The following is a 98,154-nucleotide window of genomic DNA, read 5'->3' as shown; positions in this document are numbered from 1 at the left end:
CGACGCCGACGCCGACTGTGACGCCGACGCCGACCGCGACGCCGACTCCGGTTCCTGCTGTGACGCCGGGCCTCAACTCCGGCTCGTCGGGCAACCCGGCGTCTGGCTCGTCAGAGCGCGTTGCCGCAGCGACGAAGGCCGACAAGGAGCTCGCGTCGACCGGAACAGCCAACACCCTTCCGCTGCTGGCTTCGGGCATGCTCGCCCTCGCGGCCGGGGCCGGCGTGATTATCGCGCGTCGCTTCCGCCGCGCTGACAAGTAGACAGCACACCGTACGTCCGAAGGCCACGGGACAAGTTGTCCCGTGGCCTTCGGGCGGTCGTCGGCGTCTATGCGTCTGTTGAGTCGATGCATTGGCGCTCGCGCGCGAGATCGCGTTTCCCCGTCGTTTGCTTTGCGTCCAGCATGCCGAAACCTCGAATGGACTAACTTAATCGTGCTCACAACCACTGCCGCGCCCCGCCTGACGGCCGTGACCCTCATCGCAATGTCCTTGATTTGCGGGCTTGCCGGGCTCACCGCGACTCCCGCGAGCGCCGAGGCTGCCACGAATGGGCCCAGCGGTATGAGCGGGGACCCGACGAACATCCACGATTTCTTCTATGTCAGCGGGCTCACCGTGCTACCCGCTCCGCAGATCGGGCCGGAGGGTGGGGACCTGACCCTGGAGTTCACGATGAAGAACGTCAGCACCGCCCCGATCACCTCGAGCCTTCGGTTCTGGCTCGACAATGCGATCAACCTGCCCGTCCAGACGCTCGACACGGTCGAGGTTGCCAACCTCGCACCGGGGGAGACACGCACCATGAGGGCAACCTTCGAAGATGTCGGCCAGTGGACCTTCTTCCGAGGCCACGTGACGATGACTCCGCCCGTGGACATCGCCGGCACGGCCCTCTGGTCGCTGACCCGCGACTCGTTCACGCTCATCCTGCCGTGGTTCCTCACGGCGATGCTCGTGCTCCTGGCAGCGCTCGTCCTGGCGGTGCGCCAGTTGCTTCGGCTCCGCCGGTTACAACGCCCACTGCCCGACCTCGCACCCGGCTACGGGCCGGTCACATCGTGACGATCGCCACAACGCTCCGGCGACCGAAGCTGCCAACGCCGCCGCGGCGCATGCCCGTGCCCCCGCGCGCACCCGTGGTGCTGAGCGCGCGCGATCAGGCCATCCGCACCACGCTCACGATCGTTGCCGTGCTCATCTTCGGCTTTCTCGCCAACCTCACGATTTTCGGCCAAGTGCAGCACTTCGTCTCGCAGCAGCAGCTGACGAACTCGCTGCGAGCAGAGCTCGCTCAGGGCACGGCCCCGGTCAGCGAGGGCACCGTGGACCAGGTTCTGCTCGAGGCCGGAGCCCCAGTGGCGCTGATCGACATTCCCTCGATCGGGGTGCACGAGGTGGTCGTCGAAGGAACCGACTCCGGTACCCTGCGTGCCGGACCGGGCCACCGCCGCGATACCGTGTTGCCGGGCCAGGCCGGCTACAGCGTCATCATGGGCCGCGCCGCTGCCTACGGCGGCCCTTTCGCCCGACTGCAGGAGTTACGACCGGGGCAGCAGTTCACCGTCATCACCGGGCAGGGCCGTCAGGAATTCTCCGTTCTCGGCGTGCGGTACGCGGGCGACCCCATGCCGGCTCCCCTCGGCGCGGGGAAGAGCCGCCTCGTCCTCGAGACGGCTCGCGGCCCCGCGTTTGTGCCGAGCGGGATCGCCCGGGTAGATGCTGAGCTCGTTTCGGAAACGAAACCGGCGGGCGTCCGAGCGACCACATTCGTGACCCTGCCTGCCGTCGACCGGGAGCTCGCCACTGACACCAGAACGGTGTGGGCGCTTGTGTTCGCCTTGCAGTTCCTGCTGCTGGTCGAAGTTGCCGCCGTATGGGCCTATCGACGCGTCGGCCTCCGCAAAACCTGGACGGTTTTCCTCCCCGTCGTCACCGTGGGCGGCCTGTTCGTGGCCGACCAGGTGGTGCGCCTGCTTCCGAACCTTCTGTAGAAACGATGGAGTCCATGAACGACGAAATGATCAACGCTGACGCGACGCAGGTGCTGCCGCTACCGAAGGCGCCACGTCAGCGAGACAGCAGGCTGCGCCCGCCGGCTCGATCCGCCGCGCCGACCCTGACGAGTCGCCTGTCCGTGCCGTGGCGCAAACGCCCGGCCGGCCAGGACCTGTCCCCGGAAGCCCCGGGCCACGCGGCTGTGGGGGACCTCGCCCCACTGGCCACCCTCGAAGGCCGCAACGTTTCCGCCTGGTTCGGCGAGCGTCAGGTTCTCGACCGGGTCAACCTCGTGATGCCCGCGGGCGTCATCACCTCGCTGATCGGGCCGTCGGGCTGCGGCAAGTCGACGTTCCTGCGCATCCTGAACCGGATGCACGAGCTCGTTCCCTCCGCGAGCCTGGCCGGAGAGGTGCTCCTCGACGGCGTAGACATCTATGACCCGGAACGCAAGCTCGTCGACGCCCGCAAACACATCGGGATGGTCTTCCAGAAGCCCAACCCCTTCCCGGCGATGTCGATCTACGACAACGTCATCGCAGGCCTCACCCTCACCGGCCAGGATGCCTCGAACGACGAGAAGGACTACCTCGTGGAGAGCTGCCTGACCAAGGCCGGCCTGTGGAAGGAAGTGCGGGACCGTCTTCGGGCGCCGGGCGGCGGGCTGTCCGGCGGCCAGCAGCAACGCCTGTGTATCGCCCGATCCCTGGCGGTGACTCCGCGCATCCTGCTCATGGACGAACCGTGCTCGGCCCTCGACCCCACGTCGACGCGGGTGATCGAGGAGACCATGCTCGAACTCGCCCGGGAGGTGACCATCGTGATCGTGACCCACAACATGCAGCAGGCGCAGCGCGTCTCGCAGAACTGCGCCTTCTTCCTCTCCGCTCAGGGCACGCCCGGCGGGATCGTGGAACACGGACCCACCGACGCCATGTTCGGCAACCCGATCGACCCGCGCACCGCGGACTACGTCAACGGCCGGTTCGGGTAACGATCGGCGGCCTGGGATCTGAGAACCGGCCGGAAACTGGGGGTCCGCTTTTCCCCTCCGGGCCGCCTGGCCGAATTACACTGAAGCATGACTTCCGCTGGCTATGCCGAGATCGAACGCACTTTCGACGTCAACCCGGCGACAACGCTGCCGCCCCTGCACGACCTGCCGGGCGTCACCCACGTGGAGCCGCCCGTCGAGCACCACCTCGATGCCCTCTACTACGACAGCATCGACATGGTCCTCGCCAGCCGGCGGCTGACCCTGCGCCGCCGCACCGGGGGAGACGACGCCGGCTGGCACCTCAAGCTCCCGGTCGCCGTTGACGAGCGTCGCGAGATTCGGGAGCCGCTGGGCGAGCACCCGGAGCACATCCCGGAGGCCATCCTCAACCTCGTGCGCGCGGTGCTCCGCGGCCGCACACTGGTGCCCGTGGTGCGGCTGCGCACCCGACGCACGGTGCACGAACTCGTCGGCGAGGACGACCAGGTGCTCGCCGAGGTGTGCGACGACGAGGTGCAGGCCGACCGGCTCGCGCCGGAGCCGCTCAGCCAGACCTGGCGGGAATGGGAGGTCGAGCTCGTGCACGGCTCCCGCGACCTGCTCGACGCCGCCCAGGCGCGGCTCGCGTCGGTCGGCGTGGAGCCATCCGGGACCCCGTCCAAACTTGCCCGCGCCCTCGGCGACGCTCTGCCGCCCTTCGTCACGGTCCCAGTACCTCGGCCGACCCGCAAGAGCTCCGCCGGCACCGTGCTGCTGAAGTACGTGCACGAACAGGTGCGGGCGATCGGCACCCAGGATGCCCGGGTCCGAGAGAACGACGCGGACGGCGTGCACCGGATGCGCGTGGCCACCCGCCGCCTGCGCTCGGCCCTGTCCACTTACCGGGACTGTCTGGACACCGCGGTCACCGGGCCCCTCCGCAACGAGCTGCGCTGGCTGGCCGCCTCGCTCGGCGCCCCCCGGGACGCGGAGGTGATCCGGCAGCGCCTCGCCCACCGGCTCGGGCAGGGACCGGCCGGACTCGTCGTGGGTCCGCTGACGGAGCGCATCGACGAACACTTCGCCGCGGTCATCCGGGGCGCCTGCAGCCAGACCCTCGCCGCCCTCGACTCCGAGCGGTACTTCCGGCTGCTCGACACACTCGACGCCGTGCTGGCCACCCCGCCGCTGCTCCCTCCGGCGGACAAGCCCGCGAGCATCGTCATCCCCGAACTGATCCGCGCGGACTGGAAGCGGCTGCGCGCATCCGTTTTCCTGGCGCAAGGCACCCCGTCGGGCGCTGTGCGCGACGAGGCGCTGCACGAGGCGCGCAAACGGGCCAAGCAGCTGCGCTACGCGGCCGAGACGGCCACGCCGCTGCGGCGCAGCCGAGCGGTGCGGCTCGTGGCCGCGGCCCGGCAGGTGCAGGACACCCTCGGCGACCATCAGGACAGCGTCGTCGCCCGGGAGGAGCTGCTCCGGCTCGGCATGGCCGCGTACCTGCAGGGTGAGAACGCCTTCAGCTACGGTCGGCTGCACGCCGTGGAACAGAACGGGGCCGCCGCCGTGGAGGCGCGTTTCTTCCGCACCTGGCGGGACTTTCCGAAGGCCTCGATCGCGAAATAACTCAGTCGAAGCCGAGGCTGAGCTTGCGCAGCAGGGTCGCGAGACCGGCCTGCTCGCTCGGCGACAGCATGGCGAGCAATTCGGCCTCGGCGTCGACCAGCCGGGTGATGGCGGCATCCACCCGGGTGAGCCCGGCCGGGTTCATCCCCACGAAAATGCCGCGTCCGTCATTGGGGTCCGTGCGCCGGGTGACCAGCCCGCGCTCGACGAGCCGGTCGATCCGGTTGGTCATTGTGCCGCTGGAGACCAGCGTCTGCTGCAGCAGGGCCTTCGGGCTCAGCTCGTAGGGTGCCCCCGCGCGGCGCAGCGCCGAGAGCACGTCGAACTCCCAGGAGTCCAACTCTGAGCGGGAGAACGCGGTGCGGCGGGCGCGGTCCAGGTGCTTGGACAGACGGGCCACGCGCGACAGCACCTGAAGCGGTGCGAAGTCGAGGTCGGGCCGTTCGCGCAGCCAGGCGTCAACGATCCGGTCGACTTCGTCATGTGCGGGCATCCGTCTATTATCCCGCTCGGGCACGCCAACCGGCGCAGGAGCGCGTCCCAGGAGCGCCGGGGCGCGCTATCGGCGCGATATCTGGCAGACTTGTCACCGTTGGTCGGCCCTCGGTCGACGAATTCCGCCGTGGTGTAATGGCAGCACGACAGCCTTTGGAGCTGTTAGGTCTAGGTTCGAGTCCTGGCGGCGGAGCACTGCATGGCGTCACCATCCGGTCTTCCCCGGGCGGCTCCACCGAAGCTAGAGGAAACCCCGTGACTGATTCCCGACTCGCAATCGTCGTGCTGGCCGCCGGCCAGGGCACCCGCATGAAATCAAGCACTCCGAAACTGCTGCACGAGCTGGCCGGTCTGCCCATTCTCAGCCATGTGCTGGCGACATCCCGCGCCCTCGAAGCGGCACACGTCGTCACCGTGGTGCGCCACGAGCGCGACCAGCTGGCCGCCCTCGTCGGCAAGGACCTGCCCGAGAGCCTGATCGTCGACCAGGACGAGCTGCCCGGCACCGGACGGGCCGTGGAGCAGGCCATCACCGCTCTCCCCGATGACTTCGAGGGCGACGTGCTCGTGGTCAGCGGCGACGTGCCGCTGCTCAACGCGGCCACGCTGGCCAGTTTCGTCGCTGCGCACCGCGACCGGGACGTCTCGGCCACCGTGCTCTCCTCCTTTCCGGAAGACGCCACCGGCTATGGCCGCATCGTGCGCTCCGAAGAGGGCGCCTTCGACCGCATTGTCGAGCAGAAGGATGCGACGGCCGAGGAACGTGCCATCTCCGAGACGAACGCCGGGGTCTACGTCTTCCGCGTAGCCGAGTTGCGCGAGCAGCTGGCCAACGTCACCACCGAGAACGCGCAGGGAGAGAAGTACCTCACCGACGTGGTCGGGCTGCTGCGACAGGCCGGGGCCGAAGTGCGGGCCGTGCCGGTCGCCGACGCCTGGCTGGTGGCCGGCATCAACGACCGGTCCCAGCTCAGCGAGACCGCGCGCCAGCTGAACGGCCTCATCGTCTACGGCTGGCAGCTGGCCGGCGTGACCGTGCAGGATCCTGCCACCACCTGGATCGACCTCAAGGCGAAGCTGGCTCCGGATGTCATCATCCGGCCGGGCACGCAGATCCTCGGTTCGACCGTGATCGAGACCGGTGCCGTGATCGGCCCGGACACCACCCTTCTCGATTGTGAAATCGGCGAGAACGCGGTGGTGAAGCGCACGGATGCGACGCTCGCGGTCATCGGCGCCGGCGCATCCGTCGGTCCGTTCGCCTATCTGCGCCCGGGCACGAATCTGGGCGCTGACGGCAAGATCGGTACCTTTGTCGAGACCAAGAACGCGACCATCGGCGTGGGTAGCAAAGTGCCGCACCTCAGCTACGTCGGCGACGCGACCGTGGGAGTGGGATCGAACATCGGGGCCGGCACGATCTTCGCTAACTACGACGGTGTGACCAAGAACCACAGTGAGATCGGGTCCCACGTGCGCACCGGGTCGCACAACGTGTTCGTCGCGCCGATTAGGATTGGGGACGGGGCGTACACGGGTGCCGGAACAATCGTCCGTAAGGACGTGCCGGCCGGGGCCTTGGGCCTCACCGTGGCCCCACAACGCAATATGGACGGCTGGGTACAGACCAACCGCCCAGGAACCGACGCGGCGGCGGCTGCGGCAAAGAGTGGAGACTAGGTGTCTGGAATCAAGACCAGCGGCGAAAAGCGACTTGTATTGGTTTCGGGGCGAGCACACCCGCAACTGGCACTGGACATCGCCACGGAACTTGGTACCGAACTCGTTCACACCGACGCACGCACCTTCGCGAACGGCGAGATCTACGCGCGATTCGATGAGAGCGTGCGCGGCTCGGACACCTTCGTGATCCAGTCGCACACCGACCCGATCAACGAGTGGCTGATGGAACAGCTGATCATGGTCGACGCGCTCAAGCGGGCCTCCGCAAAGCGCATCACGGTCGTGGCGCCGTTCTACCCTTACGCCCGCCAGGACAAGAAGGGCCGCGGCCGCGAGCCGATCTCGGCCCGGCTGATCGCCGACCTGTTCAAGGTCGCCGGAGCCGACCGGATCATGGCCGTCGACCTGCACGCCGCCCAGATCCAGGGCTTCTTCGACGGCCCCGTCGACCACCTCTTCGCCATGCCCGTGCTGCTCGAGCACTTCAAGGAGAAGCTCGACCCGGCCACCCTGACGGTCGTCTCGCCCGACATGGGCCGCGTGCGCGTCGCCGACATCTGGAGCGACAAGCTCGGCGCCCCGCTGGCCATCATCCATAAGCGTCGCGACCCGAAGGTCTCCAACCGGGTCTCCGTGCACGAGATCGTCGGCCAGGTCGAGGGTCGCGTCTGCCTGATCGTCGACGACATGATCGACACCGGCCGCACAATCGTTCTCGCCGCCGAGGCCCTGCGCGCCGCCGGCGCGATCGGCGTCGTCGTCGCCGCCACCCACGCCGTGTTCAGCCACCCGGCGCTGGAGCTGCTGCAGAATCCCGCGATCTCCGAGGTCGTCGTCACCGACACCCTGCCGATCCCCGAGGAGAAGCGCTTCCCCACACTCACCGTACTGCCGATCGCGCCGCTTCTGGCGCGGGCCATCCACGAGGTCTTCGACGAGGGTTCCGTCACCTCGATGTTCGACGGCGCCGCATAGCCGCGGGCCCTTCGCACAGCGAACCCCGGCCGGTCGTCGACGGATGTCGGTGACCGGCCATCAGCCTGTCGGGGCTCAGTCCTGATCGGGACCGGGTCTACACCGGCATCTCGGTGCTGGGCGCCCGGGGCGCCGAGGGAATGATGCCGAGCGGCACGACATACGTCTCGCGCTCGTTCAGATCGATCGCGTAGCACTGCCAGCCGAAGCCGCCCGGACCGTTCAGCTCGAAGCGGGCGTCGAAGTCGACGGCGCCCGGATAGTACCGAGCCGTGGCCACGCTGCACGCATTGGCGGCCGTGGTCGTCGCCACCTGCACGCTCGTCAGGATGCCGGGCACGATCAGCGCCACGAGTCCGAGCACGACGACGATGCGCATGATCAGGAGGGTGCGCGGACTGCGCAGTGGCCGGCCGGCATCCAGCGGCTCGTAACCGGAGAGTTCGGGGTGGTCGTCGCTCGTCATCAGGCTCCCAGTATCGCAAACAAGGCTGCTTCGTGCTGAACCTCCCCAACTGTTGCCCCAGCGGACGACTGTTGCCGGTGTGCGGGCAACAGTCGTCCGCTGCGGCAACGTTTGTTCCGCCGGGAGCGACGCGGCCACCCCTCCCCAGGCTCCCCGGGCCGCGCGGGCCCCACGGAACACGGGGGGAGCGGCACCGTACCCGCTTCACACCGCGAACCTCGGCAGATGGCTGACGCGCGAATCGACGAGCACACCGGGCTGTACCTCTCGGGCGGGGCCGCCGCCACGGAGTCAGGCGACCGGCAGTTTCGGCGCGAGGCGCAGTTCGGGAGGAGTGCGCTACGGCTACGCCGCGGTGTCTTCACCACGACGGAACACTGGGGGCCGCTCCCACCGCGACAGAGGCACCTCGCCGAGATCCGCGCGGTCGTCGCCACGCGAACGCGCGACCCTCTGATCAGCCATCAATCGGCGGCGGCCGTGTGGGGGATTCCCCTGGCCGAGGCCTGGCCGAGCACGGTGCACGTGCTCGCACCTCCGCAGTCCCGGGCGCGGAGCAAGAATGGCGTGACGGTCCACCGCATCGACGTTCCCGACGGTGACATCGTCGACATCGACGGGATGCTCGTGACCAGTCCCGCGCGCACCCTGCTCGACCTGGCGCGCACCAGGAGTTTCGCCACAGCCGTCGTCGCGATCGATCATGCCCTCAATCAGCGAAGTGCATCCCCGGAGGTCTTCCTGACGGACGAGGTGCTGCGCGAGAAACTCCAGGAGTCGGTGTCGCCCCGGGGGTGGGTGAAGGCGGAACGGGCCATCCGCTTCGGACGGCCCAATGCGGACAACCCGGGTGAATCGCTCAGTCGCGTGGCGATCTTCGAGCTGGGCTTCCCCGATCCCCTGCTGCAGACGTGCCATCGCAACCCTCGCGGCGGCTTCTACTTCACCGACTTCGAGTGGCCGGCCTATCGTCTGATCGGGGAGTTCGACGGGCAGGGCAAATACCTGAAGGCGGAGTATCTCCGGGGACTCACGCCCGGGGAAGCGGTCACCCGGGAGAAGGTGCGCGAGGATGACCTCCGCTCGGAGGGCAATCGCATGGCCCGCTGGGGTCCCTCCGATGTGCGCCAGCGCGGGTCGCTCTTGCGCATCCTCACAACCGCAGGGCTCCCGGTCCTCCGATAATCTGCCGGCTGACACACAGGTGTTGCCAGCGCATAAAACTGTTGCCGGAGCGGACAACTGTTGCCGGTGTGCGGGCAACACTCGTCCGCTCCGGCAACAGTTGCGCCACCGGAGGAACGGCTCTAGAGCGAGGAGCCCTCGGTATTGATTTCGCTGCGGTCCCCCGACCACAGGGTGTGGAAGGTTCCGGGCATGTCGACGCGCTTATAGGTGTGCGCGCCGAAGAAGTCGCGCTGGCCCTGCACGAGTGCGGCGGGGAGCCGTTCACTCGCGAGCGAGTCGAAGTAGCTGAGCGCCGACGCGAAGCCGGGAACCGGGATGCCCGACAGTGCCGCCGTCGAGACCACGCGGCGCCACGCCGACTCGCCGTCGGCGACGGCCTGAGCGAAGTACGGGTCGGCGAGCAGGGAGGCGATCGACGGGTCGTTGGCGTAGGCGTCGACGATGCGGTTCAAGAACTGGGCCCGGATGATGCAGCCGCCGCGCCAGATCGTGGCGATGGCGCCCTTGTCCACGGTCCAGCCGTACTTCTTCGCACCGGCGATGATCGCGTCAAAGCCCTGGGCATAGGCAACGACTTTCGACGCGTAGAGCGCCTGGCGCACGTCGTCTTGGAAGGTGTGGCCGACGACGGCGATTTCCGGGCGCGCGGTGATGGCGGCGCGCACGGGGACGCGCTGCTCCGGGTGGCTGGACACGGCGCGGGCGAAGACGGCCTCGGCGATGCCGCCGACGGGCACGCCCAGGTCGAGCGCGTTCTGCACGGTCCACACGCCGGTGCCCTTCGAGCCGGCCTCGTCGAGCACGACATCGATGAACGGCAGGCCGGTCTTGGCGTCGACCTGGCGCAGCACCTCGGCGGTGATCTCGATCAGGTAGCTCTCGAGGTCACCCTCGTTCCACTCGGTGAACACGTCGGCGATGGCGGCGGGGGAGTGCCCAGTCACCTTGCGGAGCAGGTCGTAGGCCTCCGCGATGAGCTGCATGTCGGCGTATTCGATGCCGTTGTGGATCATCTTGACGAAGTGACCGGCGCCATCCGTGCCGATGTGAGTGACGCAGGGGACGCCGTCGACGACGGCCGCGATCGATTCGAGGATCGGGCCGAGGGTCTTATAGGCCTCCACCGAGCCGCCGGGCATGATGCTGGGGCCCTTGAGGGCACCCTCTTCGCCGCCGGAGATGCCGGCGCCGACGAAGTTCACTCCCTTGGCGCGCACCTCCTTCTCGCGGCGGATGGTGTCCTGGAAGTCGGCGTTGCCACCGTCCACGATGATGTCGCCGGGCTCGAACAGGGCGGTCAGTCGGCTGATCACGGCATCCGTGCCCGCACCGGCCTGCACCATGATGATCGCGGTACGCGGCTTCTGCAGCGACGCCACGAACTCCTCGATGGTCTCTGAGGCGACGAAGCCGGCCTCGGGGTGCTCGGTCGTGAGCAGACGGGTGCGCTCCGGGGAGCGGTTGTACACCGCCACGGTGTTGCCCGCACGGCTGGCTAGGTTGCGGGCGAGGTTCGAGCCCATCACCGCCAGTCCCACTACGCCAATGTTTGCCTGTGCTGCGCCGGTTTCGGCCACGTTTGCTCCTTCAGCTATCTGTTCTCAGAACTCCTTCAAGGCTAGTCGTTCGGCCCATGGCCGTGACGTGGAGTGACGCGGGCGGCGCCGGTGACGGATGCCGCTGCGCGCGTTCGCCGCGCGCCGTCGCCTCCGCTAGACTCAGGAGTTGAACTTCGGCGAGGGCTGCCGCCCGCCGGGAAACCGAGGGTGCGGCATCCGTTATCGACGCGGCGGAATGCTTCACGGCCTTTCCTCACGCTGACACGCGTTCGAGTTGAAAATGAACCAGTACCCACCTTTGCGGGCATCGTCCGCAAATCAGATCTGGGCCGTAGCGGTCCGCAAGGAGAAACACCATGGCTGACGCCACCAACAAGATTGTCGCCGACCTGCGCGTGAAGTTCGGCAAGGGTGCGGCCCGCAAGCTGCGCGTGCTGGGCAAGATCCCCGCCGTCATGTACGGCCACGGCACCACCCCGGTTCACGTCGCGCTCCCCGCGCACCAGATCGGCCTGCTGCTGCGCCGCGCGAACGCCGTCCTCGAGCTGGACATCGATGGCAAGAGCCACCTGACCCTGGTCAAGGACGTCCAGAAGGACCCGTTCCTCCAGATCATCGAGCACCTCGACCTGATCGTCATCCGCAAGGGTGAGAAGGTTCAGGTCGAGGTTTCCGTGCACCTGAACGGCGAGTCGGCCCCCGGCACCATCGCCGACCTGGACACCAAGACCCTCCTGCTCGAGGTCGAGGCCACCAGCATCCCGCAGAACCTCCCGGTCTCCGTCGAGGGCCTCGAAGACGGCGACCAGATCCGCGCGAAGGACGTCGTGCTCCCCACGGGCGCCACGCTCATCTCCGACGAAGACGCCGTCGTCGTGTTCGTGCACCTGCCGGCCGAGGAAGAAGAGGAAGAGGAAGAACAGGCCGAGGCCGCCGAGGGCGACGCCGAGGCCGCTCCCGCCGAGTAGTCATCCCCTTCTGGTTTCGTCGTAAGCGGAGGATTCCCCTGGACGACAATCTTTGGCTCGTAGTCGGGCTCGGTAACCCCGGGCCCGACTACGCCGGTAACCGACACAATGTCGGCCACATGGTGGCTGCCGTGCTCGCCGACCGCCTGTCGGCGGCTTTCAGGAACCACAAAACGAATTCGTCGGTCGCCGAGGGGCGCAGTTTCCCCGGGGGGCCGAAGCTGGTGCTGGCCAAGCCGAACACGTTCATGAACGTGTCCGGCGGGCCGGTGGCCGCGCTGCTTCGCTTCTACTCGCTGGAGCCCGCGCACCTGATCGTCATCCACGACGACCTTGACCTCCCGTTCGACACGATGAAGATCAAGGTCGGCGGCGGCCACGGCGGCCACAACGGCCTGCGCGACATCATCGCCGCAGCGGGTACGAACGAGTTCATCCGCATCCGCGTCGGCATTGGGCGCCCGCCTGGCCGGCAGCCGGCCGCGGACTTCGTGCTGCACGACTTCACGTCCCCGGAACGTTCGGCTCTGCCCAACCTGTTGACGGATGCCGCCGACGCGATCGAACTCATCGCAGCCGAGGGCGTCGCCGCCGCGCAGCAGAAGTTCAACGCCCCCTGATTCCCCCTGATCGCCCGGGTTGGCTGTCAGCTGGGTTGCGTAGAATGCTCCGGTGACTCTCCAGGGCTTAATTGCCACACTTTCGCGCGCCTCCACATTCGACAATGCCCTCGCCTTTGCGAACCGGAACGTCGATTTCTCTCTCACCGAGGGGCTTCGCGCCCCGCTGCTCGCCGCCCTGCTCGAGCAGCGCACCCGGCTGGGCAAGGCCCCGGCCCTGCTGCTGATCACCGCCACCGGGCGGGAGTCGGAATCGCTGCACGAGAACCTTGCCTGCTTCGCCACCGACGCCGAGATCATCGACTTCCCGGCCTGGGAGACGCTGCCGCATGAGCGGCTCAGCCCCAGCGCCGAAATCGTCGGCAAGCGCCTCTTCGCCCTGCGACGGATGCGCGAGTGGGAGGAGAGCGCCCCGCCCGCCCGACGCCCCCTGATCGTCATCGCCTCCGTGCGCGCCGCGCTGCAGCCTGTGGCCGACAACCTCACCGACTACGAGCCGATCGACCTGGTCGCCGGCCAACGTGGTCACGACCTCTCCGCCATCGCGCGTCAGCTCGTCAACGTTGCCTATGCCCGGGTGGACATGGTCACGCGGCGCGGCGAGTTCGCGGTGCGCGGCGGCATCCTCGACGTCTTCCCGTCGATCGCCCCGCATCCTTACCGGGTGGAGTTCTTCGGGGACGAGGTCGAGCAGATCCGCGCGTTCTCGGTCGCGGACCAGCGCTCCTTTCCTGCCCCGGTCGACTCGGTGAGCCTGCCGCCGAGCCGCGAGCTGCTGCTCAGTCCCGCCGTTCGGCAGCGGGCCCGCGAGATGCAGCACGAGTTCCCGAGCCTGTCCGGCCTGCTCGCGAAGATCGCCGAGGGCATCCCGGTCGAGGGCATGGAGAGCCTCGCACCTGCTCTCGTCGACCGGCTCGTGCCGATCACCCACTATCTGCCCGCGGAGGCGGCCGTCGCCGTCATCTCGCCCGAGCGCGTCGCATCCCGGGCGATCAGCCTGGCCGAGACCAACCGGGAGTTCCTGGGCGCGGCGTGGAGCGCCGCGACCGCGGGCGCCGAGGCGCCGATCGACCTGGAGTCGGGCGACTTCCTCACCCTCGGGCGGCTGCGGGAGGCCGTGCAGTTCAGTGCGCCCGGCGCCCCGGCGTCCGCGCACGTGTGGTGGACCCTGAGCTCCTTCCAGGCGGCGCCGACGGATGCCCCGGTGCTGCCCGAGCACCGGGAACTCGACGACCTGCTCACGGTGCGGGTCGAGGGCGACGCCGTGCCGAGCTTCCAGGGCAGCGTCGAGGGCGCCGTCGGTCACCTGGCCGAGCGGCTGAAGGCCGGCTGGACCGTCGGCATCGTCGCCCAGGGTGCCGGGCTGGTCGAACGCGCCGCCGACGTTCTGGCCGAGCGGGAGCTGCCCGCCCGGATCGTCACGGAATGGCCGAGCCGACCCGAGGCCGGTATCGCCTACCTGCTGAAAGCATCCGTCGACCACGGTTTCGAACTTCCGGAGACGAAATTCTCACTGGTCAGCGAGTCCGAATTCTACGGCCGTACCGTGGGCTACGACGCGCGCCAGGTGAAGAAGCTGGCCAGCCGGCGCAAGAACGTCGTCGACCCGCTGCAGCTGAAGGCCGGCGACCACGTCGTGCACCAGACCCACGGCATCGGCCGGTTCATCGAGCTCACCCAGCGTGAGGTCTCCAGCGGCGGGCGCAACCCGGTCAAGACCAAGCGTGAATACCTCGTGCTCGAATACGCGCCGTCGAAGCGCGGGCACCCGGGCGACAAGCTCTACGTGCCCACCGACCAGCTCGACCTGGTCAGCCGCTACGTCGGCGGGGAGGCGCCGACGCTCAGCAAAATGGGCGGCAGCGACTGGTCGGCCGCGAAGACCAAGGCGCGTCGTGCCGTGCGGGACATCGCCGTCGAACTCGTCAAGCTCTACTCCGCACGGATGGCCAGCAAGGGCCACGCGTTCGGGCCGGACACCCCCTGGCAGCGCGAGTTGGAGGAGGCGTTCCCGTTCGCGGAGACGCCCGACCAGCTCACCACCATCGACGAGGTCAAGGCCGACATGGAACGGCCCATCCCGATGGACCGGCTGCTCTCCGGCGACGTCGGGTTCGGCAAGACCGAGGTGGCCGTGCGCGCCGCCTTCAAGGCGATCCAGGACGGCAAGCAGGTCGTCATGCTCGTGCCGACGACCCTGCTCGTGCGCCAGCACATGGAGACGTTCCAGGAGCGCTTCGCCGGATTCCCGGTGCACCTGCGCGCGCTCAGTCGATTCCAGACCGAGAAGGAATCCCGCGAAACCATGGCGGGCATGCTCGACGGCACCGTCGACCTCGTGATCGGCACCCACCGGCTGCTGTCGGACTCCATCGTGTTCAAGGACCTGGGCCTCGTGATCATCGACGAAGAGCAGCGCTTCGGCGTGGAGCACAAGGATGCGCTGAAGAAGCTCAAGACCAACGTGGATATCCTCGCGATGAGCGCCACGCCCATCCCGCGCACGCTGGAGATGGCGGTCACCGGCATCCGGGAGATGTCCACCCTGGCCACCCCGCCGGAGGACCGGCACCCGATCCTCACCTTCGTCGGACCGTACTCCGACCGCCAGGTGGCCGCGGCCATCCGGCGGGAGCTGCTGCGGGAGGGCCAGATCTTCGTCGTGCACAACCGGGTGTCCAGCATCAACCGGGTGGCCGCGAAGCTGGCCGAGCTCGTGCCGGAGGCGCGGATCGCCGTGGCGCACGGCCAGTTGCCGGAGGCACAGCTGGAACAGGTCGTCGTGGACTTCTGGGAGCGCAAATTCGATGTGCTGGTCTCGACGACGATCATCGAGACCGGCCTGGACATCGCCAACGCGAACACAATCATTATCGACCGCGCCGACAAGTTCGGGCTCAGCCAGTTGCATCAGCTGCGGGGGAGGGTCGGCCGCGGCCGGGAGCGCGCCTACGCCTATTTCCTCTACGACGAGAACAAACCGTTGACTGAGATCGCCCACGACCGGCTGTCGACCATCGCCGCGAACAACGAACTGGGCGCCGGCATGCAGGTGGCGTTGAAGGACCTCGAAATCCGCGGCGCGGGCAACCTGCTCGGCGGCGAGCAGGCCGGGCACATCGCCGGGGTCGGCTTCGACCTTTACCTGCGCATGATCGGCGAGGCCGTGAGCACCTTCCGCGGCGACGTCGCGGAGGGCCAGACGGAGCTGCGGCTCGAACTGCCCGTCGACGCCCACATCCCCGAAGACTACGTCGACAGCGAGCGGTTGCGCCTCGAGGCCTACCAGAAGCTGTCCGCCGCAAGCTCGCCGACGGCCGCGAAGGACCAGATCGACCTGGTCCTCGACGAACTCACCGATCGCTACGGCGAGCCGCCCCAGCCGGTGCAGAACCTCATCCTGGTCTCCCGGCTGCGCTGGCTGGCCCAGCAGGCCAGTCTCGGCGAGGTCGTCGCGATGGGTTCGAACCTGCGCGTGTCGCCGGCGAACCTCGCCGACTCGATGCAGGTGCGCCTGCAGCGCATGTACCCCGGGTCGCGCTACTTCACCCAGAACGGTGCGCTGACCGTGCCCATGCCGCGCATCAACGGGGAACCGCTCGGGGATGCGGCGCTGATCGCCTGGGCCGGCAACCTGCTCGACGCTCTCTTCCCGCGTCCCGTCGTCGCGGTCGCGTAGCCCGCCGCGGCCGGGTTGTCCGCGGTCGCGTGGCCCGTCGCGATCGCTTGACGAGTGGCCGTGGGTCCGAACCGTCTTTCAGCGGTTCCGTCCCGAACGAATTCGACGGAGATTCTGTCCAAATCGAACGTAAACACACCTAGAGAGCGCTCTTTCGAGAAAATCTCCGTCGAATTGGTACGACGCCGGATACTCCACTCAGGTCTCCGGTGCGGTGCGCCGCTGCCGCCGCAGCACCACCGGCTCGACGAATCACGCGGCCACCGGGCCAACCGCCGCGAGCAGCAGGACCGGATGCCCGTGTAACTCCCCGGCCCAGGGCGTCGATCGCCAGCTCCACCAGCCACAGCGTCGTGCCGTACCCCGGGGGCTCAGCTCGGGTGCAGGATCGCGGCGGCGGCCCGCAAACGGCTCCGGGTACCCACGATGAACACTGGGTCGCCTACCCGGCGCTCGCCGGCCACCGTGAGCTCCCGCCGCATCCCGATGCCTGGCAGCGGCACCTCCGTGAAAATCATGGCGCATGCATAGACCGGGGCCGCGGCTCTTCACGGGACGGATCAGGCCCCGCAGACTCCGTCAATTCCGGGCGATTAGAGTTGTCGCGTGTCCCCTACAGAGAATCCCACCGTCCCGGCATCCGCCCCGGCATCCGCCTCCAATCTCGACGAACTCGTGCGCGTGGTGGCTCTCCTGCGTGCACCGGGCGGATGCCCGTGGGACGCAGAGCAGACCCACGAGTCTCTGGTGCAGTACCTGACCGAAGAGACGCACGAGCTGATCGAGGCGATCGAGTCCGGCAGCCGCGACGAGATGCTCGAGGAGCTCGGCGACGTGCTCTACCAGGTGGTCTTCCACGCCGACCTCGCGGCGCACACCGCGGGCGAAGACTTCGACATCCACGATGTCGCCGCGCATATGACCGCGAAAATGGTGGGGCGGCATCCGCATGTCTTTGGCGACCTGAACCTGGAAACGGCCGACGACGTGGCCCTCGCTTGGGACGATTTCAAGGCCGCAGAGAAGCCCTCCCGCACGAGCGTGCTCGACGGGATCCCGCAGGGCATGCCGGCGCTCGCGCTCGCCGACAAGGTGCTCGGCCGAGCCCAGAAGATCGGGCTGCTCGGCACCGAGGCCGCGTTCCCGCTTCCAATCGAGACCGAGGACCAGCTCGGCCCGCTGCTGCTGGCCATCGTGTCTGCGGCCAAGAGTCAGGGGCTCGACTCCGAACGTGCCCTGCGCACGGCCCTCCGCGGTCTGCAGGACGAGATCCGCGAGGCCGAGACGACGGATGCCGGCGACGTTGCCGACGCCGGCATCATCGGCCTGCCCGGCTGAGGCCTGCGCGGCTGAGGCTTGCGCGAAGGCCTGCGCTGAGGCCACGCGGCGGTGCCGACAGGGCGGTGGCGGAACAGTCCAACCATGAGCCAGACATCCGTCAATGGTCTTCTGTCCGCTCAGATCGGTGACGAATTCGATGCCTCGCAGCAGTTCATTGCCATCGCCGTCTGCTTCGCATCGCCCTAGCGCTGGCCCAGGAGAAGCAGGTCACAGCGCAGATCGGGGTTTGTTTCGCGCCGCCCGGGCCGACGGCGATACCCTCGGAAAGCAGGTGATGCGCTGGTTCCTCACGGAGCAGGTCGAGGAAGTGGCCTCGATGTCCACCCTCCTGACCATCGCCAGGGCGCCGGTGACAACCACTTCGACATCTTGCACTACATCGCATGAGAGACCGTGTCGGGCGTCCCGGCGGAAATCGACGGGCCGACCCGAACTGACACAATTGGGGCTATGGCAACACCAGTGACCCCTCCCCGCGGCATGCGCGACTTCCTCCCCGCCGACAAGGCGTCCCGGGAGCACGCGCTGGCCGTGATCCGGCGAAGCTTCGCGGCGCACGGCTTCGACGAGATCGAGACCCCGGTGATGGAAGACGCGGCCCGGCTGCACTCCGGGCTCGGCGGCGACAACGAGAAACTCGCCTTCGCCGTGCTGAAGCGTGGGTTGAAGCCGACGGATGCCGCGGCCGCCGCCGAATCCGGCGACCTGCTCGGGCTGGCCGACCTGGGCCTGCGGTTCGACCTCACCGTGCCGCTCGCCCGGTTCTACGCGACTCACCGGGCGGAACTGCCGACGGTGTTCCGGTCCATCCAGATCGCGCCGGTCTGGCGGGCGGAGCGTCCGCAGAAGGGCCGCTACCGGCAGTTCGTGCAGTGCGACATCGACATCATCGGCGAGTCCGGCCTGCTTGCCGAGATTGAGCTGATCACCGCGACCGCCGCCGCGCTCGACGCCCTCGGCCTGACCGGGTGCTCCATCCGCGTCAACGACCGCCGCATCCTGACCGCCCTGCTCGCCCATTGGAGCGTGGCGCCCGAGCTGAACGAACGCGCGCTGATCGTGATCGACAAACTCGACAAGATCGGCGTCGACGGGGTTGTCACGGAGCTCGCCGGCCTGGGCATCGCCACCGACGGCGTGGCCGATACCCTGACCCAGATCGCCGATGCCGGCTGGACGGCCGCCGAGCCGACGCCGCCGGCCTGGCTCAACACGGACGCCTTCGCCGACCTGCTCGCGCTGCGCGCCGCGATGCCCGAGGTGCGGCTCGTGTTCGACCCGACCCTCGTGCGCGGGATGGGCTACTACACCGGCACCATCTTCGAGATCTCACACCCCGATCTCGGCTACTCCCTCGGCGGTGGCGGCCGGTACGACGGCATGATCGGCCGCTTCCTCGGCACCGAGGTTCCGGCCTGCGGGTTCTCGATCGGGTTCGAGCGCATCGTCGACCTGTTGGGCGTGGATGCGGCATCCGCTGAGAACGCCGTCGTGCTGGTGTACGACAAGGGAACAGACCCGGCCCGGCTCGTGGCGCTTAAGCGAACACTGGTCGAACAGGGCCTCCGGGTGCGCCTCGAACAGCGCACCAAGAACGTCAAGGCGCTGCTGGAACGCGCGGCCGGAGCCGGTTACGGGCGCTACGCGTTCGTCGGGGCGGATGCCTCCGGCGCGGGCGAACTCGATTTCCGTCCCCTCGGCGGCTGAGGCCAGTCGCTAGACTGTTATGGGATTGGAACACGGCGCTGTTTTCCTCGATTCCTTCAGACCAACACCCCAACAATTAAAAAAATATAGGAAACAGGAGATAGCTGTGGCTCTCATTGAGGCAGTAGTAGCGCGCGAGATTCTTGACTCCAGAGGCAACCCGACCGTTGAGGTCGAGGTATTGCTTGATGACGGTTCGGTCAGCCGTGCCGCCGTTCCATCCGGCGCATCCACCGGTGCGTTCGAGGCTTACGAGCTGCACGACGGCGACAAGTCACGTTATTTGGGCAAGGGCGTCCGCAAGGCCGTTGACGCCGTCATCGACGAGCTCGGCCCGGCAGTCGAGGACCTCGACGCCGCTGACCAGCGCATCATCGACGCCGTCCTGAACGAGACCGACGGAACCGACAACAAGCACCGCGTCGGCGCCAACGCTATCCTCGGCGTCAGCCTGGCCGTCGCCAAGGCCGCCGCGACCTCGGCCGGCCTGCCGCTGTTCCGCTACCTCGGTGGCCCGAACGCACACACCCTTCCGGTCCCGATGATGAACATCATCAACGGAGGCTCCCACGCCGACAACGACGTGGACATTCAGGAATTCATGGTCGTCCCACTCGGAGCCGAGTCCTTCGCCGAGGGCCTCCGCTGGGGCACCGAGACCTACCACGCCCTCAAGGCGCTTCTCAAGTCCAAGGGCCTCTCTACCGGCCTCGGCGACGAGGGTGGCTTCGCCCCCAACCTGCCGAGCAACCGTGCCGCTCTCGACCTCATCGTCGAAGCCATCCAGAACGCCGGCTACACGCCCGGCAAGGACATCGGTCTGGCGCTCGACTGCGCCGCCTCCGAGTTCTACAAGGACGGCGTCTACCACTTCGAGGGCAAGGAACTCACCGCCCTGGAGCTGTCCGCGTACTACGTCGAGCTCGTTGCGGCCTACCCGCTCGTCTCGATCGAAGACCCGCTCGAGGAAGACGACTGGGACGGCTACGTTCACCTCACCGCCGAGCTCGGAGACAAGGTCCAGATCGTCGGCGACGACCTCTTCGTGACCAACCCGGTGCGCCTTGCCAAGGGCCTGGCCCTCGGCACTGCGAACTCCATCCTGGTCAAGGTCAACCAGATCGGCACCCTGACCGAGACGCTTGACGCGGTGTCCCTCGCGCAGCGCGCCGGATACACCGCCGTCATCTCGCACCGCTCCGGTGAGACCGAGGACACCTTCATCGCCGACCTCGCGGTTGCGACGGATGCTGGCCAGATCAAGACCGGAGCACCCGCCCGCAGCGAGCGCGTCGCGAAGTACAACCAGCTGCTCCGCATCGAGGAAGAGCTGGGCGAGGCCGCCGTGTACGCGGGCCGCTCTGCCTTCCCGCGCTTCAAGGCGTAGTTCGACTGGAGCTCTCGGAGCGCGGGTTCATCCCCGCGGCTTCGGGAGCTCCATTTTTTTGTCCGATTGCAGTTAGGGTTCCAGTGCGGGACAACCGCGACCAGCGATTCACGAAGGGAGTTGCCGTGGCCAGGAAACGCGCCGACGAACAGCCCGTCGCGCTGCCCCCGACCGAGACCGCGGCCGCTCGCTGGCTGCGCGGCCTGCGCCTGTCCGGGTTTTCGCTGGTGATGATGGGCCTCCTGATCATGGCCGTGATCGTCCTGGCGCCCGGCATCCGCACCTACGCCGACCAGCGCCAGCAGATCGAATCGCTCACGGCGGCGGTCGAGGCCCAGCAGGGCGCCGTGGAAGAGTTGAAGAGTGAGCGGGAACGCTGGAACGACCGCACCTACGTCACCACGCAGGCCAGGGACCGACTGTCCTATGTGCTTCCCGGCGACGTGAGCTTCCTCGTGATCAACGATCTGGCCCTGCCCGTCGCGGGCGACGCGGCCGCACCGGTCGCCACCCCCACCATCCAAACCACCAACGTCGATTGGCTTTCCTCCATGTTCGCCTCCGTAATGACGGCCGGTCTGGCTCCCGAGGCCGCGAAATGACCCGGCCTCCCTTCGCTTCGGTCACCGAGGACGACATCACCATCGTCTCGGCTCAGCTGGGACGCCCGGCCCGCGACGTCGTGGGCATCGCCGCGCGCTGCGTTTGCGGCGCCCCGACCGTGGTGGCGACGGCGCCGCGCCTTGCCGACGGCACCCCCTTCCCCACGCTGTACTACCTGACGCACCCCGCGGCGACCGCCGCGCTGTCGTTCCTCGAGGCCACCCAGGTGATGAACGAGTACAACCAGTTGCTGGCCGATGACGAGCAGGTGCGTGCCCGCTACCGGCGTGCGCATGAGGGCTTCCTCGCCGACCGCGAGATCCTGGGCACGGTTCCGGAAATCGTCGGCATCTCCTCCGGTGGCATGCCCGAACGCGTGAAATGCCTGCACGCGCTGGCCGCCCACTCTCTGGCCGCCGGCCCCGGAGTGAACCCGATCGGAGATCTGGCCCTCGCCCGGGCAGCCTGGACGCCCGCCGTCTGCGAGTGCCTCGACTACACCACGGCCGACGAGTGACCCGCTCCGCCTGGCGTCGGATCGGCGCGGGCGTCGCCCTGGGCCTGACCATGGCGCTGGGCGGGGCTTTCGTTGCACCGACCGCGCCGGCCTTCGCGGAGAACACGCAGGTGCGTGACCTTGAGTACTGGCTCAACGACTACGGATTCACCCAGGCCTGGAATACGACCCGTGGCGCGGGCGTGACGGTGGCCGTCATCGATACGGGTGTCGCCGACGTCGCCGACCTCACCGGTGCGGTCGTCGGCGGAACGGATGTCTCCGGGCTCGGCTCCGCCAATGGGCAGACGCCCGTCGGAGAAGGCAGCGAGCACGGAACTCTGGTGGCATCCCTGCTGGCCGGACGCGGCACGGGTGAGGGGTCCGGCGTGCTGGGAGTGGCTCCCGAGGCGTCGCTCCTGGCCGTCTCGGTGGCCTTCGGCACCAGCGACGCCACCCTCAGCAACGACGACCAGATCGCCGAGGGCATCCGCTGGGCCGTCGACAACGGCGCCGACGTCATCAACATGTCCCTCACCCGCAACACCTTGGACTGGCCGCCGAGCTGGGACGACGCCTTCCTCTACGCGTTCGAGAACGACGTCGTGGTCGTCGCCGCCGCCGGGAACCGAGGCAGCGGCACCACCGAGGTCGGAGCCCCGGCCACCATCCCTGGGGTGCTCACGGTCGCCGGTGTCGACCGCAACAAGGGCGCCAGCTTCGACGCGTCCTCGCAGGGCATCACGATCTCGGTGGCCGCGCCCAGCGAGCAACTCGTGGGCGTCGTTCCGGGCGGCGGCTACGTGCAGTGGAACGGCACCAGCGCGGCCGCGCCCATCGTGTCGGGCCTGGTCGCCCTGGTGCGCGCCGCCTATCCCCGCCTCGATGCTGCGGAGGTGATGAACCGGGTCATCGAAACTGCCGACCCGAACGGGCGGGTCGTGCCCAGCCCGATCTACGGCAACGGTCTGATCGATGCCGCGGCGGCGGTCACTGCGGCCGTGCCGGCATCCACGAGCCCGGAACCGGCCGCCCTGCTGGAGGAGTGGATCCGGGTACACCGGCGGGCGGACACCGAGGTCGAGCCCACGCCGCAGACCGCCACGCAGGTGCCGGTCGCGCCGCAGGAAGACCCGGCGTTGCCTGCCCCCAGCGTCGTCGCGGCATGGTTGCCCAGCCCGCTCACGCTGACGTATGTCACAGTGCCGCTCCTCGTCCTGGTCGGGTTTGGTACTCTGGTAACGCTGCTCGGCACCGGGGCCACTCGGCACATCAAGCGAATCCGGTCAAAACGGTAAGTTTTCGTGCAGCCAAATTATGTAGGAGGACTTTCATAGTGCCCAAAATTCTTATTGTCGGTGGCGGCTACGCCGGGTTCTACACCGCGTGGAAGCTGGAGAAATGGCTCCGCGCCGGCGAGGCCGAGGTCACCATGGTCGACCCTCTGCCGTATATGACCTACCAGCCGTTCCTGCCGGAGGTCGCAGCCGGATCCATCGAGGGTCGCCACGCCGCAGTCGCGCACCGTCGTCACCTCAAGAAGACCAACGTCGTGACGGCCAAGGTCACCCACATCGACCACGCCTCGAAAACCGCGACCATCACCCCGCCCAGTGGCGAGCCCTACGAATTCGTCTATGACGTCGTCGCGGTGACGGCCGGCGCCGTGTCGCGCACGTTCCCGATCCCGGGCGTCGCGGACCAGGCCATCGGTCTGAAGACCATCGAGGAAGCCGTCGCCATCCGTGACCGCGTGCTCACCAACTTCGACAAGGCTGCCCAACTTCCGGCCGGCCCCGAGCGCGACCGCCTGCTCACCTTCGTCGTCATCGGCGGGGGCTTCGCCGGCATCGAGGTCTTCGCAGAGCTGCGTTCCTTCGCGTCATCGCTGCTGAAGTCCTACCCGCAGATCGGGTTCGACGACACCCACTTCCACCTGATCGAGGCGATGGGGCGCATCATGCCCGAAGTTTCGCTGCCGACCAGCCTCTGGGTCATCAAGCACCTCGACGAACGCGGCGCGCAAATTCACCTGAATACGCAGCTGACCAGCTCGGTCGACGGCAAGGTCGAACTGTCCACCGGTGAGAGCTTCGAGACCGATCTGATCGTCTGGACAGCCGGAGTCATGGCTAACCCGGCCATCGTGCGCCACACCGACCTGCCGATCGAAGATCGTGGTCGCCTGCAGGTGCGCCCCGACCTGCGCGTCGGAACCGAAGACGAGATCATCGCGGACGCCTGGGGCGCCGGCGACATCACCGCCGTTCCCGACCTGAGTGGCGGGGGAGTGGGCGGCTTCTGCGTGCCCAACGCTCAGCACGCGGTGCGCCAGGGCAAGCTCCTCGCGAAGAACATCGTCGCGGTGCTGCGCGGCGAGACTCCCGAGGAATACCTGCACAAGAACTTGGGTGCCGTCGCCGGCCTCGGTATCGGTTCCGGTGTCTTCCAGTCCGGCAAGATCGCCATCACGGGTCTGCCGGCCTGGTTCGCCCACCGCGGCTACCACGGCCTGGCCATGCCCAGCTGGGAGCGCAAGCTGCGCATCATCTGGGGCTGGATGAACAACTTCTTCCTCGGTCGCGACATCGTCTCGTTGGCCGCGGTGCAGAACCCGCGGGCCACGTTCGTGGAGTTCGCCTCGCGGCCCAAGCCGGTCGTGGATTCTGCCGCTCCGGCCAAGGCTCCGGTGACCGTCGCCGCATCGGCCAAGGCAGCGGCCACCGTAGCCGGCCCCGGCACGGGTCCCGCTGCCAAGGCAACGGCGCGTGCACCCCGAGCCCCGCGAAAGACCGCGGCCGACAAGGCTGCGGAGGTCGCTCGGGCAGGGACGACCGAGAAGGCCGCGGCGACCGCAGCCGTCAAGTAACAGCGTCTGCGGGCGTCACCGAGAGAAACCGATGACGCCCGCAGCCCCTACGCTTGAGGCGTTCGGTTTCGCCGGGCGAGCCCCCGTAGCCCAATGGCAGAGGCAGACGACTTAAAATCGTCACAGTCTGGGTTCGACCCCCAGCGGGGGCACCACACGGTACGACACAGCGTCACCGCGTCACCGCGTCACGGCCCCGACTCCCGCCGCCCGGGCGACAGCATCCATGCCTCGTCGTTCAACCTGCCGGCAGACCCTGAACGGATGCTGCGGTAAATCCCTGCCCCCGGTCTGTGCCGGGTGAGGCAGCCTGTCCGGCCCGGTTTCGTCGCGCTACGATCTGCGAGTGAAACGGCCGATGCCTCCTGCCACGTGCCATTCCCGACGTAGGAACGGTGTCAGGGACTTTCTGCAAGCAACGTGGGACATCAGCCGGTTCTTCTTCTGGAAGTGATCACCACGGCGAAGGCGCTGCTCGGGCGCGGAACCACCACGACCGGCGAGGGCGCGCCGCTCACGGCCAAGGCGCTGCGCCGACCTGAGCGCTCCCTCGGCGTCACCGGCGCTTTGCACCACCGACGCCCCGCGCGCTTTCCGCTCACGGCGTCACTCTGTTGGAGTCCAGACGGCTGAGGGCGGAACCAATTCGACGGAGATTTTGGCCTCAGAGCCCGGTTTCCGTCTGTTTCGCGCCATTCTCGGCAGAATCTCCGTCGAATTGGTTAGGGGCAGCTACTCCAGGTGGTCCAGATACCTCAGGATGATGCCCTCGCGGAGCGCCCACGGCGACACTTCCAGCTCGGTCACCCCGAACGCGGCCATCGCCGCGTGGAGCACGATGCCGCCGGCCACGATCTGGAAGGTGCGGTCGGCGGTGATGCCGGGCAGCGCCGGGCGCGCCTCAGCCGGGATCCGGGCCAGCCGGGGGACCCAGTCGCTCAGCTGCGAGCGGCTCAGCTGCATCCGCTCGCCTGAACCGAAACCCTCCGCGGTGGAGCCGGCCAGTTTGGCCAGGGAGCGGATGGTCTTGGACGAACCGACGACGTGGTGCGGCTCCGGGAGCCCCTCGAACGCCACCAGGGCTTCCGCGAGCACGGCGGCGGCGTGCTCGCGGAGGGCGGAGACCTGCGCGGGCAGCGGCGGGTCGTCGTGCAGGAAGCCGATGGTGGAACGGCCGGCGCCCAGCGGCAGCGACAGCGCGACCGCAGGCACCTCGTTCGCGCCGGCGGCGATCTCCAGGGAGCCGCCCCCGATGTCGAAGAGCAGGATGTCCCTGGCGGACCAGCCGTACCAGCGCCGCACGGCCAGGAACGTCAGTCGGGCCTCGTCCTCGCCGGACAGGACCTGCAGGGCGACCCCGGTTTCCCGTTCGACCCGGGCGAGCAGTTCGGGCCCGTTCACGGCCTCACGGAGTGCGGAGGTAGCGAACGGCAGGAGGTCGTCGACGTGGTGGCGGCGGGCCACCTCGGCCGCGTTCCGCACCGACTCGAGCACGGCGGTGCACCCCTCGTCGGTGATGGCGCCCTCAGGGGTGAGGTAGCGCATCAGGCGCAGCACGGCCTTGTCGGAGGCCATCGGCACCGGCTGGGCGCCTGCGTGCGCGTCGACGACCAGCAGGTGGACGGTGTTCGAACCGACATCAAGGACTCCGAGGCGCACGCTCTAGACGATAGCGTGCGCCGCGGACGCGCCGTTACGCGCTGACGCTGTGGCGGCTCGTCGTTCGGGTGCCGTCGACCATGGTGTGCAGGGAGTCCATCAGCGGCAGCAGCCGCTGGTCGTGGGTGACCAGCACCCTGGCGGTGTCGTGCTCGACGGTGAGCCGCGCGGGCCGTTTGCCGGCCTGGCCCAGAAGACCCACGGCATCCGGCAGCAGGTCGGCACGGATGCCTGCTGCGCGGCGAGCACGCGGCCCGTGCCGGCCTCCGCCGAGTTCGCCCATCACGACGAGCTGTTCCCGGGCCGTCGGCGCCGGCAGCAGGTTCGCCTGCTGGAAGACGATGCCGAGCCGGTCCCAGCGCAGCTGCGCCTTTTCGGCCAGGGACAGCAGGGTCGCATCGACTTCGCCCATGTGCACGGACCCGCTGTTGGGCGTGATCAGGGTGGACGCCACGGCGAGCAGGCTGGACGTGCCGCTGGATGCTCCAGACCGTGAAGAATGCGCCGACGACCAGCGCCGAGATGCCGAACAGTATCGCCACCATGAGCAGCAGGCCGCCACACATCTACCCGCAGCTCGGGGTGTCCTCACGCCCGGCAGGCCGGCCTGATCCGTCGGGCCTGACCGGCCGTGTGACCTCTCGGCGGGCCTGACCCCGCGCCCTCTCGGCGGAATCATCGGGGGTGGCCGAGGCTCAGACTCGGGCGGGCGTGACGAACCGCTGCCAGGCCCAGGCCCCGATGCTGAGGGCGGCGAACAGGGTGCCTGCCACCCACCACAGGCTGAGGCTGCCACCTTCGTGCCAGAGTTCCACCGCCGGGGACAGCACTCCGAACATGATCGTGAAGGCGAGCACGGTCAGGCACGCCCAGATCGGCGGTGACCAGGCGAGGATGCTCCGTCCGCTGGTGCGTCCGATCGGGATCAGCACCAGCGCTGCCGAACCGATCGCGGCCAGCACCACACTGTTGATGATCTCGGCCGCCAGCGCGCTGAGGAAGCCGTCCGCGGCCGGCAGCAGGCCCAGCGTCAGCCAGCCGACCACGGCCAGCCCGATCAGGCTGCCGGCCCGAACGGCGGCGAGGGGGCCGCGCCTCGGCGTCAACACCTCGGGGGCCACGGTGACGCTGCCGAGCAGTCCGAAGACCAGCGCCGGATGAACGTCGAAAGCCCGGGAGGCCAACGCGGTCAGGGCGACCAGCAGCAGGTAGCGGGGCAGGAAAGTCACGGATGCCTTCGTCCGCCACACGCGGGAGCTCCACCAGAGCGGAACGAGCGCTCCGACCGCGTTGACGATGAGGAGGGCCAGCGCCACGGCGAGGAGCAGCCGCAGGTAGGCAGGCTGGCTGGTGACCGGCCCGGACAGCATGACGAGGGTGGCCGCGGCCAGCACGGCGGCGCCGGCCACCAGCCACCGGTTCAGACGTAGTTCGGGAACGGTCTCGAATTCCTCGCGGGACCGGTTGCGGCCCGCGACCGGCATGCTCTGCCAGAGCGGGCGGCCGTCCGTGGCCCGGAACACGGTCCCGGCGAGGAGGCGCGCGGGGATGCATAGCAGCAGGAGGGCGCCGAGCGCCAGCAACGCCGCCTGGAACCAGGAGAGGTCGGGGGTCGACCACGGCGGCAGCACTGCCGTGGCGAACCGGGTGGGGTCGTTCCAGCCGCCCGGCAGCGGTGTGGCCAGGGCCACGGCCGGACGGTCCGCCTGCGGTGCCGGCGAAGCCGGGGCTGCAGAACCGGGCGGGGCTTCCGCCGGTGCCGACTCCTCGGCCGGCGGTGGGGCGGCGGGGGCGTCGGCGGACGGGGCGGTCGCCTCGGGGCCGGTCGAGCCGGAGGGGGAAGGGGTGGGGACGCCGTAGAGCACGTCCACCCCGGGGCTGCCCGGGCCGAGGTTGCCGGCCAGGTCGAGTTGCACCGCGATCACCCGGAAGGTACCGGCAGCGACTCCGCCCGCCGAGCAACTCCACGACCCGGATGCGACGACGGCGCTGCAGACCGAATATGACCCGGCGAAGACGGTCACGGTCGCACCCTCTTCTCCGGTGCCCGTGTACCCGGCGTCGGTGAGCGGCAGCTGGGCGCCGCTCGCCGGCGTGGTCAGCGTGGGCGGCGCCGGACGGTCGAGGTCGAAGACGAGGTCGACCGGTGCGCTCGAATTGGACCATGAGGGATTGCTGTAGCTCGTCTGCTGGCTGGCCGAGACCTCGGCCTGCCCGCCGGCGAGGCCGTCGGCGAACGTGCACGACCAGTTGCCGGAGGAGTCGGCGGTGGCCGTGCAGCGCGGGCCGCCGCTCACCGTGACGACGACGGAGGCCCCCGGATAGCCGGTGCCGCGCACCGTGCCGTTGGTCAGGCTCCCACCGGTGGGACCGCCCGTCACCCGGGGGGCGGACAACACGGCGATCGTGTGCTCGTCGGTCAGGTCGGCGGCTCCGGTGACGACGACGCGAAGCGGCACGGATGGCCCGCTCGGCAGGGAAACCGCGGCGCAACTCCACTGGCCGGCGCCGTCGACCACGGCGAAGCAGAGCGGGTCCTGACCGTCGACGGGGGAGAGCAACCGGATCTCCCGGCCGGCTTCGCCCGTGCCGGAGACGGTGGTGGTTCCGCTGCCCACGAAACTGCCCGGCGGTGGGCTGACGATGGCCGGCGCGTTCGTCGGCGCCGCCTTGGCGTCCCGCTCGCTTGTGGGAGCCGGTGTGGGAGCCGGCGTGGCTGCGGCAGTCGGTTCGGCGAACGCCGCGCCCGGCACGCCGAGGAGAAGCAGGCCGACCAGGGCGACGAACAGAGGCAGGGTACCGGGCGTCCACCGTCGACGACGGCGCCCGGGCGTTCCGCCCGAACCGGCCATACGTGTCCCGTACATGATTCCCCCTGTGACCATTTCACGGGCCAGCGCCGGGAAAGTCAACGTGCGACACGCAATTTGACGGCGACGGCAGCCATTCGTGATCGGCGGGGGCCATAGGGCATACTGGCGCTGGAACATTCACGCTGCTGCTTCCCCGCGAAAGAGCACGGGGCGGCTGTGGCTGGGTCACCGCGCCGGGTATCCTCGATCCCGGCTACTGAAGGCGGTGCGCCGATGCTCGACCTCTCCCACCGCCCTACGGGCCGGCCGTGGCAGACCCCGGGGCTGTTCTGGCCCGAGCTCACGGCCGCGACGGCGCACCTGGACGCCCCCGTCGCCGCCCTCCACCTGGGTGCCCTGCGCCACAACGCGCACGACCTGCTGGACCGCGCGGCCGGCACCTCCCTCCGGGTCTGCCTCGAACTCGACGCGGCCTGGGAGGCCCCCGTGTTCGGCCACCTGGGCGTCTGGCGTTCACCCGTGCACACACCCGGCGAGGCCCGCCGGCTCGCCGCGGACATCGTCGCCCGCCCCGGCTTCGTCCTCGTCGGCGTGATGTCCTATGAGGCGCAGGTGGCTGGGATCGGCGACAGGCCGGCCGGGAAACCGCTCCGGGGCCTGGTCACCCGCTGGGTGCGGCGCCGGTCCGTTGGCGAGCTCAGGGAGCGGCGCAGCGCGGCCGTCGCCGCGGTGCGCGACGTCGCGCCCCTCGAGTTCGTGAACGGGGGCGGAACCGGCTCGGTCGAGAGCACGCGCGCCGACGCATCCGTCACCGACATTGCCGTCGGCAGCGGCTTCTTCGGCGGCCACCTCTTCGACAATTTCGCGAGCTTTCGGCCCGCGCCTGCGGCCGCGGTCGCCCTCACGGTGGTGCGGAAGCCCAGCCCCGACACGGCCGTGCTGCACGACGGCGGCTGGATCGCGTCCGGCGTGCCCGGGGCCGACCGGCTGCCCCGCGTGGTCTGGCCGGAGGGCCTCAGCCTGGTGCCGCGGAAGATGGCCGGTGAGGTGCAGACGCCGCTCACCGGTGTCGGTGCGGCCCGGCTCCGCGTCGGTGACCGCGTCTGGGCGCGGCACACCAAGTCGGGGGAGCTGAGCGAGCACGTGAACGAGTTCGCGCTGGTCGAGAATGGAAAGGTGGTCGACATCCTGCCGACCTACCGGGGTGAGGGGAAGGCCTTTCTGTGAGTGCGAGCGGAGCGGTGTGGCGCAACTGGGCCCGGAACCAGGCGGTGACCCCGGTGCGCGTGGAGCGGCCGTCGAGCGTCGCCGCCGTGCAGCGCGCCGTGGTGGCGGCCGGGGCGGTGGGCCTTCGGGTCAAGGCCGTGGGCTCCGGGCACAGCTTCTCGGGCATCGCGCTCGCGCCCGGGGTGCAGCTTGACCTGTTTGACCTCGCCGGGCTGATCGGTGTGGACACCGTGGCCGGGCAGGTCACTCTGGCCGCGGGCACCCGACTGTTCGAACTGCCCCGGCTGCTGCGGCCCTACGGTCTGGCCCTGCCGAACCTGGGCGACGTGGACCGGCAGACGATCTCCGGCGCCACGTCCACCGGGACCCACGGCACGGGCGGCCGGTACGGCGGCCTGGCCACCCAGATCGTGGCGCTGACCCTGGTGGTCGGTGACGGCACCCTGCTGCGCGTGAGCGCCACGGAGAACCCGGAGCTGCTGCCCGCGACCCGGCTCGGTCTCGGTGCGCTCGGAATCGTGGTGGACGTGACCCTGCAGTGCGTGCCCGCGTTCCTGCTGCACGCGGTGGAGGCGGCCGAGCCGCTCGAGGAGGTCCTGGAGCACTACCTCGACCGGTCCGACCACAGCGATCACTACGAGTTCTTCTGGTTCCCGCACACCGAGACCGCCCTGACCAAGACCAACACCCGGCTGCCCCTGGAGTCCGGCCGGTCGCCGCTCGGCAAGGTCGCCCGCTTCGTCGACGACGAACTGCTCGCGAACGGGGTCTACCGCGGCATTTGCGCCCTGGGCGCCGTGGCGCCGGCGACAGTCCCCGGATTCAACCGACTCGCCGCCCGCCTGACCGGCAGACGCGAATTCACGGATGTCTCCCACCGCGTGTTCCTGACGAACCGCACGGTGCGTTTTCAAGAAATGGAATATGCCCTGCCGCGCGCCCTGGTACCGGCCGCGCTGCGGGAAGTGCGGGCGCTGATCGAGGCGCGAGGTTGGCGCATCTCGTTCCCGATCGAGGTGCGCTCGGCCGCCGCCGACGACGTCTGGCTGTCCACCGCAGCGGGCCGGGAGACCGGCTACATCGCCGTGCACCGGTACTACCGGGAGGACCCGGCTGCGTATTTCCAGGCGGTCGAGGCCATCATGCGCGCGCACGGCGGGCGTCCGCACTGGGGCAAGACGCACAACCGGGACGCGGCGTCCCTCCGCACCGACTATCCGCACTTCGACGACTTCCTCTCGGTGCGTGACAGGCTTGACCCGGAGCGCCGCTTCAGCAACAGCTATCTGGAAAGAGTCCTGGGTCGATGAGCAACAGCAACACCCCCGCCGCCCGTGCCTGGGAACACCGTGCGGGGGAGCTGGGAGACCGGCTGCCCGACGGCTTCACCCTGGGCGTGGCAACGTCCGCGTTCCAGATCGAGGGTGGCGCCCGGGAGGGCGGTCGCGGCGAATCGAATTGGGACACGTTCACGGCCACCGCCGGGCGCATCCGTGACGGCTCCAACGCATCCGTTTCGACCGATCACTTCAATCGGCTCGACGAGGACGTCACGCTGCTCCGCGAACTGGGCGTCGACGTCTATCGGTTCTCCCTGGCCTGGTCCCGGCTGCAGCCGGATGGCCGCGGCTCGCTCAGCCGGGCCGGCCTGGCCTTCTACGACCGGCTGCTCGACGGGCTCCTGGTCGCGGGGATCAGCCCGATGGCGACCCTGTTCCACTGGGACACCCCGTTGCGCTTGCGCGGCGGCTGGCTGAACCGAGACACCGCGATGCGGTTCGGCGACTACGCCCACCAGGTCGGCGAGGTGTTCGGGGACCGGATCGACTCCTGGCTGACCCTGAACGACCCCGCGACGGTGACCCTCAACGGCTACGCCCTCGGCACGGATGCCCCGGGGGAGGCCCGGCTCTTCGGTGCCCTGCCGGCGGCGCACCACCAGCTGCTTGCTCACGGACTCGCTGTGCAGGGGCTGCGCGCCGCCGATGTGTGCGGCCGGATCGGGATTTCCAACGTGCACTCGCCCGTGCAAGCCGCCAGCGGCCGCGAAGCCGACGAGGTCGCCGCCGCGCTCTTCGACGTGCTGCACAATCGCGTCTACGCCGACGCGGTGCTGCTCGGCCGCTACCCGGAACCGCCGGAGCCCTACCAGGTACCGATGCGGATGCTGCTGGAAACCGACCCGGACGACCTGCGCACCATCCACCAGCCGCTCGACTTCTATGGGCTGGGCTACTCCCAGCCGAGCCGGATCAGGGCCGGCGCCGCTGCCCCGAAGACCCCGAACGGGCCTCCGCCCAGCGGGCCGCCGGAGAAGGTCGTGGCCTTTCCCTTCCACGTCGTCCCGTTTCGCGAGTTCCCGGTGACCAACGCCGGCACGTCCATCGCGCCCGAATACCTCGGTGTGGCCCTCGGCGAACTGCGCGACCGCTACGCGGAGAACCTGCCGCCCGTCTGCATCACGGCCGGGGGAGCGAGCTTCCCCGATGTCGCCGACAAGTGGGGTGCCGTGCACGATCCGGCCCGGATCGACTACCTGGCCGAGCACATCACGGCGGCGCTGGCCGCGGTGGCCCCCGGCGGGATCGCCGACGGGGTCACCCTGCGGGGCTACCTGGTCTGGTCCCTGCTGGACAGCTTCGAATGGACGGCCGGCTACACCCAACGGTTCGGCCTCGTGCACGTCGACTTCCAGAGCGGCACCCGCACCCGCACCCCCAAGTCGTCCTACCGCTGGCTGCAGACGGTGCTCTCCGCCCGCTGACGGTCGCGCGGGGCCGGTCGTCGCCCCGTTACTTGGAGTGTGTCGGGAAGCGCATGTGAGCCTCAGGGCGCGCGGTTATGATAGCTCGTGCGTCGTAAAAAGCGCCGCCGCGGCCTGCTTGCCCGCCCCGCCTCACCTCAAGGAGAAGCTGCCATGGAATGGCTCATCCCGGTCCTCATCGTTGTTGCACTCGTCGTCATCATTGGGATTTACCTCTGGGCCACGTACAACTCCCTCGTCACCCTCAAAGTGCGCGTGGACGAGGCATGGAGTGATATCACCGTTCAGATGAAGCGCCGGGCCGACCTGATCCCGAACCTGATCGAGACGGTCAAGGGCTACGCGGCACACGAGCGGGCCGTTTTCGAGAACGTCACGAAGGCACGGGCCGAGTCGCTCAACGCGCAGGGTCCGGCCGAGGCCGCCGCCGCCGAGAACCACATGCAGACTGCGCTGCGCAGCATCTTCGCTGTAGCGGAGGCGTACCCGCAGCTGCAGGCCAGCCAGAACTACCTGCAGTTGCAGGGCGAGCTCGTCGACACGGAGGACAAAATCCAGGCCTCACGCCGGTTCTATAACGGCGGCGTTCGGGAACTGAACACGAAGATCCAGGTCTTCCCCAACAACCTCATCGCCCGCAACCTCGGGTTCACCCAGCGAGACTTTTTCGAGGTGTCCGACTCCGCCGCCATCGCGGAGCCGCCTCGCGTTCAGTTCTAGCGGACGGCTGCCATGTACAGCGCAATTGCGCGCAACAAGCGCAACACCGTCTTCATCATCATCCTGTTCATCGCCATCATCGCGGGTCTCGGCTGGCTCGCCAACGCGGTCTATAGCACGCCCGGTGACTACAGCATCCTGATCTTCACGGTCGTCTTCGCCACGGGGTACGCCGTGGTGCAGTACTTCGTGGCCGGTCGCCAGGCGATCGCGATGAGCGGCGGCATCCGCATCACCAGTCAATCGGAGAATCCGAGGCTCTGGAACATCGTCGAGAACCTCTCGATCACCACCGGCACGCCGATGCCCGCGATCTATGTCATCAACGACCCGGCGCCGAACGCCTTCGCCACCGGGCGCGACCCGGAACACGCGATCGTCGCGGCCACCACCGGCCTGCTGGAGATCATGACCGACTCCGAGCTCGAGGGCGTCATGGCGCACGAGCTCGGCCACGTGCGCAACTACGACATCCGCCTGTCGATGGTCGTGTTCGGCCTCGTCGTCGCCGTCGGGTTCATCTCGGACATCTTCCTTCGAATGGCGTTCTTCGGCCGGAACAGCAAAAATAATGGCAGCCCCGTCATCATGGTGGTCGGTCTCGTCGCCATGCTCGTGGCGCCCCTGATCGCCACGATCGTGCAGCTTGCGGTGTCGAGGCAGCGCGAATACCTGGCGGATGCGACGGCCGCCCTGACCACGCGGCATCCGGACGCCCTGGCGAGCGCACTCGGCAAGCTCGAGGCCTTCGGGCGCCCGATGAAGAAGCAGAATACCTCGATGGCCCACCTCTGGATCGCCGACCCGCTCAAGCCCGGCGTGATGGACAAGCTCTTCGCCACGCACCCGCCGATCGCCGAGCGCGTCGAGCGCCTGCACACGATGGGCCGCAAGTTCTGACCTGCTTCGACGGCCGCTAACGCAGCTCGGCGGCCAACGCCTCGGCGAGATTGCCGCGCCGTTCCACCTCGATCTGCGGCAGGCCCTGCCAGGCGGCGGCCTCCTTGAGAACAGATGCGAGACGCCCGGCCGTGTCCGACGGCGCGCCCGGCTCCGCCCAGGCCGCGCGCACCCGCAGCACCTGCGCCTGCCGGTCGTTCTTCAGGTCGACCCGGCCCACGATCGTGTCGCCGAGCAGCACGGGCAGGCAGTAGTACCCGAACACCCGCTTCGGTTCGGGCGTGTAGATCTCGATCCGGTAGTGGAACCCGAACAGGCGCAACGCGCGCGCCCGTTCCCAGACGACCGGGTCGAACGGCGACAGCAGGGTCGCGGCATCCACCCGGCGCGGGAGCCGCGCGTCGCGGTGCAACCAGGCTCCCCCCGGTGCGCCGCCCGCACCCCAGCCCGGCACCTCGACCGGGATGAGCTCGCCGGCATCCTCGAGGTCGTGGATGGCCGCCAGGGTCGCCGGGCCGCGCAACCGGAAGTAGTCGGCGAAGTCCTTCCCCGTGCCGATTCCGTGCGCCCGCGCCGAGCGACTCACCAGCTCGCGGTGCGCGTCGTCCCGGCCGACCGTTCGCTCCCGCAACTCCCGCGGGAACACCTGCTCCGGCAGCCCGTAGACCCGCTCGAACCGTTCCCGGCCCGAGATCGCCACGTCGCCCCAGCGGAACAGGGTCTCCAACCCGGTCTTCACGTCCGACCAGCCCCACCACGGGCCGCGGCGGCGGTTCGCGTCGTGCTCGATGGCGCTCGCGCGCAGGGGACCGTTGGCGGCAAGCTCGGCGAGCAGCCAGTCGAGCATCGGCCGGTTGCCCTGAGCCCACGCCTCGGTTGCCGACCGGGTCCGGAATTCGCGCATCCGCCAGCCGAAGAGCGGCCGGGCGTCGCGCGGCAGGAACGACGCCTCATGCGCCCAGTACTCGGTGAACCGGGATTCGCGGCCCGAGGTCAGCCGGTCCAGCTGCGCCTTGTCGTAGGCGCCGAGTCGGCTGTACGCCGGCATATAGTGGCTGCGCTCGAACACGTTCACGGAGTCGATCTGCAGCAGCCCGAGCCGGTTCACCAGGGCATCCAGTTGACGGATGCCCGGCGTCACTGTCGGCGGGCGGCCGAAGCCCTGCGCGCCGAGCGCGATCCGGCGGGCAAGGGCTGGGGAGATCGTCTGCACCACTCTCCGACCCTAGTGGCACGCTTCAGACGGCATTCACCCGATGTTCAGCGGCGCGCCCCCTCACGGTCGACGGCTGCTCCTAACCTCGCTTTTACCGGCTACCCGGCTCCACACGTCCGCGTTTTCGCGCGGCGGCCGACACCGGTTCGACGGAGGAAACTTGTTCACCACCCGCATCCTGGCCGCCCTGGCCACGGCCACCGCCCTCGCCCTGAGCCTGTCCGCCTGCTCCGGTGCCGCGGATGCCGGTTCCGGCACCACGGGGGTCGATGCCGCCTCCGCGACCAGCCTCTCCGCCTTCGGCGACCTGGCCGCCCTTGAGGACGCGGCCCGGGCCGAAGGCGCCCTGAACGTGATCGCCCTGCCGCGGGACTGGGCCAATTACGGCGCCGTGCTTGACGCATTTGCCGAGAAGTACCCGGAGATCACCATCACCGAGGCCTCGCCGGACGCGTCCAGCGCCGAGGAGATCCTGGCCGCGGACAACCTCGCCGGGCAGGACACCGCCCCCGACGTATTCGACCTGGGCCTCGCGGTGGCGCTGTCCAGCACCGATCGCTTCGCGCCCTACCAGGTGGCGGCATGGGCCGAAATCCCGGATGCGCTCAAGGAGGCCTCCGGGCTGTACACGGGCGACTACGGCGGCTACCTGGCGGTCGGCTACGACCCTGACGCCGTTCCCGCGCCGACCGAGCTGCGTGACCTGCTCGGCGCCGAGTACACGGGCAAGGTCGCGATCAACGGCGACCCGACACAGGCCGGGGCTGCGTTCGCCGCCGTCGGGCTGGCCACCGTGCAGAGCGGGAGCGATGTGAGCGACTTCCAGGCCGGCATCGACTTCTTCGACGAGCTCAACCAGGCCGGCAACTTCGTCAAGATCGACCCGACTTCGGCGACCATCGCGTCGGGTGAGACCCCGGTGGTCTTCGACTGGGACTACCTCAACGTGGGCTACGGCACGAGTCTGGCCGGCGAGCGCAACTGGGAGGTCGTCGTCTTTCCGGGAACCGGTTACGCCGGCTATTACAACCAGGCCGTGAACAAGGATGCCCCGAACCCGGCCGCAGCCAGGCTCTGGCAGGAATTCCTCTACAGCGACGAGGGCCAGAACCTCTGGCTCGCCGGCGGCGCCCGCCCCGTGCGCGCCGAGGCGATGGCGGCGGCCGGCACCATCGACGCCGCGCTCTTCGCCGCACTCCCGGCGGCCCCGGCCGAGACGGTCGTCCCCTCCGAGGCGGAGAGCGCCGCGGGAGCCGCGCTCCTCGGCGCGAAGTGGGCCGCAGCTGTCCGGTAGTCGGCGCGGCACGGCGGCAGCCTTCGGGCTGTTGCCGTTCGCGGCATATGTGGTGCTCTTCCTGCTCGTGCCTACCCTGATCGCAGTCGGAAGCGGCTTCGTCGACGAGTCCGGGGTGTTCACGCTCGACACTGTGGCCGCGCTGGGCAACCCGGTCGTGAGAGACGCCTTCGCCGCGTCATTCGGACTGTCGGCACTCACCGCCGTTGTGGGTGCGATCGTCGGTGCCCTTGCCTGCTACGGCTTGCTCGGCGCGCGCGCGAACGGCCCCCTCCGCGCCGTCGTGGACTCCCTCAGCGGCGTGCTCGCCCAGTTCGGCGGCGTCATGCTGGCCTTCGCGTTCGTGGCGACCATCGGAATCCAGGGTCTGGTCACCGTGATCCTGCGCGACACCTTCGGCGTCGACATCTTCGCCGACGGGGTATGGCTCTACGAACTCCCCGGCCTCGTGCTGCCCTACATCTACTTTCAAGTTCCCCTGATGATCATCACCTTCCTGCCCGCGCTGCAGGCGCTCAACCCGCACTGGGCCGAGGCCAACGCAACCCTCGGCGGCAACCGGGCCACCTACTGGTTCCGGATCGCGTTCCCGGTGCTGGCGCCCTCGTTTCTCGGCAGCCTGCTGCTGCTCTTCGCCAACGCGTTCTCCTCCTATGCGACCGCCGCCGCGCTCACCAGCCAGGGATCGCAGATCGTTCCGCTGCAGATCCGCTCGGCCCTGACCAGTGAAACCCTGCTTGGCCGGGAGAATCTCGCCGGGGCGTTGGCGCTCGGCATGATCCTGGTGATGTTCGTCGTCATGTCCGGCTACTCGGCGTTGCAGACACGGGCGGCCCGGTGGCAGCGATGAAGGCGGTGGCGCACACCCCCACCCGGCTGGCGCGCGGCCTCATCCTCGGCAGCATCGGCCTCCTCTTCGCCATCCCCATCGTCGCCATGGTGGAGTTCACCCTGCGCCGCGGCCTCGCCGGCGGCCACGACCTCTCCCGCTGGACGGCCCTGTTCCAGGGTGGCTTCGCCGGCCCGTACCGTTCGGTTCTCGTCGCGCTCGGGAACTCGGTCGGCCTGGCCGTGGGCACCGTCTCGATCGTTCTCCTGCTGCTGGTGCCGACCCTGCTGCTGGTGCACCTGCGGTTTCCCCGCCTGCGCCGCGTGATGGAGTTCGTCTGCATCCTGCCCATCAGCATCCCGGCCATCGTCCTCGTGGTCGGCCTGGCCCCGGTGTACTCGGTGCTCGCCCGCCTGCTTGGCAGCGGCGTGTGGACCCTCGCGTTCGCCTACGGCATCACGGTGCTCCCGTTCGCCTACCGGGCCATCCAGACGAACCTCGACGGCGTCGACGTGTGCACGCTCAGTGAGGCGGCCCGCACGCTCGGCGCGGGCTGGCTGAGCGTGCTCGTGCGGGTACTGATCCCGAACCTGCGCCGCGGCATCCTCGCCGGCGCGGTCATCTCGGTCGCAGTCGTGCTCGGCGAATTCACGATCGCCTCCCTGCTCAACCGCATCACCCTGCAGACCGCGCTCGTTGTCGTGAGCAAGGCCGACCCCTATACGGCCGTCATCCTGTCTCTGCTCGCACTCACCTTCGCATTCTTGCTCTTGCTTGTCATCGGGCGTCTCGGCACGGTTCGCGCCGGCAGCCGGCGACGGCCCACCACCGGAGGTCAGCTATGAACCAGCACCAGCTTCGGACCCAGAATCAGAACCGGGACCGTTCGGCGGCGACCGCTCCGTCGGGAGCCTCGGTGCGCTTCGCGGGCGTGGTGAAGGACTTCACCGGCCACCGTGCCCTGGCCGGCTTCGATCTCACCCTGCACGCGGGCGAGTTCGTCGCCCTGCTCGGCCCGAGCGGCAGTGGCAAGACCACCGCGCTGCGGGTATTGGCCGGGCTCGAATCCACGGATGCCGGAAGCATCCTGATCGACGGAGCCGACGTGTCGACACTGCCGACGAGCCGGCGCGACCTGGGCATGGTGTTCCAGTCCTACTCGCTGTTCCCGCACCTCAGCGCGGGCGAGAACGTCGAGTTCGGCCTGCGCATGCGGAAGGTCCGCGGCGAGGAACGGCGCGCCCGAGCGGCCGCGGCCCTCGCCCTGGTCGGGCTCGACGCCCACTACGACCGCTTCGCGCACCAGCTCTCCGGCGGTCAGCAGCAACGGGTGGCGCTGGCGCGCGCCCTCGTCACCGAGCCCCGGGTTCTCCTGCTCGACGAGCCGTTGTCGGCCCTTGACGCCCAGGTTCGGGTGGTGCTGCGCGAGGAGATCCGGCGCATCCAGACCGAACTGGGCATCACGACCCTGTTTGTCACGCACGACCAGGACGAGGCGCTCGCCGTGGCCGACCGCGTCGCCGTGATGCGGGCGGGTTCCATCGAGCAGGTCGGAGCACCGGAAGAGCTCTATACCCGGCCGGCCTCGTCGTTCATCGCGGACTTCGTGGGGCTCAGCAATCGACTGGTCGGCGTGGTGCGCCACGGGTTCGCGCGGGTTCACGGTGCCTCTCTGCCGCTACTCGACCCCTCGCAGGCGGATGGCGCTGTGTCCGTCTCCGTGCGGCCGGAAGACCTCGAATTCGGCGCTGCGGGGGCACCGGGGGTCGTGCTCTCGTCGAGTTTCCACGGCTCGCTCCGGCGCACGAGAGTGCGCCTGGACGACGGCGCGTCGCTCGTCGTGCAGCACGGCGCGCGGCTGCATCCGTCGGCCGGGGACCGGGTCCTGGTGCGGTTCACGGGCGCGCCCGTCTCGGTCGACCCGCTCCCCTCTCCGGCGTAGTGACCGGTCCGGGGCCTGAGGCAGAGAGCACCTTTGGCCCATACCGGAGACGGCACGTGTGATTGCCTAGACTGATGCCGTGATGGAAACCGACGGAAAACCCGCCCGCAGCGGCTTCTTCGGCGTGTTCGGACGCCGCCGCACCGTACCCCCGATCCTGGTCGAGCTCCCGCCCTCGCACGGCTACGGAATCGACGAGAACCTGCCGGCCGGCATCCGACTCGCCGCCGCCTGGTCCTGGCGCCTGCTCGCGCTCGCCGGCGCACTTGCTGTCTTCATCTTCATCGTCATCCAGCTCCGGTTGATCGTCATCCCGCTGCTTGTGGCCGTGCTGGTGTCGGCACTGCTCGTGCCCTTCGTCGGATTCCTGGTGCGACACCGATTTCCCAAGGCTCTCGCGGTCGTGGTCGCTCTGATCAATACCTTCGCGATCCTCGGCGGACTGATCACGCTGGCCGTGAAGCAGATCGCCATCGGCACGGTTGGCCTGAACGACAGGCTCGCCGCCTCCTACGAGAGCCTCAAGGCCGTTCTCCTGGCGTCGCCGCTGCAGCTGACCGAACCGGAGCTCAACGCGTTCCTCGGCCAGGCCTGGGACGCCATTCAGGCGGACAGCCAGGTTTTCGTCTCCGGGGCGCTCTCCGTGGGGTCCTCGCTCGGCCACCTGGTGACGGGTTTCCTTCTGGCGCTGTTCAGCCTGCTGTTCATCCTGATCGATGGCAAGGGCATCTGGTCCTGGATCGTGCGCCTGTTCCCCCAGGGCGCGCGCGCGGCCATCGACGGCGCGGGGGTGGCCGGCTGGACCACGCTGGGGAACTTTGCCAGGGTGCAGATCCTGGTGGCGTCCATCGACGCGATCGGCATCGGGGTCGGGGCCGCACTGCTGGGGGTTCCGCTCGCCATCCCGATCGGCGTGCTCGTTTTCCTCGGCTCGTTCATCCCCATCGTCGGCGCCGTGGCCACGGGCGCGGTGGCGGTCGTGATCGCCCTGATCTTCAACGACTGGGTGGTGGCTTTGCTGATGCTCGGCGTTGTGCTGCTGGTGCAGCAGATCGAGGGTCACGTGCTACAGCCCCTGATCATGGGTACGGCGGTCAAGGTGCATCCACTGGGTGTCGTTCTCGTGGTGGCGGCCGGCGCCCTGCTCGCGGGCATCGCCGGCGCCCTCTTCGCCGTGCCGATCGCTGCCGTGCTCAACGTCATGATCAGCTACATCAACAGCGGGGCGTGGCGATCCGAGCAGACCGCCTCGGCACCCGTCTTCGCCTCCTCGTTGTGGCAGACCGTCCCGCAACGCCCCGGTTTCCGCCGACCGGCATACCGCCTCGAGAAAAGTGCCTCCCATGACTAATGTCTCGCTCGTCGGACCGACCCTGGCCGATTTCGAGTCCGCCCGGGATGTCGTTGGTCGGGTCGCCGCCGTCACCCCGATGGAAACGTCCCGCTACCTCTCGGAGCTCCTCGGCGCGCCGGTCCTCCTCAAGTGCGAGAACCTGCAGCGCACCGGGTCCTACAAGATCCGCGGCGCGTACAACCGGATGTCCAAGCTCACCGACGAAGAGAAGACCCGCGGTGTCGTGGCCGCCTCGGCCGGCAACCACGCCCAGGGCGTCGCCTTCGCGGCGCGGGAGCTCGGCATCCAGGCCACGATCTTCATGCCCGTCGGCGTCGCCCTGCCCAAGCTGCAGGCAACCCGCGACTACGGCGCGCACGTCATCCTGCGCGGAAATACGGTGGCCGAGCCGCTGCTCGCGGCCGCGGAGTGGGCCGCCGAGACCGGCGCCATCCTGATCCCGCCGTTCGACCACGCGGATGTCGTCACCGGCCAGGGCACCGTGGGTCTGGAGATCCTCGACCAGGTTCCCGACCTCGCCACCGTGATCGTTCCGATCGGCGGTGGCGGCCTCATCTCCGGTGTCGCCAGCGTGCTCAAGCAGCGCGCGCGCCGGGACGGCCGCCAGATCCGGGTGATCGGGGTGCAGGCCGCCAACGCGGCCGCTTACCCTCCGTCCCTCGAGGCCGGCCGGGTGCTGGAGATCCAGATCATGCCGACCATCGCCGACGGCATCGCGGTGGCCAAACCGGGCCTGCTCAATTTTGAGATCGTGCGTGATGCCGTCGATGAGGTCGTCACCGTCACCGAGGACGACACGGCTCGTGCCCTCCTGGTGCTGCTCGAGCGCGCCAAGCTCGTGGTCGAGCCGGCCGGCGCGGTCGCCGTGGCGGCGATCCTCGCGGGCAAGGTCACCGCGACCGGCCCGACGGTCGCAATCCTCAGCGGGGGAAACATCGACCCGCTGCTGATGCAGCGCGTGATCAGCCATGGTCTCTCGGCATCCGGCCGCTATCTCACGTTGCGCATCATGCTGCCCGACCGTCCCGGGCAGCTGGCCCGCATCTCGGAGCTGCTCGCCGAGGCGCACGCCAACGTGATCGAGGTTCTCCACACGCGGCACGGTGTGGGGCTTCAGATCAGCGAGGTCGAACTCAACGTCAGCGTCGAGACTCGCGGGCCCGACCACCGCCAGCTCGTCGTGGATGTGTTGCGTGCGGCCGGATACGACCCGCAGATCGACTAGCGGGGGAGCTTCGACGAATCGTGCGTCGTGGGTTTGACGCTCGTGACGGTGCCGTGCCTCTAACGAATTCGACGGAGATTTTGCCCGGATCGGCTCCAGAAGCCCCGAGAACTCGCATTTTCCGCAAAATCTCCGTCGAATTGGTTCGACGACGGGAGCCAGGCGGGGCGCGGCGCGAGCGGGGGCCCGGTGCGGCTAGTTGCCGGTCCAGGTCTCCACGAGGAAGATCTCGACGGCGATTTCCTTGCCGGTGGGCGTCACGTACGACGTTGTCGCTCCGACGGCGAGGCCGATGATCGCGGTGCCGAGCGGGCTCTGCTCGCTGAAGACGTCGAGGTCGCTGTCCCCGGCGATCTCGCGGCTGCCGATCAGGAAGCGGGTCTCATCGCCGGCGATCGTGGCCGTGATCACGGTTCCCGGCTCGACGACGCCCCGGCTTTTCGGCGCATGGCCGACCTCGGCGTTGCGCAGCAGCAGAACGAGGGTGCGGATGCGGGCCTCCATCTTCCCCTGCTCATCCTTGGCCGCGTGGTAGCCCGAGTTCTCCTTGAGGTCGCCCTCTTCGCGAGCCGATTCGATCTTCTTCGCGATCTCGACGCGCCCGACGGTGCTGAGCGTGTCCAGCTCCGCGGCGAGGCGGTCGTGGGCCTCCTGCGTCAGCCAGGTGACCGTGGTTTCGGTAGTCATGGGTGGAATCTCCTCATGCTTGTTCGTGCTCGTTCGATGCCCGTGCGGGTGAACCCGCAGATATACAACGGACGCCCCGACGATCACGTCAGGGCGAAGTCATCAGTCTAGGTCAGCCAGCAGCGGTAAATCAATCCGGTGTTGCTCTGCTCGGTGGTGCGCACATCCGTCGTCGTCGACCGCGAATACACGATGCTCGCGGGCAGGTCGACGACTTTCCAGCCAACCACCGTGAAACTCTCGTTGAGCGCCTGAACCGCGCAGCTGGCGGTGCGGCCGACCGGGATGGACGCCTCGAACGTGACGCTCACAGTGTTTTCGTCGATGATGCTGTGACGGATGTCCCGGGTCTCGATCAGAGGCTGCGACGCCCCCAGTCCCACCCAGACCACGAAGCCCAGGAGGATTGCCGCGAGGGAGCCGGCTGAGACGAACAGAACGCGGCGGTCTCTCGTGCCCCGGTTCGGGGCGCGCCCGTACCGGGTGTCGAGGTTGCTGCTCAGGGCCACTCAGACTCCACACTCACGGATCAACGATTAGTCTTGGTACCAAGGTTATCTGGCATTTCTGAGGAGTTTCATGACGCTGCGACTCTTGGCGGTGCACGCCCATCCCGACGACGAGTCGAGCAAGGGCGCCGCGACCTATGCCCACTACCGGCGTCTCGGCGCCGAAGTGATGATCCTGAGCTGCACGGGCGGCGAGCGGGGGAGCATCCTGAATGAGGCTCTGCTCGGCCATCCGCTGGCCGAGCGCGACCTGCCGGGACTGCGCCGTCTGGAAATGGCAGAGGCCCAGCGGGCCCTCGGCGTGCAGCACCGCTGGCTCGGCTACGAGGACTCCGGCATGAACGAAGACGGTTCGGTGCCCCCGAACTCGTTCGCGGACATCCCGGTGGCGATCTCCGCCGAACCGGTCGTCCGGCTGATCCGCGAATTTCGACCGCAGGTCCTGGTGACCTACGACGAGAAGGGCGGCTACCCGCATCCCGACCACATCCGCTGCCACGACGTGTCGATGGAGGCCTACCGTGCCGCCGCCGAACCGACCCGGTACCCGGATGCCGGTGAGCCCTGGCAGGTCGAGAAGCTCTATTACGATCGGATTTTCAACCTCGAACGCGTCGACGCCATGTTCCTGGAACTGAGCGTCACGGAGCCGGACTCGCCCCTGCTGGAGCCGCTCGGAGCGGCCAGGGAATGGATGAAAGACTACCCGAAGCTGGCCACGACCCATGTGCCCGTCGGTGACTTCCTCGAGGTGCGGGACGCGGCGCTTCGAGCCCACGCGAGTCAGGTTGCCCCCACCAGCAGTTTCTTCTTCTGGCCGAACGACCTCATCCGCGAGGCGTGGCCCTATGAAGACTTCCAGCTCGTCGAATCGAAAGTGGACACCGTGATTCCTGAATCCGACCTCTTCACCGGAATCCGGGACGACTCGTGAGCGGCCTGATCCTGGCTCCCCTCGTGAGCATCGTTTTGGCCGCCACCCCACCGCCGGAGTTCGACCCGAACACGGTGACGCCGGGCCCGGAAGGCTTTGTGGCGATTGCTCTGGTCGCCGTGGGAGCGGTGCTGCTGGCGATGGACATGGCCCGCCGAGTGCGCCGCAACACCTACCGCGCCGAGATTCAGGAACGTCTGCAGGCGGAGATGGCCGCACAGAAGGCCGCAGAGGCCGGAATCGCCGACAAGGACTAGCGAACTACGGGTGGATCGGGTTCGTCGCGATGATCATGATCGCCGCCCAGTGGCAGAGGAAAGCCACCACGGTCAGGGTATGGAAGATCTCGTGGAAGCCGAATACGCCCGGCAGCGGGTTCGGCCGCTTCATGCCGTAGATGACGGCGCCGACCGAGTAGCAGAGCCCGCCGACCATGATCAGTGTCATCATCGCTGCGTTGGCCTGGAAGAAGTCCACGATGAACATCAGCGCTCCCCAGCCGAGTGCCAGGTACAGCGGAACGTAGAGCCAGCGTGGGGCGTGGATCCAGAACACCCGGAACGCGATTCCGAGGAGGGCGCCGCCCCAGACCAGCGACAGAAGCAGCGTGGACTTGGCGGGCGGTAGGGCCAGCACGGCGATGGGCGTGTAAGAGCCCGCGATCAGCAGGAAGATGTTGGCGTGGTCGATCCGTTTGAGGATGACCTTCGTGCGCGGACTCCAGTCGAACCGGTGGTACAGCGCCGAATTGCCGAACAGCAGCATCGAGCTGAGCACGAACACGAGCGAACTCCACCGGGCCGCGCTGCCCTCGGCCGACAGGAGCAGCACGATCCCGGCCGCGATCGTGACCGGGAACGTGCCGGCGTGGATCCATCCTCGCCAGGTGGGCTTGACGTCCACCTGCGGGGGCAGGTCGTCCTCGAACAACGGCAGGTTGGGGATGTCATCCGCTGAGGCCATGCTGCAAGAATAGGACAGTGTGCATGCCGCGCGCGGTACGCGACGCTCCCGAGTGGGCTAGCGTAACTGTGTGCAGAAACGGGAAGTTCCTTGGGCGCGCGGCATTCTCTACGGGGTCTATCAGCGTCGGCTTCGTCGCGGGCTGACGCCGGATGTGCTTCCAAACCACGTCGCCATGATCATCGACGGCAACCGGCGCTGGGCCAAACAGCTCGGGTTCGACTCCGCCGCCCACGGGCATCGGGCCGGTGCCGCCAAGATGCGGGAGTTCCTCAAGTGGTGTGACGACCTCGGCATTTCCGTCGTCACGCTCTACCTGTTGTCGTCCGACAACCTCACCAACCGGCCCAGCGAAGAACTCGCGGAGCTGACGAAGATCATCGCCAAGCTCGCGGAGGAGTTGTCCCGGTACCGCGACTGGCGGGTGCAGCAGGTCGGCTCGAAGACCGGACTGCCCGAGCCGCTGGTGGCCGCACTGAACGCCGCGGAAGCGCGCACGGCCCGCAAGAAGGGGCTGCACGTCAACCTTGCCGTCGGCTACGGCGGGCGCACCGAGATCACCGACGCCATGCGCAGCATCGTGGGAGCGCACCTTGCCAGCGGCGGCGTGCTCGAGGACCTTGCGGAGACGCTGACCCCGGATCTGATCGGCGCGCACCTGTACACGGGCGGCCAGCCCGATCCGGACCTGGTCATCCGCACGTCGGGGGAGCAGCGCATCAGCGATTTCATGCTCTGGCAGAGCGCACACAGCGAGTTTTACTTCGTGGAGGCGCTCGGGCCTGACCTCCGCCAGGTCGACTTTCTGCGCGCCCTGCGCGATTTTGCCCGACGCCAGCGCCGCTTCGGAGGGTAGGGGCACCTCATGACGGCTCTCGAACGGTTCCTTGACGGGTTCATCGCGGAACCCGGATACCTCGACTATGCCCGGATCGGCCCGCTGTCGGCGGGTGTGGTCGCCGAAACCCTCGGCCAGACTGAGGCGCTCTCGCGGGCCCGGTTCGGCAGCTTAAACCACTTCCAAGCACAGGACGAGCGGCTGCGCACCGCCGTGGCCCGGGCGACCGGATTCCGCGCCGACCAGGTCGTTTCCGAGCCCAACACCACCACCGGCGTGATGCAGGCCATGTTCGGCCTGACGGGGGCGGTGCTGCTGTCGTCGGGTGACTTTCCCACGGTCCCGTTCGCGGCCGTGCGCGCCGCGGAGGCGCTGCGGGTGGTCACCCCGCTCTGGCTGGAGACCGACCACGGCCGCGTCACCCCTGGGCAGATCCGGGAGCAGCTCACCCCGGCCACTGCCGCAGTGGCGGTCTGCCTCGTCGATTCCCGCACCGGCCATCGCGTGGACCTCGAGGGCATCCGTCAGGTCATCGGCGACCGTTTGCTCATCGTCGACGCCATCCAGGGTTTCGGCGCAGTGGATGTCCCCTACGAGGTGGCAGACGTCGTCGCGTCGGGCGGGCAGAAATGGTCCAGGGCCGGCTGGGGCACCGGGTTCCTGGCTCTCAGCGACCGTGCGGTGGAACGCCTGGTCCCCGTGTTCTCCGGTTTCGCCGGCACCGACGTCCCCGAGCCGTGGGACGAAGTGTTGCCGCCGAGCCGCAGCGCAAACGCGTTCCGGGTGAGCAATGGCGACGCCATCGCCCAGGCCCGGTTCGCGGCCGCCCTCGAGGAGGTGGCCGAGGTCGGTATCCGTGCCATTGAAGATGCGATCGCCGTGAACGTGTCGCTTCTGATCGATCTGGCGGACGAGTTCGCTGTGCCCGTGGTTTCCTCCCGAGACGACCGGGAGCGGGCCGGCATCCTGGTGCTCGAGCCACCGGCGAGCCAGCTCACGCTGCTGAGCATCGCGCTGCACAACCACGGGGTGACGGCGACGACCCGCAACGGCACCGTGCGGCTGAGCACCCATGCGGCGCTCAGCCCGGACACGGTCGACATGCTGCGCGGGGCGTTCACCTCGTATGCGACCGCCGTGACCTACTGACGACGGCTCGGTGAACATTGTTTCGAATGGGCGTGTCGCTCTTCCCCTGGAGCGTGCGGGTAAGTAGCGTCATGCTTATCAGGTATGGCGCCTGATCGAGACGGCCACATAAGTACGGCTCGAGAACCCTGTGGCCGCTCGCCAACACAATCTGTGCCTCACGAGGCACGGGGTGGGAGTGGTTGTGACCGCTAATCAGATCGATAACAAGGGTTCTAACCAGAGCGCGTCGGCGACGGGGCAGACCGAATGCACGTACGTTCTTGACACCTCGGTTCTGCTCTCCGATCCCAAAGCGATCTTCCGTTTCGCGGAGCACGCCGTCGTGCTCCCCGTCGTGGTGATTGCGGAGCTCGAGGCCAAGCGCAACGACCCGGAGATCGGCTACTTCGCCCGCCAGTCACTGCGGTTGCTTGACGAACTGCGGGTGAAGCACGAACGGTTGGACTTCCCGATCCCGGTCGGTGACGGCGGCAGCCTCCGCGTGGAGCTCAACCACTCGAACATGTCGGTGCTTCCGTCCGGACTGCAACTCGGTGACAACGACTCCCGCATCCTGGCCGTGGCCCTGAATCTCGCCCACGACGGCTTGAATGTAACCGTCGTCTCCAAAGACCTGCCCCTGCGGGTCAAGGCGGCCTCGCTCGGCCTCACCGCAGAGGAGTACCGTCACGAACTTGCCGTGGACTCCGGCTGGACCGGCATCGACGAGATCACCCTGGGCTCGAACCTGATCGACGAGCTCTACGACAAGGAGGTCGTGCACACCCGTCTCGTGCAGGATATGCCCGTGAACACGGGCCTGGTCATCCACTCCGACCGCGGTTCGGCGCTCGGCCGGGTGACCGGCAACGGCGCGATGAAGCTCGTGCGCGGCGACCGGGACGTCTTCGGGCTGAAGGGACGCTCGGCGGAACAGCGGCTCGCCATCGACCTGCTGCTCGACCCGGAGATCGGTATCCTGTCACTGGGAGGTCGGGCCGGCACGGGGAAGTCGGCGCTCGCCCTCTGCGCCGGGCTCGAGGCCGTGCTGGAACGCCAGCAGCACCGCAAGATCATGGTCTTCCGGCCGCTCTACGCGGTCGGCGGCCAGGAGCTGGGGTACCTGCCCGGCGACGCCGCCGAGAAGATGAGCCCGTGGGCCCAGGCGGTCTTCGACACACTCGGGGCCATCGTCTCCGAGAACGTGCTGGAGGAGGTCATCGAGCGCGGCATCCTCGAAGTCCTGCCGCTGACGCACATCCGCGGCCGGTCCCTGCACGACGCTTTCGTGATCGTCGATGAGGCTCAGTCGCTCGAACGCAACGTGCTACTCACGGTGCTCAGCCGGATCGGGCAGAACTCGCGGGTGGTCCTCACCCACGATGTGGCGCAGCGGGACAATCTGCGGGTCGGCCGCTTCGACGGGGTGGCGTCGGTGATCGAGACGCTCAAGGGACATCCGCTCTTCGCCCACATGACGCTCACCCGCTCGGAGCGGAGCGCGATCGCCGCCCTCGTGACCGAGATGCTCGAGGGCAACGAGGTGCGCTAGCGCCCTGACGAATTCGACGGAGATTTTGCCCCAGAAGCCGCTTTTGGTACGAAAACAGGCAACTGGAAGCAAAATCTCCGTCGAATTGGTGAGCGCTGAACGGACAAGGAGCTGCGCGAGTGAGAAAGCGCGGGGCTACTTCGCCTGAGGCGGGCGGGTCATGCTCAGCACGTCGAGGGCGGTGTCGAGCAGTTCGAGGGTGACCTCGCCGCGCTCAACGAAACCGAGCGCGATGACGGACTCGCGCACGGTCACCCCTTCGGCCACCGAGTACTTGGCCACCTTGGCCGCGGCCTCGTAGCCGATGACCCGGTTTAGAGGAGTGACGATGGCGGGGGAGGACTCGGCCAGCGCGCGCGCGCGCTCGACATTCGCCGTGAGGCCGTCGACGGTCTTGTCGGCGAGCACGCGGGCCGCGTTCGAGAGCAGGCGGATCGACTCGAGCAGGGCGGTGCCCATCACCGGGATCGCGACGTTGAGCTCGAACGAGCCCGACGCGCCCGACCAGGCGATGGTGGCGTCGTTGCCGATCACGCGGGAGCAGACCATCAGCACGGCCTCGGGGATCACCGGGTTCACCTTGCCCGGCATGATCGAGGAGCCCGGCTGCAGGTCGGGGATGTTCAGCTCGCCGAAGCCCGTGTTGGGGCCCGAGCCCATCCAGCGCAGGTCGTTGCAGATCTTGGTGAGGCTCACCGCGATGGTGCGAAGGGCGCCGGATGCGTCCACCAGGCCGTCCCGGTTGGCCTGCGCCTCGAAGTGGTCGCGTGCCTCGGTGACCGGCAGTTCGGTCTCCTCGACGAGCAGCTCTATCACGAGCTGCGGGAACCCGGCGGGCGTGTTGATGCCGGTTCCGACCGCAGTGCCGCCGAGGGGGACCTCCGCGACGCGGGGAAGCGCGGTGCGCACGCGCTCGATGCCGAGGCGCATCTGCCGCGCGTATCCGCCGAACTCCTGGCCGAGGGTGACCGGGGTGGCATCCATCAGGTGGGTGCGGCCGGCCTTGACCGCGCCGGCCCACAGCTCGGCCTTGGCCTCTAAGGCCACAGCCAGGTGGTCGAGTGCGGGGACGAGCTCGTCGATGAGCGCGCTCGTCACGGCGAGGTGCACGGATGTCGGGAACACGTCGTTGGAGGACTGAGACGCGTTCACGTGGTCGTTCGGGTGCACCGGGCGCCCGAGGCTGCGGGTCGCCAGGGTCGCGAGGACCTCGTTCATGTTCATGTTCGAGGAGGTGCCGCTGCCGGTCTGGTAGACGTCGATCGGGAACTCGGAGTCGTAGCGACCGGTGGAGACCTCGTCGGCGGCGGCGGCGATCGCGTTGGCGATGTCGACGTCTAGTACCCCTAGTTTCGCGTTCGCCAGGGCGGCGGACTTTTTGATACGTGCCAGGGCGGCGATCTGGGCGGGCTCCAGTACCGAGCCGGAGATCGGGAAATTCTCGACGGCCCGCTGCGTCTGCGCCCCGTAGAGGGCGGCGACCGGAACCCGGACCTCGCCCATCGTGTCGTGTTCGATCCGGTACTCGGCTTCAGCGGTCTTGTCCACCACGGTGTGTATTACCTTTCGGTTGGGAATCTCTTCGGTACGGGAACGCGCGGCGACGGCCTGGGCGGCTCGTCGCGGGCGGGCTGCTCGGCTAAACCACGCCGACAACGATGTCGGGCACGGCACGGCCTTCGAGCAGCCGGTAGTTCGCCCCGACGATAGCCAATGTACCTTCTGCCACGGCCGCCCTGATCATCTCAGAGCGCTCGAGCAGTTCGGACACCGTGTCGCGAAGGTGTTCGCGGCCGACGGCGAGGGCGTCGACCAGCTCGGGATCGATCGACGTCGCATCCTTGGACCCCGCCACCCGGCGGACGGCCGGCACGATCTTCTCGATGATCCGGCTGATGTGCGCGGGCAGAGGTTGCGCGTCGGCGGCCTGGGAATCGATGGCGGCGCGCACGGCCCCGCAGCCGTCGTGGCCGAGCACCAGGATGAGCGGCACACGCAGCACGGCGACCGCGTATTCGAGCGAGCCGAGCACCGAATCGGAGATGACCTGACCGGCATTACGCACGACGAAGAGGTCGCCGAGGCCCTTGTCGAAGATGATCTCGGCGGCCAGCCGCGAGTCGCTGCAGCCGAACAGGGCCGCGTCGGGGGTCTGTACGAAGGCGAGTTCGGCTCGGCGGTCCACATCCTGGCGCGGATGCCGCGGCTCGCCGCTCACGAAGCGGTCGTTTCCGCGCTGCAGGTCGGTCCAGACGTCTGCCGGTGTTGCTGCCTCGCCCATTACTGTCCCTCGGTGCTGTTGGAACTGATCTGTTCGGCCAGCACTGCGGCCAGGACGGCAAGTTCCTCGTCATCGGCGGTGCCGACGAGAAGGTAGGTACTGTCGCCGGCCGTGGTCACCAGAGCGGATTCGAAATTGCCGCGGTCATCTTCCGGTGCGGTGTTGCGGTAGACGTCCCAGGTGACTCCGGCGATCATGACGGTGCCGGCGACCGGAGCATCCTGCAGCTCGTCGGCGAGCCAGCTCGGGTTGGCGCCGAGCGCTTGGGTGAGGCCGATGAACTCGGTCTTGGCCGTGATCAGGCCGATGTACCAGGACGGGATCTTGTCGCTTCCGCCCAGGCGCCACTGCGCGGCGTTGGCCGTCCAACCACTTGGCAACTCCGGAACCAGCAGGGGATCGGTGAGGCCGGGTTGCACCTGCGCGGCGACGGCGGCGAAATCGACGTCGCGGTTCTGCGGGGCGTCGCTGCGCGGCACCAGCAGCACGAGCACCAGGACTGTGCCCAGTGTGGCCAGCAGGGACAGGACCAGATTGTTCACGGTCTTGTGGGAGCGGTACTTGCGGGAGTTCTCGGCCAGCCGGGTGCGGGTTTCATCCGGCGTCTCCGGGCGACCCAGCTCTGCGACGATTCGGGGCGCGCGCTTGGCGGGGCTCATCCGGCTGTCGCGGCGGAGTCGACCTGGCCTGCCCTGGCGGCATCCAGTCTGGCTTTCGCGCCGATCAGCCACTCTTCGCAGCGGCGGGCGAGAGCCTCACCTCGTTCCCACAGCGCGAGCGATTCCTCCAGCGACGAGGCTCCCTGCTCGAGGGCGTTCACCACGCGCACGAGCTCATCCCGGGCCTGTTCGTAGCTCAGTGCGTTGATTTCGTCTGGTGCCGAGGTCATGGTGTCCATTCTAATTTCTCATTCGACGGTGTCGGGTCGGAGGTTGCCGCGTCCGCGGTGGCCGCCAGAGCGCCCTCGGCGAGCGTGATCAGGAGTTTCGTCTGCGACGGTGCCTGCCCGGGCGAGCGCACCACCTGGCCGCCCTGCAACTGCACGATCGAGTAGCCGCGGTCGAGAGTGCCCTGGGGGGAGAGGGCGCGCAACTGGGAACGCAGGTCGACGATCACCGCTCCGGCCCGCTCGACCGCCCGGTCGACAAGCTCGGCGCCGCGGGCGACGTAGCGGGTGAGGTCCTCGGATCGGGAATCGATGATCCACTCGGGGGTGCTCAGCACCGGGCGTGAGCGAAGCTGGCCGATCCGGTCGACCTCGTGCGCGAGGATACCGGTCAGCCGGTTGCTGAGGCGGGCCCGGGCCTGCTGTACCCGGTTGAGTTCGTCGGAGACGTCCGGCACGACGCGTTTGGCGGCATCCGTCGGCGTCGACGCGCGCAGGTCGGCCACGTCGTCGAGCAGCGGCCGGTCGGCCTCGTGGCCGATCGCGCTGACCAGCGGGGTCGTGCAGGCCGCCGCAGCCCGGATCAGCGTCTCGTCGCTGAAGCCGAGCAGGTTCTGGAAGTCGCCGCCGCCGCGGGCGATGATGATCACGTCGACCTCCGGGTCGGCGTCCAGCCGCTGGATGGCCGCGGTCACCTCGGACACCATGCGGTCACCCTGCACGGCGGCGTAGGCCAGGTCGAAAGTGACGGCCGGCCAGCGCAGCTGGGCGTTGCGGATGACGTCTTTCTCAGCGTCGGAGTCTTTGCCGGTGACCAGGCCGATGCAATGGGGGAGGAAGGGCAGCGGCTTCTTGCGAGACGCGTCGAACAGACCCTCGCCGGCCAGCCGATTGCGCAGCCGTTCGAGCCGTTCCAGCATGTCGCCGAGGCCCACGTGGCGCATCTCGAGCATCTGCATGGTGAGAGTGCCGCCCTTGACCCAATAGTTGGGTTTGACGAGGGCGATGACCCGGTCGCCCTGCTTGAAGTCGCTGGTCAGCTTCGCGCGCACCGACGACCAGATCGTGAAGCTGACCGTGGCGTCTTCGGTGAGGTCCTTGAGCTTGCCGTAAACGTTGCCGCCGCTGGCGCCCCACTGGGTGATCTCGCCCTCGACCCAGGCCGTGCCGAGGCGCTCGATGTAGCCGCGGATCTTGTTGGCCAGCAGCCCGACCGGCCAGGGGGTCTCGAGGGTGGGTGGTGCGTCCGTCATCAATCGTTCCTCCCACGGACTGCACAGTCGGCCCCCATAAGATGATGAGGTGACTATCAGTACGGATTCGCCTCTGATCGGCCTTGGCATGCCACGGATTCCCCGCGCACGCAACAGGCTCAAGGATACCCCGGTGCTCGGACGCAAACGGGTGCTGCTGGCCGCCCCGCGAGGCTACTGCGCCGGCGTGGACCGTGCCGTCATCGCCGTCGAGAAGGCCCTCGAACTGTACGGCTCCCCCGTGTATGTGCGCAAGCAGATCGTGCACAACATCCACGTGGTCTCCGAGCTGGAGAAGAAGGGGGCGATCTTCGTCGAGGAAGTCGACGAGGTGCCCACCGGCTCCCACATCGTTTTCAGCGCCCACGGCGTGTCCCCGGCCGTCGTCACCGCGGCGGCGGACCGCGGCCTGCTGGCAATCGACGCCACCTGCCCACTGGTCACGAAGGTGCACCGTGAGGCCGTGCGCTTCGCCCGGGACGACTTCCAGATCCTGCTGATCGGCCACGAAGGCCACGAAGAGGTCGAGGGAACCGCGGGGGAGGCACCCGAGCACACCACGCTCGTCGGGAGCCCTGACGACGCCGACACCATCGAGGTGCGCGACCCCGACAAGGTGGTCTGGCTGTCCCAGACCACGCTGAGCGTGGACGAGACCATGGAAACCGTGCGTCGCCTGCGTGCCCGTTTTCCAAATCTGCAGGATCCCCCCAGCGACGACATCTGCTACGCCACCCAGAATCGCCAGGTGGCGATCAAGAAGGTGGCCCGTGATTCGGACCTCGTCATTGTGGTCGGCTCGGCGAACTCGTCCAACTCGGTGCGACTGGTCGAGGTGGCGCTGGAGTACGGCGCCCGGGCTGCCTACCGCGTGGACTTTGCCAGCGAGATCCAGCAGGAGTGGCTCGACGGGGTTGTCACCGTGGGCGTGACCAGCGGGGCATCCGTGCCCGACGAACTCGTGCACGAGGTGCTCGCCGATCTGGCCGAGGCCGGCTACGGCGACATCGAAGAGATCAAGACGGCCGAGGAGGACCTGCTGTTCTCGCTGCCGAAGGAACTGCGCAAGGACCTGGCCGGCAACGCGGATGCCCGCGGTCTCGGCGGACGGGTCAGCAGCTAGGAACCGGTCAGCCGCGTTCACCACGAAGGCCCCCGTCGATCAGATCCAGGATCTGACCGACGGGGGCCTTCGTGTACGCCGGACCCGGCAGAATGGCGTCGTCTACAGCTGGCCGTAGACGTCCATCAGGTTCGGGTCGTTGAGCAGCGTCGGGTCGGTGGCCAAAACCGCGGTGGTGAAGGCGATGAACACGAACGCGGACAGGACCGCACCGATCAGCGGCACGTAGAACGCGCGCTTGCCTCGGACCAGCAACAGGATCACGCCTGCGGCTGTGGCCAGCCAGATCAGGGACACACCGATGATCCCGGCCGTGACCAGCCCGGCCGCGGAGGGATCCGGCTCATACGCGGCGAGATCCAGCTGGGTATGGAGCAACTGAATGGACTCGGTGATCATCGTGAGCATGCTGACCGCGAAGAACGTGGACAGGAGCCCGAGGACGAGCAGGCTCAGAGTCACCGGCCGGTCCCAGGCCGGCGCGGTTCCGGCCGGGCGCACAGCCCGCTCGGGGGCCGCGGACGGCCCCGGAGCCGGCGGTGTGGCGAGCGTGGGCTCATCCGGGGTAGGAGTCCAGCTCCAACCCTCGGGCGCAAGCTCACCGTACTGGGGACGGGGCCGGGAATCCTCCGGAGGGGTTCCCGAAGGAGTCGACGAAGAATTCTCGGCCATCGTCATCCGGTGCTAGCTGTTCGAGTGGCCGGCGGAGCCGAGCTGGCGGGTGGCGTCGGCGACGCGAGCGGCCATGCCCGTCTCGGCAACCTTGCCCCAGGCGCGCGGGTCGTAGACCTTCTTGTTGCCGACTTCGCCGTCAACCTTGAGCACGCTGTCATAGTTGCTCAGCATGTAGCCGGCGACCGCGCGGGTGAACGCGTACTGGGTGTCGGTGTCGATGTTCATTTTGACGACACCGTTCGCGACGGCCTCGGCGATCTCGGCGTCGGTCGAGCCTGACCCACCGTGGAAGACCAGGTCGAGCGGCTTCGGGCCGGTACCCAGCTTGGCGGCGACGCCGTCCTGGATCTCCTTGAGGAGCTCCGGGCGCAGCTTGACGTTGCCGGGCTTGTACACGCCGTGCACGTTGCCGAAGGTGAGGGCAGCCATGTAGCGGCCGTTCTCGCCCATGCCGAGGGAATCGATCAACGAGAGCGCGTCGTCGAGTGTCGTGTACAGGTTCTCGTTGATGTCGCCCTCAACGCCGTCTTCTTCGCCGCCGACGGCGCCGATCTCGACCTCGAGGATGGCGTTGATCGCCTGGGTGCGCTTCAGGATGTCCTTGGCGATGTCCAGGTTCTCTGCCAGCGGGATGGCGGAGCCGTCCCACATGTGCGACTGGAAGATCGGGTTGCGGCCGGCCTTCACCTCGTCTTCGGAAGCGGAGATGAGCGGGAGGACGAAGTCCTCGAGCGCACCCTTGGGGCAGTGGTCCGTGTGGAGTGCAACGGTAATGGGGTAATTGTCGGCGACGGACTGCACGAAGCGCGCCATCGCGAGCGCACCGGATGCGCGGTTCTTGACCGTGTGGCCGGCGAAGTAATCTGCGCCACCGGTGGTGACCTGGATGATGCCGTCAGAGCCGGCTTCGGTCAGGCCCTGAAGGACGGCATTAATGCTTTGAGAAGACGAAACGTTGAACGCCGGGTAGGCGAACCCCTTCGTCTTGGCCTTGTTGAGCATCTCGGCATACTGGTCTGGGGTTGCGATGGGCATTGTTGAGTCTCCTCGATTGAACCGTTTCGGTCTTCTCATCCTACCGAGGTGGGTCTCCGGGCGTGCCAGCGAGCGAACACCCCCGCGACGAAGAGCGGGCGCTAGGCTGAACGAGGCAGCACCGACACCGGTGCCGGCCCAAAGATGGGTCTTGCCACTGCCGCACTCTTCGTCCGGGAAGGACCATCTGTGAACAGCCCCGAAGTCGCCCCCAATTTCATGCACCCCGACCGCAACCTTGCGATGGAATTGGTGCGGGCCACCGAGGCCGCAGCGATTCGTGCGGTCCCGTTCATCGGCCGCGGCGACAAGAATGCCGCGGACAAGGCAGCCGTCGACGCCATGCGCGTCTTCCTCGGCACCGTGAACTTCGACGGACTCATCGTCATCGGCGAGGGTGAGAAAGACGAAGCCCCGATGCTCTTCAACGGTGAGCGTGTCGGCAACGGAACCGGACCCGCCTGCGACATCGCGGTCGACCCGATCGACGGCACCAGCCTCACCGCCGCCGGACGCCAGAATGCCCTCTCCGTGATCGCGGTCTCCTCCCGCGGCACCATGCTCGACGCGTCATCCGTGTTCTACATGGACAAGATCGTCACGGGCGCCGCCGGGCGCGGAGTCGTCAGCCTCGACGCCCCGATCGGCGACAACATCCGTGAGCTGTCGAAGGCGACGGGCAAGCCGGTCGGCGAAATGGTCCTCGCCGTGCTCGACCGTCCCCGCCACGCCGAACTTATCGACGCCATCCGCAGCGCCGGAGCGGGCACGCGGCTGATGAGCGACGGCGACGTCGCCGGCGGCATCAACGCGGCTCGCTGGGAAACGCGCATCGACATGTGCGTCGGCACGGGTGGCAGCCCGGAAGGCATCACCACGGCCTGCGCGCTCAAGGCCATCGGCGGCTACATGCAGGGACGCCTGGCACCGAAGGACGACGCCGAGCGTGCGGGCGCCGTCGCGGCCGGCCTCGACGTCGACAAGCTGCTCGAGCTGGACGACATGGTCAGCGGCGACAACACCTTCTTCGTCGCCACGGGCGTGACGGATGGCGGACTCGTCGACGGCGTGCGCCGCCAGGGCCCGATCATCCGCACCGAGAGCATCGTGCTGCGCTCGAAGTCCGGCACCACGCGTCGGGTGATCGCCGAGCACCTCGCCTCGAAGTGGCTCTAGGCGCTCGGCTTTAGCTACCTGCAAGGCCGAAAATCGCCGTTCCGACGGCGATTTTCGGCGTTATCGGCGATTCTCAGAGTCAGTCAGTGCGGCGGCCTCGAGTGCGGCGGCTTCGAGTGCGGCGCTTTCGAGTACCTCGGCCTCCAGCTCCGACACGAACTCCCAGGCGGCCAGTTCGCGCGGGGTGTCCTCGATGCCCGCCAGCGGCGCCAGCACCTTGGACTCGTCGAGGGCGTTGAGCTTGCGTGCGGTGGGCAGTACCTGGCGTTCCATCGAGCCGACGAAGCCGTTGTAGTCCTTCACCGTGCGCTCGATCGACCGGCCCAGTTTCTCGATGTGCGTGGCCGTGGTGGCCAGACGGCCGTATAGCTCCCGACTGAGGTCGAACAAGACTTTTGCGTCATGCGTGAGAACGTCCTGCTGCCAGGTGAAGGCCACCGTCTTGAGCACCGACCACAGGGTCACCGGGGAGGCGAGGGCCACCCGTTTCGAGAACGCGAATTCCATGATCGAGGGGTCGGCCTCCAGCGCCGAGGAGACCAGGGACTCGCTCGGGATGAAGGCGATCACGATCTCCGGGGAGGCCTCCAAGCCCTGCCAGTAGGCCTTGCTGCCGAGGGCGGTGATGTGGTCGCGCACGGCCTTGACGTGCGCTTTCATGTAGACGGCCCGCTGAGCTCCCAGGGCACCGGTGGCGGTGACCGGGATCTGGCTGGCTTCGAGGAACGCCGTGAACGGCACCTTCGCGTCGACGGCGATGTTCTTGCCGCCGGGCAGGTGCACGACCATGTCGGGGCGGCCGGCGCCGGCGTCGGAGGTGATGCTCGACTGCACGTCGAAGTCGACTCGCTCGATCAGGCCGGCGGCCTCGACCACGCTGCGCAGCTGGGTTTCGCCCCAGACCCCGCGCGTGTTGTTGGCGCGCAGGGCCGACGCGAGCGACTCGGCGGTGCTCCGTAGGCGCTCCTCCGACTCGGTCGCCGACCGCAGCTGCTGGCTGAGCTCGCCGTGTTGCAGGCTGCGCTGGGCCTCGAGCTCGGCGACCTTCTGCTGCATGTCCTGCAGGCTCTCCTTGACCGGGGCGAGGGCCTGGAGCACCTTGCTTTCCTGATTCTGTTGCTCGGTGCGCGCGTCCTGGTCGTTGCGCTGGCGGTCGCTCAGTTCGCGGTATTGCCGCCCCGCGTCGACGACCTGTCCGCGCAGGGCGTCGGCGGTGGCCTGGACTGAGGCCAGCTCTTCGCGCAGGATGGACTGGATGCCGGCCTCTCGGGCGTACACCTCGGCCAAGGCCACCTGGTGCCGGGCCTCGATGACGAGGGGATCGGTGCCGGACGAGCCTCCGTTGCGGCGCTCGGCGGAACGCGCAGTGAGGACCACAGTGAGCAGGGTGCCGAGCAGGGCGCCGACGACAAGGCCGAGAAGAAGACTGAACCAGGAATCCATGGTTCTACTCTGCCAGTGGCCACAGACATTGCCCGAGCCGGTGCCCCAAGGATGCCTAGTTCAGCGCCATCGGGCCGTGCGTGGCGGACTTCTCCTTCGTGGCGACCGGCCCGATGGCGCCGATCTTCACGCCGGTGATCTGCGCCAGCTCCTCGAGAGTGCCGGCCCCGTGCCGGTCGGCGGCGTGGATCATGATGGCCGCGCAGGCCTCCGCGTCGGCCAGGGCGTCGTGGTGGGCGAAACCCTCGAAGCCCGCGGCCATCGCGGCCACCGGGAGCCGGTAGGAGTCGAGGTGGTAGGTGCGGCGGGCCACCTGGAGGCTGCAGACGTAGTTGAAGTCGGGCACGACCAGCCCGGCGACCGTGGAGGACGTCTTGATGACCCCCAGGTCGAACCCGGCGTTGTGCGCCACAAGGTGGTCGTCGCCGGCAAAGGCGACTAGGTCGGGAAGCTGCTGCGCCCAGGTGGCCGCACCGGCGACATCCGTCGGCCGGATGCCGTGGATCTTGATGTTCCAGGCCAGGAAGACGTCGTGCCCGACGGCCGGCTTGATGAACCAGGCGATGCGGTCGACGACCTTGCCGTCACGGACCTTCACCAGCCCCACCGAGCAGGCCGAAGCGCTGGAGGAGTTGGCGGTCTCGAAGTCGATGGCGGTGAAGTTGACTGGCACCGCTTCATCCTGTCACGGGCCGCCGACAGCGCGTCGCCGCTGTGCCGACCGGCCTCGGGTCGCAGACGGTACGATTGACTTTCGTGGCTCTTACTATTGCAATCGTCGGACTGCCCAATGTTGGCAAGTCCACCCTCTTCAACGCGTTGACCAAGAACAACGTGCTCGCGGCGAACTACCCGTTCGCCACCATCGAGCCCAACGTCGGCATCGTCAACCTGCCCGACCACCGCCTGGCCAAGCTGGCGGCGGTCTTCGGTAGCGAGCGTCTGCTGCCTGCCCCGGTGTCGTTCGTCGACATCGCCGGCATCGTGCGCGGCGCCAGCGAGGGGGAGGGGCTCGGCAACAAGTTCCTCGCCAACATTCGAGAGGCTGACGCCATCGCGCAGGTCATCCGCGGCTTCGCCGACCCCGACGTGGTGCATGTCGACGGTGCCGTCGACCCAGCCGGCGACATGGAGACGATCAACACCGAACTCATCCTCGCCGACCTGCAAACCCTCGAGAAGGCGGTCTCCCGCTTCGAGAAAGAGGTCAAAGGGCGCAAGCTTCCCCCCATCGTGCTGGAGACCGCGCTCAAGGCGCAGGCCATCCTCGACGCCGGAGCGCCGCTGTCATCGGCCACGCTCGACATCGAGCCCATCCGCGAGCTGGGCCTGCTGACGGCCAAGCCGTTCATCTACGTGTTCAACGTCGACGAGGCGGTGCTGCAGGATGCCGGGAAGCTCGCTGTTCTGGCCGCGCTGGTGGCCCCGGCCAACGCCGTGTTCCTCGACGCGAAGCTCGAATCCGAGCTCAGTGAACTCGACGCCGAGGACGCCGCCGAGATGCTGGCGTCCACCGGCCAGGCCGAGAGCGGGCTCGACCAGCTCGCCCGCATCGGCTTCGACACCCTCGGCCTGCAGACCTACCTCACGGCCGGCCCCAAGGAAACACGCGCCTGGACCATCCGAAAGGGCTGGACCGCTCCGCAGGCCGCCGGCGTCATTCACACCGACTTTCAGAAGGGCTTCATCAAGGCGGAGATCTTCTCCTTCGACGACCTGATGAAGGCCGGTTCCGTGGCGGAGGCCCGCTCCAGGGGCAAGGCCCGCATCGAGGGCAAGGAATACATCATGCAGGACGGCGACGTGGTGGAGTTCCGCTTCAATAATTAGGTCTGCGTCTCTGACCGCGGGTTGGTGTTAAACGCAACGATGGGCCATCGCAGCCGATGTGTTTTCCGGCTTCGATGAAGTCAGTTCTGTGATGGTTGACAAGCTCACAACGGTCCGGCGATGGCAGCAAGCCGCGATCCCCATAGACTATTTCTGTCCTGACCGCTCTCCGGTCACCACCATCATCATCAAGGGAGTCCCCCGTGCCTGTCATCGCAATCATCGGAGCTGGACCGGGACTCGGAGCTGCAGTCGCCCGAAGGTTCGGGCACGAAGGATTCTCGATAGCGCTGATCTCGCGCAATCAATCGAAGCTCGATGACATGGCTGCGCAGCTCAGAGACGTCGGCGTGACCGCGAGGGGTTACGCGGCAGATGTACGAGTACCGGCGGAGCTTGACGACGCACTTGCGCGTGCCGCGGCAGAGCTGGGACCCATCTCCACGTTGCAGTACAGTCCGCTCCCGTCGCGCGACTACCTGAAGCCGGTGCTTGATATGACTCCGGAGCTCGCTCTGGAGGCATTGCAGTTCTCGGCTCTCGGGCTCATCCACGCGGTGCGTACGGTGCTCCCAGCAATGCGGCAGGCAGGAAGCGGCAGCATCATCATGATCAACGGCGGAACCTCGGTTAAGGCCCGCGCTGACTTCGCAGGTACATCGGTCGCCTTCCCGGCTGAGAGCGCCTACGGTGAGATGCTCCACGACGCGCTCGAGGGTGAGGGAGTCCGTGTCAGCCAACTCGTGATCCCGGGAGGCATTCCTCAGCTTCGGCTTGTCAATGGCATCGACGGCGTCGCCGATCGGATTTGGGGCCTCCACGCTAATGCTGGTCCGTTCCGCACACTGCTCATCCCGCTCGAGGACGGTCGGGAGTAGGGGGCACTACGCTGCTGGCAGCGACGATGCGGAGACAGCCAGGAGGGCACGAAACGTGGCTCTAAAGGTTGCTCTGCGATGCCACTCCGGGGAGTTCGCTTCAACGTGTAGCCCGCTCCGGGTTGGGCATGACAACGGTCGAGAGTCTGTATCCGTCCGACCTGGTGCGGGAAGTGGGACACAACGTCATGTCTGCGGCGTGCGTCGAGGACGAGGCAGGTGAGTTGATCCAGCTCGTCCCGACGTTTGAGGGCGCGGCTATGTTAGCGAGAACAAGTCGGTGGGGGCGAGGATTTTTTCGATGATGCCGGTGTCTCGGCCGGTGAAACCGATCACGCCGTAGGTCATTGGCAGTCCGTAATCCGGAATCGCGCCTGAGAATGACGACGGCATGTCGAGGGTGACAGAGTCGATCCCGAAGGTTTCGTCAAAATGCACTTGATCGGCAGGCTTGCCGTCAGCTGTTGACTCGAAGTCCTGCCCGGTCTGGTTGCCGTTGACATCCTCAATGGCGACACCGTTGGTGGCCATGGTTCCGGATGCCCTGACCTGAAAGGCGGGGTTGTACGGGCCCGGCCGCGGATTGAAGTCCGCGTCAGGACGGTTCACCCCAATCGTGAAGCCGTCCCATTCCGTGAGTTCGGCCCTTGGGTAGTGGGAGGACTCTTCCACCGATTCTGACGTCGGCTCGCCGAGAAGGCCCCTGAGTACGGCCACAGCTGCATCCCCATCGCTCTGATAGGTCAGCGATACGAGGACCGTGCCGTCGGCTGTGACGATATCGGTGGCTTCGGCGCCGATGATTATGGTTGCCGGCAGCGCGGCAGGTGTCGCCGATGGAGTGGCTTCCGGTTCGGGTGCTACCGTGGCGGTCGCGACCGGTGTCGGTGACGATGGTGACGATGCGGTGACATCGCCTTCGACCTGGTCGGTGCTGCATGCGGCAAGGGTGAGCATGGCGGCGGCCGCAATGACGGTCAGAGCCAGGGGCCGGCAAATTACAAAGTCCTCCAGGTGTTGATGTTGGGGCCTGGTCGGAGCCTGCTTCTTCCCCGCGCGGCTTCGGTCGATTCAGGGCTCCGAGGCATAGCCTCCGTTCATTCACGCTTCCCCAGAAGAGGCCACTCGCAGTGGCCGGAACGTCTCGTACAGAGTCTCTGGCTCCCGGAGCCTCACCGCGAGATACTGTGTCCTCTCACCAAGAGTGAGGACCTCACACGCCCCAGTTCGGTGAGGGAGAGCGGAATTCGGTGATAGGGCCGAGTGGGTCGGCGGCGATGAGCCAGACTGAAAACGTCAGTTCTGACAGGGAGTCCAAGGGTGGGAGCGGCACGAGACCAACGAAGATGTCGAATCTGCTGCCTTGTGGGCGCGCGGTGTCGGGGTGTCGTGCCGCGATCTCGGCGGCATCATCTCCAACAGCGATTCCGTCGACGGTGCTGATGTGAACACCGTTCACGGCGGACGAGGAAACCTTCACCCAGGTGTTCGGTTCATGTGGTGACGTCCCGCCTGGCACACCATCCACGAGGACGAAATCGCCGTCCCATGGAGTAGGCGACTCAGGGCCTGTAGGCAGGATATCGCCCCAGATGTAATTGGTTCCCGGAGGAACCTCGCTGCCGCCCTCGAAGTGCTCTGAGATCGGTGCGCTTCCGAAAGCCGTGGACAGACCGGCAACCAACTCGCCGGCAGGTTGAAAATAATCGAACGTGGACAGGGTCGTGCCGGACGCGTCTCGAAGTTCGATCGACGTTGCAGTGATGAGGAGGTCCGTCACAGGGGCCGGAGCTGACGGATGCGCCGCTTCAGTCAGGCCCGGCGTTGCCTTTGCTGTCGCTGTCGCTGTCGCTGTCGCTGTCGCCGTCCGCGTTGCTGTTGACGTCGGGCTTTCGCCGCCGGGGACGGGACCCGGTGGGCCGGAACATCCGGTCAGAAACAGACCTGCAACCAGAAACAGCGCTGCCAGCGCTTTGCCGAACTTATCTGGCACCCCGTGAACGGTCATACTTCCCCCGATGTCGCCTTGGATCTGACTTCAGTCGGGACATCATTGCACAGATTACGTGTCGGCGGCCTTCGTCGTCGGGGCCATGTCTTTCGGTGACGGAACGTGGTGAAGTTCCGCTGCAACGTGTAGCGCGTTCCGGCCGCAACTGTTTCCGTTTCGGACAATTGTGGCCGGTGCACGGGGCGCAGTTGTCCGTTCCGGCATCAGTTGCGATGGCGAAGCTCGTTGCACTCGAGCGAGTCGTGAGGGTCTTCCTCGGCTTGGCTTGGCCGGCTGTGTTATCTGGTACTCGTAATGTAATTTCGTGCGGTAATGCGGTGGAGTTCCGCTTCAACGTCCAGCGCGTTGCGTGTGGCGTGTGGATCGTCCTTGCCCGCGGTCGCGGTCGCCGAGATCGACAGGTCCGGTCGAGTTCCCCTGGTGTTGTGGGGCGATCTCGACCGCAGCCGGCGAACTCCGCTGCCAGCGCTCTCAGCGGGGCATCCGGCGCGTGAGAATTCGCGGTCGGCCTCGCTCGACGGAGTCGGCACGGCGGGGTGTGGCTAAATCAGGAGATCTGTCGCCCGGGGATGCCCCCAGACTGGTCTTTCAATGTGGATACCGCCGTGGGCCGGACAATTCTCCTGAATTAGCCACCGCGCGGGGCTCCCCGCTTCAGCAAATCGTGTTGCAGGGAACGGGGAGCTCCCTCGGCCGACACCTCGACTTCTCCGCGGACGAGCAACAGAATCGGGATCGGGGCCACGCTCGATGAACTCAAAACCGCGTACCCCGACGCTCACGGGCCAGAGCCGACTGCTTCCGCCCCCTCAACCTTCCGCCCCCTCAACCGCCCGCGACGCGCAGGATGACGTTGCCTTTCTAATGGCCGGCCTCGACGAAACGGTGCGCCAGAGCGATGTCGGCCAGGTCGTACGTCCGATCGATGACCGCCAGGAACCGACCCGACTCGGCAAGGTCGACCAGGTGCGTGAGGGCATCCGCGGTGCTGTCGATGTTGCCCGCGACGACCCGCCTCGCGCTCCTCCTGGTGTGCCAGGCGGCCAGAAGCAGCCCCCGGAGATCGGAAACGACGAGCAACAGGGCCCCGCCCGGAGTGAGGCACGCCGCAGCGCGTTCAAAGGGGGCGTTCCCGACGCAATCCATGATGACGTCGTAGGTTTGCCTCTCGAGCAGGAAATCCTCCGTTGTGTAGTCGATCACCCCGTCGGCGCCGAGCGCGGTGACCAGCTCGCGGTTGGCGCCCTGCACGCCTCGGTGACTCGCGCGCCCATCTGCTTGGCGAGCTGCACCGCCGCCGTGCCCACGGCACCGGATGCGCCGTTCACGAGAACGGTGCTGCCCGGTTTGATCGCGGCGCGACTGAAAAAAGCATGGGCGGTGGTCCCGCCGAAGACGAGAGTCACGGCATCCGTGAAGGTCATGTTCCGTGGCTTCGCCGTGATCGCGCCATCCTGCGGGATGCAGACGTATTCCGCGTGCCCGCCGAATCGGCTGCCGAGCATCGCGATCGCCTCCCACCCGGCAACCTGCCCGGCAGAGGCGCCGAACTCGTCCGCAGTCGTCGAACTCGGCGCACAGACCCGCTGCACCCGACCGGGTGACTGCGCTCACCCGGCAGTAGGCAACGGGAACGTGGCGAGCACCGTGCGGCCGCTCGCCGCCGATCGGGGCGCCATGTCCACGAGGGCGATCTGGGTGAGAGCGAGCCGCTGGCCCTCGTGCACCCGGGCGCCGTTCTTGATCGTGATGTGGGCCCGGAAGCCGGGACCCGTGAACGCGGGCTCGTCGGGGATGGAGGCAAACGGCCGCACGGCCTCGATGAGGGCGCGGTGCAACCGGGTCAGGCGCGGGTCGTCCCCGACGAGCGTCACCGGCACGTCCTCGCGCCGGCCGAACAGCGCGTCGGCACCCGCGACCGCCGTGAGGGCGGTGCGGCCGGATGCCGTGGCGGCGACGACGCCGGAAATGACATCCGCGATTACGGATGCCGCGGCATCCGTGTGAAAAGGGGGCAGCACGGTGATGTGCAATGGCCATTCCGACACCGGGAAGCTGTCGCCGGTGCTGAGCGCCGTGAGCGGGAGGACGACGACGAGGCGGGACATCCGCCGAGTCTAGGGGAGTCCCGCCGGCGCGCCGCCGGTGGCACAATGGGTGCATGATTCTGCACCTCACCGGCGACGATGCCGCCGACGCCCTGCTCAGCGATGACCCTTTCGCGCTCCTCCTCGGGATGCTGCTGGATCAGCAGATCGCGATGGAGACCGCGTTCGCCGGTCCGGCCAAGATCCGCGACCGGATCGGCACGCTCAATCCGGCGACCATCGCCGGCTTCGACGCCGACGCACTCGTCGAGGTGTTCCGGGCCACGCCAGCCGTGCACCGCTATCCGGGCTCGATGGCCGCTCGCACGCAGACCCTCGCGGGTGTGATCGCCTCAGACTGGAGGGGTGATGCGTCCGCCCTGTGGACCGCCGACTCCCCGGACGGCGCCGAGATCCTGCGGCGCCTGAAAGCGCTCCCGGGATTCGGCGAGCAGAAGGCGAAGATCTTCCTTGCCCTGCTCGGCAAGCGTCAGGGGCTCGTCGCGGAGGGCTGGCGCGAGGCCTCCGAGCCCTATGGCGAGAACGGCTCGTTCCGGTCCGTCGCCGACATTGTCGACCCCGAATCGCTGACCCGGGTGCGGGAAACCAAGCGCGCGGCAAAGGCCGCGGTCAAGAAGGGGTAGTCATGGTGCGTCTGCTGATTCGCACGGCCATCTTCATCGGCTTGGGCGCGGTCGGCCTGTGGGTGGCGTCGCTGGTACTTGAGGGCTTCACCCTCACCCGACAGGGATTCCTCGTCACAGTTCTCGTTTTCGCGGCCGCGCAGAGCATCCTGGAGCCCGTCATCACGAAATTGACGGCACGTAATGCGTTGGCGTTCCTGGGCGGGGTCGGCCTGGAGTCGACCAGATCACCGAGCGTGTAGCGGCTGCGCGCCATCCGCAACCACCTGCTCAAGCACCACGCTGTCATGCGAGGGGTGTTCGCCGACGTGGCGCGTACCGGATCGGCCGACCCCCTACCGGAGAACCCGCTCCTCCGTGCTCCGAGGGGCCGTCATCTGTCTGTCCGCTATTGACCTTTTGACTGGGGGCATACTCTATGCAAAGATTCAGGAAACTCGTACTAAATTTTTAGTTAGCAGTCAGCTAGGCAGTTAAATGACTGATCAATCAATAAACACAGCAAAGCTCTACGGCACGGCTCTTTCCTGTTCTTTCTCGCTTATTCGGAGGACAACGTGATTCCCGATTCCCTCACCCAGATTCAATACGACACCGTCTACAACGTGTTCTCGCTCGTCATCGCGTCACAGCTGTTCACGTCGATCTTCATCATCATCTCGCTCAAGCGGGTCCTGCCCCGGTACCGTCAGGCGATGACCGTCGCGGCCATCGTCTGTGCGATTGCCGCCTACCACTACTTCCGCATTTTCGACTCCTTCAAGGCGGCCTTCGTCACCGAGGCCATCGGCGGGGCGGGCAACTATGTGCAGGTCGCCGGGGAGTCCTTCAATGAGGGCTACCGCTACGTCGACTGGCTGCTCACGGTTCCCCTGCTGCTGCTCGAACTGATCGCGGTTCTCGCCCTGGCCCGCAAAGTGCAGACCAGTCTCCTGTACCGGCTCATTCCGGCTTCGGCCCTGATGATCATCCTCGGGTACCCCGGCGAGCTCAGCGGGGACAACGGGGTGCGCGGAATCTTCGGTCTGCTCTCCACCATCCCGTTCGCATACATCCTCTATGTTCTGTTCATCGAACTGACCAAGTCCCTCGACCGCCAGCCGCGGAGTGTGCGCCGCACGATCAGCCAGCTGCGTCTGCTTCTGCTGCTGACCTGGGGTGTCTACCCGATCGCCTACCTATTGCCCATGCTTGGTATCGACGGCTCGGATGCCTGGGTCGGCAAACAGATCGGATACTCGGTCGCCGACATCCTCGCCAAGGCCCTCTACGGTCTGATCATCTACCGGATCGCGCGGATGAAATCGTTCGCGGATGACCCGGCGTTCGCACACCTCGAACTATCGGTCGATGAGGCCGAGGAGATCGCCGCCCCGGTGCACGTGCGGAACAAGTAGGCCTACCCGGCCACCTGCTCACCGCCAACGGGCCTGGGCCGATCGCGATCATTTTGATCGTGACCGGCCCAGGCCCGTTTCGCTTTCTGCTGCCCCTCAGGCAGGGTCTAAAATCAGGTGTGCTCATCGCCCTGAATGACGGAACCGCGGATGCCGTGGTGCGGCGCCATCTGCACCACCTGGTCGACGACGAGGTGCGGGCGAGCCCAAGCATCCGGGGTGGCCAGACCAGCGCCGACCGTGCCCTGGCGGCATTCTCGGTCGCGGGCTATGCGGCCAGGCGCAGCCAGGTGCTGCCGGAAATCGATCGCGGGGCATCCCGGCTATCACCGTACATTCGGCACTCCCTGGTGCCGCTTAGCCGGGCTTGGGAGCACGTCGCAGACGGACCTGCCCGAGATACCCGCAAATTCCGGGACGAGTTGCTCTGGCAGGAATACGCCCGACATCTCTATGCGCGTGTGGGTGTGGCCCTGCACCGAAACCTGCGCTTTGCGGCACCCTGGGCCGGAGAATTTGAACCCCAGGCCTGGCCGCACCGGATGCACTGCATCGAGTCGGTCGTGTCGGAACTGGAAACCGACGGCTGGCTGGTCAACCAGACCCGGATGTGGCTGGCCTCCCAGTACACGGTCCGGTCTGGAGCGGGGTGGCATGCCGGCCAGGAAGAATTCTACCGACACCTGCTCGACGGCTCCCGCGCGGCCAACCTCCTGGGCTGGCAGTGGACCGTGGGTGCCGGCACCGGCTCCGCCTACGGCTTCGCCCGCTGGCAGGTTGAGAAACGAGCGCCGCAGCTCTGCCGGGACTGTCCGCTCGCCCGGGCCTGCCCGATCGAGCAGTTTCCGGTGGGGGCAGCGCCAGTGCCGGTGACGGATGCGCCGGCGAACCTCACGCACGATCCGCACCTGTCCGACACGCAGGGGCCCACCGACGTCGTGCGGCGCCGCGCACCCCGGTCGGTGCTGCTGACGGTGGATTCCCTGGGCGACGCCGATCCGGCCCTTGCGGCGCATCCCGCACTCCCGGCCGCCTTCGTCTTCGACGAGCCGGCCCTGGCCAGGCTGCGGCTCTCAAGCAAAAGACTGATCTTCACCGTAGAAACCCTTCAGGATCTGGCCCGGCGTCGCGAGGTGGTCGTGTACCTGGGTGACCCGCGAGTGATCGTTCCGGGCCTCGACGCAGCAGTCACGTTTGCGCCGGTACCCAGCTTTGCGCGCTACGCGGAGGGCGCGGCCGTGCTGCATCCGTGGCCGTGGCTGGTGCCGCCGCATAGCGGATCGGTGGCCAGCTTCTCGGCCTGGCGCCGTGCCTCGGCCGGCGTCTAGAGTCCGAAGTCGAGCGTGCGGGCTAGCGGCCCTGGCGGCGCTTGCCGGGACGCGGCTGGCCCTTCACCTCGGGCGCGCGGCCCTTGCCCTTTGCCGCCTTGGCCTTTCCGCCCGCCGGAAGCGGCGGCTTCCAGGGCTCATCCGAGGCGGCCAGCTCGGTGCGGGCATCCGTGAGAAACAGGTTGCCCGCCGCGGTCAGCCGGGTGGTCTCCGTGGTGCGGTCGATGAGCACGACGCCGAGGTTCGCCTCGAGTTTTGCGATCGAGGAGCGCAATTTCGGGGTGGAGATATTGAGGTTCATCGCGGCGCGTGGGAAGTGCAACTCCTCGGCGACGGCGATGAAATGCCGGAGGAGTGTGATGTCCACGGAACGCCTTTCTGTGTGCGCCGCACGAATCGCGGGCGAAGTGACAAGGGTACGCGTTCCCGCTGGAGGTGTCGCCGGGAGGCACCGGAAGCGGCCGCACCGCGCTGCCGGGCCCGCACGCGCTAGGCTCGGAGCGCACACCCTCAAGTGAATATAGGGCCATCAAGGTCGATGCGGGAGAGTTCGGCGCCCTCAGGCAGTCGAACACCGAAGGAGCAATCCTCCCCGACAATCTCTCAGGTACTCGTACCGCATCGAACTGGCCACTCTGAAAAGTAGTCGCGGCTCGACAGCGGCTCGCCCACGGTGAAAATCGCGCCCGACCAACGGCTGCGGTGAAGCTCTCAGGCCTGACGACAGAGGGGGAGTTCCCAGGGGTACGATCGATCGATCGCGCCCCGGAGATTCTTGCTCGGCCCCCGGCCGGCGACAACCTGGAGAACTCATGACCTCGGACACTGAAGCCCACACCGATTCAACCCCCACGGTGGAGCGGTTCTCCCCGCTGCACCTGGCGCACGTGGATGCCGGCGCCAGTTTCACGGACTTCGCCGGCTGGCAGATGCCGGTGCGCTACTCGAGCGATCTCGCCGAGCACCACGCCGTGCGCACCAGCGCGGGCATCTTCGACCTCTCGCACATGGCCGAGATCCTGGTGGCCGGGCCGGACGCCGGAGCGTTCCTCGACTATGCCCTCGCCGGCCAACTCTCCACGATCGACCTGCTGCAGGCCAAGTACAGCCTCATCCTCAACCGCGCCGGCGGCATCATCGACGACATCGTCGTCTACCGCACGGCCGAGAACGAGTACCTCGTCATCGCCAACGCGGGCAACCGTTTCCCGGCGGTCAAGGCGCTCACGGCCCGGGCCACCCGCTTCGACGTCACCGTCACCGATCAGAGCGACGACGTCGCCCTGATCGCCGTGCAGGGGCCGAATTCGCGCGCCATCCTCGAGGCCACGGCGGACCTCACGGTCGACGGCGACCTGTCAGCGCTGAAGTACTACCGAGCCCTGGGTGGTACCTTCCAGGCCGGCCGCGTTTTCATTGCCCGCACCGGCTACACCGGTGAAGACGGCTTCGAACTCTATGTCGACGTGCCGGATGCCGCGGCGCTCTGGGACGCGCTCCGCGCGGCGGGCGCCTCTTTCCACCTCGTGCCGGCGGGGCTCGCCAGCCGCGACACCCTCCGTCTCGAGGCCGGCATGCCGCTCTACGGCCACGAACTGAGCACCTCGACCTACCCGGCGCAGGCCGGGCTCGGCCGCGTTGTGAACCTCGCCAAGGAGGTCGATTTCATCGGCCGCGAGGCCAGCGAAGAGGGTCCCAGCGCGGAGGCGCGCGTACTCGTGGGACTGGAATCTTCCGGCAAGCGTGCCGGGCGCGCCGACTACCCGGTGTATCGCAGTGCCGACGCGACCGTGGCCGACGGCGTGATCACGAGCGGGGCGTTGTCGCCGACGCTCGGACATCCGATCGCCATGGCCTACGTGGCTCCCGGCCTGGCGCGACTCGGCACCCAGGTCTTCGTCGATGTGCGCGGCACCCGCATCCCCGCAACCGTGACCGCCCTTCCGTTCTACAAGCGTCAGAAATAGTCCACCCCTCGAGAGGAACACCCCCATGGCCGAACAGTCTGAACTCCAGTACACCGCCGAGCACGAGTGGGTTCTCGTCGACGGCGACACCGCCACCGTCGGCATCACCGCCTACGCCGCCGACAAGCTCGGCGACGTCGTCTTCGTCGAGTTGCCGGCCGTCGGCAGCGATGTCGCCGGCGGCACCGTCGTCGGCGAGATCGAGTCCACCAAGTCGGTCGGCGAGCTCTTCGCCCCCGTCACGGGCACCGTCGCCGAGATCAACGACGCCGTCGTCGAGAGCCCCGAGCTCGTCAACAGCGACCCGTTCGGCGCCGGCTGGCTGCTCAAGGTCACGTTCGCGGAGTTGCCTCCTCTCCTCAGTTACGCCGACTACTCCGCCCTCATCGGCGAGTAACGAAAACGAAAAGCCAGGTTCCGCACACATGTCACAGCCCTTCACTCAGCGCCACATCGGCACGGATGCCGACGCGCAGTCCCGCATGCTGTCGATCCTCGGTTACGACTCGGTCGACGCCCTCGTCAACGCGGCCGTGCCCGAATCGATCCAGGTGGACCAGTTCCGCACCATCGGTGACAGCACCCTGCCGCCCGCCGCCACCGAGCGGGAGGCCATCGCGGAGTTGCGGGACCTCGCCGGCCGCAACACCGTGAAGCGGTCCATGATCGGTCTCGGCTACTACGACACCGTCACCCCGGCCGTGATCAAGCGCAATGTGTTCGAGAATCCCAGCTGGTACACGGCCTACACCCCGTACCAGCCCGAAATCTCCCAGGGCCGTCTTGAGGCGCTGATCAACTTCCAGACCATGATCGCCGACCTGACCGGACTCTCCACGGCCAACGCGTCCATGCTCGACGAGTCGACCGCCGTGGTGGAGGGCATGCTCCTCACCCGTCGGGCGTCGAAGTCGAAGTCGACCCGTTTCCTCGTCGACGCCGACGCGCTGCCGCAGACGAAGGCCCTGCTGGGCAATCGCGCGGCCGCCGTCGGGATCGACCTCGTGGAGGTCGACCTGGCTGGGTCCGCTGAGGACCTCGGCGAGTACTTCGGTCTCTTCGTGCAGTATCCCGGCGCATCCGGCCGGGTCTGGAACCCGGCCGGCGTTATCGCCGACGCCCAGGCGCAGGGGGCGCTCGTCGTCGTCGCCGCCGACCTGCTCGCCCTGACCCTGATTACCTCGCCCGGCGAGCTCGGCGCCGACGTGGCCGTGGGCACCAGCCAGCGCTTCGGCGTGCCGATGGGCTTCGGCGGTCCGCACGCGGGTTACATGGCCGTGCGCAGTGGCCTCGAGCGTCAGCTTCCCGGCCGCCTGGTCGGCGTCAGCGTTGACGCGGCCGGCCACCCGGCCTACCGCCTGTCGCTGCAAGTGCGTGAGCAGCACATCCGTCGGGACAAGGCCACCTCGAACATCTGCACCGCCCAGGTGCTGCTGGCCGTGATGGCCGGCATGTACGCGGTCTACCACGGGCCAGACGGCCTGCGGAAGATCGCCGCCCAGGTGCACGAGCGCGCCGGGCAACTCGTCGTCGCTCTCCTCGCCGCCGGTGTCGACGTTGTCACCGCGACGTTCTTCGACACGGTCCGTGCCTCCGTTCCGGGCCGCGCCGCCGAGATCGCCCGGGCCGCCTCCGCCAGCGGGGTCAACCTTTACCTGGTCGACGCGGACACCGTCGGCATCGCCGTCGACGAGACGACGACTCTCGCGGATCTCGCCCTGGTCGTCGGCGCGTTCGGCGGGCGGGATGCCTTCGGCCTGGTGGACTTCAGCATGGTCGAGGCCGGCCTTCCGCCCGAACTTCATCGCACCAGCGAGTTCCTCACCCACCCGGTGTTCAACACGCACCGCTCGGAGACGAGCATGATGCGCTATCTCAAGCGCCTCGCCGACTTCGACTACGCGCTCGACCGCGGCATGATCCCGCTCGGCTCCTGCACCATGAAGCTGAACGCGGCCACCGAGATGGAGGCCGTCAGCTGGCCCGAGTTCGGCGGGCTGCACCCGTTCGCGCCGCGTGCCGACATCGAGGGCTACCTGGAACTGATCCGGCAGCTCGAATCCTGGCTGACGGATGTCACCGGCTACGACTCCGTGTCCCTCCAGCCCAACGCCGGCAGCCAGGGTGAACTCGCCGGGCTCCTCGCGATCCGCGGCTACCACCTCTCCACCGGGGATACCCAGCGCACGGTTTGCCTGATCCCGTCCAGCGCGCACGGCACCAACGCGGCATCCGCCGTGCTGGCCGGCATGAAGGTCGTCGTCGTCGCCTGCGACGAGCTCGGCAACGTCGACCTGGACGACCTGCGCGCCAAGATCGCGGAGCACGCCGAGAACCTCGCCGCGTTGATGATCACCTACCCGTCGACGCACGGCGTCTACGAGCACGAGGTCGGCACCATCTGCACGGCCGTGCACGACGCCGGCGGCCAGGTCTACGTCGACGGCGCCAACCTGAACGCCCTGCTCGGTTTCGCCCGTTACGGCGACTTCGGCGGCGACGTGTCGCACCTGAACCTGCACAAGACGTTCTGCATCCCGCACGGCGGCGGCGGGCCGGGCGTCGGTCCGGTCGGGGCCAAGGCGCACCTCGCTCCGTTCCTGCCGGGGCATCCCCTCGCTCAGAGCGACGAGCACTACCTCCTCGCCTCCGGCGATGCGGCGGCGGTCGACGGCGGTGTCGATGAAAGTGGCGGCACGGTCGGCGGCACGGTGGGCGGCACGGTCGTGCACTCCGGCGGGCCGGTCTCGGCGGCGCCGTACGGCAGCCCGAGCATTCTACCGATCTCCTGGGCCTATGTACGCATGATGGGGGCCGAGGGTCTGCACGCGGCCACCGGCGCCGCGGTTCTCGCGGCCAACTATGTGGCCAAGCGCCTCGAGGCTCACTACCCGGTGCTGTATTCCGGTGACAACGGCTTGGTCGCACATGAGTGCATCCTCGATCTACGCCCGCTCACCGAGGCCACCGGGGTCAGCGTCGACGATGTGGCCAAGCGACTCGTCGACTACGGCTTCCACGCGCCGACCATGAGCTTTCCGGTGTCCGGTACGCTCATGATCGAGCCCACCGAGAGTGAAGACCTGGGCGAGATCGACCGGTTCGTTGAGGCCATGATCGCGATCAAGGCCGAAGCGGATGCCGTAGCCGCCGGCCGCTGGCCTGCCGAGGACAACCCGCTGCACAATGCCCCGCACACCGCACAGTCGGTGATCGAGGGGGAGTGGACGCACGCCTACGACCGTGAGACCGCGGTCTACCCGGTGCGCAGTCTCATCCGTGGCAAGTACTGGCCGCCGGTGCGCCGCATCGACAACGCCTTCGGTGACCGCAACCTCGTCTGCGCCTGCCCGCCCCCCGAGGCCTTCGAGTAGACCGCCACTCCCTAACGAATTCGACGGAGATTTTGCCTGTCCGGCCAGGTTTTGGCCCGATTCGCGCCTTCTCGGCAAAATCTCCGTCGAATTCGCCGGCCGGCAGGTCAGGCAGGTCAGGCGGCGGGGGCGAGGAGCCCCGGCCACCAGGTGAGGGCGAGCGGGTACCCGACGAAGGAGACGATGTCGAGGATCCAGTGCGCAATCACGAGCGGCATCGTGCGTCCCCAACGCAGATAGCACCAGCCGAACAGCACCCCCATGGCCGCATTGCCGAAGAACGGCCCAATGCCCTGATATAGATGGTAGCTGCCGCGCAGAAGCGCCGAGGACACGATGATGGTCCAGGTGGACCAACCCAGCTCGCGCAGCCGGGTGAACAGGTAGCCGACCACGATCAGCTCCTCGACCAGCGCCGAGCGCAGTGCCGAGAGCACCAGGATCGGGATCGTCCACCAGAACGTGTCGAGCGGCGACGGCACGATCGCCACGGTGAAGCCGAGGGACCGCCCGGCGAGGTAGAGCCCCAGCCCGGGGATACCGATCACGAGCACCAGCCCGAAGCCGCGCAGCAGGTCGTGCCCCGGCTCCGTGAAATCGAAGCCCAGCCGCCGGAACGGACTCTGCCCCGGCAGCCACAGCAGGTAGAGCACCAGGGCCACGGCGAACAGGGCGAAGAAGATGCCCAGGAACTGATAGCTGAAGTCGAGCCATTCCCGCGGCGACTGCGACCCGTTCAGGGTCGCCGACTGCTCCGAGAGCGGCCGGGTGTCGGTCAGCCGGGCGATGATCGAAATGATCGAGTAGAGAGCGGATGCCCCGAGCGACATTCCGAGGACGATCCCCACCTCCCAGCGGAGCCCGGTTCGATTGCCGCGCGGAGTCACGCGCCCGGCTTCATCCGGCAGGCCGGTGTTCCCCCGGGCAGCCGGTGGCGGTACCGCGCCACGAGCCGGTAGCCCACTTCGGCCGCCCACGACCACGGCGGCACGGTGCCGAGCCAGCCCAAGAAGCGCATGAGCGCATTCGGCTGGTGCCGAAGCAGGGCGGCCACGGCCGCGGCGCCGCCGAAGCGGTGGTCGTCGACGACCAGCCACACCCGGGACTGGGCATCCTTCGTCGTCAGAGCATAGGACGTCAGGTCGGTCCACTGGTAGGGAGCGGAAGCCGGCATGCCGGGAATCAGACGCTTCATGGTGTTCACGGAGGTCGTGCAGAACGCGCAGTCGCCGTCGAAGATCAAGAGCGGAGGGCGTGCGTGGGCGGTCACGATCATCCTCCCATCTTCCCACTGCCCGGAACGTGCAGGTTGCTGAATTCGGTGGAGGGATTGCGCGCAAGAACCTGCTGTGGCGCAACTATCCTGCGCAGTTTGTTTCGCATCTGTAACGTTTCCCCAATAGATTATGCGAAGTCCGCGCCCACTCTTTAAGGTCGGTATATCCGAGATGTCTGCTCGCCCGAGGGTCACGCGGCATTTCCCTGCGCACTGGAGGAAAATTGAAAATCAGGAGACTGGGCATACCTGCCATCGCCTTGGCTGCCGCGGGAGCCCTCGTGCTCTCCGGTTGCGCCAGCGGAGACGCCCCGGCAGAGAGTGACACCGCGGCGATCATCACCACGAACGGATCTGAGCCGCAGAACCCGCTGATCCCGACGAACACCACCGAGACCGGAGGCGGCAAGATCGCCACCTCGATCTTCGCCGGGCTCGTCTCGTACAACGCCAAAGGCGAGATCGAGAACGAGGTCGCCAAGTCGATCGAGTCCGACGACGCCCAGAACTGGACCGTCACGCTCAACGACGGCTGGGAGTTCACCGACGGCGAGGCCGTCACGGCTGACTCCTTCGTGGACGCCTGGAACTTCGGAGCGAAGTTCAGCAACGCTCAGAGCGCCTCATACTTCTTTGACAACATCGCCGGCTTCAGCTACGACGCTGACGCCGAACTGACCGGTCTGAAGGTCGTCGACGAATCCACCTTCACGGTCGAGCTGGCCTCGCCCGAGGCCGACTTCCCGCTGCGCCTCGGCTACACGGCGTTCATGCCGCTGCCCTCCGCCGCGTATGAGGACATGGAAGCCTTCGGCGAGAACCCGATCGGCAACGGCCCGTACATGCTGGCCAAAGAGGGCGCCTGGGAGCACGAGGTCGGAATCGACCTCGTCACCAACCCCGAGTACGACGGCGTGCGCAAGCCCGCCAATGGTGGCCTGAACATCGTCTTCTACGCCTCGATGGACGCCGCGTACGCGGATGTCCAGGGTGGCAACCTCGACGTGCTCGACGCCGTCCCGGACGCCGCGTTCGAGTCCTACGAGTCGGACTTCCCGGACCGCTTCGTGAACCAGCCGGCCGCCATCTTCCAGGGCTTCAACATGCCGTACTACCTCGAGCACTGGAGTGGTGAGGAAGGCAAGCTGCGTCGCGCCGCCATCTCGATGTCGATCGACCGCAAGGAAATCACGGACGTCATCTTCCAGGGCACCCGCACCCCTGCGACCGACTTCACCTCGCCGGTCATCGACGGTTACTCCGATTCCCTCAAGGGTGCCGAAGTCCTCGAATACAACCCGAAAGAAGCCAAGGCCAAGTGGGCCGAAGCCGACGCGATCGCACCCTACACCGGCACGTTCGACCTCGCCTACAACTCCGACGGCGGCCATGCCGCCTGGGTCGACGCGGTGACCAACAGCATCAAGAACACGTTGGGCATCGAAGCCATCGGCAAGCCGTACCCGACGTTCGCTGCGGCGCTCGACGACCGTTCCGCCGACAAGCTGACCGGTGGAACCCGCGCCGGCTGGCAGGGTGACTACCCGTCGCTGTACAACTTCCTCGCTCCGCTGTACCAGACCGGTGCCGGCTCGAACTACGAGGACTACACCAGCGAAGAGTTCGACGCGCTGCTCAAGGAAGGCGCGGCCGCGTCCTCCGTCGAGGACGCCACCGCGAAGTACCAGGAAGCACAGGAAGTCCTCCTCGCCGACCTTCCGACGATTCCACTTTGGTACTCCAACGTCAGTGGCGTCTGGTCCGAGTCGGTCGAGAACGTCGTCTTCGGCTGGGACTCCGTGCCGATGTACACCGACATCACCAAGATCGAGTAGCTCTCATTCAACCAGCTCGTCAGCAGTAAACAGATAACACGTGTGGGGTTCGGGGCATACAGCCCCGGACCCCACACGTGACTAGACTCAACCAGTGATTGTGAATTTCATGTACATACGTTCCGGCTTGGGGACCTGATGATCTGGTATACCGGCAAACGCCTGCTCCAGATGATCCCGGTGTTTTTCGGTGCGACACTCCTGATCTACTTCATGGTGTTCTCTCTTCCCGGAGACCCCATCGCGGCCCTGTACGGCGATCGGCCCCCGGCTCCCGGAGTGATCGAGCAGATCCGCGCCCAGTACAACCTGGACAAGCCGTTCATCGTTCAGTACTTCATCTACATCGGCAACTTCTTCCAGGGTGACCTGGGCACCACCTACTCCGGTCGCCCGGTGAGCGACGTGATGGCGAAGGCTTTCCCGATCACCGCCCGCCTGGCTCTGCTCGCCCTCGCCATCGAAGCCTTCTTCGGCATCCTCGTCGGCCTCGTCGCGGGACTCCGCAAGGGAAAGCTCTTCGACAGCAGCGCCCTTGTCGTCAGCCTCCTGCTGATCAGCGTTCCCACGTTCGTGATCGGCTTCGTGCTGCAGTACGTATTCGCGGTGCAACTCGGCTGGGCCCGCACGACGGTGAGCAGCGAAGCTCCCCTCAGCGAACTCCTGCTGCCGGCCCTCGTGCTGGCCTCCGTCTCCTTCGCCTATATCGTGCGGCTCACGCGGGCGAGCGTCTCCGACAACCTCAACGCGGACTTCGTGCGCACCGCCACAGCCAAGGGGCTCTCCCGCCGCCGCGTCGTGGGCGTGCACGTGCTGCGCAACTCCCTGGTCCCGGTCGTCACCTTTCTCGGAGTCGACCTCGGCTCCCTGATGGTCGGTGCCATCGTCACCGAGGGCATCTTCAATATCAACGGCGTCGGCGGCACCGTCTACAAGGCGATCAAGCTCGGCGAGGGACCCACCGTGGTGTCGTTCATCGCGGTGATGGTCGTGATCTTCGTGCTGGCCAACCTGCTCGTCGACCTCCTCTACGCAGCCCTGGACCCGAGGATTCGCTATGCCAAATAAGAACCCGAACGCGCAGACGCATTACGTCGCCGAGCTGGAAGAAACCCCGGTCGAAACCGTCGACCGCCTCGACGAATCTCAGAAGGCCCGCAGCACCTGGGCGGATGCCTGGGACGCCATGCGCGTGCGGCCCACCTTCTGGATCTCCTCGGCCCTGATCCTCCTGATTGTCATCGTCGCCCTGTTCCCAAGCCTGTTCGCCCAGGTCTCGCCCACCCAGTGCGACCTCGGCGACAGCCACGGCGGGCCGGGAGACGGACATCCGCTCGGCTTCACCCGGCAGGGCTGCGACATCTACGCCCGGATCATCTTCGGCACCCAGGCCTCGGTCACCGTCGGCCTGCTCGCCACGATCCTGGTCACCTTCACGGGGATCGTCGTCGGCTCTCTCGCGGGTTACTACGGCGGCCTGCTCGACGCGATCGTCTCCCGCATCGGCGACATCTTCTTCGCCGTCCCCACCGTTCTGGGCGCGATCGTGCTCATGTCGGTGCTGCCGGAGCGCACCCCGGTCACCATCGCGCTGGTGCTGTCACTCTTCGCGTGGCCGCAGATCGCGAGAATCATGCGCGGCGCCGTGCTCTCGGCCCGCAACTCGGACTACGTCACGGCATCCGTCGCCCTGGGCGTCAGCAAGTTCCGGATTCTGCTGCGCCACGTCATTCCGAACTCGATCGCCCCCGTGATCGTGATCGCCACCGTCTCGCTCGGCACGTTCATCGTGGCCGAGGCCACCCTGTCGTTCCTCGGCATCGGTCTCCCGCCGGGCATCATGTCCTGGGGTAACGACATCGACGCCGCCAAGAGTTCGCTCCGCACCAACCCGCAGGTGCTGCTCTACCCCGCGGCGGCCCTGTCCGTGACAGTTCTCGCGTTCCTCATGCTGGGCGACGTCGTGCGCGACGCCCTTGACCCCGAAGCGAGGGCCCGCCGATGAGCCAGACCGTCATCGAACCCGTTAGCGAGAGCGCCGACGCCTCTAACGAGCCTTTGCTCCAGATCCGCGACCTCGAGGTCGGATTCCAGACCCAGCACGGCCTCGTCCCGGCGGTGCGCGGGGTCAGTCTGAGTCTCTACGCGGGCCAGACACTGGCGATCGTGGGGGAGTCCGGCTCGGGCAAGACCACGACCGCGCAGGCCATCATCAAACTTCTCGCCGGCACCGGCAAGATCACGGCCGGGCAGATCCTGTTCGAGGGCCGCGACCTCGCGGGGCTGTCGGACAAGCAGATGCAGGATGTGCGCGGCCGCCTGATCGGCTACGTGCCGCAGGACCCGATGAGCAACCTGAACCCCGTCTGGAACATCGGTTTCCAGGTCGAGGAGGCCATCAAGGCCAACAATGTGGCCCAGGGCAAGGCTGCGCACGAGCGCACCATCCAGGTGCTGCAGGAGGCCGGCCTCAGCGACGCCGCAGACCGCCTCAAGCAGTTCCCGCACCAGTTCTCCGGCGGCATGCGCCAGCGCGTCCTGATCGGCATCGGCCTGACCGCTCGGCCGAAGCTCCTGATCGCGGACGAGCCCACCTCGGCGCTCGATGTCACGGTGCAGCGTCAGATCCTCGACCACCTCGGCACCCTCACCCGGGACTACGGCACGTCGGTGCTGTTCATCACCCACGACCTCGGCCTCGCGGCCGAGCGGGCCGAACAGCTCGTCGTGATGTACAAGGGCAAGGTCGTCGAGTCCGGGCCGTCGCAGGAGATCCTCGCCAACCCGCAGCATCCGTATACCCAGCGTCTCGTGGCTGCGGCTCCGAGCCTGGCGTCGCGTCGCATCCAGTCGGCCAAGAACGACGATTCGGACGGGGCTGAGATCTTCTCGGGTGGATCACTCGACACCACCCTCGTCGCCCGCGCCGCCGAGCGGGAGCCGGCGGCCGAGGCGAAAGACCTCATCAAGGTTCAGAACATCTCCAAGATGTACCGCATCCGCACCAAGGGTCTGAGGTACAACGAGCTGCTGGCCGTCAACGACGTCTCCTTCGCCATCAAGAAGGGCACCACCACGGCGCTCGTCGGCGAATCCGGGTCGGGCAAGTCGACGGTGGCCAAGCTCATCCTGCAGTTGGAGAGCATCACCAGCGGGCAGATTGAATTCGACGGCCAGGATGTCGCCGGCCTTAAGGGGGCGGCGCTGCTCAAGTTCCGGCGCCGCGTGCAGCCGGTCTTCCAGGACCCGTACGGCTCACTGGACCCGCAGTACAACGTGGGCAACACGATCGCGGAGCCGTTGCTGGCCCACAAGATCGGCAACGCCGCGGAACGTCAGGCCCGCGTGCGCGAGCTGCTTGACCAGGTCTCCCTGCCCTGGGCCACCCGGTACCGGTACCCGAGCGAACTGTCCGGTGGGCAGCGCCAGCGCATCGCCGTGGCGCGCGCCCTGGCCCTCAAGCCGGACGTGCTCGTGCTCGACGAGGCGGTCTCCGCCCTCGACGTGCTCGTGCAGGGACAGATCCTCAACCTGCTCACCGAGCTGCAGACTGAACTGGGCCTGACCTACCTGTTCATCACGCACGACCTCGCGGTCGTGCGGCTCGTCGCCGACAACGTCTGCGTCATGCAGAAGGGCAAGATCGTCGAGACCGCGTCCACGGACGAGGTCTTCGACAGGCCTCGCGAGGCCTACACCCAGGAGCTGCTCGCGGCCATCCCCGGCGGCAACTTCCAGTTTGGCCGCTGACCGGATTCCGGGGGGCGGGATGACCGTCCTCCGGTCACCGGCCTCGGTGGCGGTCTTCGCCGCCCTGGTTGTCCTCTGTGCCGCGCTGCTGGTCGACGCTGCCGTTCGCGGGCGCTGGGACACGGCGCTGGCCGCCGTGCCCGCCGTGGCGTTGATCGTCTGGGGCGCCTGGCTGATCTTCGCGCGGCCCTGCCTGGGACTGAACCACCACGGGCTGTCCATCGTCAACGTGCTGAGCACGACCGAGGTGCCCTGGGGTGAGGTGGACGACATCGTGCTTCGGCACCAGGTCGTCGTGGTGACCCGGTCGGGCGAGCGTCTGGTGTGCTGGGGTGCGCCGGCGACCTCCCGGGCGGCCGGACAAATACGGGAGTCCAGCGGGCGCATCAGCGGATCAGCCGCGCACCGGGCCATCCGCGGCTTCTGGTACCGGCACGAGGCTCCGCAGCGCGCCGGGGAGCGATTTGTGCGCCGCTGGCATCGACGGTCGTTCCTGGTCGGCGCCGTGCTCGTCCTCGGGCCGGCCGTTCAGCTGGCGTGGTCGGCGCTGGCCTGAATTCTCTGGTTGCGCCTGAGCTTTGCTCAATGACAGATCGTTTTCTTGCGCATTGTGCCCGCAAAGTTTCGAAACTGTTACATTTTCTGTCTGAAAGTGCCCCAGACTGGCATCTGGGGCAGAGTCGCTTCACGCAGGCATAGGCTCTCCCCTCAAGCACACGAGAACAGTTCCTTCCCCCGGTATCCCGGCGGGGGGAACGATGGGGGAGTTTTCATGGTTTGGAATTGTTGCACGCTGCTGGTCGCCGTTCCCGGCGCCCTGGTCTGATCCGCGGCCCCCATGGTCTTCTACATTTTCCGGCGCTTCGTCAACTATTTCTTCCTGTCGATGATCGCGACCTGCCTCGCGTACATCGTGTCCAGCCTGGCGCTCGACCCGGCGGCCAAGTATTACGGCCGCAACCCGCAGCCGTCGCAGCAGACCATCGACAACATCCTGAACGGTCTCGGCGTCAACCCCGATGTGCCGGTGCTGCAGCGGCTCTGGGACTGGCTCGTCAACATCGTCGTGCACGGTTCGCTGGGCGCCGGGGTCAACGGCGTCTCGATCGGCGACCAGATCATCTCCCGTGCCGGGGTCAGCCTGCGGTTGCTCCTGATCGGATCGCTGATCGGGGCCATCGTCGGGGTGACGCTCGGAGTCTGGGGTGCCGTGCGCCAGTACAAACTGAGCGACCAGGTCGTCACGTACGGCTCCTACCTGATCTTCGCCACCCCCACCTTCGTCATCGGCGTGCTGCTGATGATCGGTGCTACGGCGCTGAACGGCGCGGCGGGTATGCAGCTGATCACCTTCACCGGGGAATACTCGGCCGGGCTCACCGGCTCGTGGTGGGAACTCGCACTCGACCGCGGCATCCACCTGCTCCTGCCGACCATCGCCCTGGTGCTGATCGGGGCGGCGGGCTACTCGCGCTACCAGCGCAGCGTCATGCTCGACGTGCTGTCGGCCGACTTCATCCGCACCGCCCGGGCCAAGGGGCGGTCGCGCAATTCGGCCCTGGTGCGTCACGGGGTGCGCGTGGCCCTCATCCCCATGTCCACGTTCTTCGCCTACAGCTTCGGCACCCTGGTCTCGGGCTCGATCATGCTCGAGATCGTCTTCTCCTTTCATGGGATGGGGGAGTTCGCCCTCAACGCGATCAGCCAGAACGACATCAACGCGGTCGCCGGCACGACGCTGTTCGTGGCGATCCTGATCCTGTTCTCATCGACGCTCTCCGAGGTGCTCTACGCCGCGCTCGACCCGAGAGTGAGGAACTGAGATGTCCCTGGTCGAAGAAACCAACGCGGAACTGGGCACACCGCTCGTTCCGCTGCTGCCCGGTTCTCCCGCCGCTCTGGCGGCGCGGCCAGCCCGGCCGCGCTCCCGCGGCCGCCTCATCTGGCGCCGACTCACCCAAACCTCCCGCTTCTGGGGCGGGGCGATCGCGATCGCGTTCATCCTCGCCTGGGCGCTGCTCGGACCCGTGTTCTACCCGTTCGACGCCGTGCAGCGCGACCCGCTGAACATGGGCCTCGGGCCTACCCAGCTGCACTGGTTCGGAACCAACGGCATCGGCCAGGACCTCTACGCCCAGACCCTGGTCGGGTTGCAGAAATCGCTGGTCATCGGGCTCATCGCCGGCCCCCTCGGCACCATGATCGCCGCCGTCGTCGGCTCCGTCGCCGGCTACCTGGGAGGAGTAATCGACCGCGTGCTCGTCTGGTGCATCAACCTGCTTCTGGTGCTGCCGTCCTTCATCCTGCTCGTGATCCTGAGTCCGCTGTTCAAGGGGCTCTCCTGGGTGTTCCTCACCGTCTTCATCGCCGGCTTCAGCTGGATGATCATGGCGCAGGTGGTGCGGTCCCAGACCAGGTCGCTGCGTGACCGAGACTTCGTCAAGGCGTCCCGGTACATGGGTGTGCCCATGCGCAAGATCCTCGGCCGGCACATCATCCCGAACGTGGCGTCGCTGCTGATCATCGACGCGACCCTCGGCGTGGTGGCGGCAATCCTGGCCGAGACCAGCCTGAGCTACTTCGGCTTCGGCATCCGTGCTCCCGACGTATCCCTCGGCACGCTGCTGGCCGAGGGAACGAGCGCCGCCGTGACCCGGCCGTGGATGTTCGTCTTCCCGGCGGGTGTGCTCATCGTGACCCTGTTCGCCGTCAGCCTCATCGGCGACGCCCTGCGCGACGCCGTCGACCCAACCTCGGGAGTCAACCGTGACTAACCTTCTGACGAACGAGATCCCGGCCGACAAGTTTCGCACGGATGCCCCACTCCTGGAGGTCACGGACCTCTCGGTCACGTTTCCCCAGCGCGGCGGCCCGTCGGTCCAGGCGGTGCGCGGCATCAGCTACCAGGTGCACAGGGGCGAATTCCTCGGCATCGTGGGGGAGTCCGGCTCGGGGAAATCCGTCTCCTCGCTGGCGTTGATGGGGCTGCTGCCCAGTTCGGCGCAGGTCACCGGCAGCATCACGTTCGCCGGCCGGTCGCTGCTGGAGATGAATGACCGCCAGCTCTCCCGCATCCGTGGCCAGGAGATCTCGATGATTTTCCAGGATCCGCTGTCGGCGTTGACCCCGGTGTACACCGTGGGTGACCAGATCGCCGAAGCCCTGCTGCTGCACGATGCCGCGCTGAGCAAGCGCGCCGCCGCGGCCCGGGCGATCGAGCTGCTCCAGATCGTCGGCATCCCGGCGCCGGAACGGCGGGCCCGGGCCTTTCCGCACGAGTACTCCGGCGGCATGCGCCAGCGCGCCATGATCGCCATGGCCATCGCCAACGACCCGCTGCTGATCATCGCCGACGAGCCGACGACGGCCCTGGACGTCACCATCCAGGCGCAGATCCTCGATGTGCTCGAGAAAGCAAAGTCCCTGACCGGTGCCGCCGTCGTTCTCATCACCCATGACTTGGGGGTGGTGGCCGGCCATGCCGACCGCCTCGCGGTGATGTACGCGGGCAAGCTCGTGGAGAACGGCCTTACCGACGAAGTCTTCGCCTCCCCGCACATGCCCTACACGATCGGCCTGCTCCGCTCGGTGCCCAATATGCAGACGGCCGGCACCCAGCGGCTGGTCCCGCTCCAGGGCCGTCCGCCTTCGCTCACGGCGCTGCCGCGCGGCTGCCCGTTCGCGGCCCGGTGCCCGATCGCCGTCGACGCCTGCCTCGACACGGAACCGGTACTTCGCAACCACGCACAGGCCGCACCCGGTGCGCCCGTGGTCGGCCCGGGCGAGGCCACCCACGTCGCCGCCTGCCACCGCTCGGCCGAGATCGCGGCCGGTGCGCTGACCCGCCCCGACATATTTCCCCGGCCGGAACCGCTGGCCGTGGAGCACCAGGAGAAGAACCGCTCCGCCCAGCCGGTCCTGAGAGTCACCGGCCTGGTTCGCCATTTCCCGCTCACCAGAGGCGGGGTGTTCTCCCGGCAGATCGGTACCGTGCGTGCCGTCGACGGGGTGTCGTTCTCGGTCCAGCCCGGCCAGACCCTGGGTCTGGTCGGCGAGTCCGGTTGCGGCAAGACGACGACCATCCTCGAGATCCTCGAGATGACGAAGCCGCAGGCCGGTCAGATCCTGGTCGACGGCCAGGATGTCTCCACCCTGGGTCGCGCCGACCTGCTCCGGTTGCGGAAGGACGTACAGATCGTCTTCCAGGACCCGATGGCCGCCCTCGACCCGCGGATGCCGATCGGCGACATCATCGCCGAGCCGCTCACCGTTCACGGCGTGAAGCCCGGGGCCCGGCGCGCCCGGGTCGCCGAGCTGCTCGACCTGGTCGGGCTCGACCCGATGATGGCCGACCGCTACCCGCACGAGTTCTCCGGCGGCCAGCGGCAGCGGGTCGGGATCGCCCGCGCCCTCGCCACGAACCCCCGGCTCGTCGTGCTCGACGAACCGGTGTCCGCGCTCGACGTGTCCATCCAGGCCGGGGTCATCAACCTGCTCGAAGACCTCAAGGAACAGCTCAACCTCTCCTACCTGTTCGTGGCGCACGACCTGGCCATCGTGCGCCAGATCGCCGACACCGTCGCCGTCATGTACCTGGGCCGGATCGTCGAGTACGGGCCGGTGGCCGAGGTCTTCGCGCACCCGCGGCATCCGTACACCCAGGCGCTGATCTCGGCGGCCCCGATCCCGGACCCCGTGATCGAGCGCAGCCGAACGCGGATGCTGCTGGAGGGTGACCTGCCCAGCCCGACGGAGCAGATCGACGGCTGCAATTTCCGCAGCCGCTGCCCGCTCTACACCCTGCTCCCGCCGCAGAAGAAAGCGATCTGCGAGAGCATCGACCCGCTGCTCGCCCTGACCGGCACGGTGGAGACGGCCTGCCACCACGTGGAGCACAGCGCTCTCCTCCCCGCGGGCGTCCAGCCCCCAACCTCCCTGACCAGAAATAGTTCCCACCAAGAAAAGGAGAATCACCCATGAAACGGAAAAGTACTGTTTTTGCAGCACTCGCCGTTCTGAGTGCGTCCGCCCTGTTGCTCACGGCGTGCGCTCCCGGAAACACCGCAGAGGACTCGCCCGAAGCGAGCGAAAGCAAGGCCCTTCCCACCACGGCGTGGCAAGTCGTCGCCGCCGGGGACGTGCAGGATGGCGGAACGCTCAACCTCTCCATCGGGTCTCTACCCTCGAACTGGAACATCTACCAGGTCGACGGCAACGAGGCCGACACTGTCACCACCGTTGCACCGACCACCGGCGGCCCGATCCGGGTCGCGGCCGATGGAACCAGCACGGTCGACCCGAACTACGCCACCAGCGTCGAGGTCGTCAGCGACGATCCTCAGGTCATCGAGATCAAGCTCAACCCGGCCGCGGTCTGGGAAGACGGCACCCCGATCACGTACAAGGACTACGTGGCCACCTGGACGGCCATGAACGGCACCAACGAGGAGTATTCCCCGGCCTCCACGGCCATCTTCGACCAGATCAGCGCGATCGAATCCACCGGAACCGACTTCGATTTCACGGTCACGTTCGACTCGATCAACGCCGACTGGGCGTCGATCTTCACGAGCGTGCTGCCGGCCAGCGTCACGTCCACGCCTGAGGCCTTCAACACCGGCTACGTCACCACGCCGGTGCCTTCCTCCGGTCCGTTCGTCATCTCCAACATCGACGCCACCGGCCAGGTCGTCACGCTGACCCGCAACCCGCTGTGGTGGGGCGAGGCAGCCAAGCTCGAGACCATCATCGTCAAGGTCATCAGCGGCGCATCGGCAGCCACGTCGTTCGGCAACTCCGAAACCGACGTGCTCTACATCTCGTCGAACGCCGACGCCTACCAGACGGCTGAGAAGCGCGCGGATGCCGAGATCCAGGCATCCGGTGGCCTCACCTGGACCCACGTCACCATGAACGGCTCGAAGGGCCCGCTCGCGGACGTCGAACTGCGGCGCGCTATCGGCCACGCCATCAACCGCGGTCTCATCTCCGAGTCGGCCAACACGCCGGTCGGCACCGACGCCACCACCCAGGGCAGCTTCATCTTTATGCCGGGTCAGAAGGGATATGAAGACAACGTGGGCGACGCAATCGGCTACGACGTGGCCGCGGCCGAGAAACTCCTCGACGACGCCGGCTACAGCGCCGGGGACGACGGAATGCGCGAGAAAGACGGCACGGCTCTCGAGCTGTCCATCACCGTGCCGGCGGACACCCCCACGAACAAGCAGCGTGCCGTGCAGGTGCAGGCTGACCTCAAGGAGGTCGGCATCGCCGTCGAGCTGAACGAGGTTCCCGCCGCGAAGTACTTCTCCGACTACATCATCCCGGGCGATTTCGAGATGACCAGCTTCTCCTGGGTCGGCACTCCGTGGCCGATCTCCTCGAGCGAGGCGCTGTTCTCCCCGGTGGACTCCGAGTCGAACTTCACCGGAATCACTGACGAGAAGCTCTCCGCTCTCTTCGACGAGGCCAACACGGAGCTCGACACCGACAAGCGCATCGTCATCGCCAACGAGATCGACACGGTCCTCGCCGCGTATGTGCCCATCATCCCGATCGCGCCGCTGCCGAACGTGTACGCCGTGAAGTCCGGCCTCGTCAACTACGGGGCCACCCAGTTCGAAACGGTCGACTGGTCCATCGTCGGCTGGAAGAAGTAGGCGGACACACCCGCAACACAGCACGGAGGACGGGACGGGGACTTCAGCCCCGCCCCGTTTTTCGTGCCCCGAATCGGGATCCGAGGGACTCTCAGCCCTCGGACGCGGAGAGTGCGGTAGGATTGTCCGTTGGGTCGGACTTTGACCACACACATCCATTCTTCGTCGCATGCGGTACTTTGCGGCATCCATTCTTCGTAAGGATTTACTTCATGGCGATTGCCACGCGCGATAACCTCCGAAATGTCGCGATCGTAGCCCACGTTGACCACGGCAAGACCACGCTGGTCGACGCGATGCTCCAGCAGACCAACTCGTTCGCCGAGCACTCACACACCGAAGAGCGCGCCATGGACTCGAACGAACTCGAGCGCGAAAAAGGCATCACCATCCTCGCCAAGAACACGGCGATCTCCTACAAGGGCATCCACGCCAAGGATGGCCCCATCACCATCAACGTGATCGACACCCCCGGCCACGCCGACTTCGGCGGTGAGGTCGAGCGCGGCCTCTCCATGGTCGACGGTGTTGTGCTTCTCGTCGACGCCAGTGAGGGTCCGCTGCCGCAGACCCGCTTCGTGCTGCGCAAGGCGCTTGAGGCCCACCTGCCCGTCATTCTCCTGGTGAACAAGACTGACCGTCCCGATGCTCGCATCGACGAGGTCGTCGAGGAAAGCCAGGACCTGCTCCTCGGCCTCGCCAGCGACATGGCCGACGATGTGCCCGACCTCGACCTCGACCTGGTTCTCAACGTGCCCGTCGTCTACGCGTCCGGCCGTAACGGGTCCGCCAGCCTCAACCGTCCCGAGAACGGCCAGCTGCCCGACAACGAAGACCTCGAGCCGCTCTTCGCAGCGATCCTCGAGCACATTCCGGCGCCGGTCTACGACGACCAGCACCCGCTGCAGGCCTGGGTAACCAACCTCGACTCCTCGCCGTTCCTCGGCCGTCTCGCACTGTTGCGCATCTTCCAGGGCACCATCAAGAAGGGCCAGACGGTCGCCTGGATCAAGCACGACGGCACTATCGCAAATGTGCGTGTCACCGAGCTCATGATCACCAAGGCGCTCGACCGCTACCCAACCGAGAGCGCCGGCCCCGGCGACATCGTCGCCGTCGCCGGATTCGCCGACATCACCATCGGTGAGACCCTGGCCGACCCAGAGGACCCGCGCCCGCTGCCGACCATCACGGTCGACGACCCGGCCATCTCGATGACGATCGGCACCAACACCTCGCCGCTCATCGGCAAGGTCAAGGGCCATAAGCTCACCGCGCGCATGGTCAAGGACCGTCTCGACAAGGAGCTCGTCGGCAACGTCTCGCTCCGCGTTATCGACATCGGACGCCCGGATGCCTGGGAAGTCCAGGGCCGAGGCGAACTCGCCCTCGCCATCCTGGTGGAGCAGATGCGACGCGAAGGCTTCGAGCTCACCGTCGGCAAGCCGCAGGTCGTCGTCAAGCGCGTCGACGGCAAGATTCACGAGCCGTACGAGCACCTCACTATCGACTCGCCGGAAGAGTACCTCGGCGCGATCACCCAGCTGCTCGCCGCCCGCAAGGGACGCATGGAGAACATGGCGAACCACGGCACCGGCTGGGTCCGCATGGAATTCATCGTTCCGTCGCGTGGCCTGATCGGATTCCGCACCGAGTTCCTCACGGACACCCGCGGCACCGGTATCGCCAACGCCATCTTCCACGGCTACGAGGCCTGGGCCGGCACGATCACCACTCGTACCAACGGCTCGATCGTCGCCGACCGGTCCGGCGTGGTCACGCCGTTCGCGATCATCGCTCTGCAGGAGCGCATGTCGTTCTTTGTCAACCCGACCGAAGAGGTCTATGAGGGCATGGTCATCGGCGAGAACTCGCGCGCCGACGACATGGACGTGAACATCACCAAGGAGAAGAAACTGACCAATATGCGTCAGTCCACCTCCGACACGTTCGAGTCGATGACCCCGTCCAAGCAGCTCACGCTCGAGCAGTGCCTCGAGTTCGCCCGTGAAGACGAATGCGTCGAGGTCACCCCGGCCGTCGTGCGCATCCGCAAGGTCGAGTTGGCCGCCTCGGCACGTCAGCGCAACGTCTCGCGTCTGAAAAAGCAGGACGCGAACTAACCGTCGCCACCGTGCGGTTGAGCAGCCGCGACGAGCGAAACCGTAGGGGTGTGATTATGGTTTTCCATAGTGCTGCCCCTGCGGTTTTGCGCTTTTAAGCACGGGAACGATCGAACCGAAGGATGGGATCCCTGATGCAGTTGAACCGAGTACGTGTGCTGGCCGTGACCTTGGCCGTTGCGGGCGTGGCCCTGCTGTCCGGATGCTCCGGCGAGGCCGTCGGCTCCGCGGTCGACGGCGCGGTGAACGAGGCAACCGGAGGCGATGTCAGCCTGGGCGGGCAGCTGCCCGAGGGCTGGCCGGAGGAGATCCCCGTGATTGACGGGGATCTCGGTTTCGGGGCAGCGAACACCGCGGACGCCGGCCGGGGCTGGGTCGTCACCGTCACCACCAGCGCCGCGGACCCGCTGGCCGACGCCACGGCGATGCTCGAGGCTGCCGGTTTCAGCGCCGACAACGCCGCCACCGCGAACGTCGGCGATGCCGGCGTCGCGGCCCTGACGAACGAGACCTGGTCGGTGGTCGTCGCCGGCACTCCCGAGGGTGTGCTCTACACGGTGTCCCCGGCCGCCTAGCTGAGAACCAATTCGACGGAGATTCTTTCGAAAAACGACTGTTTCGTTGTGTTCGGGCGCGGTTTGGGCAAAATCTCCGTCGAATTCTTTCGGGCCGGAGTTGCTGCACCGGGTCAGGCCGACCGAAAGGCAGGCTCACTCAGCCGCGGGGGATCAGGCGAAGAGGGCCGACCCGACGTGGCGGATGTACTCGTTCGGAGCGTCGTGCCGGGCCAGGCGCACGTGCGCTGCTGCGCCGATCAGCGGCAGGTCTGCCCGGTCGGTGAGGGTGAAGTCCGGAGCGGTGAACTCCGTGCGGCCCGACAACGGGGCACCCTCGCCCTTCTTGCGGCCGAACACGGCCTCCTGCTCGCGCAGGATGGTGCGGTCCCAGGAGTCGATGGTCATCCGGATGCGCCGGGCCACCAGATAGGAGCCGCCGGCCAGCCAGGCGGGCCCGTCTCCGGCGCCGACCCAGACATGGTCGGCGGCGGCATCCGGCTCCTCTGCCGTGATAGTGGATGTGCCGTCCTTGAAACCGAAGAGGTTGCGCGGCGTGGCCTGCGCCGTACTCGTCGAGGAAGTGGGTCCGAACCCCAATTGAGTCCAGCGGAAGGCCGCGCGCCCGAAGGCGATGCGGGAGAGGTTGCGGCTGGCGTGCACGGCCACCTGCGGGTCGTCCGCGCAGGCCTGGATGCAGAGGTCGCCGCCACTCCGTCCCGGCTCGAGCCTGTCCCCGGGGAAGTGCGGCATTCGACCAGCTCGACCGGGCTCCGACTCCCGATGCCGAAACGGTCGGGGCCGTCGATGCTCTCGAACAGGCTCGGGCCGAACCCGAACGTGATCGTCAGCCCGGAGGCCGGCAGGCCGAGCGCCTCGCCGGTGTCCTCCGGGGTGCGTCGTAAGGGCCGCTGACGGCCCCGAAATCGCCGATGTCACGCCCCATAGCCATGGCGGCGGCGGCATCGGTCCGGTCGCGGAGCAGCTCGATCAACCCGGACCTGGTGGTGCCCGCGGAAACGCCGAACGCCGAGGCCGAGCAGCCCGCGGCGTGACAGGCCGCGCGACTGCTGTTGCCCGGTCACCTAGAGCACCAGGGTTGCGGTCCGCTGGTTGAGCGGTTCGCCGAGGGTGTTCACCTGACGGGCGAGGGCCTTGATCTCGGCCTCGCTCAGCTCGGTGTACAGGGTGAAGCCGTCGCCGACGCGCTGGGCGTCCAGCAGTGTCTGCAGCGCGGCGAACTCGGTGTCGAGGCTATCGGCGCGGGCGGCATCCTTGTCGACCAGGATGTCCCGCACGCCGGCGTAGAGCACCGCGGCACCGTCGACGTTGGCCTGGAAGTCCCAGAGGTCGGTGTGCGACCAGAACTCCTCCTCGCCGGTGACCTTGCCGGTGGCGACCTCGTCGAGAAGGCCGATCGCGCCGTTGGTCTGCTGCGACAGCGTGAAGGAGAGGGTCTGCACTTCCTCGTTCAGGGTCGCGGTGTCCTGCATCAGGCGGTCGGCGAGGCGTCGGCGCTCCGCGGCCGGATAGGCGAGAAAACCGGCCTCGGCGTCGGCCGGCCAGAGGTCCTTCTCGATTGCGTGCCAGTCGGTGCCGGTGACCAGCTGGGCCACCTGATCGCGCACAGAGGAGGCGTCGTTGACGTTGGCGGTCTCGATCTGCGCCTCGAGGTCGTCGTCGACCGCGACGACCTGGTCGGAGGCGGTGACGATGAAGCCGGCCTTGCCGATCCGGTCACCGGTCATGCCGGGCTTGCAGGCGGTGACGTATTCGCCGGCGGCCAGCTGCACGACCAGGTCGCGGGTGAGTCCCTGACCGATGTTCTCGGCCTCGCCGTCGATGTGCAGGCCGTCATCGGCGAGCAGGTAGAACTCCGTGACCTGGTCGCCCGAGTTGGTGATGCTGAAGCTGAGGTTGCCGGCGGGGGCTTCCTCGGCCGAGACGGTGCAGGCATCCGCGCTGCTGTCGACCGTGAGGGACGCCCCGGCGGAACCGGCCGGGGCGTGGGCGACGCAGCCGGTGAGGACGAGCAGGCCGAACGCGGAAACTGCGGCGAGGGGAACGAGGCGGGCGTTCATAGGAGTCCCTAGCACAAGGTTCGGGAAGGGGCTGGGTCAGCGGGGAGCGCCGCGGTCTCGGCGGCGTGCTCGGACGCGGGGCTGGTGCTGGGGGTGCCAACGGTGCCGGTGCGGCCGGCCACTGCGGGGTGGTCCCGCCGGCTCGTCAGGATGAAGAGGGTCAGCGCGGGCACCAGATAGGCGAGCCAGACGGCCAGTTCGAGCTAGGTGGTGCCCGGCGAGAAGTTGACGAAGGCGACGACCACGAGGCCGAGCCCCGAGCCCACAAGGGACCGGTCGATGCCGCACCGGAGTTGGCCGGACAGGGTGCGGGCTCGCGCCAGCATCCAGAACACCATCCAGGTCACGCGGCCCGTCGCCACGATCGACAGCACGCCGCCGATGGCCTCCTGGGACGTGAACGACAGGCCGTAGGTGCCGTAGGTGAGCTGCGCGCCGATGCCGAGCGCCAGCAGCACGGCGAGGCTGCATCCGGTCCGGATACGCCGGAGCACGTCTCGGCGGCCGACCTTCCCGACGTAGGCCACGAGGATGGTCACGATGAGGGCGACTTCGAGGCCTTCACGGAGGCCGATCACGTAATTGTGCGAGCACAAGGCTTCCTGGGTTTGAGGAAGAAGTTTGGTAAGGCTAACCTTAGTGTCTTGACTCCAGCTTCGGTTCTGCGATCGTGTCCAGCTATCATTCATGCGCGGGTGTCCGCCCGTCCCAACTCCGTGGAGCTCAGCAATGGTCATGTCCGGCAGCGCAGAACGAGTCGTGTTCGTGCACGACCGGCCCGGTCAGGAATCCCTTCTGACCGGCGGAACCATCGCCCGGCTGCGGTCAGACGACGCCGAGGTCGTCGTTCTGTTCGGCTCCACGGACTCCCACTTCGCGGACGACTCCGACGTGCGCGCAGCCATGGCGGCGCTCGACGTAAGCGACTGGCGGATGCTGCCCGCTGCATCCGGGGCGCAGTCACTGGCCGAGGCCGTCGCCGACGTGCTCGCGGACGTGCACGCCACCGCGGTCGTGATCGGCGCCGACGACGACACCCTCCGCCGAGCGGCCGCCGGGGCCGCCGACAGCCTGAATGTGCCGGTCTTCGAGCACCGCCAGGTGACGGATGCCGTCGGCCAGCGGCTGGTCGCGATCGATGTGAGCGGCCAGGTAGACCAGAAGCTGCGCGCCCTCGCCGCGTACGCGCGCCGCTGGAGCGTCACCGACTACACCGTCGTGCCGGTCGAGTCGGTGGCCGCGTCCGACCCGGCCGACCCGGCGGACCGCCCGGTCACGATCGGTGGCACCGAGACCTTCCTGCGGCTGCCCCCGGCGCACGCTCCCGACCCGGACGCGACCCCCGGGCTGCTCAGCCGCGGCCTGGCCGCGGTCGTCGCCCTCCTGACCGGGGCCGCCTTCGGCGTGCTCGGCACGATCGCGCACCAGGCCACCCTCCCAATCGGGCCCGTGACGATCCCGATCGGGCTGATCCTGGCCCTGGCCGGAATCGTGACGCTCCTGGCAGGTCTCCGTCTGATGCTGGGGGACCGCCTGGTCGTCTTTTCCTGCGCGATCGGCCTCCTCGGCACGATCTTCATCCTGTCTCTGCGCAGCACCGGCGGCTCTGTCCTGGTCCCCCAGGGGATTCCGGGTTTGCTCTGGACCGTCGTGCCGACCCTGGTGGCCACGATCGTGCTGGCCTGGCCACGAATCCCGGCCCGTCCGCGTTCGGCATAGACTGGATATTCGCTCGTGAAGGGAGCCCTCCAACGTGACATACGTCATTGCTCTGCCGTGCGTCGACGTGAAGGACCGCGCTTGCGTCGACGAGTGCCCGGTCGACTGCATCTACGAGGGTGACCGCTCGCTCTACATCCACCCCGACGAGTGCGTCGACTGCGGTGCCTGCGAACCGGTCTGCCCGGTCGAGGCCATCTACTACGAGGACGATGTGCCCGAGCAGTGGGCCGAGTACTACAAAGCCAACGTCGAGTTCTTCGACGACATCGGCTCGCCCGGCGGGGCGGCCAAGGTCGGCGTGATCCATAAGGACCACCCCATCATTGCCGTGCTGCCTCCCCAGGTCTGATTCAGCCGTGCTGAAGCCGCTCCCCGACTACCCGTGGGACCAGATGGTCCCCTTCGCCGCCCGGGCCCGGGCCCATGCGGGCGGCATCGTCGATCTGTCGATCGGTTCGCCGGTGGACCCGACGCCCGAGGTCATCCGCCGAGCGCTGGCCCAGGCCACCGACGCCCACTCTTACCCGCAGACCGCCGGCACGCCGGAGCTGCGGCGGGCGATCATCGACTGGTACGAGCGCCGGCGCGGCGTCACCGGCCTCACCGAGAAGAACGTGCTGCCGACCATCGGGTCGAAGGAGATAGTGGCCCTGCTGCCCTTCATGCTCGGGTTCGGCGAGGGTGACACCATTGTGCATCCGCTTGCCGCGTACCCGACGTACAGCATCGGCGCGGCCATGGCCGGAGCGGACGCCCTCGCCGCCGACGACCCCGCCGACTGGCCCGAGACGACGAAGCTGGTGTGGCTGAACAGCCCGGGCAACCCGGATGGCCGGGTTCTCTCGGTCGACGCGCTGCGCACGGCCGTCGCGCGCGCCCGGGAACTCGGCGCGGTGATCGTCTCCGACGAGTGCTACGCCGAGCTCGGCTGGACCGACGGGTGGGATGCCCGGCCGACCCCGAGCATCCTGGACCCCCGCGTCCTCGGGCAGGACCGGCACGATGTGCTCGCGCTCTACTCCCTGAGCAAGCAGTCGAACATGGCCGGCTACCGCGGCGCGTTCGCGGCCGGCTGCGCGGACCTGCTTGCCCGGGTGCTGACCGTGCGCAAGCACGCCGGCCTCATGCTTCCCGCGCCGCTGCAAGCCGCCATGGTGGCCGCGCTCGGCGACGACGAACACGTCATCGTGCAGCGTCGGCGCTACCAGGCGCGCCGCGAGGTGCTGCTGCCCGCACTGGTGGCGGCGGGCTTCCGCATCACCCGCAGTGAGGCCGGGCTTTACCTCTGGGCGACCGAGGGGCGCCCCGCCTGGGAATCGATCGGGCGGCTCGCCGAGCGGGGTATCCTCGCCGGACCCGGTCCGTTCTACGGCGACGGCTACCCGAGACACGTGCGCTTCTCCCTCACCGCCACGGACGAACGCATCGCGGCGGCTGCGACTCGGTTGCACGCTGGCTAATGCCCCATTTTCGGGAAATGTCAACTCTCACCAATGAAGAGTGGACATTCTTGGTGGATGCAACAGTAGGCGGTTGCGGCCATTAGGCTGTATCCGCGTTGACGTCTCCAGACACATCGGTGTGCTGTGGCCCATCGCCACAGACGGTCAGCCACCAGACGGTTAGGTAGTGATATCCAGTGACACTCAGTCAGACCCAGGGAGCCGCCGTGAGCGACATCGCCGAGCGAACGCCATCCATCGAACCCAAGCAGGCGACACTGTCGTTCCCCGGCGGATCCGCCGAGTTCCCGATCGTGCGCGGCACGGCCGGCGCCTCCGGCATCGATATCTCGACGCTGACCCGCAAATCGGGTCTGATCACCCTCGACTCCGGGTTTGTGAATACCGCCGCCACGCGGTCGGCGATCACGTTCATCGACGGCGAGAAGGGCATCCTGCGCTATCGGGGCTATCCGATCGAGCAGATCGCCCAGAACTCCAACTTCCTCGAGACCGCCTGGCTGTTGATTTACGGTTCCCTTCCTAGCGCGAGCGAACTCGAGGCCTTCGGCACGCGCATCCGTCGGCACACCCTGCTGCACGAAGACCTGCGCCGCCTCTTCGACGTGCTGCCGTACAACGCGCACCCGATGGCCGTGCTCTCCGCCGGCACCTCGGCGCTGGCCGCGTACTACCAGGATGCGCTCGAGCCCAACGACCCGGAGCAGGTCGAGCTGGCCACCGTGCACCTGCTCGCCAAGCTGCCCGTGATGGCGGCGTACGCCTACAAGAAGAGCATCGGCCAGGCATTCCTGTATCCCGACAACTCGCTCGGCTACGTGGACAACTTCCTGCGGCTGATCTTCGGCACACTCGCCGAGCCCTACGAGGTGAACCCGGTCGTCAGTAAGGCCCTCGAGCGCCTGCTGATGCTACACGAGGACCACGAGCAGAACGCGTCGACCTCGACCGTTCGCCTGGTCGGCTCCACTGAGGCGAACCTGTTCGCGTCGGTCTCCGCGGGCATAAACGCGCTTTCCGGGCCGCTGCACGGCGGCGCCAATGAGGCCGTGCTCAAGATGCTGGGCGAGATCAAAGCATCCGGCGAAGGCGTCGAGAAGTTCGTTGAACGGGTCAAGAACAAAGAACAGGGCGTTCGCCTGATGGGCTTCGGCCACCGGGTGTACAAGAACTACGACCCGCGGGCGACCTTGGTCAAGGAGAGCGCCGACGAGGTGCTCGCCGCACTGGGCGTCAAGGACGACCTGCTGGACATCGCCAAGGAACTCGAACACATCGCGCTCAACGACGACTACTTCCGGGAGCGCAAGCTCTACCCGAACGTGGACTTCTACACCGGCGTCATTTACAAGGCGATGGGCTTCCCGACCAGCATGTTCACGGTACTCTTCGCGATCGGCCGGTTGCCCGGCTGGGTGGCGCACTGGCGCGAGATGAACGAGGACCCCACGACCAAGATCGGTCGCCCGCAACAGCTCTACATCGGGTCGCCGGCCCGCGATTTCCCGCGCCGCTAGCCGCCGCGAGGCATCGCGCGCCCCCGCTGCCGGGATCGAACCAATTCGACGGAGATTCTGCCGAAAATGCCGGTTTCCGACCTGTTTAGGGCGATTTCGAGCAGAATCTCCGTCGAATTCGTCAGGGACCTGGGGCTGTAGTCAGGCGGCGCCTCGGCGATGATGGTCGGGTGCGTCGGTTCCCCTGCCACTCCCTTGCGACTGGCAGCGTACTCAGCGGAGGCGCCGCCGTGCGGGTTGTTTCGGTCGCGCTCGAGCGTCGGACCGGCCGCCCGGCGTCAGGCGTGCAGCTGGGCGTTCAGCACGATGCCGGTGCCGGTGCGCGCCAGCACCTCGACCGCGCCCGAGACCGAGTTGCGGCGGAAAAGCAGGTTCGCGACCCCGGAGAGTTCGACGGCCTTCACCGACGGCGTCGTGCCGTCGGCAGTGCGCGGCTGGCCCGGCAGCAGCACCTTGGTGCCGGCGGTCACATAGAGCCCCGCCTCGACGACGCTGTCGGCGCCGATCGAGATGCCCACCCCGGAATTGGCCCCGAGCAGGGCCCGTTCGCCGATGGACACCCGTTCGGTACCGCCGCCGGAGAGCGTG

Annotated in this window: 93 protein-coding genes, 2 tRNA genes, 1 pseudogene and 1 riboswitch (1 of these 97 running past the window's edge); of the genes and pseudogenes, 64 read left to right on the top strand and 32 right to left on the bottom strand. The window is 67.6% G+C overall.

What is annotated here, in order from left to right:
* From CXY81_RS17310 to CXY81_RS15900, 5 genes are all read left to right on the top strand, one after another.
* Positions 1 to 263, top strand: a 263-nt coding sequence (locus CXY81_RS17310) for an LPXTG cell wall anchor domain-containing protein (RefSeq protein WP_146067722.1), incomplete at its 5' end; no start/stop codon positions are given.
* 174 nt (positions 264 to 437) lie between these two features.
* A complete protein-coding gene (locus CXY81_RS15915; RefSeq protein ID WP_146067721.1) occupies positions 438 to 1,067 on the top strand; it encodes a hypothetical protein in 630 nt (209 codons plus the stop codon).
* A gap of 56 nt (positions 1,068 to 1,123) precedes the next feature.
* On the top strand, positions 1,124 to 1,996 hold the full coding sequence (locus tag CXY81_RS15910; protein WP_233194214.1) for a sortase: 873 nt from the start codon (positions 1,124 to 1,126) through the stop codon (positions 1,994 to 1,996).
* Between the two features lie 224 nt (positions 1,997 to 2,220).
* The gene (locus CXY81_RS15905) at positions 2,221 to 2,994 is read left to right on the top strand and encodes a phosphate ABC transporter ATP-binding protein (RefSeq protein WP_199183078.1); all 774 of its coding nucleotides are present in this window, start codon (positions 2,221 to 2,223) and stop codon (positions 2,992 to 2,994) included.
* 87 nt (positions 2,995 to 3,081) lie between these two features.
* The gene (locus CXY81_RS15900; RefSeq protein ID WP_104170815.1) at positions 3,082 to 4,602 is read left to right on the top strand and encodes a CYTH and CHAD domain-containing protein; all 1,521 of its coding nucleotides are present in this window, start codon (positions 3,082 to 3,084) and stop codon (positions 4,600 to 4,602) included.
* Position 4,603: 1 nt separating this feature from the next.
* On the opposite strand, the gene CXY81_RS15895 is transcribed toward CXY81_RS15900, so the two are convergent.
* On the bottom strand, positions 4,604 to 5,095 hold the full coding sequence (locus tag CXY81_RS15895) for a MarR family winged helix-turn-helix transcriptional regulator (protein ID WP_104100822.1): 492 nt from the start codon (positions 5,093 to 5,095) through the stop codon (positions 4,604 to 4,606).
* A 123-nt stretch (positions 5,096 to 5,218) separates the two neighbouring features.
* Between CXY81_RS15895 and CXY81_RS15890 the strand changes: the two genes are divergently transcribed.
* From CXY81_RS15890 to CXY81_RS15880, 3 genes are all read left to right on the top strand, one after another.
* Positions 5,219 to 5,290: transfer RNA gene (locus tag CXY81_RS15890), tRNA-Gln, on the top strand.
* A gap of 62 nt (positions 5,291 to 5,352) precedes the next feature.
* Positions 5,353 to 6,777 (top strand): bifunctional UDP-N-acetylglucosamine diphosphorylase/glucosamine-1-phosphate N-acetyltransferase GlmU, encoded by a 1,425-nt coding sequence (gene glmU / locus CXY81_RS15885; protein WP_104100823.1) that lies wholly within the window; start codon positions 5,353 to 5,355, stop codon positions 6,775 to 6,777.
* Entirely contained in the window at positions 6,778 to 7,755 is a 978-nt protein-coding gene (locus CXY81_RS15880; protein ID WP_104170817.1) for a ribose-phosphate diphosphokinase, read from the top strand. It abuts the gene before it with no gap.
* Between the two features lie 97 nt (positions 7,756 to 7,852).
* Here the strand turns inward: CXY81_RS15880 and CXY81_RS15875 are convergent, their stop codons facing one another.
* Positions 7,853 to 8,221: a hypothetical protein gene (locus CXY81_RS15875; RefSeq protein WP_104195394.1), complete on the bottom strand. Its 369-nt coding sequence runs from the start codon at positions 8,219 to 8,221 to the stop codon at positions 7,853 to 7,855.
* Positions 8,222 to 8,446: 225 nt separating this feature from the next.
* Between CXY81_RS15875 and CXY81_RS15870 the strand changes: the two genes are divergently transcribed.
* Entirely contained in the window at positions 8,447 to 9,406 is a 960-nt protein-coding gene (locus tag CXY81_RS15870) for a hypothetical protein (RefSeq protein WP_104195393.1), read from the top strand.
* Between the two features lie 122 nt (positions 9,407 to 9,528).
* On the opposite strand, the gene gndA is transcribed toward CXY81_RS15870, so the two are convergent.
* Positions 9,529 to 10,932: an NADP-dependent phosphogluconate dehydrogenase gene (gene gndA, locus CXY81_RS15865; RefSeq protein ID WP_233194227.1), complete on the bottom strand. Its 1,404-nt coding sequence runs from the start codon at positions 10,930 to 10,932 to the stop codon at positions 9,529 to 9,531.
* 392 nt (positions 10,933 to 11,324) lie between these two features.
* Here gndA and CXY81_RS15860 point away from each other — a divergent pair, with 392 nt between their 5' ends.
* From CXY81_RS15860 to mfd, 3 genes are read left to right on the top strand one after another with little or no spacing between them, the layout of a single operon-like run.
* Entirely contained in the window at positions 11,325 to 11,936 is a 612-nt protein-coding gene (locus tag CXY81_RS15860) for a 50S ribosomal protein L25/general stress protein Ctc (protein WP_104170822.1), read from the top strand.
* 38 nt (positions 11,937 to 11,974) lie between these two features.
* Positions 11,975 to 12,556 carry an aminoacyl-tRNA hydrolase gene (gene pth, locus CXY81_RS15855; protein ID WP_104195391.1) on the top strand — a complete coding sequence of 194 codons (582 nt, stop codon included), beginning with the start codon at positions 11,975 to 11,977 and terminating at the stop codon, positions 12,554 to 12,556.
* 52 nt (positions 12,557 to 12,608) lie between these two features.
* Positions 12,609 to 16,235: a transcription-repair coupling factor gene (mfd, locus tag CXY81_RS15850; protein ID WP_104195390.1), complete on the top strand. Its 3,627-nt coding sequence runs from the start codon at positions 12,609 to 12,611 to the stop codon at positions 16,233 to 16,235.
* A gap of 371 nt (positions 16,236 to 16,606) precedes the next feature.
* Here mfd and CXY81_RS16520 read toward each other — a convergent pair whose 3' ends face one another.
* On the bottom strand, positions 16,607 to 16,753 hold the full coding sequence (locus tag CXY81_RS16520; RefSeq protein ID WP_158252089.1) for a hypothetical protein: 147 nt from the start codon (positions 16,751 to 16,753) through the stop codon (positions 16,607 to 16,609).
* 88 nt (positions 16,754 to 16,841) lie between these two features.
* On the opposite strand from CXY81_RS16520, the gene CXY81_RS15845 reads away from it, so the two are divergent.
* The 9 genes from CXY81_RS15845 to CXY81_RS15800 all read left to right on the top strand — a co-directional run bounded on the left by CXY81_RS15845 (position 16,842) and on the right by CXY81_RS15800 (position 25,271).
* The gene (locus CXY81_RS15845) at positions 16,842 to 17,573 is read left to right on the top strand and encodes a MazG family protein (RefSeq protein WP_104195389.1); all 732 of its coding nucleotides are present in this window, start codon (positions 16,842 to 16,844) and stop codon (positions 17,571 to 17,573) included.
* Positions 17,574 to 18,026: 453 nt separating this feature from the next.
* A complete protein-coding gene (hisS, locus tag CXY81_RS15835) occupies positions 18,027 to 19,283 on the top strand; it encodes a histidine--tRNA ligase (protein ID WP_104195388.1) in 1,257 nt (418 codons plus the stop codon).
* Positions 19,284 to 19,389: 106 nt separating this feature from the next.
* Positions 19,390 to 20,670: a phosphopyruvate hydratase gene (gene eno, locus CXY81_RS15830; protein ID WP_104170826.1), complete on the top strand. Its 1,281-nt coding sequence runs from the start codon at positions 19,390 to 19,392 to the stop codon at positions 20,668 to 20,670.
* Between the two features lie 125 nt (positions 20,671 to 20,795).
* A complete protein-coding gene (locus CXY81_RS15825; protein WP_134544757.1) occupies positions 20,796 to 21,272 on the top strand; it encodes a septum formation initiator family protein in 477 nt (158 codons plus the stop codon).
* On the top strand, positions 21,269 to 21,790 hold the full coding sequence (locus tag CXY81_RS15820) for a DUF501 domain-containing protein (RefSeq protein WP_104195386.1): 522 nt from the start codon (positions 21,269 to 21,271) through the stop codon (positions 21,788 to 21,790). The genes CXY81_RS15825 and CXY81_RS15820 overlap by 4 nt, the downstream gene beginning before the upstream one ends.
* Positions 21,787 to 23,067 (top strand): S8 family serine peptidase, encoded by a 1,281-nt coding sequence (locus tag CXY81_RS15815; protein ID WP_369827965.1) that lies wholly within the window; start codon positions 21,787 to 21,789, stop codon positions 23,065 to 23,067. The genes CXY81_RS15820 and CXY81_RS15815 overlap by 4 nt, the downstream gene beginning before the upstream one ends.
* Before the next feature lie 38 nt (positions 23,068 to 23,105).
* Positions 23,106 to 24,638 carry an NAD(P)/FAD-dependent oxidoreductase gene (locus tag CXY81_RS15810; protein WP_104195385.1) on the top strand — a complete coding sequence of 511 codons (1,533 nt, stop codon included), beginning with the start codon at positions 23,106 to 23,108 and terminating at the stop codon, positions 24,636 to 24,638.
* 79 nt (positions 24,639 to 24,717) lie between these two features.
* Positions 24,718 to 24,793, top strand: a tRNA-Leu gene (locus tag CXY81_RS15805).
* A gap of 295 nt (positions 24,794 to 25,088) precedes the next feature.
* Positions 25,089 to 25,271: a hypothetical protein gene (locus CXY81_RS15800; protein ID WP_134544759.1), complete on the top strand. Its 183-nt coding sequence runs from the start codon at positions 25,089 to 25,091 to the stop codon at positions 25,269 to 25,271.
* Between the two features lie 99 nt (positions 25,272 to 25,370).
* On the opposite strand, the gene CXY81_RS15795 is transcribed toward CXY81_RS15800, so the two are convergent.
* The 3 genes from CXY81_RS15795 to CXY81_RS15785 all read right to left on the bottom strand — a co-directional run bounded on the left by CXY81_RS15795 (position 25,371) and on the right by CXY81_RS15785 (position 29,164).
* A complete protein-coding gene (locus tag CXY81_RS15795; RefSeq protein WP_104170830.1) occupies positions 25,371 to 26,297 on the bottom strand; it encodes a Ppx/GppA phosphatase family protein in 927 nt (308 codons plus the stop codon).
* 34 nt (positions 26,298 to 26,331) lie between these two features.
* On the bottom strand, positions 26,332 to 26,751 hold the full coding sequence (locus CXY81_RS15790) for a hypothetical protein (protein WP_104195384.1): 420 nt from the start codon (positions 26,749 to 26,751) through the stop codon (positions 26,332 to 26,334).
* 241 nt (positions 26,752 to 26,992) lie between these two features.
* Entirely contained in the window at positions 26,993 to 29,164 is a 2,172-nt protein-coding gene (locus CXY81_RS15785) for a hypothetical protein (protein ID WP_158252088.1), read from the bottom strand.
* A 219-nt stretch (positions 29,165 to 29,383) separates the two neighbouring features.
* Between CXY81_RS15785 and CXY81_RS15780 the strand changes: the two genes are divergently transcribed.
* The 5 genes from CXY81_RS15780 to CXY81_RS15760 all read left to right on the top strand — a co-directional run bounded on the left by CXY81_RS15780 (position 29,384) and on the right by CXY81_RS15760 (position 34,721).
* On the top strand, positions 29,384 to 30,337 hold the full coding sequence (locus CXY81_RS15780) for a hypothetical protein (protein ID WP_104195382.1): 954 nt from the start codon (positions 29,384 to 29,386) through the stop codon (positions 30,335 to 30,337).
* Positions 30,334 to 31,647 carry a D-arabinono-1,4-lactone oxidase gene (locus tag CXY81_RS15775; protein ID WP_104170834.1) on the top strand — a complete coding sequence of 438 codons (1,314 nt, stop codon included), beginning with the start codon at positions 30,334 to 30,336 and terminating at the stop codon, positions 31,645 to 31,647. Before CXY81_RS15780 ends, CXY81_RS15775 begins: the two co-directional genes overlap by 4 nt.
* A complete protein-coding gene (locus CXY81_RS15770) occupies positions 31,644 to 33,101 on the top strand; it encodes a glycoside hydrolase family 1 protein (protein ID WP_104195381.1) in 1,458 nt (485 codons plus the stop codon). Before CXY81_RS15775 ends, CXY81_RS15770 begins: the two co-directional genes overlap by 4 nt.
* 153 nt (positions 33,102 to 33,254) lie before the next feature.
* The gene (locus CXY81_RS15765) at positions 33,255 to 33,821 is read left to right on the top strand and encodes a LemA family protein (protein ID WP_104170836.1); all 567 of its coding nucleotides are present in this window, start codon (positions 33,255 to 33,257) and stop codon (positions 33,819 to 33,821) included.
* 12 nt (positions 33,822 to 33,833) lie between these two features.
* Positions 33,834 to 34,721 (top strand): M48 family metallopeptidase, encoded by an 888-nt coding sequence (locus CXY81_RS15760; protein WP_104170837.1) that lies wholly within the window; start codon positions 33,834 to 33,836, stop codon positions 34,719 to 34,721.
* Between the two features lie 16 nt (positions 34,722 to 34,737).
* Here the strand turns inward: CXY81_RS15760 and CXY81_RS15755 are convergent, their stop codons facing one another.
* Entirely contained in the window at positions 34,738 to 35,937 is a 1,200-nt protein-coding gene (locus tag CXY81_RS15755) for a winged helix-turn-helix domain-containing protein (RefSeq protein WP_104195380.1), read from the bottom strand.
* Between the two features lie 160 nt (positions 35,938 to 36,097).
* On the opposite strand from CXY81_RS15755, the gene CXY81_RS15750 reads away from it, so the two are divergent.
* The 6 genes from CXY81_RS15750 to ilvA all read left to right on the top strand — a co-directional run bounded on the left by CXY81_RS15750 (position 36,098) and on the right by ilvA (position 42,581).
* Positions 36,098 to 37,231 (top strand): ABC transporter substrate-binding protein, encoded by a 1,134-nt coding sequence (locus CXY81_RS15750; protein ID WP_233194213.1) that lies wholly within the window; start codon positions 36,098 to 36,100, stop codon positions 37,229 to 37,231.
* A 28-nt stretch (positions 37,232 to 37,259) separates the two neighbouring features.
* Positions 37,260 to 38,081, top strand: a complete 822-nt coding sequence (locus CXY81_RS15745) for an ABC transporter permease (RefSeq protein WP_369828414.1) — start codon at positions 37,260 to 37,262, stop codon at positions 38,079 to 38,081.
* Positions 38,078 to 38,905, top strand: coding sequence for an ABC transporter permease (locus CXY81_RS15740; RefSeq protein ID WP_104195378.1), 828 nt, complete (start codon positions 38,078 to 38,080; stop codon positions 38,903 to 38,905). The genes CXY81_RS15745 and CXY81_RS15740 overlap by 4 nt, the downstream gene beginning before the upstream one ends.
* Positions 38,902 to 40,002, top strand: a complete 1,101-nt coding sequence (locus CXY81_RS15735) for an ABC transporter ATP-binding protein (RefSeq protein ID WP_104195377.1) — start codon at positions 38,902 to 38,904, stop codon at positions 40,000 to 40,002. The genes CXY81_RS15740 and CXY81_RS15735 overlap by 4 nt, the downstream gene beginning before the upstream one ends.
* Positions 40,003 to 40,084: 82 nt before the next feature.
* Complete coding sequence (locus CXY81_RS15730) at positions 40,085 to 41,353, top strand: AI-2E family transporter (protein WP_104170841.1); 1,269 nt, start codon at positions 40,085 to 40,087, stop codon at positions 41,351 to 41,353.
* Positions 41,346 to 42,581, top strand: coding sequence for a threonine ammonia-lyase (gene ilvA, locus CXY81_RS15725; RefSeq protein WP_104170842.1), 1,236 nt, complete (start codon positions 41,346 to 41,348; stop codon positions 42,579 to 42,581). The genes CXY81_RS15730 and ilvA overlap by 8 nt, the downstream gene beginning before the upstream one ends.
* A 195-nt stretch (positions 42,582 to 42,776) precedes the next feature.
* On the opposite strand, the gene greA is transcribed toward ilvA, so the two are convergent.
* Positions 42,777 to 43,268, bottom strand: coding sequence for a transcription elongation factor GreA (greA, locus tag CXY81_RS15720; RefSeq protein WP_104170843.1), 492 nt, complete (start codon positions 43,266 to 43,268; stop codon positions 42,777 to 42,779).
* Between the two features lie 107 nt (positions 43,269 to 43,375).
* A complete protein-coding gene (locus tag CXY81_RS15715) occupies positions 43,376 to 43,777 on the bottom strand; it encodes a DUF4307 domain-containing protein (protein ID WP_104100850.1) in 402 nt (133 codons plus the stop codon).
* Positions 43,778 to 43,847: 70 nt separating this feature from the next.
* Here CXY81_RS15715 and mca point away from each other — a divergent pair, with 70 nt between their 5' ends.
* Complete coding sequence (mca, locus tag CXY81_RS15710) at positions 43,848 to 44,711, top strand: mycothiol conjugate amidase Mca (protein WP_174843682.1); 864 nt, start codon at positions 43,848 to 43,850, stop codon at positions 44,709 to 44,711.
* On the top strand, positions 44,708 to 44,968 hold the full coding sequence (locus CXY81_RS15705; protein ID WP_233191388.1) for a hypothetical protein: 261 nt from the start codon (positions 44,708 to 44,710) through the stop codon (positions 44,966 to 44,968). Before mca ends, CXY81_RS15705 begins: the two co-directional genes overlap by 4 nt.
* 4 nt (positions 44,969 to 44,972) lie before the next feature.
* Here the strand turns inward: CXY81_RS15705 and CXY81_RS15700 are convergent, their stop codons facing one another.
* Positions 44,973 to 45,674: a hemolysin III family protein gene (locus tag CXY81_RS15700; protein WP_104195376.1), complete on the bottom strand. Its 702-nt coding sequence runs from the start codon at positions 45,672 to 45,674 to the stop codon at positions 44,973 to 44,975.
* Positions 45,675 to 45,744: 70 nt separating this feature from the next.
* On the opposite strand from CXY81_RS15700, the gene CXY81_RS15695 reads away from it, so the two are divergent.
* The 3 genes from CXY81_RS15695 to CXY81_RS15685 all read left to right on the top strand — a co-directional run bounded on the left by CXY81_RS15695 (position 45,745) and on the right by CXY81_RS15685 (position 49,195).
* Complete coding sequence (locus CXY81_RS15695; RefSeq protein WP_104100852.1) at positions 45,745 to 46,530, top strand: isoprenyl transferase; 786 nt, start codon at positions 45,745 to 45,747, stop codon at positions 46,528 to 46,530.
* Positions 46,531 to 46,539: 9 nt separating this feature from the next.
* Positions 46,540 to 47,661: an aminotransferase class V-fold PLP-dependent enzyme gene (locus CXY81_RS15690; protein WP_104195375.1), complete on the top strand. Its 1,122-nt coding sequence runs from the start codon at positions 46,540 to 46,542 to the stop codon at positions 47,659 to 47,661.
* Positions 47,662 to 47,860: 199 nt separating this feature from the next.
* A complete protein-coding gene (locus CXY81_RS15685) occupies positions 47,861 to 49,195 on the top strand; it encodes a PhoH family protein (RefSeq protein WP_233194226.1) in 1,335 nt (444 codons plus the stop codon).
* Positions 49,196 to 49,330: 135 nt separating this feature from the next.
* Here the strand turns inward: CXY81_RS15685 and CXY81_RS15680 are convergent, their stop codons facing one another.
* From CXY81_RS15680 to xseA, 5 genes are all read right to left on the bottom strand, one after another.
* Complete coding sequence (locus CXY81_RS15680; protein ID WP_104195374.1) at positions 49,331 to 50,746, bottom strand: aspartate ammonia-lyase; 1,416 nt, start codon at positions 50,744 to 50,746, stop codon at positions 49,331 to 49,333.
* Between the two features lie 88 nt (positions 50,747 to 50,834).
* A complete protein-coding gene (locus CXY81_RS15675; RefSeq protein ID WP_104170848.1) occupies positions 50,835 to 51,476 on the bottom strand; it encodes a carbonic anhydrase in 642 nt (213 codons plus the stop codon).
* Positions 51,476 to 52,135, bottom strand: coding sequence for a DUF4245 domain-containing protein (locus tag CXY81_RS15670; protein WP_104100857.1), 660 nt, complete (start codon positions 52,133 to 52,135; stop codon positions 51,476 to 51,478). The genes CXY81_RS15675 and CXY81_RS15670 overlap by 1 nt, the downstream gene beginning before the upstream one ends.
* Positions 52,132 to 52,365, bottom strand: a complete 234-nt coding sequence (locus CXY81_RS15665; RefSeq protein WP_347232351.1) for an exodeoxyribonuclease VII small subunit — start codon at positions 52,363 to 52,365, stop codon at positions 52,132 to 52,134. Before CXY81_RS15665 ends, CXY81_RS15670 begins: the two co-directional genes overlap by 4 nt.
* A complete protein-coding gene (gene xseA, locus CXY81_RS15660) occupies positions 52,362 to 53,615 on the bottom strand; it encodes an exodeoxyribonuclease VII large subunit (RefSeq protein WP_104195373.1) in 1,254 nt (417 codons plus the stop codon). Before xseA ends, CXY81_RS15665 begins: the two co-directional genes overlap by 4 nt.
* Positions 53,616 to 53,703: 88 nt before the next feature.
* Between xseA and CXY81_RS15655 the strand changes: the two genes are divergently transcribed.
* Complete coding sequence (locus tag CXY81_RS15655; RefSeq protein WP_104170888.1) at positions 53,704 to 54,738, top strand: 4-hydroxy-3-methylbut-2-enyl diphosphate reductase; 1,035 nt, start codon at positions 53,704 to 53,706, stop codon at positions 54,736 to 54,738.
* A 102-nt stretch (positions 54,739 to 54,840) separates the two neighbouring features.
* On the opposite strand, the gene CXY81_RS15650 is transcribed toward CXY81_RS15655, so the two are convergent.
* Both CXY81_RS15650 and fbaA read right to left on the bottom strand, forming a co-directional pair.
* A complete protein-coding gene (locus tag CXY81_RS15650) occupies positions 54,841 to 55,410 on the bottom strand; it encodes a DUF6264 family protein (RefSeq protein ID WP_146067719.1) in 570 nt (189 codons plus the stop codon).
* Positions 55,411 to 55,422: 12 nt separating this feature from the next.
* The gene (gene fbaA / locus CXY81_RS15645; protein WP_104170852.1) at positions 55,423 to 56,448 is read right to left on the bottom strand and encodes a class II fructose-bisphosphate aldolase; all 1,026 of its coding nucleotides are present in this window, start codon (positions 56,446 to 56,448) and stop codon (positions 55,423 to 55,425) included.
* A 219-nt stretch (positions 56,449 to 56,667) separates the two neighbouring features.
* On the opposite strand from fbaA, the gene glpX reads away from it, so the two are divergent.
* A complete protein-coding gene (gene glpX / locus CXY81_RS15640) occupies positions 56,668 to 57,624 on the top strand; it encodes a class II fructose-bisphosphatase (protein WP_233191397.1) in 957 nt (318 codons plus the stop codon).
* A gap of 60 nt (positions 57,625 to 57,684) precedes the next feature.
* Here glpX and rmuC read toward each other — a convergent pair whose 3' ends face one another.
* Together rmuC and CXY81_RS15630 are read right to left on the bottom strand one after the other, a co-directional pair.
* Positions 57,685 to 59,067: a DNA recombination protein RmuC gene (gene rmuC, locus CXY81_RS15635; protein ID WP_104195372.1), complete on the bottom strand. Its 1,383-nt coding sequence runs from the start codon at positions 59,065 to 59,067 to the stop codon at positions 57,685 to 57,687.
* 55 nt (positions 59,068 to 59,122) lie between these two features.
* Positions 59,123 to 59,740, bottom strand: a complete 618-nt coding sequence (locus tag CXY81_RS15630; RefSeq protein WP_104170854.1) for an exonuclease domain-containing protein — start codon at positions 59,738 to 59,740, stop codon at positions 59,123 to 59,125.
* Positions 59,741 to 59,823: 83 nt separating this feature from the next.
* Here CXY81_RS15630 and ychF point away from each other — a divergent pair, with 83 nt between their 5' ends.
* The gene (gene ychF, locus CXY81_RS15625; protein WP_104195371.1) at positions 59,824 to 60,897 is read left to right on the top strand and encodes a redox-regulated ATPase YchF; all 1,074 of its coding nucleotides are present in this window, start codon (positions 59,824 to 59,826) and stop codon (positions 60,895 to 60,897) included.
* Positions 60,898 to 61,100: 203 nt separating this feature from the next.
* The gene (locus tag CXY81_RS15620; RefSeq protein ID WP_104195370.1) at positions 61,101 to 61,775 is read left to right on the top strand and encodes an SDR family oxidoreductase; all 675 of its coding nucleotides are present in this window, start codon (positions 61,101 to 61,103) and stop codon (positions 61,773 to 61,775) included.
* Positions 61,776 to 62,033: 258 nt separating this feature from the next.
* On the opposite strand, the gene CXY81_RS15615 is transcribed toward CXY81_RS15620, so the two are convergent.
* The 5 genes from CXY81_RS15615 to CXY81_RS15600 form a co-directional block, all read right to left on the bottom strand.
* Positions 62,034 to 62,732, bottom strand: a complete 699-nt coding sequence (locus tag CXY81_RS15615; protein ID WP_104195369.1) for a hypothetical protein — start codon at positions 62,730 to 62,732, stop codon at positions 62,034 to 62,036.
* A gap of 256 nt (positions 62,733 to 62,988) precedes the next feature.
* Entirely contained in the window at positions 62,989 to 63,555 is a 567-nt protein-coding gene (locus CXY81_RS15610; protein ID WP_104170859.1) for a hypothetical protein, read from the bottom strand.
* 1,092 nt (positions 63,556 to 64,647) lie between these two features.
* Entirely contained in the window at positions 64,648 to 65,037 is a 390-nt protein-coding gene (locus CXY81_RS16515; RefSeq protein ID WP_158252087.1) for a zinc-binding dehydrogenase, read from the bottom strand.
* Positions 64,986 to 65,291 (bottom strand): hypothetical protein, encoded by a 306-nt coding sequence (locus CXY81_RS17305; protein ID WP_158252086.1) that lies wholly within the window; start codon positions 65,289 to 65,291, stop codon positions 64,986 to 64,988. Before CXY81_RS17305 ends, CXY81_RS16515 begins: the two co-directional genes overlap by 52 nt.
* A 105-nt stretch (positions 65,292 to 65,396) precedes the next feature.
* A complete protein-coding gene (locus CXY81_RS15600) occupies positions 65,397 to 65,894 on the bottom strand; it encodes a 2'-5' RNA ligase family protein (RefSeq protein WP_104170861.1) in 498 nt (165 codons plus the stop codon).
* 53 nt (positions 65,895 to 65,947) lie between these two features.
* On the opposite strand from CXY81_RS15600, the gene CXY81_RS15595 reads away from it, so the two are divergent.
* The 4 genes from CXY81_RS15595 to CXY81_RS15580 all read left to right on the top strand — a co-directional run bounded on the left by CXY81_RS15595 (position 65,948) and on the right by CXY81_RS15580 (position 69,242).
* Complete coding sequence (locus CXY81_RS15595; protein WP_104100871.1) at positions 65,948 to 66,517, top strand: HhH-GPD-type base excision DNA repair protein; 570 nt, start codon at positions 65,948 to 65,950, stop codon at positions 66,515 to 66,517.
* 2 nt (positions 66,518 to 66,519) lie between these two features.
* Positions 66,520 to 66,759, top strand: a complete 240-nt coding sequence (locus CXY81_RS15590) for a hypothetical protein (protein ID WP_104195368.1) — start codon at positions 66,520 to 66,522, stop codon at positions 66,757 to 66,759.
* Positions 66,760 to 67,074: 315 nt separating this feature from the next.
* The gene (locus CXY81_RS15585; protein ID WP_104100872.1) at positions 67,075 to 67,914 is read left to right on the top strand and encodes a bacteriorhodopsin; all 840 of its coding nucleotides are present in this window, start codon (positions 67,075 to 67,077) and stop codon (positions 67,912 to 67,914) included.
* Between the two features lie 119 nt (positions 67,915 to 68,033).
* The gene (locus CXY81_RS15580) at positions 68,034 to 69,242 is read left to right on the top strand and encodes an FAD-binding domain-containing protein (protein ID WP_199183077.1); all 1,209 of its coding nucleotides are present in this window, start codon (positions 68,034 to 68,036) and stop codon (positions 69,240 to 69,242) included.
* 22 nt (positions 69,243 to 69,264) lie between these two features.
* On the opposite strand, the gene CXY81_RS15575 is transcribed toward CXY81_RS15580, so the two are convergent.
* Positions 69,265 to 69,609 (bottom strand): LysR family transcriptional regulator, encoded by a 345-nt coding sequence (locus tag CXY81_RS15575; RefSeq protein WP_104195367.1) that lies wholly within the window; start codon positions 69,607 to 69,609, stop codon positions 69,265 to 69,267.
* A 164-nt stretch (positions 69,610 to 69,773) separates the two neighbouring features.
* Positions 69,774 to 69,871, top strand: a riboswitch (glycine riboswitch).
* Between the two features lie 183 nt (positions 69,872 to 70,054).
* On the opposite strand from CXY81_RS15575, the gene gcvT reads away from it, so the two are divergent.
* Genes gcvT through gcvP form a run of 3 tightly spaced genes read left to right on the top strand, consistent with a single transcriptional unit; the run spans position 70,055 to position 74,583 of the window.
* A complete protein-coding gene (gene gcvT, locus CXY81_RS15570; protein WP_104195366.1) occupies positions 70,055 to 71,209 on the top strand; it encodes a glycine cleavage system aminomethyltransferase GcvT in 1,155 nt (384 codons plus the stop codon).
* Positions 71,210 to 71,234: 25 nt separating this feature from the next.
* Positions 71,235 to 71,606, top strand: a complete 372-nt coding sequence (gene gcvH / locus CXY81_RS15565) for a glycine cleavage system protein GcvH (protein WP_104170865.1) — start codon at positions 71,235 to 71,237, stop codon at positions 71,604 to 71,606.
* 28 nt (positions 71,607 to 71,634) lie between these two features.
* Complete coding sequence (gcvP, locus tag CXY81_RS15560) at positions 71,635 to 74,583, top strand: aminomethyl-transferring glycine dehydrogenase (RefSeq protein ID WP_104195365.1); 2,949 nt, start codon at positions 71,635 to 71,637, stop codon at positions 74,581 to 74,583.
* Between the two features lie 116 nt (positions 74,584 to 74,699).
* Here gcvP and CXY81_RS15555 read toward each other — a convergent pair whose 3' ends face one another.
* Positions 74,700 to 75,413: a CPBP family intramembrane glutamic endopeptidase gene (locus CXY81_RS15555; protein WP_104195405.1), complete on the bottom strand. Its 714-nt coding sequence runs from the start codon at positions 75,411 to 75,413 to the stop codon at positions 74,700 to 74,702.
* A gap of 53 nt (positions 75,414 to 75,466) precedes the next feature.
* Entirely contained in the window at positions 75,467 to 75,853 is a 387-nt protein-coding gene (locus tag CXY81_RS15550) for a thiol-disulfide oxidoreductase DCC family protein (RefSeq protein ID WP_233194212.1), read from the bottom strand.
* Between the two features lie 230 nt (positions 75,854 to 76,083).
* Here CXY81_RS15550 and CXY81_RS15545 point away from each other — a divergent pair, with 230 nt between their 5' ends.
* From CXY81_RS15545 to CXY81_RS15495, 11 genes are all read left to right on the top strand, one after another.
* A complete protein-coding gene (locus CXY81_RS15545; protein WP_104170868.1) occupies positions 76,084 to 77,694 on the top strand; it encodes an ABC transporter substrate-binding protein in 1,611 nt (536 codons plus the stop codon).
* A 138-nt stretch (positions 77,695 to 77,832) separates the two neighbouring features.
* Positions 77,833 to 78,762 (top strand): ABC transporter permease, encoded by a 930-nt coding sequence (locus CXY81_RS15540; RefSeq protein WP_104170869.1) that lies wholly within the window; start codon positions 77,833 to 77,835, stop codon positions 78,760 to 78,762.
* Positions 78,752 to 79,699, top strand: coding sequence for an ABC transporter permease (locus tag CXY81_RS15535; RefSeq protein ID WP_104195363.1), 948 nt, complete (start codon positions 78,752 to 78,754; stop codon positions 79,697 to 79,699). Before CXY81_RS15540 ends, CXY81_RS15535 begins: the two co-directional genes overlap by 11 nt.
* Positions 79,696 to 81,444, top strand: coding sequence for an ABC transporter ATP-binding protein (locus CXY81_RS15530; RefSeq protein WP_104195362.1), 1,749 nt, complete (start codon positions 79,696 to 79,698; stop codon positions 81,442 to 81,444). The genes CXY81_RS15535 and CXY81_RS15530 overlap by 4 nt, the downstream gene beginning before the upstream one ends.
* 19 nt (positions 81,445 to 81,463) lie before the next feature.
* On the top strand, positions 81,464 to 82,000 hold the full coding sequence (locus CXY81_RS15525) for a hypothetical protein (protein ID WP_104170872.1): 537 nt from the start codon (positions 81,464 to 81,466) through the stop codon (positions 81,998 to 82,000).
* Between the two features lie 282 nt (positions 82,001 to 82,282).
* Complete coding sequence (locus CXY81_RS15520) at positions 82,283 to 83,266, top strand: ABC transporter permease (protein WP_104170873.1); 984 nt, start codon at positions 82,283 to 82,285, stop codon at positions 83,264 to 83,266.
* A gap of 1 nt (position 83,267) precedes the next feature.
* Positions 83,268 to 84,218, top strand: coding sequence for an ABC transporter permease (locus CXY81_RS15515; RefSeq protein WP_104170874.1), 951 nt, complete (start codon positions 83,268 to 83,270; stop codon positions 84,216 to 84,218).
* Positions 84,211 to 86,424 carry a dipeptide ABC transporter ATP-binding protein gene (locus CXY81_RS15510; RefSeq protein ID WP_104195361.1) on the top strand — a complete coding sequence of 738 codons (2,214 nt, stop codon included), beginning with the start codon at positions 84,211 to 84,213 and terminating at the stop codon, positions 86,422 to 86,424. The genes CXY81_RS15515 and CXY81_RS15510 overlap by 8 nt, the downstream gene beginning before the upstream one ends.
* Positions 86,421 to 88,106: an ABC transporter family substrate-binding protein gene (locus CXY81_RS15505; protein WP_104170876.1), complete on the top strand. Its 1,686-nt coding sequence runs from the start codon at positions 86,421 to 86,423 to the stop codon at positions 88,104 to 88,106. Before CXY81_RS15510 ends, CXY81_RS15505 begins: the two co-directional genes overlap by 4 nt.
* Before the next feature lie 212 nt (positions 88,107 to 88,318).
* Positions 88,319 to 90,229: a translational GTPase TypA gene (gene typA, locus CXY81_RS15500; RefSeq protein ID WP_104170877.1), complete on the top strand. Its 1,911-nt coding sequence runs from the start codon at positions 88,319 to 88,321 to the stop codon at positions 90,227 to 90,229.
* A gap of 134 nt (positions 90,230 to 90,363) precedes the next feature.
* On the top strand, positions 90,364 to 90,804 hold the full coding sequence (locus CXY81_RS15495; protein ID WP_134543805.1) for a hypothetical protein: 441 nt from the start codon (positions 90,364 to 90,366) through the stop codon (positions 90,802 to 90,804).
* A gap of 153 nt (positions 90,805 to 90,957) precedes the next feature.
* On the opposite strand, the pseudogene CXY81_RS15490 reads toward CXY81_RS15495, so the two are convergent.
* Positions 90,958 to 91,628 (bottom strand): annotated as a pseudogene (locus CXY81_RS15490) (Dyp-type peroxidase).
* A gap of 87 nt (positions 91,629 to 91,715) precedes the next feature.
* Between CXY81_RS15490 and CXY81_RS17275 the strand changes: the two are divergent.
* Positions 91,716 to 91,838, top strand: a complete 123-nt coding sequence (locus CXY81_RS17275; RefSeq protein WP_255408703.1) for a hypothetical protein — start codon at positions 91,716 to 91,718, stop codon at positions 91,836 to 91,838.
* Between the two features lie 30 nt (positions 91,839 to 91,868).
* Here the strand turns inward: CXY81_RS17275 and CXY81_RS15485 are convergent, their stop codons facing one another.
* Positions 91,869 to 92,864, bottom strand: a complete 996-nt coding sequence (locus CXY81_RS15485; protein WP_104195360.1) for an EfeM/EfeO family lipoprotein — start codon at positions 92,862 to 92,864, stop codon at positions 91,869 to 91,871.
* Between the two features lie 203 nt (positions 92,865 to 93,067).
* Positions 93,068 to 93,442 carry an FTR1 family protein gene (locus CXY81_RS15480; RefSeq protein ID WP_233194211.1) on the bottom strand — a complete coding sequence of 125 codons (375 nt, stop codon included), beginning with the start codon at positions 93,440 to 93,442 and terminating at the stop codon, positions 93,068 to 93,070.
* Positions 93,443 to 93,599: 157 nt separating this feature from the next.
* Between CXY81_RS15480 and CXY81_RS15475 the strand changes: the two genes are divergently transcribed.
* The 4 genes from CXY81_RS15475 to CXY81_RS15460 all read left to right on the top strand — a co-directional run bounded on the left by CXY81_RS15475 (position 93,600) and on the right by CXY81_RS15460 (position 97,566).
* Positions 93,600 to 94,583, top strand: a complete 984-nt coding sequence (locus CXY81_RS15475; protein WP_134543797.1) for a PIG-L deacetylase family protein — start codon at positions 93,600 to 93,602, stop codon at positions 94,581 to 94,583.
* A 34-nt stretch (positions 94,584 to 94,617) separates the two neighbouring features.
* Positions 94,618 to 94,935 carry a ferredoxin gene (gene fdxA / locus CXY81_RS15470; RefSeq protein WP_104099174.1) on the top strand — a complete coding sequence of 106 codons (318 nt, stop codon included), beginning with the start codon at positions 94,618 to 94,620 and terminating at the stop codon, positions 94,933 to 94,935.
* 7 nt (positions 94,936 to 94,942) lie between these two features.
* Positions 94,943 to 96,046, top strand: a complete 1,104-nt coding sequence (gene dapC / locus CXY81_RS15465) for a succinyldiaminopimelate transaminase (protein ID WP_304481769.1) — start codon at positions 94,943 to 94,945, stop codon at positions 96,044 to 96,046.
* 239 nt (positions 96,047 to 96,285) lie between these two features.
* The gene (locus CXY81_RS15460) at positions 96,286 to 97,566 is read left to right on the top strand and encodes a citrate synthase (protein ID WP_369828413.1); all 1,281 of its coding nucleotides are present in this window, start codon (positions 96,286 to 96,288) and stop codon (positions 97,564 to 97,566) included.
* Between the two features lie 278 nt (positions 97,567 to 97,844).
* On the opposite strand, the gene dapD is transcribed toward CXY81_RS15460, so the two are convergent.
* Positions 97,845 to 98,154 carry the final stretch of a 2,3,4,5-tetrahydropyridine-2,6-dicarboxylate N-succinyltransferase gene (gene dapD, locus CXY81_RS15455; RefSeq protein WP_104170882.1) on the bottom strand. 671 nt of this gene lie beyond the right edge of the window, so the window shows 310 of its 981 coding nt (coding positions 672-981); the start codon falls outside the window, past its right edge; it ends in the stop codon at positions 97,845 to 97,847.

Origin of the sequence: Cryobacterium sp. M25 (genome assembly GCF_002929635.1) — a bacterium.
GTDB lineage: Bacteria > Actinomycetota > Actinomycetes > Actinomycetales > Microbacteriaceae > Cryobacterium > Cryobacterium sandaracinum.
The sequence above is the reverse complement of the archived record's forward strand: the minus strand, read 5'-3'. Positions and strand labels throughout refer to the sequence as shown.

What these genes read in the sequence shown, in the direction of transcription:
- CXY81_RS15900 (WP_104170815.1), top strand. Translation starts at nt 3,082, where the DNA reads ATGACTTCCGCTGGCTATGCCGAGATCGAACGCACTTTCGACGTCAAC.
- CXY81_RS15895 (WP_104100822.1), bottom strand. Translation starts at nt 5,095, where the DNA reads ATGCCCGCACATGACGAAGTCGACCGGATCGTTGACGCCTGGCTGCGC.
- CXY81_RS15875 (WP_104195394.1), bottom strand. Translation starts at nt 8,221, where the DNA reads ATGACGAGCGACGACCACCCCGAACTCTCCGGTTACGAGCCGCTGGAT.
- CXY81_RS15870 (WP_104195393.1), top strand. Translation starts at nt 8,447, where the DNA reads ATGGCTGACGCGCGAATCGACGAGCACACCGGGCTGTACCTCTCGGGC.
- gndA (WP_233194227.1), bottom strand. Translation starts at nt 10,932, where the DNA reads ATGGGCTCGAACCTCGCCCGCAACCTAGCCAGCCGTGCGGGCAACACC.
- CXY81_RS15860 (WP_104170822.1), top strand. Translation starts at nt 11,325, where the DNA reads ATGGCTGACGCCACCAACAAGATTGTCGCCGACCTGCGCGTGAAGTTC.
- CXY81_RS16520 (WP_158252089.1), bottom strand. Translation starts at nt 16,753, where the DNA reads ATGATTTTCACGGAGGTGCCGCTGCCAGGCATCGGGATGCGGCGGGAG.
- hisS (WP_104195388.1), top strand. Translation starts at nt 18,027, where the DNA reads ATGGCAACACCAGTGACCCCTCCCCGCGGCATGCGCGACTTCCTCCCC.
- CXY81_RS15820 (WP_104195386.1), top strand. Translation starts at nt 21,269, where the DNA reads ATGACCCGGCCTCCCTTCGCTTCGGTCACCGAGGACGACATCACCATC.
- CXY81_RS15785 (WP_158252088.1), bottom strand. Translation starts at nt 29,164, where the DNA reads ATGTACGGGACACGTATGGCCGGTTCGGGCGGAACGCCCGGGCGCCGT.
- CXY81_RS15780 (WP_104195382.1), top strand. Translation starts at nt 29,384, where the DNA reads ATGCTCGACCTCTCCCACCGCCCTACGGGCCGGCCGTGGCAGACCCCG.
- CXY81_RS15770 (WP_104195381.1), top strand. Translation starts at nt 31,644, where the DNA reads ATGAGCAACAGCAACACCCCCGCCGCCCGTGCCTGGGAACACCGTGCG.
- CXY81_RS15765 (WP_104170836.1), top strand. Translation starts at nt 33,255, where the DNA reads ATGGAATGGCTCATCCCGGTCCTCATCGTTGTTGCACTCGTCGTCATC.
- CXY81_RS15760 (WP_104170837.1), top strand. Translation starts at nt 33,834, where the DNA reads ATGTACAGCGCAATTGCGCGCAACAAGCGCAACACCGTCTTCATCATC.
- CXY81_RS15740 (WP_104195378.1), top strand. Translation starts at nt 38,078, where the DNA reads ATGAAGGCGGTGGCGCACACCCCCACCCGGCTGGCGCGCGGCCTCATC.
- CXY81_RS15735 (WP_104195377.1), top strand. Translation starts at nt 38,902, where the DNA reads ATGAACCAGCACCAGCTTCGGACCCAGAATCAGAACCGGGACCGTTCG.
- CXY81_RS15730 (WP_104170841.1), top strand. Translation starts at nt 40,085, where the DNA reads ATGGAAACCGACGGAAAACCCGCCCGCAGCGGCTTCTTCGGCGTGTTC.
- ilvA (WP_104170842.1), top strand. Translation starts at nt 41,346, where the DNA reads ATGACTAATGTCTCGCTCGTCGGACCGACCCTGGCCGATTTCGAGTCC.
- greA (WP_104170843.1), bottom strand. Translation starts at nt 43,268, where the DNA reads ATGACTACCGAAACCACGGTCACCTGGCTGACGCAGGAGGCCCACGAC.
- mca (WP_174843682.1), top strand. Translation starts at nt 43,848, where the DNA reads ATGACGCTGCGACTCTTGGCGGTGCACGCCCATCCCGACGACGAGTCG.
- CXY81_RS15700 (WP_104195376.1), bottom strand. Translation starts at nt 45,674, where the DNA reads ATGGCCTCAGCGGATGACATCCCCAACCTGCCGTTGTTCGAGGACGAC.
- CXY81_RS15690 (WP_104195375.1), top strand. Translation starts at nt 46,540, where the DNA reads ATGACGGCTCTCGAACGGTTCCTTGACGGGTTCATCGCGGAACCCGGA.
- CXY81_RS15675 (WP_104170848.1), bottom strand. Translation starts at nt 51,476, where the DNA reads ATGGGCGAGGCAGCAACACCGGCAGACGTCTGGACCGACCTGCAGCGC.
- CXY81_RS15670 (WP_104100857.1), bottom strand. Translation starts at nt 52,135, where the DNA reads ATGAGCCCCGCCAAGCGCGCGCCCCGAATCGTCGCAGAGCTGGGTCGC.
- CXY81_RS15665 (WP_347232351.1), bottom strand. Translation starts at nt 52,365, where the DNA reads ATGACCTCGGCACCAGACGAAATCAACGCACTGAGCTACGAACAGGCC.
- xseA (WP_104195373.1), bottom strand. Translation starts at nt 53,615, where the DNA reads ATGACGGACGCACCACCCACCCTCGAGACCCCCTGGCCGGTCGGGCTG.
- CXY81_RS15655 (WP_104170888.1), top strand. Translation starts at nt 53,704, where the DNA reads ATGCCACGGATTCCCCGCGCACGCAACAGGCTCAAGGATACCCCGGTG.
- CXY81_RS15650 (WP_146067719.1), bottom strand. Translation starts at nt 55,410, where the DNA reads ATGGCCGAGAATTCTTCGTCGACTCCTTCGGGAACCCCTCCGGAGGAT.
- fbaA (WP_104170852.1), bottom strand. Translation starts at nt 56,448, where the DNA reads ATGCCCATCGCAACCCCAGACCAGTATGCCGAGATGCTCAACAAGGCC.
- glpX (WP_233191397.1), top strand. Translation starts at nt 56,668, where the DNA reads ATGCACCCCGACCGCAACCTTGCGATGGAATTGGTGCGGGCCACCGAG.
- rmuC (WP_104195372.1), bottom strand. Translation starts at nt 59,067, where the DNA reads ATGGATTCCTGGTTCAGTCTTCTTCTCGGCCTTGTCGTCGGCGCCCTG.
- CXY81_RS15615 (WP_104195369.1), bottom strand. Translation starts at nt 62,732, where the DNA reads ATGCTCACCCTTGCCGCATGCAGCACCGACCAGGTCGAAGGCGATGTC.
- CXY81_RS17305 (WP_158252086.1), bottom strand. Translation starts at nt 65,291, where the DNA reads ATGCTCGGCAGCCGATTCGGCGGGCACGCGGAATACGTCTGCATCCCG.
- CXY81_RS15600 (WP_104170861.1), bottom strand. Translation starts at nt 65,894, where the DNA reads ATGTCCCGCCTCGTCGTCGTCCTCCCGCTCACGGCGCTCAGCACCGGC.
- CXY81_RS15595 (WP_104100871.1), top strand. Translation starts at nt 65,948, where the DNA reads ATGATTCTGCACCTCACCGGCGACGATGCCGCCGACGCCCTGCTCAGC.
- CXY81_RS15590 (WP_104195368.1), top strand. Translation starts at nt 66,520, where the DNA reads ATGGTGCGTCTGCTGATTCGCACGGCCATCTTCATCGGCTTGGGCGCG.
- gcvT (WP_104195366.1), top strand. Translation starts at nt 70,055, where the DNA reads ATGACCTCGGACACTGAAGCCCACACCGATTCAACCCCCACGGTGGAG.
- gcvH (WP_104170865.1), top strand. Translation starts at nt 71,235, where the DNA reads ATGGCCGAACAGTCTGAACTCCAGTACACCGCCGAGCACGAGTGGGTT.
- gcvP (WP_104195365.1), top strand. Translation starts at nt 71,635, where the DNA reads ATGTCACAGCCCTTCACTCAGCGCCACATCGGCACGGATGCCGACGCG.
- CXY81_RS15555 (WP_104195405.1), bottom strand. Translation starts at nt 75,413, where the DNA reads ATGTCGCTCGGGGCATCCGCTCTCTACTCGATCATTTCGATCATCGCC.
- CXY81_RS15540 (WP_104170869.1), top strand. Translation starts at nt 77,833, where the DNA reads ATGATCTGGTATACCGGCAAACGCCTGCTCCAGATGATCCCGGTGTTT.
- CXY81_RS15535 (WP_104195363.1), top strand. Translation starts at nt 78,752, where the DNA reads ATGCCAAATAAGAACCCGAACGCGCAGACGCATTACGTCGCCGAGCTG.
- CXY81_RS15530 (WP_104195362.1), top strand. Translation starts at nt 79,696, where the DNA reads ATGAGCCAGACCGTCATCGAACCCGTTAGCGAGAGCGCCGACGCCTCT.
- CXY81_RS15525 (WP_104170872.1), top strand. Translation starts at nt 81,464, where the DNA reads ATGACCGTCCTCCGGTCACCGGCCTCGGTGGCGGTCTTCGCCGCCCTG.
- CXY81_RS15520 (WP_104170873.1), top strand. Translation starts at nt 82,283, where the DNA reads ATGGTCTTCTACATTTTCCGGCGCTTCGTCAACTATTTCTTCCTGTCG.
- CXY81_RS15515 (WP_104170874.1), top strand. Translation starts at nt 83,268, where the DNA reads ATGTCCCTGGTCGAAGAAACCAACGCGGAACTGGGCACACCGCTCGTT.
- CXY81_RS15505 (WP_104170876.1), top strand. Translation starts at nt 86,421, where the DNA reads ATGAAACGGAAAAGTACTGTTTTTGCAGCACTCGCCGTTCTGAGTGCG.
- typA (WP_104170877.1), top strand. Translation starts at nt 88,319, where the DNA reads ATGGCGATTGCCACGCGCGATAACCTCCGAAATGTCGCGATCGTAGCC.
- CXY81_RS15495 (WP_134543805.1), top strand. Translation starts at nt 90,364, where the DNA reads ATGCAGTTGAACCGAGTACGTGTGCTGGCCGTGACCTTGGCCGTTGCG.
- CXY81_RS17275 (WP_255408703.1), top strand. Translation starts at nt 91,716, where the DNA reads ATGTCACGCCCCATAGCCATGGCGGCGGCGGCATCGGTCCGGTCGCGG.
- CXY81_RS15485 (WP_104195360.1), bottom strand. Translation starts at nt 92,864, where the DNA reads ATGAACGCCCGCCTCGTTCCCCTCGCCGCAGTTTCCGCGTTCGGCCTG.
- CXY81_RS15475 (WP_134543797.1), top strand. Translation starts at nt 93,600, where the DNA reads ATGTCCGGCAGCGCAGAACGAGTCGTGTTCGTGCACGACCGGCCCGGT.